This is a genomic window from Dietzia alimentaria 72, from assembly GCF_000226215.1.
Classification (GTDB): domain Bacteria; phylum Actinomycetota; class Actinomycetes; order Mycobacteriales; family Mycobacteriaceae; genus Dietzia; species Dietzia alimentaria.
The window spans coordinates 112,946-216,003 of sequence record NZ_AGFF01000003.1; the positions used below are offsets into that span (position 1 = coordinate 112,946).

At 67.1% G+C, this 103,058-nt stretch carries 93 protein-coding genes, 1 tRNA gene and 1 riboswitch (1 of these 95 cut by a window edge); of the genes, 37 read left to right on the top strand and 57 right to left on the bottom strand.

Going from position 1 to position 103,058, the window contains the following annotated elements; all coding sequences use genetic code 11:
- Positions 1–852, top strand: partial view of an EAL domain-containing protein gene (locus ON04_RS00845; protein WP_010539672.1) — the 3' portion only. It extends 369 nt beyond the left edge of the window; 852 of the gene's 1,221 nt are visible here — the last part of the coding sequence; the start codon falls outside the window, past its left edge; its stop codon occupies positions 850–852.
- Positions 853–2,025: 1,173 nt separating this feature from the next.
- Positions 2,026–3,390 (top strand): exopolysaccharide biosynthesis polyprenyl glycosylphosphotransferase, encoded by a 1,365-nt coding sequence (locus ON04_RS00850; RefSeq protein WP_010539673.1) that lies wholly within the window; start codon positions 2,026–2,028, stop codon positions 3,388–3,390.
- A gap of 12 nt (positions 3,391–3,402) precedes the next feature.
- On the opposite strand, the gene ON04_RS00855 is transcribed toward ON04_RS00850, so the two are convergent.
- On the bottom strand, positions 3,403–5,586 hold the full coding sequence (locus ON04_RS00855; RefSeq protein ID WP_010539674.1) for an Rv1355c family protein: 2,184 nt from the start codon (positions 5,584–5,586) through the stop codon (positions 3,403–3,405).
- Positions 5,579–6,124 carry a hypothetical protein gene (locus ON04_RS00860; protein WP_033443910.1) on the bottom strand — a complete coding sequence of 182 codons (546 nt, stop codon included), beginning with the start codon at positions 6,122–6,124 and terminating at the stop codon, positions 5,579–5,581. Before ON04_RS00860 ends, ON04_RS00855 begins: the two co-directional genes overlap by 8 nt.
- A 387-nt stretch (positions 6,125–6,511) precedes the next feature.
- Between ON04_RS00860 and ON04_RS00865 the strand changes: the two genes are divergently transcribed.
- Entirely contained in the window at positions 6,512–7,663 is a 1,152-nt protein-coding gene (locus tag ON04_RS00865; RefSeq protein ID WP_141564568.1) for a GGDEF domain-containing protein, read from the top strand.
- Between the two features lie 47 nt (positions 7,664–7,710).
- Here ON04_RS00865 and ON04_RS00870 read toward each other — a convergent pair whose 3' ends face one another.
- Positions 7,711–8,748, bottom strand: coding sequence for a glycosyltransferase (locus tag ON04_RS00870; RefSeq protein WP_050815223.1), 1,038 nt, complete (start codon positions 8,746–8,748; stop codon positions 7,711–7,713).
- 248 nt (positions 8,749–8,996) lie between these two features.
- Here ON04_RS00870 and ON04_RS00875 point away from each other — a divergent pair, with 248 nt between their 5' ends.
- The 6 genes from ON04_RS00875 to ON04_RS00900 are packed head-to-tail and all read left to right on the top strand — an operon-like array spanning position 8,997 to position 16,174.
- The gene (locus ON04_RS00875; RefSeq protein WP_010539678.1) at positions 8,997–10,301 is read left to right on the top strand and encodes an O-antigen ligase family protein; all 1,305 of its coding nucleotides are present in this window, start codon (positions 8,997–8,999) and stop codon (positions 10,299–10,301) included.
- A 3-nt stretch (positions 10,302–10,304) separates the two neighbouring features.
- Positions 10,305–11,375 carry a glycosyltransferase gene (locus ON04_RS00880; protein ID WP_010539679.1) on the top strand — a complete coding sequence of 357 codons (1,071 nt, stop codon included), beginning with the start codon at positions 10,305–10,307 and terminating at the stop codon, positions 11,373–11,375.
- Positions 11,372–12,424: a YveK family protein gene (locus ON04_RS00885; protein WP_010539680.1), complete on the top strand. Its 1,053-nt coding sequence runs from the start codon at positions 11,372–11,374 to the stop codon at positions 12,422–12,424. Before ON04_RS00880 ends, ON04_RS00885 begins: the two co-directional genes overlap by 4 nt.
- A gap of 12 nt (positions 12,425–12,436) precedes the next feature.
- Entirely contained in the window at positions 12,437–13,891 is a 1,455-nt protein-coding gene (locus ON04_RS00890) for an oligosaccharide flippase family protein (protein WP_010539681.1), read from the top strand.
- A gap of 23 nt (positions 13,892–13,914) precedes the next feature.
- On the top strand, positions 13,915–15,042 hold the full coding sequence (locus tag ON04_RS00895; protein WP_033443911.1) for a glycosyltransferase family 4 protein: 1,128 nt from the start codon (positions 13,915–13,917) through the stop codon (positions 15,040–15,042).
- A 28-nt stretch (positions 15,043–15,070) separates the two neighbouring features.
- A complete protein-coding gene (locus tag ON04_RS00900; RefSeq protein WP_010539683.1) occupies positions 15,071–16,174 on the top strand; it encodes a glycosyltransferase family 4 protein in 1,104 nt (367 codons plus the stop codon).
- On the opposite strand, the gene ON04_RS00905 is transcribed toward ON04_RS00900, so the two are convergent.
- The 7 genes from ON04_RS00905 to ON04_RS00935 form a co-directional block, all read right to left on the bottom strand.
- Positions 16,167–17,393, bottom strand: coding sequence for a putative glycoside hydrolase (locus tag ON04_RS00905; RefSeq protein WP_158217803.1), 1,227 nt, complete (start codon positions 17,391–17,393; stop codon positions 16,167–16,169). The two genes, ON04_RS00900 and ON04_RS00905, sit on opposite strands and share 8 nt — an antisense overlap.
- A gap of 28 nt (positions 17,394–17,421) precedes the next feature.
- On the bottom strand, positions 17,422–18,798 hold the full coding sequence (locus tag ON04_RS00910; RefSeq protein ID WP_010539685.1) for a glutamate-1-semialdehyde 2,1-aminomutase: 1,377 nt from the start codon (positions 18,796–18,798) through the stop codon (positions 17,422–17,424).
- On the bottom strand, positions 18,795–19,823 hold the full coding sequence (locus ON04_RS00915) for an NAD-dependent epimerase/dehydratase family protein (protein ID WP_010539686.1): 1,029 nt from the start codon (positions 19,821–19,823) through the stop codon (positions 18,795–18,797). The genes ON04_RS00910 and ON04_RS00915 overlap by 4 nt, the downstream gene beginning before the upstream one ends.
- Complete coding sequence (locus tag ON04_RS00920) at positions 19,811–20,476, bottom strand: PIG-L deacetylase family protein (protein WP_010539687.1); 666 nt, start codon at positions 20,474–20,476, stop codon at positions 19,811–19,813. Before ON04_RS00920 ends, ON04_RS00915 begins: the two co-directional genes overlap by 13 nt.
- On the bottom strand, positions 20,473–21,336 hold the full coding sequence (locus ON04_RS00925; protein ID WP_010539688.1) for a glycosyltransferase family protein: 864 nt from the start codon (positions 21,334–21,336) through the stop codon (positions 20,473–20,475). Before ON04_RS00925 ends, ON04_RS00920 begins: the two co-directional genes overlap by 4 nt.
- Positions 21,333–22,616, bottom strand: a complete 1,284-nt coding sequence (locus ON04_RS00930; protein WP_010539689.1) for a class I SAM-dependent methyltransferase — start codon at positions 22,614–22,616, stop codon at positions 21,333–21,335. Before ON04_RS00930 ends, ON04_RS00925 begins: the two co-directional genes overlap by 4 nt.
- Before the next feature lie 131 nt (positions 22,617–22,747).
- Entirely contained in the window at positions 22,748–23,836 is a 1,089-nt protein-coding gene (locus ON04_RS00935; RefSeq protein WP_010539690.1) for a class I SAM-dependent methyltransferase, read from the bottom strand.
- Between the two features lie 34 nt (positions 23,837–23,870).
- On the opposite strand from ON04_RS00935, the gene rfbC reads away from it, so the two are divergent.
- Positions 23,871–24,461 carry a dTDP-4-dehydrorhamnose 3,5-epimerase gene (gene rfbC / locus ON04_RS00940; RefSeq protein ID WP_010539691.1) on the top strand — a complete coding sequence of 197 codons (591 nt, stop codon included), beginning with the start codon at positions 23,871–23,873 and terminating at the stop codon, positions 24,459–24,461.
- Here the strand turns inward: rfbC and ON04_RS00945 are convergent.
- Together ON04_RS00945 and ON04_RS00950 are read right to left on the bottom strand one after the other, a co-directional pair.
- Positions 24,458–24,931 carry a hypothetical protein gene (locus ON04_RS00945; protein ID WP_010539692.1) on the bottom strand — a complete coding sequence of 158 codons (474 nt, stop codon included), beginning with the start codon at positions 24,929–24,931 and terminating at the stop codon, positions 24,458–24,460. The genes rfbC and ON04_RS00945 overlap by 4 nt on opposite strands.
- A gap of 10 nt (positions 24,932–24,941) precedes the next feature.
- Entirely contained in the window at positions 24,942–25,496 is a 555-nt protein-coding gene (locus ON04_RS00950; protein WP_010539693.1) for a nuclear transport factor 2 family protein, read from the bottom strand.
- A 53-nt stretch (positions 25,497–25,549) separates the two neighbouring features.
- On the opposite strand from ON04_RS00950, the gene ON04_RS00955 reads away from it, so the two are divergent.
- The 3 genes from ON04_RS00955 to ON04_RS00965 are packed head-to-tail and all read left to right on the top strand — an operon-like array spanning position 25,550 to position 28,450.
- Positions 25,550–27,004, top strand: a complete 1,455-nt coding sequence (locus ON04_RS00955) for an FAD-dependent oxidoreductase (protein ID WP_010539694.1) — start codon at positions 25,550–25,552, stop codon at positions 27,002–27,004.
- The gene (locus tag ON04_RS00960) at positions 27,001–27,729 is read left to right on the top strand and encodes a PaaI family thioesterase (RefSeq protein ID WP_010539695.1); all 729 of its coding nucleotides are present in this window, start codon (positions 27,001–27,003) and stop codon (positions 27,727–27,729) included. The genes ON04_RS00955 and ON04_RS00960 overlap by 4 nt, the downstream gene beginning before the upstream one ends.
- Positions 27,730–27,751: 22 nt before the next feature.
- On the top strand, positions 27,752–28,450 hold the full coding sequence (locus ON04_RS00965; protein WP_010539696.1) for a PaaI family thioesterase: 699 nt from the start codon (positions 27,752–27,754) through the stop codon (positions 28,448–28,450).
- Between the two features lie 49 nt (positions 28,451–28,499).
- Here the strand turns inward: ON04_RS00965 and ON04_RS00970 are convergent, their stop codons facing one another.
- The gene (locus ON04_RS00970; protein ID WP_050815224.1) at positions 28,500–29,318 is read right to left on the bottom strand and encodes an SDR family NAD(P)-dependent oxidoreductase; all 819 of its coding nucleotides are present in this window, start codon (positions 29,316–29,318) and stop codon (positions 28,500–28,502) included.
- A gap of 11 nt (positions 29,319–29,329) precedes the next feature.
- Here ON04_RS00970 and ON04_RS00975 point away from each other — a divergent pair, with 11 nt between their 5' ends.
- The gene (locus tag ON04_RS00975) at positions 29,330–30,091 is read left to right on the top strand and encodes a PaaI family thioesterase (protein ID WP_010539698.1); all 762 of its coding nucleotides are present in this window, start codon (positions 29,330–29,332) and stop codon (positions 30,089–30,091) included.
- 12 nt (positions 30,092–30,103) lie between these two features.
- Here ON04_RS00975 and ON04_RS00980 read toward each other — a convergent pair whose 3' ends face one another.
- Together ON04_RS00980 and ON04_RS00985 are read right to left on the bottom strand one after the other, a co-directional pair.
- The gene (locus ON04_RS00980) at positions 30,104–30,739 is read right to left on the bottom strand and encodes a TetR/AcrR family transcriptional regulator (RefSeq protein ID WP_010539699.1); all 636 of its coding nucleotides are present in this window, start codon (positions 30,737–30,739) and stop codon (positions 30,104–30,106) included.
- Between the two features lie 42 nt (positions 30,740–30,781).
- Positions 30,782–32,239, bottom strand: a complete 1,458-nt coding sequence (locus ON04_RS00985) for a fatty acid desaturase (RefSeq protein WP_010539700.1) — start codon at positions 32,237–32,239, stop codon at positions 30,782–30,784.
- A gap of 244 nt (positions 32,240–32,483) precedes the next feature.
- Between ON04_RS00985 and ON04_RS00990 the strand changes: the two genes are divergently transcribed.
- Complete coding sequence (locus tag ON04_RS00990; RefSeq protein ID WP_033443939.1) at positions 32,484–34,349, top strand: ABC transporter ATP-binding protein; 1,866 nt, start codon at positions 32,484–32,486, stop codon at positions 34,347–34,349.
- Positions 34,350–34,383: 34 nt separating this feature from the next.
- Here ON04_RS00990 and ON04_RS00995 read toward each other — a convergent pair whose 3' ends face one another.
- The 4 genes from ON04_RS00995 to ON04_RS01010 are packed head-to-tail and all read right to left on the bottom strand — an operon-like array spanning position 34,384 to position 37,941.
- Positions 34,384–35,313: an SDR family oxidoreductase gene (locus tag ON04_RS00995; RefSeq protein WP_010539702.1), complete on the bottom strand. Its 930-nt coding sequence runs from the start codon at positions 35,311–35,313 to the stop codon at positions 34,384–34,386.
- A 54-nt stretch (positions 35,314–35,367) separates the two neighbouring features.
- The gene (locus ON04_RS01000) at positions 35,368–36,690 is read right to left on the bottom strand and encodes a TrpB-like pyridoxal phosphate-dependent enzyme (protein WP_010539703.1); all 1,323 of its coding nucleotides are present in this window, start codon (positions 36,688–36,690) and stop codon (positions 35,368–35,370) included.
- Positions 36,691–36,733: 43 nt separating this feature from the next.
- Positions 36,734–37,246 carry a GNAT family N-acetyltransferase gene (locus ON04_RS01005; protein ID WP_010539704.1) on the bottom strand — a complete coding sequence of 171 codons (513 nt, stop codon included), beginning with the start codon at positions 37,244–37,246 and terminating at the stop codon, positions 36,734–36,736.
- Entirely contained in the window at positions 37,243–37,941 is a 699-nt protein-coding gene (locus ON04_RS01010) for a hypothetical protein (protein ID WP_010539705.1), read from the bottom strand. Before ON04_RS01010 ends, ON04_RS01005 begins: the two co-directional genes overlap by 4 nt.
- Positions 37,942–38,012: 71 nt before the next feature.
- Between ON04_RS01010 and ON04_RS01015 the strand changes: the two genes are divergently transcribed.
- Positions 38,013–38,543: a peptidylprolyl isomerase gene (locus ON04_RS01015; protein ID WP_193350569.1), complete on the top strand. Its 531-nt coding sequence runs from the start codon at positions 38,013–38,015 to the stop codon at positions 38,541–38,543.
- A 109-nt stretch (positions 38,544–38,652) separates the two neighbouring features.
- Complete coding sequence (locus tag ON04_RS01020; RefSeq protein ID WP_010539707.1) at positions 38,653–39,387, top strand: rhomboid family intramembrane serine protease; 735 nt, start codon at positions 38,653–38,655, stop codon at positions 39,385–39,387.
- A gap of 40 nt (positions 39,388–39,427) precedes the next feature.
- Here ON04_RS01020 and ON04_RS01025 read toward each other — a convergent pair whose 3' ends face one another.
- Both ON04_RS01025 and crgA read right to left on the bottom strand, forming a co-directional pair.
- Positions 39,428–39,895: a hypothetical protein gene (locus ON04_RS01025; RefSeq protein ID WP_010539708.1), complete on the bottom strand. Its 468-nt coding sequence runs from the start codon at positions 39,893–39,895 to the stop codon at positions 39,428–39,430.
- A 335-nt stretch (positions 39,896–40,230) separates the two neighbouring features.
- On the bottom strand, positions 40,231–40,497 hold the full coding sequence (gene crgA, locus ON04_RS01030; protein ID WP_029457414.1) for a cell division protein CrgA: 267 nt from the start codon (positions 40,495–40,497) through the stop codon (positions 40,231–40,233).
- A 90-nt stretch (positions 40,498–40,587) separates the two neighbouring features.
- Between crgA and ON04_RS01035 the strand changes: the two genes are divergently transcribed.
- Positions 40,588–41,268, top strand: coding sequence for an aminodeoxychorismate/anthranilate synthase component II (locus tag ON04_RS01035; protein WP_010539710.1), 681 nt, complete (start codon positions 40,588–40,590; stop codon positions 41,266–41,268).
- A gap of 56 nt (positions 41,269–41,324) precedes the next feature.
- On the opposite strand, the gene pknB is transcribed toward ON04_RS01035, so the two are convergent.
- The 7 genes from pknB to ON04_RS01070 all read right to left on the bottom strand — a co-directional run bounded on the left by pknB (position 41,325) and on the right by ON04_RS01070 (position 50,834).
- Entirely contained in the window at positions 41,325–43,367 is a 2,043-nt protein-coding gene (pknB, locus tag ON04_RS01040; protein WP_010539711.1) for a Stk1 family PASTA domain-containing Ser/Thr kinase, read from the bottom strand.
- Entirely contained in the window at positions 43,364–44,983 is a 1,620-nt protein-coding gene (locus tag ON04_RS01045; RefSeq protein ID WP_010539712.1) for a serine/threonine-protein kinase, read from the bottom strand. Before ON04_RS01045 ends, pknB begins: the two co-directional genes overlap by 4 nt.
- Positions 44,980–46,452, bottom strand: coding sequence for a penicillin-binding transpeptidase domain-containing protein (locus ON04_RS01050; protein ID WP_010539713.1), 1,473 nt, complete (start codon positions 46,450–46,452; stop codon positions 44,980–44,982). The genes ON04_RS01045 and ON04_RS01050 overlap by 4 nt, the downstream gene beginning before the upstream one ends.
- 7 nt (positions 46,453–46,459) lie before the next feature.
- Positions 46,460–47,905, bottom strand: a complete 1,446-nt coding sequence (locus ON04_RS01055) for an FtsW/RodA/SpoVE family cell cycle protein (RefSeq protein WP_010539714.1) — start codon at positions 47,903–47,905, stop codon at positions 46,460–46,462.
- Positions 47,902–49,407: a PP2C family protein-serine/threonine phosphatase gene (locus ON04_RS01060; protein ID WP_010539715.1), complete on the bottom strand. Its 1,506-nt coding sequence runs from the start codon at positions 49,405–49,407 to the stop codon at positions 47,902–47,904. Before ON04_RS01060 ends, ON04_RS01055 begins: the two co-directional genes overlap by 4 nt.
- Entirely contained in the window at positions 49,404–49,862 is a 459-nt protein-coding gene (locus ON04_RS01065; RefSeq protein ID WP_010539716.1) for an FHA domain-containing protein FhaB/FipA, read from the bottom strand. Before ON04_RS01065 ends, ON04_RS01060 begins: the two co-directional genes overlap by 4 nt.
- Before the next feature lie 84 nt (positions 49,863–49,946).
- A complete protein-coding gene (locus tag ON04_RS01070) occupies positions 49,947–50,834 on the bottom strand; it encodes a DUF3662 and FHA domain-containing protein (protein ID WP_010539717.1) in 888 nt (295 codons plus the stop codon).
- A gap of 191 nt (positions 50,835–51,025) precedes the next feature.
- On the opposite strand from ON04_RS01070, the gene ON04_RS01075 reads away from it, so the two are divergent.
- Positions 51,026–51,111 (top strand) — tRNA-Leu (locus ON04_RS01075).
- 248 nt (positions 51,112–51,359) lie between these two features.
- On the opposite strand, the gene ON04_RS01080 is transcribed toward ON04_RS01075, so the two are convergent.
- The 11 genes from ON04_RS01080 to ON04_RS01135 all read right to left on the bottom strand — a co-directional run bounded on the left by ON04_RS01080 (position 51,360) and on the right by ON04_RS01135 (position 61,927).
- A complete protein-coding gene (locus tag ON04_RS01080; protein WP_010539718.1) occupies positions 51,360–52,313 on the bottom strand; it encodes an alpha/beta fold hydrolase in 954 nt (317 codons plus the stop codon).
- A gap of 132 nt (positions 52,314–52,445) precedes the next feature.
- Positions 52,446–52,979: a hypothetical protein gene (locus ON04_RS01085; RefSeq protein WP_010539719.1), complete on the bottom strand. Its 534-nt coding sequence runs from the start codon at positions 52,977–52,979 to the stop codon at positions 52,446–52,448.
- A 228-nt stretch (positions 52,980–53,207) separates the two neighbouring features.
- Positions 53,208–54,527: an SNIPE associated domain-containing protein gene (locus ON04_RS01090; RefSeq protein WP_010539720.1), complete on the bottom strand. Its 1,320-nt coding sequence runs from the start codon at positions 54,525–54,527 to the stop codon at positions 53,208–53,210.
- Positions 54,528–54,534: 7 nt separating this feature from the next.
- Entirely contained in the window at positions 54,535–55,782 is a 1,248-nt protein-coding gene (locus ON04_RS16915) for a hypothetical protein (protein WP_238529185.1), read from the bottom strand.
- Between the two features lie 363 nt (positions 55,783–56,145).
- A complete protein-coding gene (locus tag ON04_RS01100) occupies positions 56,146–56,385 on the bottom strand; it encodes a hypothetical protein (RefSeq protein WP_238529186.1) in 240 nt (79 codons plus the stop codon).
- Positions 56,382–56,642, bottom strand: coding sequence for a ribbon-helix-helix protein, CopG family (locus ON04_RS01105; RefSeq protein ID WP_029457416.1), 261 nt, complete (start codon positions 56,640–56,642; stop codon positions 56,382–56,384). Before ON04_RS01105 ends, ON04_RS01100 begins: the two co-directional genes overlap by 4 nt.
- Before the next feature lie 234 nt (positions 56,643–56,876).
- The gene (locus tag ON04_RS01110; RefSeq protein ID WP_010539724.1) at positions 56,877–57,509 is read right to left on the bottom strand and encodes an Abi family protein; all 633 of its coding nucleotides are present in this window, start codon (positions 57,507–57,509) and stop codon (positions 56,877–56,879) included.
- A 216-nt stretch (positions 57,510–57,725) separates the two neighbouring features.
- Positions 57,726–58,016 carry a PLD nuclease N-terminal domain-containing protein gene (locus ON04_RS01115; protein ID WP_010539725.1) on the bottom strand — a complete coding sequence of 97 codons (291 nt, stop codon included), beginning with the start codon at positions 58,014–58,016 and terminating at the stop codon, positions 57,726–57,728.
- A 319-nt stretch (positions 58,017–58,335) separates the two neighbouring features.
- Entirely contained in the window at positions 58,336–59,277 is a 942-nt protein-coding gene (locus ON04_RS01120) for a hypothetical protein (RefSeq protein WP_141564572.1), read from the bottom strand.
- 110 nt (positions 59,278–59,387) lie between these two features.
- Positions 59,388–60,014 (bottom strand): recombinase family protein, encoded by a 627-nt coding sequence (locus ON04_RS01125; protein WP_029457418.1) that lies wholly within the window; start codon positions 60,012–60,014, stop codon positions 59,388–59,390.
- A 641-nt stretch (positions 60,015–60,655) separates the two neighbouring features.
- Positions 60,656–61,927 carry a reverse transcriptase family protein gene (locus tag ON04_RS01135; RefSeq protein WP_010539728.1) on the bottom strand — a complete coding sequence of 424 codons (1,272 nt, stop codon included), beginning with the start codon at positions 61,925–61,927 and terminating at the stop codon, positions 60,656–60,658.
- A gap of 638 nt (positions 61,928–62,565) precedes the next feature.
- Here ON04_RS01135 and ON04_RS01140 point away from each other — a divergent pair.
- On the top strand, positions 62,566–63,540 hold the full coding sequence (locus ON04_RS01140) for a GIY-YIG nuclease family protein (RefSeq protein ID WP_141564573.1): 975 nt from the start codon (positions 62,566–62,568) through the stop codon (positions 63,538–63,540).
- Between the two features lie 221 nt (positions 63,541–63,761).
- Here the strand turns inward: ON04_RS01140 and ON04_RS01145 are convergent, their stop codons facing one another.
- On the bottom strand, positions 63,762–64,460 hold the full coding sequence (locus ON04_RS01145) for a hypothetical protein (protein WP_029457423.1): 699 nt from the start codon (positions 64,458–64,460) through the stop codon (positions 63,762–63,764).
- Positions 64,461–65,024: 564 nt separating this feature from the next.
- Positions 65,025–67,214: an ATP-binding protein gene (locus ON04_RS01150; RefSeq protein WP_010539731.1), complete on the bottom strand. Its 2,190-nt coding sequence runs from the start codon at positions 67,212–67,214 to the stop codon at positions 65,025–65,027.
- Positions 67,215–67,886: 672 nt separating this feature from the next.
- On the opposite strand from ON04_RS01150, the gene ON04_RS01155 reads away from it, so the two are divergent.
- The 5 genes from ON04_RS01155 (at position 67,887) to ON04_RS01175 (ending at position 72,106) form a co-directional block, all read left to right on the top strand.
- Positions 67,887–69,053 (top strand): glutathione-independent formaldehyde dehydrogenase, encoded by a 1,167-nt coding sequence (locus ON04_RS01155; protein ID WP_010539732.1) that lies wholly within the window; start codon positions 67,887–67,889, stop codon positions 69,051–69,053.
- Between the two features lies 1 nt (position 69,054).
- The gene (locus tag ON04_RS01160) at positions 69,055–69,612 is read left to right on the top strand and encodes a type 1 glutamine amidotransferase domain-containing protein (RefSeq protein WP_010539733.1); all 558 of its coding nucleotides are present in this window, start codon (positions 69,055–69,057) and stop codon (positions 69,610–69,612) included.
- Positions 69,613–69,620: 8 nt separating this feature from the next.
- Entirely contained in the window at positions 69,621–69,923 is a 303-nt protein-coding gene (locus ON04_RS01165; protein WP_010539734.1) for a putative quinol monooxygenase, read from the top strand.
- 139 nt (positions 69,924–70,062) lie between these two features.
- A complete protein-coding gene (locus ON04_RS01170; RefSeq protein ID WP_010539735.1) occupies positions 70,063–71,193 on the top strand; it encodes an NAD(P)/FAD-dependent oxidoreductase in 1,131 nt (376 codons plus the stop codon).
- A 313-nt stretch (positions 71,194–71,506) separates the two neighbouring features.
- Positions 71,507–72,106, top strand: a complete 600-nt coding sequence (locus tag ON04_RS01175; protein ID WP_141564574.1) for a hypothetical protein — start codon at positions 71,507–71,509, stop codon at positions 72,104–72,106.
- 225 nt (positions 72,107–72,331) lie between these two features.
- Here the strand turns inward: ON04_RS01175 and ON04_RS01180 are convergent, their stop codons facing one another.
- From ON04_RS01180 to ON04_RS01205, 6 genes are all read right to left on the bottom strand, one after another.
- On the bottom strand, positions 72,332–73,003 hold the full coding sequence (locus ON04_RS01180) for a hypothetical protein (RefSeq protein WP_010539737.1): 672 nt from the start codon (positions 73,001–73,003) through the stop codon (positions 72,332–72,334).
- Positions 73,004–73,258: 255 nt separating this feature from the next.
- Positions 73,259–73,864 carry an SIMPL domain-containing protein gene (locus ON04_RS01185; RefSeq protein ID WP_238529187.1) on the bottom strand — a complete coding sequence of 202 codons (606 nt, stop codon included), beginning with the start codon at positions 73,862–73,864 and terminating at the stop codon, positions 73,259–73,261.
- Positions 73,865–73,993: 129 nt separating this feature from the next.
- The gene (locus ON04_RS01190; protein ID WP_010539739.1) at positions 73,994–75,067 is read right to left on the bottom strand and encodes an ABC transporter substrate-binding protein; all 1,074 of its coding nucleotides are present in this window, start codon (positions 75,065–75,067) and stop codon (positions 73,994–73,996) included.
- Entirely contained in the window at positions 75,064–75,879 is an 816-nt protein-coding gene (locus tag ON04_RS01195; RefSeq protein WP_010539740.1) for an ABC transporter ATP-binding protein, read from the bottom strand. Before ON04_RS01195 ends, ON04_RS01190 begins: the two co-directional genes overlap by 4 nt.
- Entirely contained in the window at positions 75,876–77,003 is a 1,128-nt protein-coding gene (locus ON04_RS01200) for an iron ABC transporter permease (protein ID WP_010539741.1), read from the bottom strand. Before ON04_RS01200 ends, ON04_RS01195 begins: the two co-directional genes overlap by 4 nt.
- A 40-nt stretch (positions 77,004–77,043) precedes the next feature.
- Positions 77,044–77,236: riboswitch (cobalamin riboswitch) on the bottom strand.
- A 27-nt stretch (positions 77,237–77,263) separates the two neighbouring features.
- Positions 77,264–78,562, bottom strand: a complete 1,299-nt coding sequence (locus tag ON04_RS01205; RefSeq protein WP_010539742.1) for a DUF2254 domain-containing protein — start codon at positions 78,560–78,562, stop codon at positions 77,264–77,266.
- Between the two features lie 79 nt (positions 78,563–78,641).
- Here ON04_RS01205 and ON04_RS01210 point away from each other — a divergent pair, with 79 nt between their 5' ends.
- The 3 genes from ON04_RS01210 (at position 78,642) to pntB (ending at position 83,242) form a co-directional block, all read left to right on the top strand.
- A complete protein-coding gene (locus tag ON04_RS01210; protein WP_029457431.1) occupies positions 78,642–79,931 on the top strand; it encodes an alpha-hydroxy-acid oxidizing protein in 1,290 nt (429 codons plus the stop codon).
- A 301-nt stretch (positions 79,932–80,232) separates the two neighbouring features.
- Entirely contained in the window at positions 80,233–81,819 is a 1,587-nt protein-coding gene (locus tag ON04_RS01215) for a Re/Si-specific NAD(P)(+) transhydrogenase subunit alpha (RefSeq protein ID WP_050815229.1), read from the top strand.
- Between the two features lie 4 nt (positions 81,820–81,823).
- The gene (gene pntB, locus ON04_RS01220; protein WP_010539745.1) at positions 81,824–83,242 is read left to right on the top strand and encodes a Re/Si-specific NAD(P)(+) transhydrogenase subunit beta; all 1,419 of its coding nucleotides are present in this window, start codon (positions 81,824–81,826) and stop codon (positions 83,240–83,242) included.
- A gap of 118 nt (positions 83,243–83,360) precedes the next feature.
- On the opposite strand, the gene ON04_RS01225 is transcribed toward pntB, so the two are convergent.
- Together ON04_RS01225 and ON04_RS01230 are read right to left on the bottom strand one after the other, a co-directional pair.
- Complete coding sequence (locus tag ON04_RS01225; protein WP_010539746.1) at positions 83,361–83,837, bottom strand: DUF892 family protein; 477 nt, start codon at positions 83,835–83,837, stop codon at positions 83,361–83,363.
- Between the two features lie 38 nt (positions 83,838–83,875).
- Positions 83,876–85,159: an acyl-CoA dehydrogenase family protein gene (locus tag ON04_RS01230; RefSeq protein ID WP_010539747.1), complete on the bottom strand. Its 1,284-nt coding sequence runs from the start codon at positions 85,157–85,159 to the stop codon at positions 83,876–83,878.
- Between the two features lie 147 nt (positions 85,160–85,306).
- Here ON04_RS01230 and ON04_RS01235 point away from each other — a divergent pair, with 147 nt between their 5' ends.
- A complete protein-coding gene (locus ON04_RS01235) occupies positions 85,307–86,275 on the top strand; it encodes a TIGR03620 family F420-dependent LLM class oxidoreductase (RefSeq protein WP_010539748.1) in 969 nt (322 codons plus the stop codon).
- Between the two features lie 88 nt (positions 86,276–86,363).
- Positions 86,364–87,791 (top strand): MFS transporter, encoded by a 1,428-nt coding sequence (locus ON04_RS01240; protein WP_010539749.1) that lies wholly within the window; start codon positions 86,364–86,366, stop codon positions 87,789–87,791.
- A 4-nt stretch (positions 87,792–87,795) separates the two neighbouring features.
- Here ON04_RS01240 and ON04_RS01245 read toward each other — a convergent pair whose 3' ends face one another.
- The 3 genes from ON04_RS01245 to ON04_RS01255 form a co-directional block, all read right to left on the bottom strand.
- Positions 87,796–88,653 (bottom strand): alpha/beta fold hydrolase, encoded by an 858-nt coding sequence (locus tag ON04_RS01245; protein WP_010539750.1) that lies wholly within the window; start codon positions 88,651–88,653, stop codon positions 87,796–87,798.
- Positions 88,646–89,095: an SRPBCC family protein gene (locus tag ON04_RS01250; protein ID WP_029457433.1), complete on the bottom strand. Its 450-nt coding sequence runs from the start codon at positions 89,093–89,095 to the stop codon at positions 88,646–88,648. Before ON04_RS01250 ends, ON04_RS01245 begins: the two co-directional genes overlap by 8 nt.
- A gap of 125 nt (positions 89,096–89,220) precedes the next feature.
- Positions 89,221–91,464, bottom strand: coding sequence for a catalase (locus ON04_RS01255; protein WP_010539752.1), 2,244 nt, complete (start codon positions 91,462–91,464; stop codon positions 89,221–89,223).
- A gap of 126 nt (positions 91,465–91,590) precedes the next feature.
- Between ON04_RS01255 and ON04_RS01260 the strand changes: the two genes are divergently transcribed.
- The 3 genes from ON04_RS01260 to ON04_RS01270 all read left to right on the top strand — a co-directional run bounded on the left by ON04_RS01260 (position 91,591) and on the right by ON04_RS01270 (position 95,629).
- On the top strand, positions 91,591–93,357 hold the full coding sequence (locus ON04_RS01260) for a thiamine pyrophosphate-dependent enzyme (RefSeq protein ID WP_033443913.1): 1,767 nt from the start codon (positions 91,591–91,593) through the stop codon (positions 93,355–93,357).
- Between the two features lie 58 nt (positions 93,358–93,415).
- Positions 93,416–94,588, top strand: coding sequence for an AI-2E family transporter (locus tag ON04_RS01265; protein ID WP_010539754.1), 1,173 nt, complete (start codon positions 93,416–93,418; stop codon positions 94,586–94,588).
- Positions 94,589–94,690: 102 nt separating this feature from the next.
- Positions 94,691–95,629, top strand: a complete 939-nt coding sequence (locus tag ON04_RS01270) for an alpha/beta fold hydrolase (RefSeq protein ID WP_010539755.1) — start codon at positions 94,691–94,693, stop codon at positions 95,627–95,629.
- A gap of 92 nt (positions 95,630–95,721) precedes the next feature.
- On the opposite strand, the gene ON04_RS01275 is transcribed toward ON04_RS01270, so the two are convergent.
- On the bottom strand, positions 95,722–96,222 hold the full coding sequence (locus ON04_RS01275) for a hypothetical protein (RefSeq protein WP_010539756.1): 501 nt from the start codon (positions 96,220–96,222) through the stop codon (positions 95,722–95,724).
- Positions 96,223–96,450: 228 nt separating this feature from the next.
- On the opposite strand from ON04_RS01275, the gene ON04_RS01280 reads away from it, so the two are divergent.
- Positions 96,451–97,044 carry a CG0192-related protein gene (locus ON04_RS01280; RefSeq protein ID WP_010539757.1) on the top strand — a complete coding sequence of 198 codons (594 nt, stop codon included), beginning with the start codon at positions 96,451–96,453 and terminating at the stop codon, positions 97,042–97,044.
- Positions 97,045–97,160: 116 nt separating this feature from the next.
- On the opposite strand, the gene ON04_RS01285 is transcribed toward ON04_RS01280, so the two are convergent.
- From ON04_RS01285 to ON04_RS01300, 4 genes are all read right to left on the bottom strand, one after another.
- Positions 97,161–97,712 (bottom strand): YceI family protein, encoded by a 552-nt coding sequence (locus ON04_RS01285; protein WP_010539758.1) that lies wholly within the window; start codon positions 97,710–97,712, stop codon positions 97,161–97,163.
- 146 nt (positions 97,713–97,858) lie between these two features.
- Complete coding sequence (locus ON04_RS01290; RefSeq protein ID WP_010539759.1) at positions 97,859–98,791, bottom strand: alpha/beta hydrolase; 933 nt, start codon at positions 98,789–98,791, stop codon at positions 97,859–97,861.
- Entirely contained in the window at positions 98,788–99,441 is a 654-nt protein-coding gene (locus ON04_RS01295) for a TetR/AcrR family transcriptional regulator (protein WP_010539760.1), read from the bottom strand. The genes ON04_RS01290 and ON04_RS01295 overlap by 4 nt, the downstream gene beginning before the upstream one ends.
- Positions 99,438–100,853: a flavin-containing monooxygenase gene (locus ON04_RS01300; RefSeq protein WP_010539761.1), complete on the bottom strand. Its 1,416-nt coding sequence runs from the start codon at positions 100,851–100,853 to the stop codon at positions 99,438–99,440. Before ON04_RS01300 ends, ON04_RS01295 begins: the two co-directional genes overlap by 4 nt.
- A gap of 185 nt (positions 100,854–101,038) precedes the next feature.
- Between ON04_RS01300 and ON04_RS01305 the strand changes: the two genes are divergently transcribed.
- The 3 genes from ON04_RS01305 to ON04_RS01315 are packed head-to-tail and all read left to right on the top strand — an operon-like array spanning position 101,039 to position 102,988.
- Positions 101,039–102,163 carry an LLM class flavin-dependent oxidoreductase gene (locus ON04_RS01305; protein ID WP_010539762.1) on the top strand — a complete coding sequence of 375 codons (1,125 nt, stop codon included), beginning with the start codon at positions 101,039–101,041 and terminating at the stop codon, positions 102,161–102,163.
- Between the two features lie 22 nt (positions 102,164–102,185).
- Positions 102,186–102,563, top strand: a complete 378-nt coding sequence (locus ON04_RS01310) for an MTH1187 family thiamine-binding protein (RefSeq protein WP_010539763.1) — start codon at positions 102,186–102,188, stop codon at positions 102,561–102,563.
- The gene (locus ON04_RS01315) at positions 102,560–102,988 is read left to right on the top strand and encodes a hypothetical protein (RefSeq protein WP_010539764.1); all 429 of its coding nucleotides are present in this window, start codon (positions 102,560–102,562) and stop codon (positions 102,986–102,988) included. Before ON04_RS01310 ends, ON04_RS01315 begins: the two co-directional genes overlap by 4 nt.
- Positions 102,989–103,058 lie beyond the last annotated feature (70 nt).

Here is a 103,058-nt window from a genome sequence, read left to right on the forward strand (position 1 = left end):
AGCGTTCTGATCGAGGCCGCGCTCGGGGCGGTTCACATCGCGATCAAAACCGGGGTCCACTTCCATGAGGCCGACAGCGCACTTCTGTCAGAACTCCGGCGAGAAGTGGAGCTACGGACCGCGTTAGCGAAGGCGGTCGACACTGATTTCGAGATGCATTACCAGCCCATCGTCAGTCTGGATTCGAAAGAGGTGCTTGGCTACGAATCCCTCTTGCGGTGGCGGTCGGGCGGCCGGCTTCTCGCGCCAGCGGAGTTTCTCGAGGCCGCCGAGGAGACGTCGCTGATAATTCCCATCGGCAAGGCGGGCACGTCCGCTGCGTTGAAACAGCTCGACCGATGGAACGAAGGCACCCCCTCCAAGTCGTTCTTCGTGGCGGTCAACTTCTCCGCGCGGCAGTTGTCCGATCCCGTCCTGCTTCCCCATATCGAACGCCTGCTGGCCAAATTCGAACTCGATCCCTCCGCCATCTGGGTGGAGATCACCGAGCAGGACCTCATCAAGCTCGCCTCTCCCGCGGTCCGCACGATCGAGTCGCTCGCCGAGTTGGGATGCACGATCTGCGTGGACGATCTTGGCACCGGGTTTGCTGCGTTGCGTTACCTCGCCGACCTGCCGATCAGTGTCGTGAAGATCGATCGCTCCCTGATCTCATCACTTATGGATCAGACGTCCCTGCGGAGCATCGTCGAGGCCATCTGTGACATCTCGCATGCCCTGGGGATCGAGACAGTGGCGGAGGGGGTCGAGCGCGAGGATCAGTTGCCGCTACTGAGGGACCTGGGCTTTACCCATGCGCAGGGTTACTACTTCGGCCGACCGGCTGCTGCGTCCGATATCGTTCTCGCCTGAATAAAGATCCCGCGTTACCGGGGCTCGCCGCCCGGAGGGACAGTCGCGAGGTCACCTCCGTTCACAATCGTCCGAGAAGCGTGTGGCCGCCGAGTCGACATTGCGCGCACTCGACGACGATGATGACGCGCGGTCGCCACAGCAGGCCGGTCCGCTGCCGGTTCGAGAGATCTCCCCCGTTACAATCACCCGCTTGATGTGAAACGGCTACCCGGATCAGGATAAGGACAATTCGCTCTCAAGGCCGATGGTTGAATCCAGGTCATGGTCAGCGGTGATCAAGGCCACATGGGCACGGTCCTTGCGAATGAACCGTCCACAGCGGGCTATGCCGTCACGGGCTACGACACGTAGCGTGGGGTCGGGGATGCTGGACCCCCACTCGGGACTGATATCCGTAACGTAACCAAAGCGGACCTGAAGAAATTCGATGCAGTGATTTATTTGGCCGCGTTGCCCGCTCTGCCGGACAATTACGTTACTTCGCATCTCGCGAACCAGATCAATTATCTCGTTGCGACGTTCCCGGCCGAAATGGCTAGGAAGGCGGGAGTGGGACGTGGCCTCTTTGCTTCAACGTGCCCGTCGCACGGATTAGCAGACCGAACACTGGTCTCCGAATCGAACCCCGATCACCCGGCGTCCTCGGCCTCCTTCGGATCCGAGAAGCAAGTAGCGCAACCCGCTGGTTTGGCGTTTTTCCGGTGCTTTCCCGTTTGGCTGGCATCTTTCGTTACTCACGGAGGTCTCGCTGCGATACGCTCCTTAATCGTAAGGCGGTTGCGGGCGTGACCAACGGCGAGGTCTCGCCGCTCCCGCCGATTCCATCACCGATAGTCTTTTCAATTTCGGAAGTGAGACCACAACCATCGCGCACTTCGATACCGATTCCGCGGTGAAGGATGAGATCCGCGGCGCCGCGCTAGATTTCGCGATCCCTGTAACGTCAGATTCGGTGGGCTGCCCAACCTACCGCGTGGCTGTACATCGACTCCTTGGCGTCAAGGCCACAAGAGCAATGGCTGGCGGCGTCCGCGAGATGCATCGTCCCCACGCGCACGCCGGTGTTCGCGCCGGGGAACTCGACTCGCGGTTCTACCGCGAGAGCCAACTGCGCCGGACACGGAACACACGAGTGATCGCCGACCAGACCCGGCGATTGGAGAAGATGCGGTGATCTCGAATCGCACTGCCGTCGTAGCGGAACCGAGCAGGCGATTGCGCCTCAGCCGGACACGAACCGACTTGGTTCTACTGGCGCTTGACACGGTGGTCCTTGTCGTCGTTATGGCCGCCCTCGTGGAAATCGGCGTCGAAGCCGTGGCGGCCGCTTTCGCGGTGATACTAGCCGTGGAACTCACGGGGAACTACCGGTCGCTCGTCACCTTATCCGTGCTCAACGATGCGCCCAGGCTCGCCGGGAGTGCGGTGGTCGGGTCACTGGTGTTGAAGGCCGCTTTTGAGGGAGACGACTCGATTCGTGCACTTCTGGTCATGATCGGCTGCGTGTTCCTGTCGCTGTTCGTCATCCGTGCTCTGTACTACTCGGTAGTTCGTCAGGTTCGTCGGCGCTCGGTGGGAGCCCGGCGGCGGACCGTTATCGTCGGCGGTGGTCTGGTCGCGTCGGAACTACTGGAGAGCATCTATCGTTTCCCAGAGTTGGGCTTGACGCCGGTGGCAGTCGTCGACTCCGATCCGCTGCTGGGGGCCGATCAGTTGCCGGTTCCTATCCTCGACAGACCTCTTCACGACGTAGTGAGCGAACTGGATGTGCAGACCGTGATCGTGGCGTTCCGCAACGCGCCGGACTCGTCGCTGGTCTCACCGTTGCGCCAGTGCGACCAGCTGGACTGCGAGATATTTTTGGTCCCTCGCCTGTTCGAGTTCGTTCACCTCAACTCGGACATGGACCGGATCCACACAATTCCACTCATCCGGGTACGGCGACACATTCATCGCACTTGGTACTGGCATGCCAAGCGTGTCTTCGACGTGACGGTCGCCGGCACCGCCTTGATCCTGCTGGCCCCGCTGCTGGCTCTCACCGCAGTAGCTGTGAAGCTGACTAGTCCCGAAGCACCGGTTCTGTTCCGCCAAGTTCGGGTGGGCGGCGACGAACGCGAGTTTCTGCTCTACAAGTTCCGGTCGATGCGCCCGGTCGATGGCGGTGCGTCCGACACCGATTGGCATTCCGAGAACAGGATCAGCCCACTCGGGCGATTCCTCCGAACAACCTCGATCGACGAGCTACCTCAATTATGGAACGTCGTTCGTGGGGACATGTCCCTAGTGGGGCCCAGGCCGGAGCGTCCGCACTTCGTCGAGCAGTTCGCCCAGACCGTGCCGTCCTACGGTGACCGCCACAGGGTAACGGCCGGACTGACCGGTTGGGCCGCCATAAACGGACTTCGAGGAGACACGAGCATCACCGACCGAGCTCTCTACGACAATTTCTATATTCAGAACTGGTCTATCTGGCTCGACATCAAAATCTTGTTGCTCACCGCCCGGGCGGTGGTTGCGAGAACAGGAGCCTGACACGGTTCGCCATTAGTCGAGAAGATCCTCCACTGGTCGGCGACGGCTCACCGGTCCGGTGGTCGGGGCGTGGGACAGCAGAAGGAGCATCGCGGGGACTTCGCAGTCGATCGGACGAGTGAGCTGTCGAAACTGCTCGGCGAGTTCGGCCAACTCGTCCGCGTGGTGCGGGGCCAGAGCGGTGAAATCGGTCTGAGACACCGCGTGCAGGAAGATCGGCGTCATCGGGTACACCGCCAGTCCTGCCGAGGTTGCCCGTACCCACAGGTCCGTTCCGACCCAGCCGGCACGAATATGCGCGCGTGCTGACTGATCGGTCGCGAGGACTACCGCTGTGGCGGACGCGGAGCCCACCCGCGCGGCGACATCGGCGCCCAGAGCGGACCCCGCACCCCAGTCTCGCAGGCACGCCATCACGTCGGGTCGACGCAGGATGGTCTGCATTGGGACCTGCCCCTGCGCCAGCGCGAGCTCGGACTCGGGGACGCCGGTTGATTCCGGGTGGAGGGGATGTCGCGCGATCCAGTCCGCGTGCAGGTGGGGCGTAAGAAAGCGGAGGCGTTCGGTCATGCCCAGCAGCGCCGCCAACTGAGAGCGTTCAGCCGGATCGTCGAGCAACAGCACACGCGGTGGTGCCTCGTCCCCTGGCGCGTCGGCGATGGGACGGTCCAGAGCTGCGGCCACCTCCTCGCGGGTGAGTGGAGAGCCGTCGCCTGGAATCCTGCAGGTGTGACGGGCCAGCAGGGACTCCAGCCCGCCTCGCCCATCGGTCCGCGCGTGCCGAGGGCGCTGCGCGGGAGTGAGATCGACGGTGAGGCGTGGGTCGTCGAACTCCCCACTAAAAGTCGCCGTCCCACGTAAACCGACCGCGCCGGCCGCGGTTGCGGCGGAGAACCATGCCGCCCCAAGTCCAACCGACGTCGAACGGCCCGCCAGATCTACCGGGGTGTCGGCATCGGACCCCTCGCGTATCTCGAGCGTTTCGTCTGCGAGGCCCAGCCGCCAGGGCTGGGAGTTCCCGTATGAGGGAGACCGCGAAACGGCATAGAGTACGATCTCGACAGCATTATCTTCTCGTGCCACCTCGCGAGGATCCCTCGGACGGGCGGCCGTCTCTCGCGGGTCGGCGCCGTCGACCGTGGGGGCGGCGGAAGCGTAAGTCCCCGCTCGGAGCTCGTCGAGCGACTTGTCGAGATCTACCCGGATGCGGCCGGAGGACAGTGATTGTCCGCGCACCATCCGTCGGACGGCGGCGGCGACGCTCGCACCACCCAGTGCCACGTCCCCGCCCGTCTGTGGCCAGGTGGTCAGGGACCGGCCCAGTTCCAGAGCTGACGCGGCCATCCTGTCGGTGATCTGGGATCCGTCCAAGATCTCCAGCGCGAGCGGGACTTTTTGTTCGGTGGTCAACGTGGCCAGCGAATCGCGGTCGAGTTCCCCCACGCGTCCGTGGAAAAGTGGCCGCGTGGGCTCCAGGTCGAACCGTTCCACATCGAGTACCCCGCCATCGCTGGTCTCCATGAGTACGGGAATACCCTTGGCCCGAGCTCGATCCCGGATCAGCACTTTCGTGTCGAAGGAATCGCATTCCTCTGCCACCAGGTCCAGGCCATCGAGGAACGAGTCGAGATTTTTCTCGGTGATCCCGTCCGGTTCCACCTCGATCTCGAGGTACGGGTCCAGCTCGGCGATCCTCCGGGCCGCGACGACTGCTTTGTTCACCCCGATGTCGAGGACCGTCGCCGGCACGCGGTTGAGGTTCGATAACTCCATCCGGTCGAAGTCGGCGAGACGAAGTCGTCCGCACAGACCCTCGAGGGCCAGTGTGTGGGCGACGGCGTGGCCCACGCTGAGGCCTACCACCCCGATATTCAGAGCACGCGCCCTTACCTGTTCATCCGACGTGATCTTGTGGCGATTCCGGTCGAGCCGCAGGCGGTGGAAACCAGCCGGCGCCAGCAGTCTGATTAGCTGTGATCTCCACGGGTAGTACACCCATCGAGTGTCGTCCCAGTCGGTGTCAAACGACTCGGGGAGTGCGGCGAGCGCCTCGATCTGACTGGCCGTGTGATCCACGACGGTCGCGCACGTCGAAAGGAGAAACGCGAGACGATCGGCTTGCGCGGGATCGTGTTGGTCAATGATCTCCGCCCGGTGGTGCTCGACGCCGTATGACACCTTCGCTAGGTCAGTCATCGACCGGCACCGAATCCGCGACCGCGGCGGTGTCCCGCAGCATCTCCCGGTACACCTCCGGCTCAGCATCCAGGTGGAGACGCTGGCGATCCCACCACATCAGACTCGTCCGGTATTTCTCGTTCGGGTAAGGCGACGGCGGGATGTGCTCGGCCACGCGTCCGCCGGACATCTCCCACCTGCGCAGTACGTGGTCGGCTGCGGTGGCCAGGATGAACCGCGCACCCGTGAAGTGCATGGTGGGCAGGGCTGTTCGGGGCAGCAGGGAGGCGACGGTCGCGGCGGTCGAGCCCGGTCCCGTCCACGCCGTCTTCATCTCCACCACGCCTTCCGGCAGACGGCGGCCGATCGAGTCGGCGACCAGGTCCAGGCCCGGCTGCCCCGCCCACTCCAGCAGTGCGTGCGACTGGTGGTAGCTTCTGTAAGGCCCCTGGGCTCGAACTCCTCCGACCACTGCCCCGGTGCAATCCACAGCCGCGTAGAACAAGGCTGTGCTCTCACCGTCGATCACCTCGTCGTAGGATAAGGCGGCCGACACTCCGTGACCCGCATAGGTGGCACGAGCCCCGTTCAAGTATTCTTCCCAAAGAAGCGGCGCCGCAGCAGGGGTGGCCAGGACAAGAGTCACTCCATCCCGCTGCATTACTGGGTGCGAAATTGGTGTAAGTGGTCGGATTGTCGAGAGAAGCGGCGATGCGCTCATGAGGGCTCCTTAGATACGCCGGTGAGGCGAGGTGACGGAAGGGTCCGGAGGGAATGGGCCTCGCCTGTCACATGGGGGTATGACGTACTCGACGTTACTACCGAGGATTCCTGTTGAACAGTGAGTCCAGAAGCCGCGAGCCTGCGATATCCGATGTTGTCAGTGATAGCAGATTGGCGGGACGCCACTACCCGAGACGCCGGGCCCGTCTACACTCGGCCCATGAGCGCAGCACTCTGGAGACGATTCGATGCTCGCTCCACAGCCGTATTGGTGAGCACGAGTGGGGCGTTCGTCTTGCCCATTTTTGCGTTCGGAAGTCCAGATTTCATCCGCTCCGGTGCTATGCCAGCTCTCTTCGCAGTATGGATCTACACGACTCTCTCGTTTGTTTTCACGCTGTATGTCGGTCGCTTGAGCGATCTGCAATTCGCGGTGATCGGCTTCGGGGGAATGGTGGGGGTCGCAATCTCCGCCTTCGTGGTGACGGATCCGGCTGCGGCTCCGGCGATCGTCGCACTGTTATCCGCCATTCCCGCGATCGCTGCGATGGCGTCGACCCGCCGAGTGACGCTGCTGTTCGTGTTCGTGGCGATCGTGTTGGCGGTGTCGCACTCGCTCTATTGGTCGACCTCCAATGCTGCCCGGCTGGTCGCCGCCGGCGCCTCGATCCTCACCGTATCGGTTCCGGTTTTCATGGTGGCGGTCCTGAGGAGCTCGCTTGAGTCCGCCGTGGAGAAGGTCACGTCCTTGGGCGAGACCGATCCTCTGACGGGCGCCTTGAACCGCCGTGGACTGATAAGGCGCCACTCCCAGGTGTTCGATCACTGCCGTCGAAACGGTTCGGCGGTCGGCTTCCTCTTCATCGACTTCGACCACTTCAAAACCGTCAACGACAATCTCGGTCACGCTGCGGGCGACAGGGTACTCGTGGAGTCCGCAGAGACCATCGCGGCCGCCGCTCCGCACTCCAGCCTCGTCAGCCGGTTCGGTGGAGAGGAGTTCGTGGTGCTGTGCGGCGTAGACAGCATCGCAGACCTGAGCGCGGCGGCTGCTCGGATCCGCGCCGCCGTCGCGGAGCAGGGACTGGTTACGGTGAGTGTGGGCGCCGTGTTCGCCCGGGTCGAGATGACATACGAGGGGCTTCCCAATGTCTCGGAGATCATTGACGAACTCGCCCATCACGCTGACCGCTGTGTGTACTGGGCCAAGGACCATGGTCGCGATCGGGTGATACTGAGAACCGCCCCTGTCGTCCGGTGGCGCCCCGGGCTCCCTCGGGAATCGCTAGGGGTGACGCCGGATCTCTCGGAAGCCACGGGTTTCCTGGCTTTCGTGAGCCGACGAGCGTGCCGGGCATCCACGGTCCAGTGAGGGCCGGGGATTCCTGACGCGAGTTCGGGGAACCGGTCGGGGCGGTGCTATCTCTCGAGTCGCCTGCGCAACAGCGTCGCGCCACGGTGGCGAATCGTCCGGGCGGTAACGGCGATGCGCCGGTGCCAGCGGGAATGGTCACCGCCTCGTCGTCTCATGAGTCGTTTCCAGCGCCGCTGGTTCACGATGCTCGGAAGACACTCCTCCGCGAGGGCCGCGGACTCGGCACCCACCCGTCTCCCGGCTTCCGTCCCGCTGTCGAACGCCTCGTGCGCGTTACGCATCGCGTAGCCGGCGAGGGCGCGTCGGTAGTCTGCGCGCCACCGGTCGATCTCCGGCAGGGGCGGAGCGTCGTGCTCGAGGAAGTGCTCGAACACGTGGGCACGGGACCTCAGGTCGTCGAGGAGCTGACCTGCGCTCTCCTCGTAGTGCATGTTCGACCCGTGAATCCGGTACAGCGCCTGGTCCGGCCCGTCTATCCGCCCCACGCCGCCGAGGGCTGCGCAGCGCAGCCAGAGCAGCATGTCGGCCCCCGTCGGGAACTCGGTGTCGAACCACCCGGCGGCTTCGAGAACCGACCGTCGCAGGAGCACCTCCGGGCTGAGGATGACATTGCGACCCATCCTCATGAAGCGACCCAGCCATTCCGTCCCGCCCCACACCGTCCAACGGGTGCGCCCGAGTCGCGGCTCCGGGGGCACGCCCTCGAACGGCCTGCAGTAGCCGTAGACAAAGGCGAGGTCGCCGCAGGCCTGCAGCAGGGCCACGGATCGTGTAATGGAACCCGGTGAGAGCAGGTCATCCGCGTCCAGCACGGTGACGAACTCTCCGGTGGTCGACGCCAGCGCCTCGTTGTAGTTCTGCAGGTACGGCTTGTTGTACGGCTGAGTGGTCACCCGAATGCGGTCATCGGAGGCCGCGCGCCGCCGAGCGACGTCGGTACTGCCGTCCGTCGAGCAGTTGTCCGCGACGATGACCTCCAGGTCGACCCCGGGCTGGGCCAGGGCGCTGTCGATCGCGGCGCCGAGGAACCGAGCGTAGTTGAAGCACGGGATGACGATCGAGACCCGGGAACGAGACGCCACGGGGACTGGGGACGGATGGGCCACCACGGAAATGCTCCCTTCTGTACCGGGTCGCGGGGCGATCGGAAGACCCGATCCGCCGCCGCCGGCGCGGACACTGTCTCAGTCGCTCGATCTCAGACGCTCAATCAATACAACACTTGTCGAAGTTTGTGAAGAATTGTGTACTCCGCGACCTACTCTGCAATAGTCGCCTGGTATTACCCGACCCCCGATCGGTCGTTTCGGAGACGCGAGGAGACGATGCCGTGCCACGTGCGCATCCGGCTCGACCAGCGCGTCCGCGCACGGATTCGGGACCGGCGGTAGTCGATGTCCTCCTCCCCTCGCCGGTAGGCGGACTTCCCGGGGTCGGCGACCCCGGCCGCGTGCGATCCAGGGCGCTCCGAACCGTCGAGCGGCTGGTCCTCGTGGCGGCGGTGCTGACGGTCGGCACGGGTGCGGTCGAGGGGACCCTGATCGCCGTGCATCCGCAGGCCGCGAAGGTCCCGGCCATCCTGCTCCTGCTCTCCTGGCTGCTGCTCAGGGTGGGGTCGAGAACGCGGGGCAACCTCCACCCCGTCCACGTCCTGCTCGCAGCGCTCGCCGCGACGGTCCTGGCCAGCACGGCACTCAACCTCTCCGGACCGTTCACCCTGCAGTACGCCATCCGCTGGATCCCCTTTCTCGCGATCACCGCCGTCCTCGTCGATGTTCTCGCCCGCGAGATCAGGGTGCGGGCCGTCCTGGCGGCATCGGTGGTGGGAGCAGTGCTCGCCGGCAGCGGTGCGCTGGTCAGCGTCGTGGTGTCGGGCGAGAAACGGGCCACGGGTCCGCTCGAGGACCCCAACGACCTCGCCTATGTCCTGGTCGCCGCCCTGCCGCTGGTCGTCACGGTGGGCAGGAGCGGCCGGTGGTGGGGCCTGGTACGGATCGGGTCTGTCGGCATCCTCGCACTCGGGGCGGCCGCGACGTTCTCGCGCGGCGGTGCGATCGCGGCGGCTGTGGCCGTGATCTGGCTGCTCGCTCGTGGAGCTATGTCGATGCGCACCCTGATCCTCGCGGGGGCGGCGGTCGTGATGACGGCGGCGGCGACAGCCGCCGTCGCTGCTTCCACACTCGTCGCGGCGCTCGGCGAGAAGCAGTACATCGCCGGCTCCAACGTCGATTCCAGGATGGTCCGATGGCAGGCGGCGGCACGGATGCTCGCGGAGAACCCGGTGCTCGGGGTCGGGCCGGGCGGGTTCCGTGAGGAGTACGTCGCCGCGTCCGGCCTCGCCGAGATAGCAGAACAAACCCCGGTCACCCACAACATGTATCTCGAGGTCGCAGCCGAACTCGGAGGTCTGGGCCTGCTGCTGTTCATCGCGGTGATCGTCACCGCGTTGGTCTCGACCGAGCTCGCGCTACGCGGGGGGGCAGACCGGACCACGGTGGTCGCGGTCCAGGCGAGTCTGCTGGCCGTCATCGTCGCCTCGATCTTCCTGTCCGAGCAGTACTACATCTCCCTGTGGTCAGCTGTCGCGGCCGCGTGCGCTCTGCACCTGCGCTATCCGGCCGCGGGGAGGGGGTGAGCGATGCGCGTCGTGCATGTCATCAATGAGATGGGTATCGGAGGGGCCGAGTCTCTGGTGGTCGAACTCGTGGACCGGGGTGCCCGATTCGGGTGGACCTCGGCGGTCGCCTCGTCCGGGGGGTCGCGAGCGGACAACCTGGCGTCTAGGGGGCACCCGCACTATGAGCTGCCTTTGGTCACCAGGTCGGTCCCGTCGATTCTTCGTGCCCGCCGGGCGGTCAGGGTCGCCCTCGAGGAGTTCCGGCCCGACGCGGTGATCGCCCACAACGTCCTGGCGAGCGTAGTCGTGCGGCTCGCCCGTCCACGCGTGCCGGTCCTCGCCGTGTTCCACGGTGTCGCGGAGGAGGACTACCGTCTGGCAGCGCGCGCGCTGCGGTGCAGCGCCGACGTGATAGTCGCCGTCGCCCAGGTCATCGCCGATCGCCTGAGCGCTGCCGGCGCAGGACGCCCGGCACCGCGGGTGATCCGTAACGCGGTCACCTTGGCCGGGGGAGCGGACCGCCACGCCGCTCGTCTCGGGCTGGGCATTCCTCCGGACCAGCCCGTGGCCCTCTGTCTGGCTCGTCTCGAGCCGCAGAAGCGCCACGATGTGCTCATCGACGCGTGGCGGCTGCTCGACATGAACGCCACTCTCCTGGTGGCCGGCGATGGTTCACTCCAGGAAGAACTGCAGGAGCGGGCCGCTGACCTCGGCGACCGTATCCGCTTCCTCGGGCCACGATCCGACGTCCCGGACCTCCTCGCGGCCACGGATGTCACGGTTCTCACCAGTGACTGGGAGGGCCTGCCCATTTCGGTGCTCGAGTCGCTCGCCGCAGGACGTCCGGTCGTCGCGTCGGACGTCGACGGTCTTCGCGAGGTGCTGAGAGCAGGAGGTGGTCGTCTCGTCCCGCAGGACGACCCGCAACGAACCGCCTCGGCACTGCGCGAGTTGCTCTCCGACGCCGCGGCGCGTGACCGGGCAGCAGAACACGGACTCGCCACCATCGCGAACTCATACGATCCAGACGACATGATGCGCTCCTACGACGACCTCCTGAGGTCCCTGCTCTCCGGAAGGGATTCCCCATGAACCGACCGACGACACACTGGCTGACCAAGCGGGTGACGGCGGCGCTCGCGACCGCGCTCATCGTCTTTCTCGCCGTGGCCGCGGCGCTGCTGGTGCGGGGCGACGCGTACGACGCCCGGATCGGCCTGCTGGCCGTGCCCGGGGCGACCCCCTCGGCAGCGGAGACGGCGGACTTCGGGGTCGTGGTCGCCAACTCGCTGCCCGCACTGATCGAGGTGGCCCACAGCGCCTCCGCGCTCACCGCCGCAGCCGAACGTGTGCCGGGCGCCCCGGGAGATCCGACCGAGATCGCCGAGGACGTCACGGTGGAACTCGTCCCCGCGTCCGGGTTGGCGCGACTCACCGTGCGCGCGGAGAACCCGGACGTCGCCGCCGGTCTCGCCAGCGAACTCGCAGATGAGCTCGTGCAGGCGGAGCTACTGTCGCCGACGGCGGACCTGCGCGTGCTCGACCCGGTGCCCACCGTGAGGCATGCGTCGCCGGACCTTCTGCTGGCGCTTGGCATCGCCGTCGTCGCGGGGGTGATCTGCGGGGTCGCGGCGCTCGGCGCAGCGACCCTGTGGTGGCCACGACCGGCACGACGGCTACGTCGCCTTCTCGCGGACTCCGGTACCGGTCATCCCGTGGTCATGGTCGACGACGACGGCTCCGTCGACAGTCTCAAGCAACTGAGACTACTGCGCGCGACCGTGGGCAGACCCCTGCGTCTCGTCGCGACTGAACCGCAACTCGCCGACGCGGCGGCACGCCTGGCGGACGCACTTTCACTGGATCCCGCACCGGTCACGGACAAACGCCGGATTGCTGTCGGACTCGTGACCAACAGCAGGGCGGATTCCGCGGTTCTCCGGGCTGCTATCGGCAGCCTGCCCGATCCTCGCGAGATCGTCGCCGTCATTCTCTCGGGCGAGGAAGCGAACCCGGAAGAAGCGCGAGGCGAAGCCGAGCCAAACGAGTCGGCCGCGACGGTCACGACCGACCCGATAGGCGACCCCCCGATGTCCGACGGGCCGGTGACGGGGGAAGCGGCCTCCGCTACCGCTCGCTGAGTCGGGACGGCCATGTCAGGAAGGACCGCGACCGACTCTCTGGGGGCGAAGGCCGCGCGGGGCTCACTCTGGCTGGGGCTGGTCAACGTGGCCAGCAAGGGCAGCCAGATGGTGGTCACCATCGTCCTCGCGCTATTTCTCACCGAGGCTGACCTCGGCCTCGTCACGGTCGCCGTGTCCCTGGTCAACATCGGTCAGGTCATCCAGACGATGGGCGTCTACGACGTCATCGCCCGCACGAGCCGCGACGAGAACGTCATGGCGGGCACCGTCCTGGTCATGTCCGTGTCGGCCGGGCTTGCCATGGCCGTCGGCGGAGTGGCGTTGTGCGTCCCGATCGCGCATCTCGTCGGTGCCCCCGCGGCCGCCCCGCTGATCGCGATAGTGGCGGTGGGTCTGCCGTTCACCGCTGTCGGCGGCGTGCAGATGGCGCTGATGCACCGCACTCTCGACTTCCGGCGGCGAATGCTCCCGGACGCCGGCAGCGCCCTGCTCGGCGCGGCCGTCACCGTCGGACTCGCCGCGGCGGGAGCCGGAGCCTACTCACTCGCTGTCGGGATGCTCGTCACCGCGGTCCTCCAGCCGGTGTTCGGGTACGTGGTGGGCAGCCGGTTGAGGCTCCGGTGGGACACCGCCGTGGCCCGCGAGGCGATCGGGTGGATCAAGCTGGTCGGCCCGGCCGCCGTGGTCTCGTACGTCCTGGTCAGCATCGATTACCCGATCATCTCGCGGATTCTCGGTCCGGACGCCGTCGGTGTCTATTCGCTGGCCTTCCGGATCGCCTGGGTGCCGTACATCATGGTGGCCGTTGTGCTCGGAGCCGTCGCGTTCCCCGTCTTCTCCACTATGATCCGGGCTGACCGTCGCCACGAGCTCGCGGCCGCCACCGGCCGGTTCACCCACGCGACCCTGCTGATCGTCGCGGGCCCGTACGTGCTCGCCGCCCTCCTGGCGGACAGCATCGTCCTCCTCGGCGAGCAGTGGTCGGCGTCGGCACCGGTCCTGATCGTGCTCTGCGGTTACGGCGCGATATTCAGCGTCCTGGTGATCTGGTACGAGGCGCTCCGGGCCGTCGGCTGGCTCCGCGTGTACCTGGTGTTGGAGGTGTCACACCTGATCATCGGTGCGACCCTTCTCCTGACCCTCACCGGGCGGGGCGTGACCGCAGCGGCCTGGGCGCAACTCATCGCGGCGGGCGTGCTGCTCGTACCCGCACACCTCGTGATGCGTCGTGCCGGGGTGGCGCCGAGGATGGTCGACCTGGGCCGCGCCGTGCTCGGTGTGTCGATCCCCGTGCTCGGGTGCGTCGCGGCCGCCGCGGGACTGCGGGCCGCGGGAGTGGGTCTGACCGTCTCCTGGGCGTCGACCGCGGTCCAGACGATCGTTCTGATCGTGGTGTTCTGCGCACTCGCGTGGGCAGCCAACCGCACCGTCCTGGGGGATCTCAGACGGCTGCGCCGCGGGTAGATCGATACTGAAAGGGGAAACCGGTGACACAAGGTACTTCGACCAGCCGCCCGGCGGTGGTGCATGTCTCGCAACCGGTGGACGGCGGAGTGGCCGCCGTCGTCGAGGCCCTCGCCACCGACCAGGCGGCCCGTGGCTGGGACGTGCACGTCGCCACCGGGTCGGCCGGCCGGCTGCCGGAGCGCCTCGTCGACCGCCCGGTGTGGGTGCACCGCTGGGAGGCCACGCGGTCGCCCGGGTTAAGCACCCCGGGCGAGATCGTCCGTCTGGCGACACTCTTGCGCACTGTCAGTCCCGATGTGGTCCACCTGCACAGCTCGAAGGCGGGACTGGTCGGGCGGCTCGCGGTCCGTGGGCTCGCGGTCCCCACCATCTTCCAGCCCCACCTGTGGTCCTTCGAGGCCGACGACGGGGCCGCCGCCCGGCCCGCGCTGCTCTGGGAGAGACTGGCCGCCCGGTGGGCCGACGCCATCGTGTGCGTGAGCTCGGATGAGCGCGACCAGGGCGTCCGCGCCGGGATCGACGGGCGGCTCGTCGTCGTCCCCAACGGTGTCGACACCGACCGCATCCGTCCCGGTGACCGCGACTTCGCCCGCCGCGAGCTGGGGATACCGGACGGCCCGCTCGCGGTGTGCGTGGCGCGCCTGTCGCCGCTCAAGGGACACGACTACCTGCTGCGCGCCTGGCCCGCGGTGCTGCGCGACGTGCCCGGTGCGCGACTGGCGATCGTCGGCGACGGGCCGTTGCGTGAGGAGCTGTTCGCCGAGCATCCGATCGCGTCGGACCCGTCGGTGCTCTGGATCGGTGACAGACCGAACCCGTCCCTCTACATGTGTGCTGCAGACGTCGTCGTCGCGCCGTCCCGGGCCGAGGGCATGGCGTTGGTGCCCCTGGAGGCGATGGCCAGCGGGCGACCGCTCGTCGCGTTCGCCGGTGGCGGCATGCGCGAGAGCATCGGCGATGCGGGCGCGGTCCTCGACGTCGGCGACCTCGCGGGACTCGCCCGGGAGATCACCGCCCGCCTGAGAGACGGGGAACTCGCGGCGCGGGAGGGCCGTCTCGGGAGAGCTCGAGCGGTGTCCCGGTTCGACACGCGCCGGGTCGCCGACGACATGGCCGCGCTGGTGGCCGAACTGGTCGGTCGACGGTGAGTCGGCGGGCGACGAGGAGGGGACGCTCATGGCACGTATCGCCTACCTGCTGACACAGGACCGGGGTGGACCCGTCGACGTGACCACCCGACTCGCCCTCGCGGTCGCCGACCTCGGTGGTCACACGGTCGGCGTCTTCGGCCCCCCGCCCGCCCGTGGCGGCGAGGCCGTCCGCGAGATCCACCATCCGATCGACGTGCCCCGCAAGGGAGACCTGCGCGCGCGGAGCCGTGCCAGGGCAGCCCTCCGGCGCTGGCGACCAACCATCGTGCACGCCCAGGACCGTCGCGCCGGACTGGTCGCCGCGGGTATGCACTGGATCCCCGGCGGTCCCCGGGCGGTACTGCAGACCTACCACGGCGTACCGGACGACGTGACGCAGCCGTGGTTCCGTGGTGAGCGGGGTGCGACCGGACCTTCCCGATACACGCGCGCCGTCCTCGCCGGAGACGCCGCCACCGCCGCCGCGTCGACCCGCACGGTCGTCCCCGCCACCGCGATGGCCGACTTCCTCCACCGCCGGTTACGGATCCCTCTCGGTCGGATCGTCCATCTGGACAACGGGGTCGTTCTGCCCGAGGCCGCGCCACCGGTCGGGCCGGTCCGTCGCCTGCTCTTCGTGGGGTTGCTCGTGGAGCGCAAGGGGCTCGTCGATCTGCTCACCGCGCTGCAGCGTCCCGGTGTGCTCCGGGACGGGGTCACCCTCACCGTCGCCGGAGACGGCCCGGCCCGACCCGTGGCCGAGCGGCTCGCAGCGCACCCGGTCCTGGCTGGCCGGGTCGAGTTCCTCGGCTACCGGACCGACGTGCCCGAACTCCTGGCCGCTCACGACGCACTCGTCCTGCCCTCACGGATGGAGCAGCAGCCGCTGGTGGTGGCCGAGGCGATGGGCGCCGGCAAGCCGGTTCTCGCCACCGACACGGGGGGTGTCGCCGAGATGCTCGATGTACCCGGTTACCCCTATCTCGCGCGACCGGGCGACGTCGAGGCACTCGAGGTCGCGCTCGTGCGACTGCTCACCGATCCCGAGCCGGGGCGCCTCGGACGGGCGTTGGCCGACCGGGCGCGACGCCTGTACTCGGTCGAGCGGTCCGCCGCCGCCCACCTTGAGTTCTACGAGACGCTCATCTGATCACCACGAGGCTCTCGCCGGGTTCGAGCAGATCCTCGTCGACACTGTCACGGAGCTCGTCCGGCACCACCACGGGGGCGGCCCGGCCCGTCGGGTTGAGCGCGACCCAGCCGCCGGTGAACCTCCTGGTCCACACGCCGTCCACCGACCGTCCGGCGGTCCCCACGGCCTGCCCGAGGCCGGCGTCGAGCCAGGGGTTGTCGGGCAGTGACCGATAGGACGGGTCGCCCGTGGCCATCCAACAGGTCCGCGGGCCCGCCAACAGTGCGGCGGCCGCGAACCCGGACTGCTGCTCCCGCTGACCGGCTTCGTTGGTGATGAGCAGCAGCCAACGGTCGCCGGCCGCCGCTGAGGCCATCATCTCCTCCCACTGGTGGCCGTCGAAGGTGATGAGTGACCCGTCGTCGGACTTTCGTGCGAAGAACTCGTCCAACCCGCCGCCGAAGCGACTGTTGGAAAGCCACATGCCGTCGAACATGCGCGAGTCCGCGGTGTTCGGAACAAGCAGCTTCCCGGCGTCGTTGAGCGCTGTTCCGGCCACGGGGAGCATCTCGTCGATGCCGGTGCGCACCCGCTCGTCGGTCTCCGCCTGTGACGACGTCCCTTCCACAACTTGGTCCGTGTAGTACGACAACGTGTTCAGCGCGTTGTCGGCGAGGACACCGTCCCAGCCCTCGGCCGTGACCTCGGCGACCACGGCGTCGGTCCAGGCGCGCTGGTACGTCTCGTCCCAGACCGTCATCTGCCAGTGACCCGGAAACGGGCCCCACTCGATCCGGCGACCCGAGGAGTCCCGGGCGAACCACTCGGGGTTCTCCGCCTCGGCGCGGGCGAAACCGATGCCCGTCGCGAGCTTCTCGGCGTCGGATCCGTCGTCGTAGGCGCCGCTGTAACTGCGGGTACTCGACAGGTCCTTGTACACCAGGACGACGACGTCGGGGTCGATCTCCTTGAGTTCACGCAGCCGATCGGTCTCCCACGCGTTGAGCACCACCACATCGTGATCCGCCCGGATCTCCGCGTCGGTGGGTGAGTCGCCGATCCCGTACCAGAATCTGCACACGGATCGCTCGGTCCCGTCATCGGCCACCGCCACCGACTCCACCTCGGTGTAGCGATCGTCGGCCTGCTGCCGACCCGCCCCGTCCGGACCGCCGCCGGTCGCGCACGCGGAGGAGACGGCAGCGGCGATGAGCAGCGGGGCGATCACGGAGACCATCCGGCTGAGTGTGGTCGACCGGCGGGGGTCAGCGAGGTCGCTGCTGAGATGAGTCATCATTGTCCTGGCGTAGTCGGCGTGGGGCGGCGTAGGGGCGGATCGCGGGGGCGACGGGTCGTCCGCGCAGGAGCCCGTCGACCGAGCCGGCTGAGACGGCGTCTCCGTACGGACCGAGCGCCGCGGTGGCCGCCTCCACCGTACGGTCGATGTCCTCCGCAGTGTGCGCGGCCGAGGTGACGAAGGACTGCCCGAGCACCCCCCGCGTGATGAGTTCCTGCAGGAACAGGGTCCGGAAGGCCTGCGAGGGCGCGCGTTCGGTGTCGCAGGTGAGAAACACCAGGCACGAGGCACGGCCGATGACCCGGAGGTGATCGCCGAGCCCGGCAGCCCGGGCAGCCGAGTTCACCCCGTCCGCGAGCGCGGTGCCGGCAGCCTCCATCGCCGCCACGGGATCGGCTCTGCGGTACTCCGCGGCGACTGCGCGGAAGGCGGCCAGACCCACGCGCTCGGGCCCCTGCGTCGTGGACAGGAGGAACACCCGTTCTCGGTCGGTGTTCAGGCCGCCGAGCTCCATGAACTCCCGCCGACCGGCCAGCGCGGCGATGGCGTAGCCGTTACCCATCCCCTTGCCCCACGTCGACAGGTCCGGGGTCACCCCGTACACCCCTTGCGCACCGTGCGCCGACCACCGGAACCCGGTGATCATCTCGTCAAAGACGAGCAGCGCTCCGTGTCGGGTGCACAGCTCGCGCACCCCCTCGAGGAACCCGGGGGCGGGTTCCGCCTGGCCGGTCGCCGCTTCCAGGATGACGCATGCCGTATCCCCGTCGAGCAGTATCTCCTCCAGCGAGGGCAGGTCGTTGTACCGGAACCGACGCACCCGGCTGGTGGTCGCCGCGGGGATCCCCGCGGGCATGTCGGTGGTCCCGATGAACCAGTCGTCCACCGAGAAGAAGGGCTGCTGCGCGACGGCCACCCCGGTGCGTCCGGTGACAGCGCGGGCGAGCCGCACCGCCGCGGTGGTGGCGTCGGAGCCGTTCTTGGCGAACTTCACCATGTCGGCACCCGGCACCAGGTCGAGGAAGTCCCCGGCCGCGTGGAGCTCGAGGTCGGTCGGTCGGGAGAAGTTGACGCCATCGGAGATCGCCGCCCGGACGGCGTCGTCCACGGGCGCGAACGCGTGACCGAGCGTCACCGAACGCAACCCCATCCCGTATTCGACGTACTCGTTGCCGTCGACATCCCACACCCGCGCACCGCGTCCCCGCGACAGCACAGGGGCCATCGAGTCCGGGTACTGATCGGAGCCCCGGGCGTAGGTATGGGCCCCTCCGGGGATGAGTCGGTGGAGCTCGCGCTGCAGCGCGTTGGAGCGGTCGAAGCCGCTGACCCCGGGCCGGGTCACGACAGGGCCGGGTACCGACGCATCGCCTCGTCGATCACGCGGGTGTCCTGCAGGTCGCGCAGTCGGGCGAGCCGGGTGAACCGCGAGAAGAACTGCTCCTCGGTGAAGTTCGACGCGGCGTAGGCGCGGTGTAGCTCGAAGGCCCCGTCGGCGATCTGCCACCGGGCCTCGAAACCGAGGTCGCGGCGGATCGCCCCGAAGTCCACCTGGTACGACCGCGGGTCGGAACCCGTCTCACCGGTGATCGCGAGCGTGACGCCGGGCACCTCGTCGACCACGGATTGCGCGATCTGGGCGACGGTGACGTTGTTGGCCTCGCTGCCCACGTTGTAGGCAGTGCCACTGACCACGTCGGCCGGGGCGTCCAGGCAGGCCAGGAAGGCGTCGGCGATGTCGCGGATGTGCACGAGCGGTCTCCACGGGGTCCCGTCGGACAGGACCTTGACCTGCCCGGTGAAGACCGCGTAGCCCACCAGGTTGTTCAACACGATGTCGGCACGCAGGCGCGACGAGAAACCGAACGCCGTCGCGTTCCGCAGGAAGACGGGGACGAACGAGTCGTCGGCGAGGGCGGCGACGTCCTCCTCCACCCGGACCTTGCTCTCCGCGTACGGGGTCAGCGGCCGCAGGGGCGCCGACTCGGTGACGAGCTCGTCCCCGGCCGCTCCGTACACCGAACACGTCGAGGCGTACAGGAATCGTCCGACGCCCGCCTCCTTGGCGGCGCGGGCCAGGTCGACCGAGGCGTGATGGTTGATGTCGTGCGTGATCTCGGGAGCGACCGCGCCCAGCGGGTCGTTGGACAGTGCGGCGAGATGAACCACCGCGTCGAAGCCGGCGAGGTCGTCGACGGTGATGTCCCGCAGGTCGATGGCGATGGTGGGTGGATCCTGTGGGGGCGGGCCCATCACACACTCGGCGAAGTAGCCGATGTCCAGACCGATCACCTCGTGACCCGCAGCGGCGAAGACCTCCGTCATCACGGTTCCGATGTACCCCTGACTGCCGGTGATCAAGACACGCATGTCGACTCCTTTGTGAACGAGATGGTCGCCTTCTCGAGTACGAACGCCTCGGCGTGAGGCGCCCGGCACTGCACTCCACGGAGCCGGGATAACGCGACGAACGATTCGCCGTCACCGAACCAGTCGTGGTGGTGCTGTGAAGGGTAGTGCGCGAGAAGGACCTGTTGCTTTCGCTGCGCCGTCTCCGGGGAGAACGGCAGGAACACGGAGGGTGACGGGGTATCGGTCTCCCACTTGAGGATCTCGTAACCGAGGATGAGGTGGTCGCGGAACTCGGTGGGCGTCACCTCGGCCAGGAGCCGATGGTCCTGGTGGGCGTCGTTCCGGTGGGGGGCGAACACGATGTCCGGATCGCTCGCGCGGGCGAACGCCGCTACGGAGTCCTTGACCCGGTCCCAGGACGCGGGAAGCCGTCCGTCCCGGAAATCGAGGACCGTGATCTCGAGGTCCGCACCGGGCAGGAGGGCGGCGAGCGCGGCACGTTCCTCGTCCTCCCGCGGCGTGCCCGCTCCGGTGAGAACGAGCGCACGGACCCGCAGTCCGCGGATGGTCGAGCACAACTCGGACAGGGTCCCGCCCATCCCGATCGCGATGTCGTCGCAGTGGGCGCCAAGGACGGCCACCTCGCGAACCGCGGCGAACAGCGGGATCACCGGTGGATGCTCCCGGCCGAGTCCTCAAGGGTGGCCGAGGGCACGGTAGCGGAGTGTGATCGTCGCTCTTCGGCCGTCGGCTCGTGATCGGCCGCCCACACCATCCACGGGTGGGTGCCCTTGGTGTAGGCCTCGTCGAGTTCCGCCCTCTCTTTGAACGTGTCGGCGGGCTTCCAGAAGCCCAGGTGCTGGTAGGCGAACAGCTGTCCGGTGCCGGCGAGCGAGCCACACACGTCGGCAACGAGGTCGCCGCCCGGCGGCAGGAGGTCGAAAATCGACTGAGAGAGCACGAAGTAGCCAGCGTTCTCCCAGATGGGAAACTCACCCACCGGGGTGATCCCCGTGACGTAGCTGTCCTGACCCAGCTGCACACAGTGGAAGGACGACTGCGGTGGCACGACCATCATCGATGCCCGGGCCCCCGAGTCGTGGAACTTCTCGATGATGTCGTCCATCGGGGCGTCGGTGAGCACGTCGGCATAGTTCGCGAGGAAATACTCATCACCACCCAGGTGGGGACGAACGCGTCGGAGACGCTCGCCGATAGGGGACTCCAGTCCCGTGTCGACGAACGTGATCTTCCAGTCCCCGATATCTGAGGCGAGGAGATCGACCTGCCCCCCGGACAGCACGAAGTCGTTGGACTCCGTCTCGTTGTAATTGAGAAAGAATTCCTTGATGTGCTTGGACCCGTAGCCCAGGCACAGGATGAATTCGTTGTGTCCGTAGTGGGCGTAGTACCGCATGACGTGCCACAGCAGAGGCCGGTGGCCCACCATCTGCATTGGTTTGGGGAGACCTTCTCCGATTTCGTTGCGCATACGCATGCCATAGCCGCCGCAGAACAGGACAACCTTCATCGCTTTACTCCGTCCAAAGGGGGTGTGTCGTCGAGGCTTCCGACCGTGCTCCGAGCAGGTTCCACGATGTCGAGGGTGGGGAGCGGGAAGACGAGCCGTCCGCCCCAGTCGCCGACGTAGCGGAGCTGTTCGACCAGCTCGGTGCGGAGGTTCCAGGGGAGGACGACGACGAAGTCGGGGCGGTCCTCGGCGATCCGTTCGGGTGGGTGGATGGGGATCCTCGTGCCGGGTGTGAAACGACCGTGCTTGTACGGATTGCGGTCGACGGCGTACTCGATCAGGTCTGTGCGGATCCCGCTGTAGTTGAGCAGTGTGTTGCCCTTGCCGGGGGCGCCGTAGGCGACGGTCCGAGCCCCGGACCGTCGCTGCTCGAGCAGGAACTCGAGGAGACGGCGACGAGCCTCGTCCGCGGCGGGCTGGAGGAGGCGGTAACCCTCGGTGTGGTGGAGACCGGCGTCCGCCTCGAGATCCAGAACCCGCTGCACCGATGGGCCCGGCTTCCGGCCCGCCTCGGCGGGGCTCGCCCAGAGTCGGATCGACCCGCCGTGAGTCGGCAGCATCTCGACGTCGTAGAGGTCGAGACCGGCGGTCGAGAGCGCCCGCCGGGCGGCGAGGACCGTGAAGTACTGGAAGTGTTCGTGGTAAACGGTGTCGAACTGCGCGGAGGCGACCAGGTGGAGTGCATGGTGGACCTCGATACTGAGGTGGCCGTCGTCGGCGAGCAGGATCCGTAGTCCTTCGGTGAACCCGAGCAGATCGGGGATATGGGCGTAGACGTTGTTTGCCACCACCAGGTCTGCCGGGCCCTGTTCGTCCCTGATCCGCCGCGCCGAGATCGGGTCGAGGAACTCCGTGACGGTGGGGACTCCGCGGTCGCGGGCGGCGGCGCCGACGTTCGACGAGGGTTCGATACCGAGGCAGCGGATACCGGCGGCCACGACGTGCTGCAGGAGGTAGCCGTCGTTGCTGGCCACCTCGACGACGAAGGAGTCAGGGCCCAGGTCGAGGCGATCGACCGCGTCGTCGACGAAGGTCTTGGCGTGCGCCACCCAACTGTCCGAGAACGACGAGTAGTAGGCGTAGTCGGTGAACGTGTCCTCCGGTGTTATGAGCGCGGGGATCTGGAGCAGGAAGCACTCGGGGCACAGCCGCATGTGCAGCGGGTAGGTGACCTCGGGCTCGTCGAGTTGGGTGGCCGTGAGGAACCTCTCGCACGGTGGCGTGGCACCGAGATCGAGAACGCTCAGAAGGGTGGAGTTCCCACAAAGCCGACACTGCACGATGTTGACCCCCGGAAAAGTGAGAGGACATGTAAGGCGTCTTTCATGTCCGGTACGGAAGAATTCACGATAACTCAGCCGGTCCCTGCTCGTGAGAAAGTTCCTACTTCCCGACCCCGCCGCCCGCGGGGTCAGACCCGGTCGACCGGGCCGTCGACGACCCACCGGCCGGTCAGTTCAGGCAGGGTGCGCTCCAGTTCGGGCAACAGATCCGGGACGGTCAGAAGAACGGTGTCGGGCGCTGAGGCGAGGAGTGTCTCCGGGCTGATGATGGGGATGTCGGTACCGGGCATCCGGCTACCGTGCTTGGCCGACGACGCGTCCGCGACCGCGACGAGCAGGTCGCGCGTGATCCCCGCCCGGGCGAAGAGCGCGACCGCCCGGGAGGCCGCGCCGTACGCGGCGACGGTGTGTCCCTTGTCACGCTGGTCCTCCAGCCATCGCCGCAGGTGGGTGGCGTGGCTGTCCGCCGCGTGCTGGAGCGCGGTCGTTCCCTCCGCGGTGTGCAGGCCCAGACGGCGCTCCTCAGCCATGATCTGCCGCACCGGCTCCGGCTGGCCGGCGTCCCGGTCCGCGGTCGCCGCGACGAGGTGGGTGCCCCCGTAGAGGTCGAAGCTCCAGATGTCGTGCATCGTCAGCCCGCATCCCCGCAGGAGCGCGTGGAGCGACGTCGTCGAGTAGTACGCGAAGTGTCCGTGGCGCAGAGCGTTCCACTGTCCCTGTCCGACGATCGTGGCGAAGGAGTGGAACTGCAGGAGCAGGACGCCCCCCGGGGCCAGCGCACGACGACGGTCGGCGAAGGCCGCGCGTTGATCCGGGCAGTGCATGATGCCGAAGCAGTCGACAACCACGTCCGCCGGCCCCCCGTCCACGGGGTGCAGACCGCGCGACTTCAGGTGGTCCACCCAGGTGCCGCCGTGCGGGCTACCGAACTCCCGGACGGTCGATCGGCCGTCGAACCATCCTGAGGCGGCCACTCGGTCGACGGCGTCGACGGCCTGATCGATCAGCGCGCGTGGCTCCACGCCGCGGGGTTCCTGCGTGACCGTGTCGTCCTCCGCCAACTGCGCCAATGCACACGCCTGGCACAGGGCCATCGCGAGCGGATGGGTCGGATCGTCGGTGGGGGACCCGACCGGGGGGAAGAAATCGGAGGCGGGCTGGTCCCCGAGGTCCAGAATCGTGATCAGCCGTTCGCTCCCGCATCCGCGGCAAGTCATGGTGGTCCTCCTCCGGGTGCGGCACGATAGGGGAGTGCGCGTCAAAAGTACCGAACTGCCCGGCGTCCTCGTCCTCGTTCCGGAACCGTTCACCGACGAGCGGGGTTTCTTCACCCGCACTTTCGACGCGGAGATCTTCGACACGGCTGTCGGCAGGCCCGGAGCGTCCGCCGGATTCCTGCAGGACTCGCAGTCACGCTCCCGGCGGGGAACCATCCGGGGGATGCACGGTCGCCTGGGCGCGGGCGAGGCCAAACTCGTCCGGTGCGCGCGCGGCGCGGTCCTGGACGTCATCGTCGACATCCGTCCCGACTCCGATTCCTTCGGCAGATCGATCGCCGTGACGCTGGACGATGAGACCTTCCACCATCTCTACATCCCGCCCGGGTTCCTCCACGGGTTCCAGGCGCTCACCGAGTATGCGGACGTGTGTTACAGGATCGACCGGCCGCACGACTCGACCGAGGACATCTCCGTGGCCCACGATGACCCCGAGCTGGGCCTGGACTGGCCGCTGCCGGTGGGTCCGATCTCGGACCGGGACCGATCGGCCCCCTCGTTCCGGGAGACGCTCGACCGCCTGGCGACCGAGGGACCCGGGCGAGCCGGCGGAGTCGTCTCCTAGTCCCGACGAGTCAACGCCTGCGCCGCTGCGGCCACCCCGAGCGCGGCCAGTCCCGTGCGAAGCCGGTCCGAGGCGATGAGCGCTCCAATCCGCGGGGCAGTGACCTCGTCTTGGGCGATCCGCACGTGCAGCGGCAGAACGCCTGCGGTCACGGCCGGGGCAGCCACACCGCTCGCGCAGGCGATCATGGTGGCGGTGCGACCCGTGCGTTCTCCGGAGCGGAGTGAGCCGTAGGCCGCCCACGCTGAGGCGCCGAGACCGGCCGCATACAGCGTGAGTGCGACGGGGGCGATCCGACGGGCGTGTTCGGCCTGCCGCTCGCCGAGACCGTGCGTGGGTCCGTGGAACAGTTCCGGGTAGACCACCGAGGTCACCATGGATTGGAATCCCAGATGGATCGCGGACGTGGTGAGCAGCGCGAGGCGGCCGGCACGCAGGTTCGGGTCGGCGGGCGCACGGCGGCGGATCATGACTGCCAACCTACCCCTCGCGGGAGCGGGCGAGCAGTGCTCGACCCTCGCCGTCGTCGGTCACCGCACGTGCGGTGCGCAGCACCACCCGCCACCCACGGTCCGGGGCGTCGGTGGAGCCGCGCCGTTCGAGTTCCCAGCGGCTGGCGGTGACGCGCAGGACCGTGTAGCGCCCGGGCTTGGAGGAGCGCACCACGAGCTGGGTGTAGCCGGTCGCCACGGCCCGGTCGCCGTCGATCAATACCAACGGCAAGCTCGGCACGTGGCCGCAGCCGTGCGCGATGAGTCCCTGGTGGGCGTCGCCGAGCACCATCTCGGTGAGGCCACGGTGGCCCTCGAGAACGCCGGTGTCCACGTCGTAGACGCCGTCCTCGGTCCACAACTCGGCCACCCCCTCGGCGTCACCGGAATCGACCCGGGGCGAGTAGGCGGCGAGGATCCGCAGCACGGCGAGCTCGTCCTGCGCGGCGTCGAGGCGGGTGAGGGTGTCGGAGATCCGGGCTTCCGCCGAGGCGAGTCGGGCTTCGAGGACGTTCAGGCGGTCGGTGTCGGGGGAGGAAGTCATGAGCCCGACATTAATGCGTCGACTCATCGTAAGAACACGTTATAGTTTTCCCCATGACGGACACCGCTTCAGACACTCGTCCATCGCTGGTCACCGCAGACGTGGTGGTGGTGGGCATGGGCATCGCCGGGGCGTGCGCCGCGATCGAGGCGGCCGAGGCCGGTTCCACGGTGATCGTGCTGGAGGGTGCGTCGGGCCCGGGCGGCTCGTCCGCGCAATCCGGCGGCGAGGTCTACCTGGGCGGAGGTACCTCCACGCAGCGGGCGCTGGGTATCGACGACACCGTCGAGGACATGCGCGCGTTCCTCATGGCTGCGCTCGGCCCCAATGCCGACGAGGCCAAGATCGACGCCTACTGCACGGGCGCGGTGGAGCACCACGATTGGTTGGTCTCCCACGGCGCGGTGTTCCACCACAAGCTCTGGGACACCCCCACCTGGATGCCCGGCGACGACTCGGGTCTGATGTGGATGGGTGAGCGCGCGGAGCCGTACGCCTCGATCGCCAGGCCCGCCGCCCGCGGCCATCGCCCGCCGGCCCCCAACTTCGCCGGCAACGTGCTCATGGACTCGCTCGTGGTTACCGCGGAGAAGGTCGGCGTCACCCTGGAGTGCGACATCAAGGTCCGCTCGCTGATCGTCGAGGAGGGCCGGGTGGTGGGCGTGCGCGCCACCGAGTTCGGCGTGGAGCGCGAGTACCGCGCGAACAGCGGCGTCGTGTTGGCCACGGGAGGGTTCGTGGACAACGAGCGCATGGTCGAGCAGTGGGCGCCTCAGCAGCTGGGCAAGGACGCCGTGTCCGACGGTCGTGACGACGGCTCCGGCATCGAGATGGGAATGGAGATCGGTGCGGCCGTCCGACGTATGCACCAGACCGAGACCGCCATGCTCATCATCCCGCGCCTGGTGGTGGGCGCGATGCTCGTCGACGGCGACGGCCAGCGCTTCATCAACGAGGAGGTCTACCCGGGCCTGTACTGCCACGCCGCGGTGCATCACCGTCGTCCGCCGGTGTGGGTGATCATCGACGAGAAGGGCATCGAGGACGTCCCCGAGTCCGAACTGTGGGGTATGCAGCCCATGCACGCCGCCGAGACCATCGAGGAGCTGGCCGCCGACTGCGGGCTGCCCGTCGACGCGTTGGCCGATCAGCTGCGCCGCTATAACGCCGGTGCCGAGAACGGCGAGGATCCGCAGTTCGGCAAGAGCTCGACCTGGGTGCGGCCGCTCGAGCCGCCCTTCGGCGCGTACCCCACGGGTGCCGGCGGCCCGGACACGTTCGCAGGCCTGCCGCTCAAGGCTCAGGGTTTCACCCTGGGAGGCCTGCACACCGATCTGGACTCGCGGGTCCTGGACCACGCGGGAGAGCCCATCCCGGGACTGTTCGCGGCCGGTCGCTGTACGCACGGTCTGCACGGTGAGGGCTACATCTCCGGCACCTCGCTCGGTGACGGTTCCTTCTTCGGTCGCCGCGCGGGTCGCGGTGCGGCGGGGTCGGCGCGGGCGTGACCGAGACAGAGGACGCCACGGGCGCGGGCGCCGCGATCGTCGAGGGTGCACCCGTACGGCGTCCGCGCCCCGCGGTGGATCTCGTGCCCCTAAGCCCGACGCGTGGCGCGGGGGCACCCGTGGACCGGGTCGACGACGACGAGGCCGGCGTCTTTGCCCTGGTCGAGCAGCTGCGCCGGATCCGCGCACTGACCACGGGCGGGATTTTCAGCACCGACCTGGCACCGCTCACCGAGCGACTGCGTCACGTGGCTGATGAGTTGGAGGCCGCGTCGGCGACACCCGAACACAGAATGGCCGCCATGTGGGAGGGCCGCCAATACATGGCCAACTGCCCGGCGATCGGTCGCGCGAACCCCGTGGCCCCGCCGCTGAAGTACGAGCGACTGGACGACGGCACTCTGCGCGCGGAGGCGACCCTGGGGCTCGAGTACCAGGGCCCTCCCGGCCGGGTGCACGGGGGAATCGTGTCGCTACTGTTCGACGCGGTTCTGGGGCGCGCGAACCATCATGCGGGCACCACCGGGATGACCGTGTACCTCGATATCGACTACCACGGTGCGACTCCGCTCTTCGAGCCGATCGTCATCACCGCCCGGCCTGCGCGGATCGACGGCCGCAAGGTCTGGTCGCACGGCGCGATCCACGCCGATGGACGACTGTGCGCCACGGCGGAGGGGCTGTTCGTACGTCCGGAGGGGTGGCATCGAGATGGCGGACAATGAGTGCGGAGTAGATTCTGTTGCTGTGACCACTGAATCCCGCGATGCACTCGAGAATCCCGTCGGCCAGGCTGAGTCCGCGACACCGCCGGTTGAGGGCACACGCTTTGTGCATCAGTACGACGACGGCTCCGGGCATATCGAACTGGCTCGTGAGCTTCGCCGACTTCGTGGCCTGGTCGCGGGTTCGACCTACGCCGATCTGCATGACGCCGTGACGACCGTGCGGGAGCTCTCCGATCACCTCGAGGAGGTCGGCACCGTGGTGCACCCTTCCGAGTACGCGAGCTGGGGTGTGCCCGAGCATCTCGGCTCCAACCCGGCGATCGGTCAGCGCAACCCGGTGTCGCCGCCACTCGATCCGGTGGTGTTGCCCGACGCCAGCGTGCGCTGCGACCTGACGCTGGGCGTGGAATATCAGGGCCCTCCCGGCTGCGTCCACGGGGGGATCATTGCGCTGGTGTTCGACGAGATGCTGGGCCTGGCCAACGCGGCATCCAGCAGCGTCGGTATGACCGCCGACTTGCAGATCGTCTACGCCTCGCTCACGCCGCTGGGCGCACCGCTGCGTTTCGAGGCCCGGCAGGACCGGGTCGAGGGCCGCAAGATCTGGGCCAGTGCCACCCTGTACACGGGGGACACGCTGTGCGCGAGCGCCGAGGGATTGTTCATCGAGCCGCGCGGAATCAGCGACGCCGACCGCAGCATGCCCATCGAGGGCTGACCGCTCGGTCCGGGGCCCAGACTGCTGCCTGAGCCCCGGCCGGTTGGGGTCACTCCCCGCGTAGCGCCTTCATGCGCTTGTGGGCGCCGGCCACGATGCGGCCGCGGTTGACGCCGGAGGAGAATTCCACACCCTTCTCGTTGCCCTCGCCGCCGCAGACGTGGACCGGGCCGTTGCCGATGGAGGCCAGCACCTCCTCGGCCACCTCATGGGGCTCGCTCACGGTCATGCCGGGCAGGTCCATGTCCAGGCCGGCACGGATCATGGCGGGGGTGCGGGTGACGCCAAGGATGACCTCGACCACGTCGACGCCGTACTCGCGCATCTCGAGCCACAGGCCTTCCACGAACACGCGGCTGAACGCCTTGGCCGCGGAGTAGATGCTCATGTCGGCGTGGCCGAGGTAGCCGGCCATGGAGCCCATGACCACGATGCCGCCCTTGCCGCGGGCCTTCAGGCCGGGGCCGAACTGCCGGATGATCTCCATCGGCGAGGTGATGTTGAGGTCGATGACCTTCTGGACCTGCGCCATGTCGGACTCGACGAACTCGGCGCCGTAGGTGTTGGCGCCGGCGTTGAGGATGACCAGACCGATGTCCAGGCCCTCACAGACGGCGGCGATGCCCTCGGTCGCGCCCTCTTCGGTGAGGTCCACGGACACCACCCGGCATTCGACGCCTCTGGAGCGCACGGCCTCGGCGGTCTCCTCGAGCGGGCCGGCCTTGCGGGCGACGAGTACGGACGATACGCCCTGGTCTGCGAGACGGAACGCGATCTCCGCGCCCACTCCCTCGCTTCCGCCCACGACAAGGGCCCACGGGCCGTAGGTAGATGGATCGGAAGGCTTCGGATTGACAGGTGTCGACATATCCTCAGAGTATGACCAAAGAGAGCAAAAGTCCCGGATTCGGTGGAGTACCCCTCCCGGGGCTGCGTCCGGGGGAGGATTTCTCCTACGACACTGCCCGGAAATTGCTGGGGGAGTCCTTCGAGCCGATCCCCGTTCCGGAGATCCCGCCGGCGGACCCGGACCTGGACCGCGCGGTGGCCGAGCTGCGTCGGCTGCGGGAGGCGACGGCGGCGCTGGCGCTCTCGGACGTCGAATTAGGCGACGTCGCCGATCGTCTGGCCGAGGTGGCGGACATGCTCGAGCCACGTGTCCCGACCCCGGAGGCGCGGTTGGAGAGCATGTGGAAGGGCGCGGGCACCCGCCGCTCGAATCCGGTGTCCGGCCCGGAGAATCCGATGGCCCCGCCGGTCGAGTTCTTTGGCTGTGACGACGGTTCGGTGAGGGCCGAGGTGACGCTGGGGCCCGTGTACCAGGGCCCCCCGGGGTGCGTGCACGGCGGGATGAGTGCGCTGATCATCGACCACATGATGGGTCTGGCCAATCACTGGGGCGGGCGGTTCGGCATGACCGCCCACTACGAGTTGGACTACCGGTCGCCGACCCCGTTGCTGCAGCCGCTGACGTTCCGCTGCTGGGTGCATGAGGTCGACGGGCGCAAGACGTGGACGCACGGCACCATCCACGCGGGGGATCGACTGTGCGTGGAGGCCCGGGGTCTGTTCCTGGAGGCCGGCGTGCCGGTGCCGGGGCAGCCGGGGACCAGTTCGACTATCACCGACGGCAGCCCGTAGGGGTTTCCGACGTCAGCCCTGGACCTCGACCTGCACGACCTCCCGAAGATAGGGCGCGATCACGTCCGTGAGTCCGCTGGCCAGTTGCTCGGGGTCGTCGGGTGGCAGGGAGATGAAGCTGATGCCGATCCGGGCGATGATCGACGCCGCCAGCCGCGCCTGGGATTCCTCGATGTGCATCCAGCTGTCGGACAACGCGGGGGTGAGCACCTCGGTGGCGCGTTCGATCAGTGGCCCGGCCTCGGTGGTGATCAGCCGCAGCAGGTCGGGCTTGATGTCGCCGGTGAGCAGCGCTCGGACCAGCGGGTCGCGGCGACTGGAGAGCAGGAAGCCGTTGATGCCCTCGCGCAGTGCGGTGTCGATCTGCCCCGGGTTGCGGTTGATGGAGTCGCGGATTTCGCCGGCGAATGTCTCGGACAGCCGAAGCGCGTAGGCCTGCGCCAGGCCCTGCCGATTGCCGAAGGTGCTGTAGAGGGTCTGTCGGCTCAGTCCGGCGGCGTTCGCCACATCGGACATCGTGACGGCGGACCAGTCACGCGAGACGAGGAGTTCGTGCATGGCGTCGAACACCGTGCCTCGCAGTGACTGACGCTCCCCCCGGGTCTGGCCGGAGGAGCGTCGGTCACTGGTCGGGACGGAACGGGGCATGGCCTCGATTGTTCCTGATTGACGCCCCCGTGCGCACCCGGGTCACGTCACGGGAAGGAAGTCGACCTTGTCGCGGACACCGCAGTCGGAGCAGCGCCAGGTGTCGGGAATGTCGGACCAGGCGGTTCCGGCGGGGAATCCCTCCCGGGGCAGGCCGGCCTCCTCCGAGTAGTGGTTGCCGCAATTGGGGCACATGTACTCGCCGGTGGGGGACGTCTGGTCGGGGACGATGGCGGTGTCCGCGATGACCTTCTCGGCCACGACGGTGGATCCGGCCGCGGCGTTGTAGCGGATCAGGAAATTGTCCCGCTTGGACGGCTGGATGTTGGCGCGGGTGATGTCGCCGTCGTAGTGGGCGAGAACGCGCTTGTCCATGACCCTGCGCCACAGGGGCGGGATATAGGCGAGGACCATCATCGACGCGTAGCCCGACGGAAGCTGCGGGGCCTCGTCGAAGGTACGCAGCACCTGGTAGCGACGCATCGGATTGGCGTGATGGTCCGAGTGGCGCTGTAGGTGGTACAGGAAGATGTTGGACACCAGGTGGTCGGAGTTCCACGAGTGTTCCGGGCGGCAGCGCTGGTAGCGCCCGGCGGAGGTCTTCTGCCGGAGCAGTCCGTAGTGCTCGAGATAGTTGACCACCTCCAGCAGGGAGAAGCCGAAGATCGCCTGGACGATCAGCCACGGGGCCACCTGCCAGCCGAAGATCGCGATCAGCGCTCCGAACAGCACGATGGTCATGAGCCAGGCGTTGAGGTTGTCGTTGCGCGGTGTCCACGGACTCTTGCCCTGTCGGGCCAGACGCTCCTTCTCGAGCGACCACGCCGAGCGCACCGAGCCCCACACGCTTCGGGGCAGGAACGCCCAGAACGATTCGCCGAGGCGTGAGCTGGCGGGATCCTCCGGGGTGGCGACGCGCGCGTGGTGGCCGCGGTTGTGCTCGATGAAGAAGTGGCCGTAGCCGGTGGTGGCCAGGGCGACCTTGGACAGCCACTTCTCGCTGCCGGCGATCTTGTGGCCGAGCTCGTGGGCGGTGTTGATGCCGATGCCGCCGGTGATCGCGACGGTCCAGGCCACGCCGATTGAGGCCGCGATGCCGAGCCCGCCGTCGTACCCGAGCCAGGAAAGGTCGTCAGCGGACCACAGGTAGCAGGCGAGGACGAGCGCTCCGTACTGCAGCGGAATGTACAGATAGGTGCACCAGCGGTAGAACGGGTCGGCCTCCAGCCGGTCCATCACCTCGTCGGGCGGGTTCTCGCCGTCTACCCCGGTTCTGTAGTCACCGAACGGCACCGCCACGTAGACGAGGAACGGCAGCAGGTACCACGCGATGGTCGCGGGGACGCTCCAGCCGAGGGCGTTGAAGCCCGCCACCACGGGCAGTGAGAGGAACAGCCCGGCGGCCGGGACGAGGCCGAGCAGCCAGAGGTAGCGCTTGGCGTCGTTCCAGGCGTGCGGCTGGACGTCGGTATCACTGCTGATGTACTCGGTGCTGGACATCGCATGGCCCTTTCGAAAAGCAAGACGAATGTGGCATACGCCACTTCCTTGACTCAAGAATAGACAAAAGGCACGGATCTGTCTAGACAAAGCAAGATAATTTGTCCATCGACGGTAGTGCGACAACGACGACGAGACCCGCTACCACCGAGCCGGTCCGGAATAGCCGAGGCCTTTGCCGGGTTGTACCCACAGGCAGTCGGGAACCCGTCTCCGACGCGTGAGGAGTGTGGCGGAAGTGACGATGCAACAGGCCGCCATGCGAACACTGATGCGGGCCGAGAGCAACAACATCAAGCTCGACCGGAGTGTGTTCACCCGCGAGAACTTCCGCCGGATCGGGATCTTCGCTCGCCCCCACACCCGGTTGATCGTGGTGTTCCTCATCCTCTCGGTATTCAGCGCGACTCTCGCGGTGGTCACCCCGCTGCTGGCCGGTCGGGTGGTCACCGCGATCGTCGAGTCGCAAGCGGTGCGCGTGGTCGCGATGCTCGCGGCGGCGATCGCCGTGATCGGGGTGGTCGAGGCCATCACCAACGTCTTCTCGCGCCTGTGGTCCGCACGGATCGGTGAGGGGCTGATCCTCGACCTGCGTCGGACGGTGTTCGACCATGTCCAGACCATGCCGGTGGCATTCTTCATGCGCACCCGGACCGGTGCGCTGGTCAGTCGCCTGAACAACGACGTGATGGGCGCCCAGCGCGCATTCTCCGACACCCTGTCCGGCGTCGTGTCGAACCTGGTGCAGCTGGTTCTCACGCTCATCGTGATGGCGGGCATCAACTGGCAGCTCACGGTCTTGTCCGTACTGTTGTTGCCGATCTTCCTACTTCCGGCCCGCTACGTTGGCAGGCGCCTGGCCAAGCTCCGGCGCGAGGCCTCGGACCTCAACGCGTCGATGAACGACCAGATGACCGAGCGGTTCAACGCCGGCGGCGCCACCCTGGTCAAGCTCTTCGGTCGCCCCGCCGCCGAGTCGGCGGAGTTCGCCGCCCGGGCCGGCCGGGTCCGCGGGATCGGCGTGCGCACCGCACTGCTGATGAGCGTGTTCATGAACTCGCTGACCCTCGTTTCGACCCTCGCGCTGGCGCTGGTCTACGGCCTCGGCGGCTGGTTCGCCCTCAACGGCGGAATGGACGCCGGCTCTGTGGTGGCCCTGGCCCTCCTGCTCACCCGCCTCTACGGGCCACTCACGTCACTGGCCAACGCACCGATGGACGTGGTCACCGCCATCGTCAGCTTCGAGCGCGTCTTTGAGGTCCTGGATCTCAAGCCACTGCTGGCGGACGCACCCGACGCCGTCGACGTCCCCGCCGGACCCGCGACCATCGAGTTCGACAACGTGCACTTCTCCTACCCCTCCGCCGACAAGGTCTCGCTGGCCTCCCTCGAGGAGGTGGCGGTCCTGGACGCTCGCGGCGGACAGGAGGTGCTCCACGGGATCTCGTTCCGCGCCGAGCCGGGCCAGATGATCGCTCTCGTCGGCTCGTCGGGTGCCGGAAAATCCACCATCGCCTCTCTGCTGCCGCGTCTCTACGACGTCGACTCCGGTGCGGTCCGGGTGGCCGGACTCGACGTGCGAGAGGTTACGTCGTCGTCGTTGCGTCGCACGGTCGGCATGGTGACGCAGGACGGGCACCTCTTCCACGACACGGTGCGCTCCAACCTCACCTTCGCGCGGCCGGAGGTCGACGATGAAGCCGTGTGGGACGCACTGCGGCGCGCACGACTCGAGAGCCTGGTGCGGGAGCTGCCCGATGGGCTCGACACCGTGATCGGCGACCGTGGCTACCGACTCTCAGGGGGCGAGCGCCAGCGGCTCACCATCGCGCGACTGCTCATCGCTGCCCCGTCGGTCGTGGTGCTGGACGAGGCGACGAGCGCCCTCGACTCCACCAACGAGTCGGCGGTGCAGGAGGCTCTCTCCGAGGCGATGTCGCACCGTACCTCGCTGGTCATCGCGCACCGACTCTCCACCGTGCGGGCGGCCGACAGGATCCTGGTTCTGGAGGCCGGCACGGTCGTCGAGTCGGGCACGCACGCCGAACTGCTCGCCGCCGGCGGTCGCTACACGGAGCTGTACGAAACCCAGTTCGCCGACCAGGAGTGACGTCGGGCTCGATGCGCCGGCGGCGAGCCGGAACTCAGCTTTCGAGGTGCAGCCCCAGCTCACGCGCGGCGAGTGCGGCGTACTTGGAGGTCTGCTCGAAGGCGCTCTCGAGGGGCTGGGCGTCGGTGAGGTCGGCGATCTCGTTCCACCGTTCGGCCACGACCTCGGGGGTGCGGGCCTCGTCTGGGAGATAGACGCCGCGACTCTCGACCATCTGGGACACGGCAAAGACGCCGGCACCGGCGCCGAGAATGGTCTTGGTCGGAGCATTCTCGGAGACCATGAACAGCACACCGGGGGCGATGGTTTCGGGACCCATGACGTCGAGAACCTGCTGCGGAAGCAGGTCCTCGGTCATCCGGGTGGCCGCGGTGGGCGCGATCGCGTTGACCTTGATGTCTTTCCTGGCGCCTTCGATGGCCAGGACGTTCATCAGGCCCGCGAGGCCGGACTTGGCGGAGGCGTAGTTGGACTGTCCGAAGTTGCCATAGATGCCGGACGTGGACGTGGTCATGAGGATGCGGCCGTAGCCGGCGTCGGCCATGTGCGGCCAGACGGCTTTGGTGCAGTTGACCGAGCCCATGAGGTGCACCTCGAGGACCTTGCGGAAGTCGTCGGTGCTCATCTTGGCGAACGACTTGTCGCGCAGGATGCCCGCGTTGTTGATGAGGACGTCGATGCGGCCCCACTTCTCGATAACCGAGCCGACCAGGGCGTCGACCGCCGACTCGTCGGTGATGTCGTGGCCGTCGACCATCGCCTCGCCGCCGGCCGCGACGATCTCGTCCACCACGAGCTGGGCGGCGGAGGCGGTGCCACCCTCACCGTGGACGTCGCCACCAAGATCGTTGACGACCACCTTGGCGCCCCGCTCGGCCAACGCGAGGGCGTAGGCGCGGCCGAGGCCACCACCGGCACCGGTGATGATGGCGACGCGGTCGGTGAAGTCGATGTGCTGTGTCATGTGAACTCCTGTGATCGGGGGATGATCTGAGCGGAATCGGGTATCGGAGGGTGGTCAGCCCAGCTCTCCGCGTACGTAGGACTCGTACGCCGGCAGATCCAGGAAGCCGTGACCGGAGAGTCCGATGACGATCGACGGGCCCGTTCCGGGCTCTCCTGTGTGCTTGCGGGCTTCGATGAAGGCGCCCGCCAGGGCGTGGTTCGACTCCGGGGCAGGAACGATGCCCTCGGCCTTGGCAAACTCGACGCCGGCGGCGAACGCGACGTTCTGCTCCACGGCCATCGAGTCGATCATTCCGAGGTGCTTGACGTGGCTGACCAGCGGCGCCATGCCGTGGTAGCGCAGGCCGCCGGAGTGGATGGGGTCCGGGACGAAGTCCTGGCCGAGGGTGTACATCTTCATCAGCGGTGTCAGCCCGGCCACGTCGCCGTGGTCGTAACGGAACTCGCCCTCGGTCATCGACGGGCACGCGGTGGGCTCCACCGCCATGATCGAGGTCTGCGCGCCGGCCAGGTTCTCGCGGATGAACGGGAAGGCCAGCCCCGCCAGGTTGGAGCCGCCGCCGGCGCACCCGAACACGAAATCGGGAGCACCCTCGCCGAACATCGCGAGCTGCTTGATGGCTTCCTCGCCGATCACGGTCTGGTGCAGGCACACGTGGTTGAGGACCGAGCCGAGTGAGTAGCGGGCCTCGGGGTCACCGGCAGCCACCTCGACGGCCTCGGACACGGCCATGCCGAGCGACCCCGGGGTGTCGGGGTCCTTGGCGAGGAACGAGCGGCCGGCCTCGGTGAGGTCGGACGGACTCGGGTGGACCGAGGCTCCGAAGGTCTCCATGAGCATCCGCCGGTACGGCTTGGACTCGAAGGAGGCCTTGACCTGCCACACCTCGACCTCGATGCCGAATGCCTGCCCGGCGAACGCGAGCGAGGCGCCCCATTGGCCGGCACCGGTCTCGGTGGTGAGCTTGGTGATGCCCTCGGCGGCGTTGTAGTACGCCTGCGCCACTGCGGTGTTGGGCTTGTGCGAGCCGACGGGGCTCGTGCCCTCGTACTTGTAGTAGATCCGCGCGGAGGTGCCGAGCGACTTCTCGAGGCGGCGGGCCCGGATCAGTGGGGCCGGGCGCCACAGGCGGTAGATCTCCTGGACCTCCTCCGGGATCGCCACGTAGCGCTCCTGGGTCACCTCCTGCTCGATGAGGGCCATGGGGAACAGCGGTGCCAGGTCCTCGGGCCCGAGGGGCTCCTTGGTGCCCGGATGCAGGTGCGGCGCCATCGGCTCGGGCAGGTCAGCCTGGATGTTGTACCAGTGCGTGGGCATTTCGCTCTCGGGGAGCAGAGCTTTGACCAGCGAGTCGGAGGGGGCGTCAGACGTCATGTGTGGGTCCTCGGATGGAGTGGGAGGGGTGGTGAGCTGTATCTCATCCTAGGAGGTCGCGACGCATCGGCAGGTGGGGGATCCGACCGTCGAGGTAATCGGGCCCGGAGCGGAGGAATCCGAACTGCTCGTACCACTGCTCGAGGTACGCCTGGGCGCCGATCTCGACCGGCCTGTCACCGCACCTGTCGAGCGCGTACCGGATCAATCCGGAGGCGATCCCGCGCCCCCGCCAACCGGGCGACGTGCACACGCGGCCGATGTGCATGACCCCGGCGGGTTCGTCGGAGCCGAATATCCGCAGGGTCGCCACCAACTCGTTCCCGCCCGGCACCCCGGATCCCTCGTCGATGCGAGGTATCCAGGCCAGTACGTGGGTGGTGCCGGGGTCGGCGTCCACGTGATCGATCTCGGCGTACGGGCACTCCTGTTCGTGCACAAAGACGTCCACGCGCAGCTTGTACAGCGCGTGGACGTCCAGTGGGCCCAGCCCGGACAGGGGAGACGCGACGATCCTCGGCTCGGCGCCGACGCGTGCCGTGTACGGGAGACTCACTTGTCGTTCGCGGTCCCGTCCTCCGGCGCATCGTCGGAGGGCTGCGGGGCGGACCCGGCGGCGACACCCGGAGCGGCGCTCTCGGCGGCGGGAGTCCCGGCGACGTCCTGGTCCGCGGGGCCCTCCGGATCGGCCGAGTCGATGACCAGGTCCTCGCCGGTCTCGGCGTTGGCGGGCTGCGGCGCGGAGCCGGTACCCGGGCCCGCGCCCGAGACGGTGTCTGCGGCGGGCGTCGGCGTGGGGGCGGGCTTCGGTGCGGGGGTCGGGGTGGCGGGCGCGGGTGAATCAGGACCGCGCAGGAAGTAGGCGGTGGCGCCGGCTATCGCCGCTCCGCCGGCCAGTCCGGCGATCCACAACGGGGCGAAGCGGCGCGCGGGCTTGCGCTTCTCGGACGGCGAGGCGAGCGCCGAGGTCTTCTCACGCAGGGCGTCGGCGTGCATCCTGGCGTCCGACGCGAGATCGCCGAGGATCTCGCCCTGCTCCGCGCGACGCTCGCGCACCACCTGGAGCCCACGGCTGGCACCGAAGAGAGCCAGACCGACGGGACCGCGGGTCGCGGCGACAGCGGCCTCGCCGAGGAAACGGGGATCTTTGAGGTCGAATGCCTTCCGGGCGGCGGTGCGGGCCTGCTTCAGGTCCTTCTCCGCCTGCTTGACTGCCTTGCGCTCAGCGGCACGATCACTTCGTTTGCTCATGGGTAGATGGTTGCACAGCCCCCCGACACCGACCACCGTCTCACCGACATCGCCTGTCGCGGCGTGGCAGGATGGTCCCCGTGAGCATCGCAACGCAGAAGGCAACCATCCACACCAACCGGGGCGACATCGTCGTCGAGCTGTTCGGCAACCACGCCCCGGAGACCGTCGGCAACTTCGTCGGTCTGTCTGACGGATCCAAGGAGTACTCCCAGCCCAACGCCAAGGGCGAGAAGACCGGACCGTTCTATGACGGCTCCATTTTCCACCGCGTGATCTCGGGCTTCATGGTCCAGGGCGGCGACCCCACGGGCACCGGCCGCGGTGGCCCGGGCTACCAGTTCAAGGACGAGTTCCACCCCGAGCTGCAGTTCACCGAGCCCTACCTGCTGGCCATGGCCAACGCCGGGCCCGGCACCAACGGTTCGCAGTTCTTCATCACCGTGGGCCCGACCCCGCACCTGAACAACCGCCACACCATCTTCGGCAAGGTCGCCGACGAGGACTCGCGCAAGATCGTCGACGCCATCGCCACCACCCGCACGGGTGCGATGGACCGGCCGGCCGAGGACATCGTGATCGAGTCGATCGAGATCTCCTGACGATCCCGCACCATCGACGACCCGCGGCGCGGTACCCGGATCACCCGGGCCCGCGCCGCAGGTCTATCCCCACCGTCGACCATTCGAGCATCCTGACCGAGCGGGCACCATGAGCATCCAGACCCACCGCGGCGGCGCCGTCGCCCGCTTCTTTCGCCTCCAGCCGGTCACGGCATGGCTCATCGCCGCCAACCTGGCCGTCTACGTGGCGACCGTCGTGCAGGCCCGCAGCTTTCTCGACAACCGGGCGTCGGCGCTCTTCGAGTTCACGGCCCTCTACCCGCCGTTGGTCGCGTTCCGTGACGAGTGGTGGCGCCTGCTCACCTCAGCCTTCCAGCACTTCGGGCCCATGCACCTGCTGCTCAACATGTACATGTTGTGGCTGCTCGGGATAGGAATCGAGCGCAGCGTCGGCCACGCCCGATATCTGGCGATGTACCTGGTCTCCGCTCTCGGGGGCTCGGTGGCGGTGATGTTCTTCAGCCAGAACGCCCTGACGGCCGGGGCGTCCGGCGCGATCTTCGGCCTGATGGGGGCCTACGCGATCGTGGCCATGACCATGCGTGTGGACGTCAGGGGGATCGGCATCCTGCTCGTCCTCAACGTCGGCGTGAGCTTTATCGTCCCCGGAATCTCGCTGGCCGCACACCTGGGCGGGCTGGGCGTGGGCGCGTTGGCCGCGCTGGCCCTGGTGGTGCTGCCGCGCCGCCTACCCGCGCGCACCGGCCGCACGGCCCGTGAGGTCACATCCTGGATCGGCTTCCTGCTGGTGGTCGTGCTGCTCGCAGCCGTGGCCTGGTACGTCGCCGACTCCATGACGCTGGACTCGATCCTGCGCAGCTGAACCGCCCGACCCTCAGGCCTCTAGACCCTCAGGCCCCTCATCACGCGTCCGGGCCGCGCCCCCGGAACCCCAGACCGGTGAGGGTCTCCACGACGTCGCGCGGGTCCGCCCCCAGGTCGCCCCGCGTAAACACGTCCAGCTGCTCGTGCCCGCGGTCGTCGACATACTCCACCCGCATCAGGTGCTGACGCATGCCCCACCGGGTCGCCCCCAGCGCACGCACCTCCACCATCTCCTCGCGCGGGACAAACACGACGCCACGGAGCTTCTTGATGGCCAGGAGCCCGTCCACCACCTCGAGCCGCGGTCGACGCAGCAACTGAGACACGCCGGCCACGACGAGTACGAGTGCCGCAGAGCCCGTCAGGAGCACAGCGAGCGGGTCCCGTCGGAGGAGTCCCGTGGCTACGAGTCCGAGTCCCAGTGCGATCTGGAGCGCTGGCCACAACGCTTCCGGGGACCATGACGCCGCCCTGTGCCCGGCTCGGTCAATAGCTTCACCGCTCATGCCGCCCATCCTCTCTTATCCACAGGCGTTATCCACACTGTGGATGAATAACACGCGTGGAGTTCGATTGCCGTTCGATTCCCCGCGGGCCCCACCTGCGGCGGAGGTCTTGTCGTCGTCAGCCTGACTCTATCCACAGTGTGGAGGAAGTTATCCACAGGGTGTGTGCCAGTGTGAGATGCGCGGTAACACCAGTCACATGACGCGTTTCGCTGTCGTGACCTGCACTGATGCGGTAGCGGTCCATAAATGCAGGTCACCCCCCGTGCACTACGGGGGGTGACCTGTGGATAAAGCTGTGGATGAGACCCGGGGGGCCTGGGGATTGAAGCTTTTCAGCGCCAACCCATGGTCATCAGCAGACCGATGACCGCCAGGCCGAAGCCGATCGCAAAGTTCTTCCAGGTGTCCATCGCCTCCATGAACGGAATCTGCTCACCGGCGATGTAGTAGACGACCAGGTAGAGCAAACCCAGGATCATCAGGCCCAACATGAGCACCAGATACCAGCGCGGCGTCGGGGCCCCCTTGACCTTGACGGGGGTGCGGCTAACGGCGGCGTCGGTGTACTCGGACTTCGACCGGACCTTGGACTTGGGCATGGAGACCTCGAACTGCTGGGGGATGTCGGACGCCACTCTACCAAGCCCCACCCCGGGAGCTCATCTCCTTGACGGCAGTACGCTGCATCTATGCGCATCCTCGTGGTCGACAACTACGACAGCTTCGTTTACAACCTCGTTCAATACCTGGGCCAGTTGGGCACCACGTGCGAGGTGTGGAGGAACGACGACGACAGGCTCGCCGGGCCGGAGCAGGACTATGACCCGGCTGTACTGGAGCGCGTGGTGAGCGACTTCGACGGCGTCCTGCTGAGCCCCGGGCCCGGCACGCCGGACCGGGCGGGGGCCACGATCCCGCTCATCGAGGTCTGTGCGCGCCTGGGCGTGCCGGTGCTGGGCGTCTGCCTGGGTCATCAGGCGATCGGCGAGGCGTTTGGTGCCACGGTCGACCGGGCCGCCGAACTGATGCACGGCAAGACCAGCGCGGTGACGCACGACGACTCCGGGGTGCTGGCCGGGATCCCCAGCCCGTTCACCGCGACGCGCTACCACTCACTGACCGTGGTGCCGGAGACCCTGCCGGACGTGCTGGTGCCCACCGCGTGGACCGGGTCGGGGCTGCTCATGGCGATGCGCCACCGCGATCTACCCGTGCAGGGCGTGCAGTTCCATCCCGAGTCGGTAATGAGCGACGGCGGTCACCGCATGCTCGCCAACTGGCTGGGGATGTGCGGTGAGCGACCCTCGGAGACGCTGGTGACCCGGTTGGAGACGGAGCTCGACCTGGCCCGCGGCGCGGCCCTGGCCTGAGCGGCCCGCGCTGACAAGGACGCGTCGACCAATCCGCGTCGACCGACCCGGGCCGATCAGCCCGGCCCGGGAACCAGGCCGAAGCGGATCACGCGCACCACTACCTGATCATTGATCCCTGCTTCACCCACGGGCGGCTGCTGCGAAAAGATCCTTCCCACGCGAGTGAGGTCGGGATCGTTCTGGGGCAACTCGACCAGTTGCCCTCGATCGCCCCGCCACCCCGCGCGCTCGAGTTTGTCAAAAGCCTGCTCGACCGTGTCGCCCACGAGGTTGGGCATGTTGAAGCGATTACCGGCGGAGACCCGCAGGGTGATGGTGGCGCCCTTGAGCTGGGTCTGCCCCGCCGCCGACGACTGGTCGATCACCTGTCCCTCCGGGGCCGTGTCGTCGACCCTGCGGGTGTCCACGCGGAAGCCCGCGCTCTCGAGGGTGGCGCGGGCCGGATCGACCGACTGGCCCACCACGTCCGGCACCTGGACCTGCTCGGGTCCGGAGCCCACCGTGAGTCTGACGGGCTGGTCGCTGGGCACGTTCGCACCTGGCGCGGGGTCGGTGTCCACGACCTTGCCCTGGTCCTCCGCGGTGGAGGGGCGGGCCTCGTCCTCGGGGACCACCTGGAAGCCGGCCTCCTCGAGCGCGATGCGGGCGTCTCCCGGGGACATGCCCATGACGTTGGGCACGGACAGTATCGGCTTGCCCGTGGACACTGCCAGGGTGATCTCGGATCCCACGGGCAGGCGCTTACCGGCGATCGGGTCCGAGGAGATGACATGCCCCTCAGGGATCATCAGGTCCGGCTGTGGAGCCTCGACTGGTTTCAGACCCAGAGCGGTGAGCTCCTCTACGACCTCGGCCGCCGGGCGCTGCGCGAGTTCGGGGACGGTGACCTCCTGGACCTGAGAGACGCCACCACTGTCGTCGGAGGTCGCCCAGATCGACACGGTGGCGATCATGGCCAACACCAGCAGGGCAGCGATCGCGATGGTCACCGCGCGGGGTCGCTTGCGGTGCGGATCGCGCCGTCGACCGTACTGCTCCGGCGTTCGGCCGTCGTCGGCGTTCGATGCCGCCGCACCGCCGGCGGCACCCGCTGCCGCCGCTACGGGGAAGGCGTGGGCCTCGGTCGGCGCGTCGGACGGAGGCAACCAGTTCGAATTGCCTGATCCGTACCCGGCGCCGGTGAATCCGTGCGGGGCGTCGGGCCTGAGGTCGTCGTCGAGGTCATTGTCGGCGAGCACCAGGGGCGCCGCGGGCCGGCCCCCAGACAGGACCGTGAGCAGGTCGGTGCGCATGTCCCCGGCGGAGTCGTATCGATTCTCCGGATTCTTGGCCATGGACTGCATCACCACGGCATCGACGTATCGACTGACGTCGGGATTCACCGTAGACGGCGGCTGCGGGGACTCGCGTACGTGCTGGTAGGCCACGGCGACGGGCGATTCGCCAGTGAACGGGGGCTCCCCGGCCACCATCTCGTAGAGCACGCAGCCCGCGGAGTAGAGGTCGGAGCGGGCGTCGACGGTTTCGCCGCGTGCCTGCTCGGGACTGAGGTACTGCGCGGTGCCCAGGACTGACGAGGTGTTGGTGAGCGTGGAGGAAGAATCGCTGACCGCGCGGGCGATGCCGAAGTCCATCACCTTCACCGCGCCGTCGCGGGAGATCATGATGTTGGCGGGCTTGACGTCCCGGTGGATGATCCCCTTCTTGTGTGAGAAGTCCAGCGCACCGCAGACGTCGGCCATGACGCCCAGGGCACGCTCGGGTTCCATGGGGCCGTCCATACGGACGATGTCACGCAGGGTGTCGCCCTCGACGACCTCCATGACGATGTAGGGCAGGGAGCCGGCGTCGGTGCGTTCCTCGCCCTGGTCGTAGATCGCCACGATGGAGGGGTGGTTGAGCGAGGCGGAATTCTGGGCCTCGCGACGGAACCGCTGGTAGAACGTCTCGTCGCGGGCCAGCTCCGGGCGCATGATCTTCACCGCGACATCGCGTCCGAGGACGGTGTCACGGCCACGGCGGACCTCGGACATCCCGCCGAAGCCCAGGATGTCACCGATCTCGTATCGACCCGCGAGCAGCGAAGGTGTGGTCATCCGTCGTCACCTCCTCTGCCGATGCCCTCGAACATGCCGGCGGCGGCGCCGGGCCGTCCCTGCGCTCGACCTTGGCTTTGTTCTTGCCCCTGTCCCTGTCCTTGGGCGTTCGGTCCGTCGTCCTGGCCGGCCTGACCGTTGCCCGGCGCGGGAGCCAACGAACTGAACTCCGATGTCAGGGAGTCCAGCATGTCCTGCAGGTCGGTGGTCGGCGGCTGAGAGGGGGGCGTCGGCGGCGGTTGGGGCACCGGGGTGGGCGTGGGCTGTGGCTCGGGAGCCGGCGCGGGGGCCTGGGTGGTGGTCGTGGTGACCGGTGCGGGTGGCGTCGAACGCGGCGTGGTGGAGCCGCCGAACAATCCGCCGGGTCCAAAGACGCCGGCGTTGGACAGGGCGATCGCCCCGGCCACCGCGAGGGCGGCCACCAGTACGAACACCACGAGGAACCAGGCCCCGAGCCCGCCACCACCGCGCTGCGGCGGTCGTCGCGTCACCGGGGGCGCGGGGGGTCGTTGGACGGGCGCCTGCGCGGTCCGGGGTCGGCCCTGCTGTTGCCCGCGGGCGGTCTGCTGCCCGTAGGCCTGGTTGGCGGCGGCGGACTGGACACGGGTGTAGGCGCGTGTGGGTTCGGCCCGACCTGCGGCAGTCCCCATGGTCCCGGTGCCCTCGGGCAGGACCGTGGTGGGGCCGGTGGCCGAGGCACGGCCGGCGGCGAATCCGGCAGCGGCGCCGGCGGCACCGGCCGCGCCCGCCACCATGAACGCACTCGGCGGCCTGGGATCAAGGCCGGCGCGCACGTCGGCCACGGCGTCGGCAAAGGCCTCGCCGTCGGGGTACCGGCTGAGGGGATTTTTGGCCATGGCGTCGTCGAGCAGTCGGCGCACCGGGGCGGGAGTGGAGTCGGGCAGGGGCGGCGGGGTGTCGCGCACATGCATCATCGCGATGCTGACGGGCGAGTCGGCGACAAACGGTCGGCGACCGGCCACACACTCGTAGCCCACCACGCCGAGCGAGTACACGTCCCCGGCCGGAGTGGTGTCGTGGCCCATGGCCTGCTCGGGCGCGATGTACTGCGCGGTGCCCACCACCATCCCGGTCTGGGTGATGGCGGAGGCGCCCATGGACTTGGCGATCCCGAAGTCGGTGAGCTTCACCTGCCCGGCGGGCGTGATGAGGATGTTGCCCGGCTTGACGTCCCTGTGCACCAGGCCGATGGCGTGCGCGGCGTTGAGGGCGCGGCCGGTCTGTTCGAGCATGTCGAGGGTGTGCCGCATCGGCAGCGTGCCCTCGCGGGCCAGCACGTCGGACAGCGGCTCGCCCACCACCAGCTCCATGACCAGGTAGGACAGCGGGCTGCCGGAGGCGGGGTCGTCGATCTGGCCGTAGTCGTAGACCGATGCGATCCCGGGGTGGGAGATGCGTGCGGTGACCTTGGCCTCGGACCGGAACCGTTCGACGAACTCGGGGTCGGAGGAGAACTCGGCCTTGAGCACCTTGACCGCCACGTGCCGGTCCAGGACGGCGTCGTCGGCCTCCCAGACCTGACCCATCCCGCCGGTGGCGATGAGGCGCAGCAGGCGGTAGCGGTCGGACAGCAGTGCACCGGAGTTCAAACTCACTGCCCACCCCCCAGGAGCGCGCCCAGGACCTCGCGGCCGATGGGCCCGGCGTAGGTGGCGCCCACGGTGTCGCGGGTGATACCCGGGCCGGACTCGATGGCCACGGCCACCGCCACGTCTTGGCCGGGGACGAACGCGATGTACCAGGTGTAGGGGATCGAGTCGGAGGAGTCGACGCCGTGTTCGGCGGTGCCGGTCTTGGAGGCGATCGTCACCCCGGCCAGGCCGCCGCCGGCGTGGGCCTCGGCGCCCACCATCAGTTCGGTGAGCGTGCCCGCCTGCTCATCGGTGAGAGCACGGCCGGCGTCCCGGGGGTTGAAGCCCTCGACGACCGAGAGGTCGGGCGCCGTCAGAGTCTTGATCAGCTGCGGCTCCATGCGGACGCCCCCGTTGGAGACGGTCGCGGCCACCATGGCGTTCTGCAGCGTGGTCATCCGGACATCGCTCTGACCGATCGAGCTCATGGCCAGTTGGGCGGTGTCGTCCATCTCACCGAGACCTGAGGGCGCGACCGGGACGCCGAAGTCCTTCGGCGCCGAACCGTCCACGCCGAAGCGCTCGGCCATCTCGGTGAACGCCTCGGCCCCGATGTCCTGGCTCATCTCGACGAACGGGACGTTGCAGGACAGTTCGAACGCGGTGCGCAGGGTGACGGTGCCGCCGCCGCACGTCTGGCCGGCGTAGTTCTGCAGGTAGGTCGAGGTGCCCGGCAGGAGGGTGCGGTCGGCGCCGTTGACGGGGGTGTCCGGTCCCATGCCCTGCTCGAGAGCAGCGGCGGTGGTGATGACCTTCATCGTGGAGCCGGGGGGCAGGGCCTGCTGCGTCGCGTGGTTGAGCAATGGTCGGTCGGGGCTCTGCTCGATGCGGGCCATCTCCTGGGTACGGGCGTCCGGGTTCTGGCTGGACAGCTGGTTGGGGTCGAAGGACGGGCTGGAGGCAAGCGTCAGCACCTCGCCGGTCGACGGCCGGACGGCGGCCACGGAGCCGACGAACGGGCCCTGGCCGGCGCCGCGCTGGAGTGCGGCGTAGGCGGCCTGCTGACCCACCGGATCGAGAGTCAGCTCCACCGAGCCACCCTGCGGGGTGCGGCCCGAGATGAGACCGGTGATGCGCTGGGAGAGCAGGCGGGAGTCGGAGCCGTTGAGGAACGCGTCCTGCGACTGCTCCACGCCGGCGGTGGCGAACTGAAGCGAGTAATAGCCGACGGTGGGCCCGAACATGGCCGGGTCGGTGGGGTAGGTGCGTTCGAACTCGTAGCGGCCGTCCGAGGGGAGCGACATGGCCAGCACGCGCCCGCCGGCGGTGATCTGGCCGCGCTGGCGCGAGTACTCGTCGAGCAGCATGCGGGTGTTGCGGGGGTCGGCGCGCAGCTCGTCGGCGCGGAAGACCTGCACCCAGGTGAGCTGGAGCAGTAGTGCGACCACCATGACCATGGCGGCCACGGCGACTCTGCGGATGGCGGCGTTCATGCGGGGCTCACCCGGACTTTCGTGCGCGGAGTCGCGGCGTGCGCATCATGCCGGTCGCGGCGTCGGCGAGGGCGGGTGCCTGGCGGGGGGTGGGCAGGGGGCGGCGGGCGTCGTTGGACAGCCGCAGCAGGATCGCGATCAGCGCGTAGTTGGCGAGCAGGCTGGAGCCGCCGTAGGCCATGAACGGCAGCGTGAGCCCGGTGAGCGGGATCAGGGTCGAGACTCCTCCCACCACTACGAACAGCTGGATGGCCATGGTGAACGCCAGCCCCACGGCCACGAGTTTGCCGAAGCTGTCGCGGATGGTCAGCCCCACGCGGATCCCGCGCAGGACCAGGATGGCGTAGACCATGAGGACGGCGGCCAGCCCGATCAGGCCCAGCTCCTCGCCGATGGTGGACGCGATGAAGTCGGTGTTCGCGAACGGCACCTGGTCGGGGCGGCCGTTGCCGAGTCCGGTGCCGGCCATGCCGCCGGAAGCGAGGCCGAACAACGCCTGCGAGCTCTGGTAGCCGCCGGTGTCGAAGTAGGCGAAGGGATCTTGCCAGATCTGGAACCGCACGCGCACGTGTCCGAACAGGGCGTACGCGAGCACGCCGCCGATCGCCACCAACACCACGCCGATGAGCAGCCAGCTCACCCGTTCGGTAGCCACGTACAGCATGGTCAGGACCGTGGCGAACAGCAGCAGACACATGCCGAGGTCGGTGTTGAACACCAGCACCCCCAGCGACAGGAACCAGGCCACGATGATCGGTCCGAGGTCGCGGGCACGCGGCAGGTCCACACCCAGGACGCGCTTGCCGGCGGTGGTGAACAACTCGCGCTTCTCCACGAGGATCGAGGCGAAGAACACGATGAGCAGGATCTTGGCGAACTCGCCGGGCTGGATGGTGAAGCCGGGAAGGATGATCCAGTTCTTGGCGCCGTTGATCTCCGAGAACCGTGACGGCAGAACCGCGGGGGTCGCCAGGAGGACGAGCCCGGCGAACCCCATGGTGTAGCCGTAGCGGGACAGGACGCGGTGGTCGCGCAAGACGTACAGGACCCCTGCCATCACGGTCAGGCCGATGAGCGTCCACAGCAGCTGGCGGGTGACGTCCATTCCCGGCGGGTCGGTCCCGTTGGCCACCGCGCGCGCCGCAGACGCCAGGTCCAGCCGGTAGATCAGCACCAATCCCAGGCCGTTGAGCAGGGCGACGCCGGGCAGCAGTACTGGATCCGCGAACGGGGCCAGCCAGCGGATGACCAGGTGGGCGCCGCCGGTGAGACCGAGGAAGGCCAGGGTGATCCACAGCAGCGAGAGCGACAGTTCCTGCTCCTGCGCCAACTGCACGAGCAGTAGCGAGAAGCTCACGATCACCGCGGCGGCGATCAGCAGGACGAGTTCCTTGCCCCGGCGAGGACGGTGGGGGACCGCCTGACCGCGGGGGTCCGTGGTCGGGCGCGTCATGGGCGGCTCACCGCGCGGCAGTTCTCTCCGGGTACTTGCGGCGGCGTGGGCAGTGCGGGCCGGCTGGTGGGCTGCTCGGGGCGGTCGCTGGGCGGTGTCGCTTCGGTGCTGGGGGAGGGCGTCGACGACGACGGGGCCGCCTCCGGATCCTTCTTCTCGTCGGCGGGTTCGCACGGGGGCAGGAGATTGTCCTGCGTGAGGCGCGAGACCTGGGCGTTGGCCTCGGCGAGGCTGCCCGACGGCATGCCGGCGCGGACGGACTCCCGAGCGGGTTCGCGGAGGTCACCCAGGGTGAACACGTCGCAGCCGGAGGGGATGGCGTCCGGATCATGCATGGTCAGGGTGCCCTCGGCGGTCAGGCAGGCCACCTGGCTGACCGAGGCGAGCGATAGACCGAAGACGTTCCCCGCGATGCCCTGCTTCACCACGACCTGGCTGTCCTGTTCGGTGACGAAGTAATTGCTGCGCACGAGCACCGTGGACACACCCACGATCCCGGCGAGCAACACGAGTACTCCCAGTACGCTCAGCGCGAAACGCCAGCGACTGCCGCGGGGTGGGTCGGCGTCAGCGTCGTCGTCGTCGGGTCCTTCCCCACGGTTGCCACCGGCGGCCCCGCCACCGGACGCGTCGGCCCCGCCCTCTCGGGAGGCAACCTGCGACCGCGAGAACGCGGCGGCCTTGCCGGCGGCGGTGTTGGAGTGCGGATCCGCGGCGGGATCGATCTGGCCCGGCTCGTCCCCGGAGGCCGCGCCCACCACTACCGGGATGACGGGGGTGTCGCGTGGGGAGTCCATGACGTCCGCCACCACGACGGTGATGTTGTCCGGCCCGCCCGAGCGCAGGGCGAGCTGCACCAACCGGTCGGCGCAATCCTCGACGGACCCTGTGCCGAGCGTCTCCGCGATGGTCTCGGTGCTCACCGGATCCGACAGTCCGTCCGAACAGAGCAGGTAGCGGTCGCCGACGCGAGCCTCGCGGGTCACCACGGTGGGCTCGACAGGCTCGCCGGTCAGGGCCTTGAGAATGAGCGACCGCCGCGGATGGGAGTGCGCCTCGTCCGCCGACAGCTCGCCGCGGTCGACGAGGGACTGCACAAACGTGTCGTCTTTGGTGATCTGCGTGAGGGCGCCGTCGCGCAGGAGGTAGGCGCGGGAATCGCCCACATGGATCAGGCCCATCCGGCGGCTGTCGAACAGCAGCGCCGTGGCCGTACAGCCCATGCCCTCGGTCTCGGGATAGGCGTCAACGTGCGCGGCGATCGCCCTGTTGCCGAGTGCGAGTGCCTTGGTCAGCGCGGCGGTGAGATCCTGGCCCGGCTCGTCCTGGTCCAGCTCTGCCAGCGCCGCCACCACGAACTGGCTGGCGATCTCGCCCGCGGCGTGCCCGCCCATGCCGTCGGCGAGAGCGAGCAACCTGGGCCCGGCGTAGGCCGAGTCCTCGTTGTTCTCCCGCACCATTCCCAGGTGCGAGCGCGCCGTGTAGACGAGTGCCGGGGTCACGCGCGGAGCTCGATTACTGTCTTGCCGATGCGTATCGGCGTCCCGGCGTCCACCTTGACCGGCGTCGTGACCCGGGTTCTGTCCAGGTAGGTGCCGTTGGTTGACCCGAGGTCTTCGAGGAACCAGTCGGGGCCATGTGGGGACAGGCGGGCGTGCTGGTTGGACGCGTAGTCGTCGTCGATCACCAACGTGCACGAGTCGGCGCGACCCAAAAGGACAGGCTGCTCGGAGAGGGTGATGCGCGTGCCGGACAGCGCACCCTGCGTCACCACCAGGTAGCGGATGGCACCTGAGCCGCGACCGAACAAGCCGGTTTTACGCTCGGTGCGGTTGCCCGCACGCATGCCGACGTTGCCGAACACGTCCGTCTTGAGCGCGCGGAGCGTCAGGTAGATGAACAGCCACAGCAGGGCCAGTAGTAGGCCGCGGGAAAGCTGCAGAACCAGTCCCTGCATCGGTGTTCTCCTCCCTTCGCCGGTCGGGGCACCTCTACCAACGTGTGATCGCCCCCGGAGGTTCCGCGGGCGTGCCAGTCGAGATTAGTCGAACCTTACGGTGATCTCAGAGTGTCCGACGCGGATAACGTCACCATCGGCGAGTTGCCAGTCCTGGATCGGACCGCCGTTGACTGTGGTCCCGTTGGTCGAACCGAGGTCGGTGAGTATGGCCTCGCGACCGTCGAACTTCACGTCCGCGTGCTGGCGGGACACGCCCGTGTCCGGCAGCCGGAACGCCGCATCCTGTCCGCGTCCCAGCAGGTTGGAGCCTCGCTGCAGGCGGAACGACCGGCCCGAGCCGTCGTCCAGGTGCAGCGTGACCGCGAGCGATGAACGACCCTGGGTGATCTGGGTGGGTGCGTCTGAGGGGCCTCCCCAACCGGAGCCCTCGGAACCGGAGCGGGAGGCCACCGGGTAGTTGCTGGCGGGAGCCTGCATGTCGTTTTTCTCCTTGCTCACACTCGACCGGTCCGCTTGTGACGGCTCCGCGGTCGGTGACGACGGGGCCGGGTGACCCGGCGCTGGTGCCGGCGCTGCGGCCGAGATGTGGAACGGGACGGCATCGGGATCCACAACCCCGGCGATGCGCATCTGCCCGGTGTGCATGTCGTCGCGTTCGACGAACGTCACGGTAACCGGGCCATATGTCTCCCAGCCCTGCTCGGTGATGTGATCCGACAGGTGGCGGGAAAAAGTTTTGACGGCCAGCGCCTCGTCCTCGGTGAAGGACTCGAAGTCGGAGCGGGCCAGGGTGATGGTGTAGCTGTTCGACACCAGCAGGTGTCCGTCGACCACCTTGAGCGAGGCCTCCGCCTGCTTGCGCAGCTGGGCTTCCACCTCCGCCGCGACCACCTTGCCGCCGAAGAGACGGGCGAACGCGTCGCCGACGGCGCCCTGGAGGGTGCGCTCGAACTTGCCGACGATCCCCATGCTTCGCCTCCTCTCCGTGCAGTCCACTCGTCGAGGCCCAATGGGCACGACCGGTCCGTGCCGCGTGCTGCGGCATCCGGTCGATCATAGAGGCGATGGCGCCTCTAAGCACGTGTCCTCCGCTGCTAGGGCGCTCACCTGCGGATTAGTGCGGCCGGTGAGCTGCGTGTTACCGTATTTCAGCGTTACTCGGGCGAGTGGCGGAATGGCAGACGCGCTGGCTTCAGGTGCCAGTGTCCTTCGGGACGTGGGGGTTCAAGTCCCCCTTCGCCCACCACGAGCAGTTGGAGTTGAGAACTGCGGCGGCCTCAGCCGGGATTACTCCTGGCTGAGGCCTTTTTCTTTGAGACGACATGTCATCCCTCAACGGTTACGCTGCCGAGTCCTGCACCGGCCTGACCCTCGAGGCGGGCCGGGCCACCGCTACTCATCGGCAGCGCAACCAGCGTCGTACAAAGAGGTCCAGAACAGTCATCCGCGTGGCGGCACCTCTCCGAGTGCACCGAGGACCGGTGTGGTGGGCCATCAGCGGGGGGCGACGGCAGTGGACGGATCCAGTGCGTTAAGCACCAGGTCGAGGGTTTGAGGGTCGGCGAAGAGCGCGGCGTGGTCGGCACCGTTTTGCTGGCACGTGTCCTGGAGAACGTGCTTGGTCACGCCGGGGTGGTCCCCGGGCGGGAAGCTCACCGCCGGCGGGACCAGACCGTCCAGCGCTGAGGCGATGAGCGTGTAGCGGGTGCCCTCGAGGAACGGGGTGCCCCCCTCGACGAGAAGTCGGCCGGTCGGCGAATGCTCGTTGATGTCGAGCAGCGCCGGGAAGGGTATAGGCAGTGGACCATCGGGGATCAGAGGTGAAAATGTGGCGTTCAGGTCGTTGAGGTCCGCCACGGAGGCGAGCGAGGTCAACCCCGGCACCGCCGTCGAGTCTCCGCCGGAGAAGCCGCCCAGCGAGACGACCGTGGCGATCCGACCAGGGCGGGTGACCTTGGCCAGATGCATCCCGGTGGTCACTCCCTGGGAGTGGCCCACGACATCAGCCTGCTCAGCTCCCGTGGATGCCAGGACTCGGTCGAGGTAGGAGGTCATCTCGGATACGTGGTCGGACATTCGCAGCGCCCCGCCCACACCCGGCAAGAGGGGGATGGCGCCGTAGGTGGGCGCGAACACGCAGTAACCCTCGTTGAGGAGCGCTGGAGCGACTGTCCCCCAGTTGTTGACCCCGTTGGCGCCCGTACCGTGAAGAAGGATCACCGGGCGCGGATGCTCGGGGGAGGGCCGGCAGGACCAGTCGTCGACGCCCGGCCAGGGTTGTCCCGGGTGGGTCAGCTGGTAAACGCCACCGGCTTCCGCCGTATAAGGGACCGGCTGGGCAGGCCGAGTGGCAGGGTCGGTCGCTGACGCCGTGGGTGCGGCGAAGACCGAGGCTGCCCCAGCGGCTATCCCGGTCAGCAGAGAGGTGACGAGGCGAGCGAAAAACATGGGCTTCTCCTGAACAGCAACCGGACGGCTTCTGCGATCGGTGTCACCGTAGTTCGCTAGCTTTCGCTATGGGCACGCGTTGCTTATTCACGGAGGACGCTTGAGGGATGAACACGTTCTCGATCGCCGACGTTATCCGCTGGGACATGCGGCATCGAATTCCTCTTGAGTGACCGAGGACAGGCCGTTGTCGATACCGGTCACGACAGCGCCTGGCGGGGCGTCCATGAGCCGGTCGTAGGTGACGGGCGCGCTGGCGAAGTACTTTTGGGGATTGATGAAGCGGGGGCCGCCCTTGTCTTCGGTCCGGGCCGAGACGATGAAGAAGTGTGACGGATCTTCCGGGAGAGCGAGCTCCTGCTCCACTGACCAGGGAGAGGGGTCCTGAACGCGAACCATCAGCGATCCGCTGGCGGGCTCGTCGAGGGTGTAGGAGCCGATGACTGGATTCTGTTCATCGGTTGCGAGGTTTTCGCGGCCAGCATGGATTTCCACGAGTGTCGTTGAGTTCTCGCAGGTGTTCACGTGGAGAGTGAGGTTGCCGTTCCCGTCATGGGACACACCGGTACGCCCGCTCACCTCGTAGTCATCGAAGTTGGCGCACGAAGTGAGCGCGACAGCCGCGCCCGCCGCCAGGAGCACTGTGAGGGTCAGTGTGTGGCGCATCTGTTGATCCTGCCTCATCGCCGCCGTAGGGGGGGAGATGATCAGTGCGACGACCCTTGTGACGTTGGGGCAGTGCCACTCGTGTGGCCTGCAGATTTAACGTAATCGAACATTATCGTCGCAGCGGTGAGCGTGAGTCGGTAGCCCAGCGTGGCGCCTCGTTCTCGAGCGTGGTGGCGTTCGGAGCTTTTGCCGCTAACCGGGGCCTCAACCAGTGGGCGCCTGAACTCAACCTGTCCCTACGTTGCGCTGAGATTGTGGCCATGTGCTCAGTGATTGCCGGTACTCGGCGGCCTCGACGGTCTCGGTAAATTCGAGGATGCTTCCGACCCGCTGTACTAGCTCGTCCCGCACCTCGCCGGGGGTGGCGAAGAAGAACTCTTTTCGCGGGTTGGCCTGGTTGAGAGCGCGGGCTGCGAAGTGCTTGTGCAGTTCGTTTTCGAGGGTGACTGCGTTTTCAGAGAAGAAGAGTGCGTGGACGTCGAAGCGGAACGGCACAGAGGCTCCACTGAGCTCTGCGATTCTCTCGGCGGGCTCAAGGCGGCGGGTGAGCCCAATCTTCACCACTCCTGCACCGAACGCGCCCTCATTGGAGATCACGTAGATGTAGCCAGCGCGGATGTTGGCCGCCCGGTAGTCGTTCTGCTCGATCGCCTGGTCGACGGCAGTGAGCCGTTCGATGAGGTCGGCGTCGTCGCGTCCTTGGGCTCGGAGCGCTTCCAGGGCATTGGTGAGGTGGGCGCGTTCTTTGTCCAGCCGGGCGCGCTCTTCCTCGAGTTCTCGTTGGACGCGTGCTTCCTCGCGAAGCCGAGCGCGTTCCTCGCGAGCCGCTTCGCGTTCTTCTTGCTTCTTCATCAGCCAGTCGGCGGTGAGTTCGACCTCTTCGATACGCAGGGCGTGGAATGCGTCGTTGATGTGCATCTCCATGAGTGCGCCGAGGCGCGCGATGGCGGTGCGTGACGCCTCCAGCCGGCGCTTGGCGGTCTGGACGTTTCCGGCGCGCAGGGAGCGGATGACGTTGTCAGCTTCGGCGTTGTAGGCGCGGAGCATCAGCTTGCCCAGATCTGTCGTCATTCGTCGCCCTTGGGCGAGGGAGTTGTTCAGGGTGAACAGGTCGGACTTCACGATCGCCTGTTCCTCGCGGATCGAGTTGGCGATCCGCGCTTCGAGCTCCTCAAGTCGCCCCTTGTAGGCGGCCGCAGACTCCAGCGGGTGATGGTATCGATAGATGCCCACTGCTTGCAGCACGCGGGCATCGTCGAGCTCGATCGGCTGGTCACCGTCGCGAGCGGCCAGGGCCCGTCGCAGTTCGGCGTTCTCTGCTTCCAGGAATGCAACCCGCGCATTCGGGTTCTGCTCGGGCGTGGCAACCGATTCCGGCTCGGGTGGCTCGGCGGCCTCGCTCGGCGCAGTGGCGTCGTCGGATAGCCAAAGTTGCCAGCCCGCCGGGGGCTCAGGCCAGGTCGGGTCACGGGTCCAGCCAGCCGGCGGCTGCCAGCCCGGCGGTGGCTTGGGCCAGCCCGGCGGCGGGTTAAAGATTAGGCCCATGACGGGGTCACAGGCGCCGGATGCCGGACGAGTCGATCGGGACAAGGCCGTGCGGGTTCTTCGAGACCACCGCGCCGAGATGCTGGAGCGTCGCGGCCGGAACGATCGCCGAGAGGTCCAGCTCGCTGAACGAGTCGCGATCGGCGGCCACAGCGACGAACGGAACATAGGTCTCACGGCCCGTGGCGGGGCTGATCGTCTCGGTTCCCAGCTCGAGTGAAATGCTGCGGATTAGCCCGCGGCGGTCGGCCTCGAAGACCTCGTGGAGACTGCGCAGCGCGACAGCGTGGACGATGCCCGCGTAGCGGTCCTTGGCGGCCTTCTGCGACAGCTGGGTCTCGCTGACTCCGTCAAGCGACTTCGTGTACTTGTACGCCTTGATCGTTGGCACGGTGTCGGGCCCGGGCATCGTGACGCGGAGCGTTAGTTCCGCCGTGCTCGGTTCGAACTCCGCCGCATGGACCACGGGGAAGTGCTCGGGGTAGACGGAGTTAGCCAGCACGAGCTCGACATACTCCTGCACCGCCTCGACCGTCCCATACCCGAGACCGGCGATCAGCCGGTCTAGGGCCTCGTTCTGCTCCTCGGCCTCACGCTCCCGCTCAGCGGACTCCGCCTCATACTGCTGCGTCGCCTCCGCCAGCGCCTGTAACCGAACGCGTTCGACCTCCGCGTGCTCCGCCGCCTGTGCTGCATGTCGAGCAGGTAGCGAGTCTGTCGAGGCCTGCCATGCCTGGTAGTCGGCGGCGTACTGCCGATTGACCTCGGCCTCGGCTGCGGCGAGCTTCTTCTTCCGCCCGAACGGCCCCTTCGGCGCCTCGACCTCACGGCGTACGGGAAGCGGGGGCGCCGGGATCGGCGGCGGAACGGGAATGGGTCTGCGGAGGTCTTCCCGAGGGAACGGCGGGTGCTGGGCCGTCACCCGCAACGACTCCAGGTCGACGAAGTCGTCCACGCCGAGAGTGTCCTCGAGCAACCCATCCAGTTCCGCGTAGTGCTCAGCCAGGCCGATATTCAGCGACTCCACCTCAGCCTGCATCGCCCCGACATGTGCCGCGAGTGCCTCGCGCTCCAAGCGCTTGCGATCCGCCTGCGTCGCTCTCGACGCTGCCACCTGTGCACGCTCGGCGGCCCGCTGCGCTTGCTCAGTGCGCCGTGCGGCCGCCACCTGCTGTTGGGCTGCTGCGCGCTGCCGCTGCTCTGCCAGACGGGCTTGACGCTGCATCTCTGCAAGGAATCCACGACGACGAGCCACTGACAACCTCCACGACTAATGACGCGCGGCCCGAAATGGACCGCCGCTGTTGATCTGCCCGCGGCGTCACCGAGATCACGCGAGCAAGGTCACGAGCCCCGACTCTAGCGGGTGCCAATGTCCGATTCGGCCCGGATGAATAGGTGCGCACCGCCGATTCGCACACGACCATATCCGGATGTTTCTGGCCCTCAGGAGGGTAACCCGACCTACTGGCAAGTGGGACAAAACTAATTTCCACTCTCGGCCATGAGGAGATGGCTGGGTGCAGTCCTCACGGATATCGACTCGGCCTTGCTCACTCCTACCCGTGCTATTTGAGGGCGTAATTGCCAGGGGTACGGGTGTTTTAGCGGCCGGGCTTCAGTCGAGCAGATCGAGGTAGGTGCGGCGTGCCTTCGTCGCGTGGATGACCTCAGTGCTTCCGTCGTCGTAGTGCAGGGCGACCAATTCCAGAACACTGGCCTGAGAATTGAAGCCAAGCGTGAGTGTCCGTTGGGGATGGTCGTCGTCAAGGGGGCCGGACAGGAGAGGGGTGGCCAGTGCTGCGCGGATGTCGTCGTCGGTGATGCCGTGTTTGCGTGCGGATTGGCGAATGATCACGAGGCTGCGGCCCACTGGGCAAGCGCCCGGCGGATTGCCTCAGACCGGTTGAGATGCTCACGCTCAGCGCGAGCCATGACGGCCCCGAGTTCGGCCTCAGTGAGTCGGACCGGCACGACCTTCGCGGCGTGCTCGGCCCGCGCCGGCCGGCCCAGGCGCTTGCCCAGCCACTCGGGGTCATAGCCGGTTTCGGCTTCATCGACCCAGTGGTCAATCTGCTTGTCCGATACGTCTTGCCGCTGAATTTTCCGCTCCATACCGACAATCGTAATACGAATCAGTGGGTAGCAACAGTGCTCGGACAGGAGCCATGTGTCGTCATACTGGGGTACACCTTGCGGTGCATCGCGGGCCGCCATCGTTTCCCCTGTTCCACGGGGTCCCAAGCAGGGTTTAAGGAACAGGGTTCATTGAGGTCACAGAGGTAGCGGGACTGTGGGGGTTCCGCTCTGGAGGGCGGTTCGGGACAGGTGCAGAGCCGAGGCTTCTGCTCATGGCCGCAGCGACCTGACCTGGGAGACCCGGGAGATGGAGGCGATCCAGTTGGCGGCGTCTGGGTCGATCCAGCGAGCCAGCGTGTCGAGGTCTGCGGACAGCTGGTCTAGGCGCCTGGTCTCCTCGGCTGGGTTGGGGTGGATGAGGGGTTCGTGGTGGGCGATCCGATTGCGGAGCTTGTAGATGCGTTGGACGCGGTCCTCGAAGGGCTGACGGGGCTGGGGTTGCGGGTAGTGGGCCATTCCGTGGCGGCGAAGGACACGCCAGATGGTGACCTCGTGGTTTCGGACGAGAAGGAAGCGCCAGAAGTCGAAGCTCAGTTCCGCTACGACTCGGCCGGTGGTCTCTGGGTCGCGGAGCCTGCTGCGGGCTTTGCGAATGCTCTTCTGGGCTGTGCTGGTGAATTGGTAGCCCTGCTGGTCTTCGTACCAGTGGGGGAGCGGGCTCTCCGCGGCTAAGCGGTCGCTGATGAAGTTGCGTAGAAGTACCTCGACATGCCCGATCACCTCAAAGTAGGCCGCTGCGAGCTGGGCGTTCCACCCGTAGAGTGCCGCGGGGTCGGGGTGGTGGCGGTAGCTGGAGATTCTGGGCGCGGAGAACCAGCGTGCGAGATCCTGGGGGTCCTGCATCGGGTGGTGTCACTCTCCGTCGTTGGGTGGGTCCGGTCGCGCTTGTTTGCGAGCATGTTTGCTGTTATGTTCGCTGTGAAAGCCCCGGGTAGGTCAATGCCGCGAAATATCGGTACACACCCCCGGGGTTACTGCTATTTCGGCAGTCTAGAGCCAGCTCGGAGGGTGAGGATCCAGCCTGGTTTTGTGGCCGACTCGGCGTAGGAAGTGTCGGGGTCATGATGGAGGGCGCTGGGTGCCGCGAGCGGTAACGGCGGCATACCTGATCCAGGCGATCGCTCCGAGTATCGGCAGAATCCAGACGGCGAGTAGCCACAACACGGTGTGCACGAGGCCGACCTTAGAGGTGAGGATGTCGACCGTTGCGTAGAAGCTGACGCCAAGCCACACCGCCACGAGTAGCCACGCGGCGCCGATCATGGCAAACACCTGGCTGAAGTTCGGATCGCAGGCCTCTTCTCGGACGCATTCGCTCAGTCCGGCCTCGGCAACTACGGTCGTGTCCATCGCGATCAACCTATCGTTGCAGTGCACCGCCCCGGTAGCCTGTCGAGATTGTCTCTACGGCACGGCCCACTTGCGGTCGAGGGGAACGGTAGACGCGGAGCGTTGCTATCGCTTCTGAAGGACCGGTTACCTCAGTAAGGAGGCCCGTTCCTTCAAACGTCACCGCGAACGGACGTTGCGAGAAGGCCGCCAAACGAAGTTGAGAGTTACACCCCTGTGGGTATCGATCGAAGTCGGCAGTTTCTCACCTACTTGAGCTCATCCAGTGATGGCGTCTGGGCGATTGGCTTCGGAGCGAAGGAAAGACGGAAACCAGTGGTCAACCTTCTGTTCCATCCTCGGAGACGGGGGAGCCGGTCCACTCTGTTTCGGTCCGGATCAGCATATTGATGAGAGACACCGTGAGATTTTCAACAGTAAATGGGCGGCCTGCTTCCTGGAGCAGCGTCAGCTCGCTGTGTAGGGACTCAATCCACTGGGATGAAATCGGGTTCGCTTGAGGGTCGACACGGCGTCGAGCGACTTCGACCGTTCGGAGAACGTCTGAAGCGTTCGTCTCGTTCGCTGATTGCATCAGGGCACAACCTTTCAGGTGCGGGTAGTCCGCGGACTCGCGGAAGCGTCGGTGGATGGTGAAGTCGGGCAGTTCGGCTTCAAGGGCGTCGGCGATTGTTTCGCCTTCCTCGATCCATCGCTGGACGTCGACCGAGCCCGCCCACCCGTACTGGATCGGGTCGAAAGTCACCGTGAAGTGGTCGTCGAACAGGTCGTTCCATCGACGAAGCGCGGCGGTCAGATTTTTGCTGAGGTTGAAGTTTGCCGGGGATAGCTCTCCGGGGGTGATGTCGAAGTCGCCTGGGACGGAGGAAGTTGATGACCACAGTCCCCACCGCGATCCGATATTCGGCATGAGAGTCAACGTCTTGTCTTGCAGATCAGACCTCGCCTGGCGGCCGACCTCGGCAGATCGGTCACCGGGCTGGTCGGTGATGTCGACGAGGTACTCCATCATCGCCGCGGCGCGATCGGACGCGTCTGGCTTGTCAAAGATCTCGGTAAGGAGCGGCTCGACGGGGATGGGTTTCGGCATGCGCCGATAGCCGAGGTGGGCGCTGATCAGGTGCAGTTTCGGGTTGTCGTTGACGCTTCGAAGAACTGCCCGGACCACTGGCTTTTCGACGACGAACGATGAGATGCCGAGGAGGCCGACGGCTCCGGCCACAGTGACCCAGTCCTGCGACTGCCTGAACTCCTCGGTCACGACCGCCGCGATGTAGTCGCGTCTTGATGTCATGACCAGGCCTTGTCTTGGTGACTGCGCTCCCGCTGGGCTTGGGAACCGCACCATATCGATCGCATCTGCGCCAAAGTTTACGTTGCCGGCTCGGATGGGCCCGCGGACGTCGAACCGGCGGTGACCGGTTCAACAGGCCGGGGCGGCAGGTGCCGGTAGAGGCTGGTGCGGGCGATGCCGGTCTTGGTGACGATCTCGGCGATGGTGTGCCCGGACTCCCGTAAATGCTCGGCGTAAGCCAGTTTGTCCGGATCCACCACCGAGGGGCGCCCTATTCGGCGTCCCTTGGCGGTGGCCACGGCCCGGGCGTGTGCCGCTCGCTCGAGGGTGTAGGTGCGTTCCATCTGTCCGAACAGGGCCAGCAGCACCACCGCGGGTTGGGACATCGGATCGTCCGTGTTGGACGAGTCGACCTTGATCGGATCGGCCAGGTTCCGTATCCCGATCCCTCGCTCGGAAAGTTCGTGGATCAGGTTCAGGGTGTCGCGCACGATGCGCCCGAGGCGGTCCAGGGTGTGCACCACGATGACGTCGCCGTCGCGGGCGTATTCCATGACCGCGCGCAGTCCGGGGCGGTCGACTGTGGACCCGGACTTCTTGTCCACATAGATCCGATCGGCTTCGATCCCTTCTCGGCGCAGTGCGTCGATCTGCCGATCCAGGTCTTGTTTGGCCGTCGACACCCGCGCGTACCCCAACTCCATGCGGTTGGCGTACCGAAAGTTGCGTCCGAACTCCCATAGCAGGACGTAATAATGGGCCTTACTTGTGGGACGCATTTCTTGCTTGCCGACGAGTGGAACCCGGGTTGGACCGGGACTGTCCCACTACCAAGGAACTGGGACGGTCGCTGCGACCCTCGGAAGCGGGGAGCTGGGATCGGGATGGCGCGATCCGGCCCGGATTGTCTAGCTGCTAGGTTGTCGAAATCCACGCGGTTGAGCCGAATGTTCGATTCGGTGCCCGGACCTAGTCCAACGTCAGAGAGAGATCTTGAACCCACGTCCGACGTCTGCGCTCACGACTGTGCTGGTGTTCCTCAGCCTTGGTCTCTTGTGCGGCATCGTCGGCGCTGCGGCGTTGTGGTGGTTCGCGACGCAGCCATTCGAGGTCTACACAGCCAGCTACCATCCGCTCGATTCCACGACCGTTCGTGCTGACTCACCCTCACCATTTGGATTCATGGCCTCGGCTGTCCTCGGTGGTGGTGCACTGGGAGCATTGATCGGCGCCCTGGTTCACTACGCGGGGTGGGGGCTAACGCGTCGGTCAGCCTGAATATGGTCCCGAGGCTCGACTGCTGCGCCGAGCCGGCCGACATGAGTTCAGTCTTGCAACGGAAAACCTACGAGCGTGTCCAGTCGACTTCGTTGGCCATGTGCAGCAGGCGTTCTCTGCGAGCGGGATCGTTGGCGCCAATCCAGGCGATGAGGCCGAGGACGTGGGCGCGGAATTCTGGGTGTCCGGAGTGGTTCTGAGATGAGGCCCCGTGGCGTTGGGCGTTGTGTAGGAGGGCGCGCAGGTTGTCGTAGTCGCTGCGACTGACGCGGGGCCGGTCGTTGACCACCAGGCCAGCGAGGTTCTGCCGTTGATGGTGGCGCATGATGCGCACCTTGCCCGCGTGGACGGTGAATCCCTCGGAGGCGATCACTTTGAGCACCACCCACAGGGCGCGGTCTGCATCCATCGCATCGCCGGACAGTGCCAGGTCGTCTCCGTAGCGGGTGTACGCCAAACCATTGGCCCGGGCGTAGCCATTGAGGCGTCGGTCCAGAGAGCGCATCACCAGGTTCGACAAGTGTGGAGACGTCGGTGCGCCCTGCGGGAGGTGGCGCCCGCGCAGGTAGGTGGCGTGTTCGGCGGGCACACCGGCGAGTTGGTCGGCTGGGGTCGCGGTGGTGGACAGGTCTGCCAGCAACCGAGCGATCTCGGGCGGGTAGCCGGCACGACGGAACACCTCGGCAATGCGCGGGGCGGTGATGCTCTCGAAGCAATGGCGCAGATCGGCGCGCAGCACGGTCGCCTTCCCGGAGTGGGGCCGGGCGAAATCAGCGGTTGAGGACCCTGGGATGAACCCTGTCGCCGCGGGGTGCGCCGGGATGCGCGATACCAATAGCCGCAGGAGTCGCCGCTGGGCCTCGCGCAGTCGCGGCTTGGGAGCTTCGATTACGCGGACACCGTCGCGCTTCTCGCGAGTCCATACCCGGTAGTGCCGCAGACGGGTCGGGGCTGTGCGCAGCCAGCCGCCGTGGTCGGTGAACCACTCGAGCTCTCCGGTCGTGAGGTCCAGCCATTGGGCGACCTCGGGCACTGAGTAGAGCTGCGGCAATCCGTCGGCGATGGTGTCGCGCGGAGGTGGCTCTGGCATGGGCACGGTCGGGTGTCGCGCCGGTGGCTGGGTCCACTTCTTCAAGGCGCGACGCAGGGACTCCGCCGGGTGCCGGGGTTCGGCGGGCGACAGCGTGAGCAGCGCCGGGAGGGCGTCTCGCGCGATGGCAGCCGGTAGAACCGATTCAAGTGCTCTCAGTAGTTCGGGCCAGGTCCAGCCGGTGTAGGTGCGGGAGAACCAGGCAGCGGCGTCATTGACCTCGTCCGCAGTCAGGACGGGTGTGGTCATCGGTTCTCGAGACGGTGGCCGGCGGGCGAGGTGACCTGGAACTCGTCTTGGCGGTGCCGTTGCGCACGCGGAGCGTGCCGTGCGGCACCGGACGCAGGAACTTGCTGTGATGTGTACCCAGGGGTTGCCCCTGAGACGGATCGGATCGATCCACTCTCACCTTGCCCGCCGTCCACGTAGTTCAGTTTGCCAGCGTGAGTCCTCGGTGGGCGCTTGCTTCGACTACTTTAAACGACCTCGGCGCCAGCCCAGTGCGCCGAGATGAATTGGTGAGACACCGGAAGGCCACAAAAGCCCAGGAACCGTGGCACTGTTCTGTCCACGCTTCGCTGTCGCACAAAACTGTAGTTTTTCGATACGTATTCCTTGGCGTCAGGTGGCGCCTAGCTTTTCCTCCTGGAGTTCGCCACCAGCGTCGATGGAATCTAACTAGGTAGTAGCTAGGACGCACCAACGGTGCATTGGCGCCTTCCGGGGATTAGAAGCATGGCGCAAGCGGCATACGTGTCGTACCTGCGGCCTAGTGTTGAATTCATTGGGGGTAGGCGATCCACTTGCCCGTCGATACTTTCCAGGAGGCAAAGATGGCTACAGGTGACGCGGACGCGCTAGCGCCACTCTTGTTCAAGTCGTATGACATGACTGATCTGGCCAGTCTTGCTCCTTATTTTCTGCCGACACAAGAAAGGTGCGGGATCTACGTACTTCGGTTCGAAGACGGATTCGCCTACGTCGGACAAACTGGGGACGTCGTAAAACGCTTCTCAGACCACTTTCGGGATTGGACACGGAAGCGTCCGGGCATCCCGATCGTCCGCCTCGAGTTCGCGCCGTGCGACCCCCAGTCGCTGAACGCGACCGAGTCGGCGATGATCTCCAAGCTGGAGCAGGACACGGATTTGCTCAACAAGCTGGGAACCAACTTCCCTGGGGGGCGAGGTGACATTGAAGTCACCATCACTGATGTGCCGGCTATCAGGATCCCGGTGGACCGTGCGAGGCGTCCGCGTCTGCGCGACGAGCATGACACTCGAAAGCTCCGTCGCTATCTCGACTATGGCCTGGACCCTCACTCGGAGGCAGCCTCGCTTTTCGCCGGCGTCTATTTGGCCGAGACCATGCCTGCACCGTCTGCCACCGCCGGCTCCTCTTGGACCTGCACGGCGATGCCGGATACCGCTGGAAGGACTCGGCTCTTCACTCTCAACGTTGGTGGCTTAGAGGTTCTGTATGCCTACTACCGCGGGGAGTCGAGGGAAGACGCCAAGCCATGGGTGGCCATGAATGTGGCGTTGCCTGAGGACCGTTCTGGCACGGCATTGGAGATCTCTCACTCGTGGTGTGAGGCAGCACCCGGTACCTACAAGAGTGAGCCAGTCTGGTCGTGGCGCTTCGAGCTTGAGGCACTCACTGCTGAAGGTAGAGGTGATGTCGATGCGGAGCTGGCTCGACTCTTTACCCATGACGATGAGTTGTTCGACCTGGCATACAAATTGAATCGTCGACTCATGGCGCGTCGTCCCTCGATGTGGATCTCTAACCACAACGACTACCTTGCTGTTGACTTCCTCTCGAAGACGCTCGTCGCCGATGCACTAGATGAACTCGGCTAGAACTTCGATGCTCATGAACCGCGATGTTCGAAAGTTCCCGTTTGCGGAGCTCAGCCCGGTCAACGTCACAGTCGCGTTAGGCCGAGCTGTGAGCGACGAAATCGTGCGACGTGTTTACGCACCATTGCGACCAGGGCTCTGGACCAGTTGATCCGCTCGGCGATCGGGCCGCGATAGGGGATCGTCTCCTGCGACATGAGAAATCGGTCCGGCGAAGCTGGTCAGCGTGCAGCTCGGGGGGGCGGCGGGTAGTACAGCGGGTCCAGACGGAAGACCCGCCGTGAAAAAGTTCGGTACTGCCCCTCTATCTCCGTTTCGATGAACTTCTCCTGCATGTGCGCTGCCCCCGAGGCGACTAGTCCTTGGAGGCCTCGATTTCGGGTGGTGTCAGATAGGCCATGGCGCTCTTTGAAGTAGTTGGGGCTGAACCAAACTCCGTCGGCCTCGTGAGTTTCGGCGCGGTAGTAGTAGGTCAGAAGCAAGAACATTGCGAGCGACGCTCCGTCCAGGTCCCCGATCATTCCCTGCGTCCACAGTTTCTCGGACAGTCGGAAGTAGCCGCTCCCGCCGTCGGCGTAGGGGTGCGAGTAGTCGCCGTGAGGTGGCGTTTCGTTCAGTAGCGTCACTTTTGAGTTGTAGCCCCGCCGACCGGGTTCGAGAAGGATGAACCCACGCCTGTCGAGTTCATGGAGGTTGGTGGAGACCGACCGGGCGCCCTTTATTGCCGGATCCGGGAGTCCGATGATCTCTGCCCACCATCGAGCCGGCCTTGAGGCTGTATGAGGGGGAGCGGAGGCGACCCAGAGGAGGCTCAGTAGCAAGGCGAGCCGTGTGCGCCCGCCTCGGCCCCCGCCGCCGGCGCCAGTGCTGCTCATCAGTGAGCCCATGGGCGACTGGAGCTGCCCCTCGCCGATGGTCACAAACGCTCGCCGAACTGGCGCACCCATGCGCGCGCGGTTGCCCAACCTCGACGCGAACGCTCGAGCTTCACTGGCCGGCTGCAAGATGCTCACAACGCCCCGATCATGTTGCTATTACATTGGGCTACGGTTTAACGCGGGGTCAAATCCACGCTAGCGACATTATCATGCCTCCGAGCGTAGCCAATGAGGTCCGGGGGCTGTAGCGTCATAGCTGCGGCAGCCCCTTCATGGAGCGCATGTTCCTGGGGCCGTCCCGGCAGTTGGGTAGGCGCGGCCCGGTCAGATCGCGCACGCGTTTCGAAGGATGCAGGCGGGCCCCTCGTATGGGCTACGTACGTACTCGGAGAGAGGCGCCCCAGCTTGCCGCTGACGCAAAATGTCGTAGGCGGAGGTTCCCGTGTGCACGGGGGCCTCCGCTGCTCTAGTGCCGTTTGTGATCTTTTTGCGACGATCCGGCAGGGGGGTGCCTCTTTACCGGCTCCGTTGACCAGCACAGATTGGTCGGTACACCGAGGGCAGAAAATCATTTAGTGCTTCACATCTGGGCCAGGTTTCTGGCGTTCATCTGCCCGCTGACTGGGAGGATCCGAGGCGCTTTACCTGCGAGTAAAGCTCTCTCAAAGCCACGTCGGACATATCGATGATGGGTTCGTACATGAACGAATTTACGTGAATGTTCTCCGGTGTCATGAGCACGACGCCGTCGAGTACCTCTTGAGCGCCAGGGTTACCGAGTCCGCGCCTTCTGAACTCTTGGAACAGCACTTGGGCCTGGTTGGTTTTGATGGCATCGGTGAATCCGGGGTCATTGAGCTCGGCCACCATGTACTTCTCCGCAAGGATCCGTGTGGCGATAGCCAGCACGATCTTGTTCTCGAAGTTGACACCCTCATCGGCCACAAGGGCTTGGTCGGCCTGCTGGCACAGCAGGTCCATCACGGAGTCTGCCGGCGACCCCCAGGTTTTTCCCTTCTGTCCGTGGAACGTCTCGGAAAAAATCCGGTCCAGGTCCCCGTTCGTAATCGAAGCGGAGTCGGCTTTCCAATGGAGGAGCGACGTGAGCACGATGTAATCCTCGTCGTCGATCCCCTTGGTGTACTCAAGAATATTCCGCACGAAGGGGACCGAAGCGATGCGCTGCATCCCGTTGGTGAAAAAGTGCTGCTTGAAGCCGAGGATGAACGGGTTGTTGACGTGCTCCGCCTGGTTGAGCACGATCCTCGCCCCGCCCTTCTGGGCCATGAAGCACCGGTTGTAGCCGACGACGCCACGGCTGACCAATGTTCGGAAGAAGTCGAAGTTGTGCGTGAGGAGGACAAGCTTGAAATCCGTGTGATCCGCCATCTCCTTGAGGTATTGGATGATGGCGTACTTGTTCTTGTAGTCGAATGAGTCGGCGAGGTCATCGATTACGAACAGTGTCTCGCGTCCCGCAGCCTTTCGCGCCTCCATCTCGAAGAGCACGTTGAGGATGTAAAGGGCCTTCTTCTCACCGTTGCTGAGCACCGCAAGCAGGTCGTCCCGCTCGACGGCGATGGACTCTCCGCCCTCCTCAAACTCGAAGACCAGCTTCAGCATCGCCTCCTGGCCGAGCATGACGCGGTGCTTGTTCTCCGCACTGAGTCGGAACGGCACGAAGAACCGGTCGTTGAAGATCTGGATGACCTTCTCCCACTGGGTGCTCTCCTGCGCCGCTTGCTCCTCGATCTCCTTGCGTCGTGCCTCCGTGCTCTTGAAACACTTCACGACGCGCTGGAAGATGTCCTCGTCCGCCTTCAAGTACGACTTCCAGACGTTCTGCTGGAAAGAGTCGACGTTGGCGAACTCCGGCAGGAGATCTTCCCGCCCCGCAATAAAGTCGAAGAACCGACGCGCATCCGCGTTTTTCTCCAGAACCTTCTCGACCGCGTCGAGCTTCTTGCGCAGCACATCGTCGTCAGTGATGCGCTTCTTCTCCTCGGCGATGAGCGCTTTCAGGTCCGCATCGCTTGTCACCGTGCGCGGCTCGTCTTCCCCATGCAGGAGCAACGAGTGTTTCGCCGCGAAGAACCCGTTGTCGCCCAGGCTCTTCGTCACATTGGTCGCGTTGTAGAAAGTGAACGAATCGCGGCTGAAGAAGTTGGATTCGTCTAGGAGTTCGTTCAGACGGGTGACGTACTTGGCCAGTTCCGACTGGACTCCGGGCGTTCGCAGGACGGCATCGACCTTGTCATTGAACAGGATGTCGTACGGCAGGTCGGCGTACCTCGCGTCTTCCAGTTGCTCGACTTCGTAACTGATGCGGACCATCGCCTCGAAAAACTTGCCGTCTTGTTGAGTGAATACTCGAGACAAGGCGCTGACGACGTCTTGTTTTGTACCGGACTGCGCCTTTAGCGCAGTGATTAGGTCGTCGCGCGCATCGAGGAGATCGACCTGGAGTCCTTCGTACTCTTTTCGCAGCTTGGGGTTCACGAGGAGTGTCGAAGTGGACTCGGTCGGACCGAGTTCCTCGTCATAGGACAGGACAACAACTACATCGTTGGGATCTAGGTCGTCGCCGTTCTCGTCGCTGACACTGCGCTCGGTCTCGCGAGACGGGAACATGTGATCGATCGTGGCCTGACCGTCGGCGAGGTCTTTGAAGGTCCGGGCAAGGGAGGTCTTCATCGTGCCGTTCGGCGCGTAAACCGCGACGGCGTTGCCCTTCTTGAAGCTGAACGACGCGTCAAGCTCACGGATGCCATGGCAGTTCTTAAGTGCGACGTTCATTTTTCTCATGTCCACCAACCTAGAGGAGAGGGGAGCCAATTCGTAGGGATGGACGACATACGGATTCGGGACTTTGGCGCGGGACGTCTGCAGTTGCTTTTCTGATGAATGTGCGAGCGATTCGGAGCAGTATCGAGGCTCGCGTGATCTACACCTCGCCTGGTTTTACTTGTCATAAGGACTGGATATCGGACATGGGCTAACTTTCGGCGCCGGAAGCGTGCCGACTCTTGCTGCTGTGGCGGCGGGCGCGGGTCCGTTCGCCCCACATCGGGCGTAGTCACGACCGCGGTGCGGGTGTCTGCCACAGTGGGTGGTAGGTGGGGGAGGTGGCCAGTGGTCGAGTGGGCTGATGTGAAGGCGGCGATGGCCAGTGGGCGTCGGATGCCGGTTCGAGGTCGGGTCACTGCGCACCTACACTCCACGTTCACTGTCGGGTATGCGGCAGGATCTCCGCTTATGTTGGTGTTTCTGCACCCGCAGGGCCTGGATCTTCACAGCGGTTCACCCTGTGAGTCCTTGGGGTAGCTGGTCGGGGGCGGTTGCGGTGGTGGCGTCTGTTGGGCGGCGTGAGGCGTAGCCTGACGGCCTCCATTCAGTTGACGCGGCATCGTCCCCGTGTGAGTGTGAGGAAGTCAGAGGTTTGCCACGCACAACCATTGGAGACTCGCTATGAAGGCTGTCGTCTATCAGGGGCCCAGAGATGTCGCGGTCACGGATGTTCCGGACGCGAAGATCGAACGTCCTACCGATGTGCTGGTCAAGGTGACAACGACCAATATCTGCGGCTCGGATCTGCACATGTATGAGGGCCGGACCTCATTCGAGGAGGGCCGCACGTTCGGCCACGAGAACATGGGGGAGGTGGTGGAGGTCGGTAAGGGCGTGGAGAAGGTCAAGGTGGGCGACCGGGTCGTGCTGCCCTTCAACATCTCGTGCGGGTTCTGCAAGAACTGCGAGCGTGGTCTGACGAATTACTGCCTGACCACGCAGCCTGACCCGTCCGCCGCCGGTGCGGCATACGGATTTGCGGACATGGGCTCGTACGGCGGAGGCCAAGCGGAGCTGCTCCGGGTCCCCTTCGGCGACCACAACGCGCTGCGCCTGGGTGAGGATGCGCAGGAGAAGGAGAACGACTACGTCATGCTCTCCGACATCTTCCCCACCGGTTACCACGCCACCGAGATGGCCGGCGTGATCCCGGGCGACAGCGTCGTGATCGCTGGGGCGGGTCCGGTCGGATTGATGGCCGCCCTGTCCGCGACGATCAAGGGGGCTGCGAAGGTCATGGTGGTCGATCGCCACCCCGACCGGCTCGCGCTGGCCGAGCAGATCGGTGCGATTGCCATCGACGACTCCAAGACCGACCCGGTGCAGGCGGTGCTGGACGAGACGATGGGGCTCGGAGCCGACCGTGGCTGCGAGTGCGTGGGCTATCAGGCCCATGATCCTCAGGGCAACGAAGACACGGCGGCCACCTTGAACATGCTCATCAACGCGGTGCGCTTCACCGGCGGGATCGGCACCGTCGGCGTGTTCGTCCCCCAGGACCCGGGGGCCAAGAGCGAATTGGCCAAGCAGGGCAAGGCGGCCATCGACTTCGGCACCCACTGGTTCAAGGGGCAGACCATGGGCAACGGTCAAGCCCCGGTCAAGCGGTACAACCGCCAGCTTCGGGACCTGATCGCGGCTGACAAGGCGAAGCCGTCCTGGATCGTCTCCCACGAGATCTCGCTGGAAGAGGCCGCCGACGCCTACAGGAACTTCGACGCCAGGTCCGAGGGCTGGACCAAGGTCGTGATCAAGCCGGGTATGTCCAGCGGAAAGAAGGTGAACTGACATGGCAGCAGATCTGCAGGGCAAGAGGGTCGCGATCCTCGCCGCGGACGGGGTCGAGCGCGTCGAGCTCGAGCAACCCCGCGAGGCACTGGACCGGGCCGGGGCCCGGACCGAGGTCCTGTCGATCCACGACGGCGAGATCCAGGCCCGTAAGAACGACCTGGATGAAGCGGGCACGTTCACCGTCGACGGGCTGGTCGCCGACGCCTCGGTGGGCGATTACGACGCCTTGGTGCTTCCGGGCGGCACGGTGAACCCCGACCAGCTCCGGGTCGACAAGGACGCCGTTTCCTTCGTCCGGGACTTCGTCGAGAGTGGCAAGCCCGTGGCGGCGATCTGTCACGGACCGTGGACGTTGATCGAGGCCGGCGTGGCCACCGGTCGCACCCTGACGTCTTTCCCGAGCATCCGCACGGACCTGCGCAACGCCGGCGCGAACGTCGTCGACCAGGAAGTGGTGGTCGACAAGAATCTCATCACCAGCCGCTCGCCGGAGGACCTGCCGGCGTTCTCCGACGCGCTCGTGTCCCAACTCGCGGGCACCACGACAAAGGAATAGGAGACATCATGAGTGTGACAAAGGGACTGCTGGTCAGGTTCGACGCGTTGCCCGGCAAGGAGGACGAGGTGAAGGACTTCCTCGACAGCGGCCGTGGGCTTGTCGAGGGAGAGCCGGCGACCACCGCGTGGTTCGCGATCCGCCTCGGGCCGACCTCGTTCGGGATCTTCGACGTCTTTCCGGACGACGCCGGACGTGATGCCCACCTGTCCGGACCCGTGGCGGAAGCGCTCGGCGAAAACGCCGGCACGCTGTTTTCCGAACCCACGATCGAGAAGCTCGACGTGTTGGGCTCCAAACTCCCCGCCTGACCCCACGGATTAGGGGCGCGAGACCCGAGCAGAGGGGTCGCTGCGCGGCGTCAGCGGGCTGACACAGCCCGTTGACGTCGTGGCAGCGGCCCCTTCTCTTGCGGCCTATCGCCCATCCCTAACAGATCGAGGAACCGCGATGACAGTAACTGACGACGACGTTGCCCCGACGCGTTCACCCGAGGTAGCAGTGATCGGGGGCGGGATCGTCGGTCTGTCGACGGCGTACGCGCTGCGGGAGCAGGGCGTGCCGGTGCGCTTGTACGAGGCCGGTCTGCCCGGAACGGGTCAGTCCGCGGGCGAGTCGCGGATCTTCCGGCATGCCCACGACGACCCGCGACTCGTCGCTTTCGCGCGCGAAAGCCGCGGTGTATGGGATGAGTGGGCCGAACACTTCGACGTCGAGCTGGTCTCATCAGACGGTGTCGTGGCGATCGGCGAGAGCGCCCTGGCGCGGCTGCGGGTGCTCGACCAGGTCGGCGGCGTGGAAGCGCACGAGATCGATGCAGCCGAGCTCGCCCAGCGAATGCCGCTGCTCGCTGGGTACTCGGGGCCAGCGGTGCTCGACGAGTCGGGCGGCGCGATCCGCACCCGCACCGCGATCACGGCACTCGCAGGTGCCCTCGCAGATGCCGTCACCACCGCAGAGGTCATCTCCATCGATCCCCGCGCCGATGGGACGGTCGAGGTGCGCAGCGTCACCGACCGGGCTGTCTACTCCAAGGTGGTCGTGTGCGCCGGCCGCGAAACCGCCCGCCTGGCCCGCAGCGTCGGCCTGTCGCTGCCGGTTCGCCTTGCCGCACACGTCCGGCTGACCTTCGACGTGAAAGCCGCCGCCCCGGCACGAGTCGCGTGCCTGCAGGACAGCAGCGGCGTCTTCGGCGAAGTCGGCGTGTACGCGACGCCGCTACCGGGCAACAGCAGTTATTCGGTCGGACTCAGCGAAACCGTCGGCGTCCGCGACGACGGAACGTTCATCGACCCTGCGGCGATTCGATCGCTGGACGAACGCGCGCGCGAATACGTGACACGGGCGCTGCCCGGTCTCCACCCAGAGCCGCGCGACTTTCTTCACTGCTGGGTGACCGACCTCCCATGGAGCGAGGACGGCGTGGCCGTGTGGGAGGCAGGCTCTGCCATTTTTGTGGCCGGTCACAATCTGTTCAAGCAGGCACCTGCGCTGGGTCGCGCTCTTGCCCGGGCTGCGACCGGCGGCGGTCTCGCCGCCGACCTCACGCCCGCCGCTCGCCTCGGCGAAGCGCTGCGATAGTTCGCCTGACCCCAGAACGGACGCACTCAATGGGTAAACGTCTCCTCGTCGAGGACAACGGCAGCCCGCCCTGGGCCAGCCCAAAAGTCGCGGCTGAACAGCAGTCACAGGCTCAACCACCTTGTCATGGGGTGTCTTCATCGTGAGGATCGGTACGCGGAGGTGCCGCAGCGGGATCCGTCACTGCGGGATCCGCTCGCGGTAGCCGACCGCGTTCAGCCATCGCTCCGCCGCCGCAGGATCCGCTACCGCCATCCCGCGAGATTCCCGCAGCTGGCGCTGCTGAGAGATGGTCTTGAAGGGCTTGGAGCGTATGAGTGAATGGAAGAATTGGAGCCCAGGCCACCCACTGATGGCGTGGGATACATCAAACCCACAAATGGTAGCCGGTGCTGCCGACCAGGTATTTGTGGCAGAAGTCATTTCGGTTCGACTGGAAGAAAGCGAAACATTTAGGGCGAGGATCCCGGTTGAAGACAGTGATGAGTTCGTCGAGATGGTCCAGCCCGAAGGCCGCGCCACCGTCAAGGTGGTCGAGCGGCTTAAAGGCGAAGTCCCCGACAACGTCGAAGTGATGTTTCCTCCTATGATCTTCGTCTCTAACCCGACCTCTGGACTCCCGGAGGTTCCGGTTAGTCCTGGCGAGACATATGTGCTCTCCACTATTTCATCAAGAGAAAGCGATCTCCTGTCTGTTCTGCCAGACTCCGGAATTCTGCCAATGTCTGTCGCCATCGCAGAGGAGCCACGCACGAATGGGCGGACCTCACCCGATGGGCGTCAGGAGATCAGCGCCGACCGAAACGCCGTTGACCTGATGAAGGAGTCAATCGAGCACGCCGTTCCCTTCCGAAATGGCATGCCAGTCATTGACCCGAACGCGGAGCCCGTGCCCATAGACGGGATTCGGTAAGTCGGCGTGCACCCCGTGCCGGTAGTGAAGGCGGTCGGTCAAGCCGGGACTGGCACCGGACTGGTCGGTCAGTCGCGCCTTCTTAACTTGGGATCGAGTGTCGAGTTCTCGAGAGCGACAACTCGGCACCGTTAGCTTGTCATAAGGACTGGTTATCGGCGTCGCATCACCTCTGGGCAGAAGGTGCTTGCCCGCCCCTGCGGCCAGAGCATCTGTCTAGTTGATTCACTCCGCGCGCGGCCTCGACCGCGCTGGCCCCTCCCGCCCGCCTACCTTGCGCCGCTTGCTGCTCGGTGAAGACAGTGCGGCCGCGAACGCCAGGCCGAGAGCCGGGGCGGTGAGAACACAGGCCACGAGGACGCCGAACATCTCGTGGACCGGATACAGCAGCATCGGAGCCCCTGCGAAAAGCGTGGCAAAAGCCGCAGCGGGTTTGAGAAGGATTCCTGCCGGCCACGCGCCCACTCCAGCGCTGAGCGAAGCTACGAGGTACGCCATTCCGATTCCGAGGACCCAAGCCCGGTCCTCGGTACCAGTTTGAGTACCGCTTACGAAGAAAACCACCGCGGGGACGACGAACCACACTCCTGCAACGGTGAGCATCGACCGACCGAGACGAAGCCGTGCGGTCGGAAATCCTCGACCGGAACCCCACCAGACCGCCACGGCAAAAATCACGACCGCAGACAGTGCCCAGGATGCGGCACCGGGCACCGCGCATCCCAGCCCGTCCGGCGTGACGCCGTAGGCCGCGCGGTACCGCTCCTGAATTCGTTGACAGACGGCGGCCCCAGCTAGAGCTCCTCGCAGCATCGCGACGAACCAGGCCAACAGTCCGAGAACGGCGAGTTGGGCCCACTGGGCTGGAAGGGAGTCGTGCGGAACCTCTTCTGCCACTGCCACTCCTCGTGGTCGTCATATCTTTGCGGCGCCCGCACCAGTAACGCTGGCGCATCGATCACAGCCATCCGTGAAAGCGGTACCACATTCCGCCGAGCTCCTCGATCTCGTATCCCTGCAACATCGACGTCAGTTCTTCAGGCCGACCGTCCTCACTGTGCGCCCACCCGCGGGTATGCCACGAATACGGATTCTGGGTGGTCGAGAAGTGCACCTCGTCGTCCCGTCGAGTGATCCTGACTATTTCTTCCGTCAGTTGATCTCGTACGTCACCGTGACCTCGACCGACAGTTCCTGACTGCCGGCCTCGATGGGCGTAGAGGCGGCGCTGTCCGCCATCGCCCTCGCCTGAGGGAACGGTATGGCGCCGTCAGCCGGGGCTTCGACGATCGAGTGCACCGAACCCAGTTCCGAGCCGGCGGCATCGGCGATCTGCTGCGCCTGCTGTTGTGCCTGGGTGACCGCCTGGGCCCGAGCCTCGGCCCTCAAGGTGCTGTCGTCGGCGATCGAGAACGTCAACTGCTGAACCCGGATGGCATCGCCGGCAGAGCCTGCGGCGGCATCGATCAAGTCTCCGCTCCGCGAGATATCTCGAAGAGTGGCTTCCACCTGATTGGTGACGGTGTATCCGTCGATCGTGCCGGCCGGCTGATAGTTGGGCTGCACCGACAGGTTCATGGTGGAGATGTCCTCGTCGTCGACGCCCTGGTCTTTGATTGTCTGGATCAGGGCGCCGGCGAGTTCCGCGTTTTCCGCCATCGCGGCGGTGGCTGCGGCCGCCCGGGTTTCAACACCGAGCACGATAGTGACGGTATCGGGGGCCCCGTTGACGATACCGGTGCCCTGCGTGGTGATCACCGGCCGTTCCTCGCTCGAGGTCGAACAGCCGGCCAGCAACAGTGCGGCGGCGGAGAGTGCAACGGCAACGGATCCTCGTATGTGGGCCATACGTCACTATGGCCCACAAACGAGTCGGCATCCGTAATTTCAGAGCCAGTCGTTGCCGCCGAGTCCGAGCTCAGCCACGTCCAACCGCGGGGTCAGGGCTGTGTGGGGTGCGAGCCCGTGCTTTTCCAGGACGGCGCGGATCGTCTCCGCCGCGTCGACGTTGAGGGGGCTCGAGACCCACATGCCGTAGGGCAGGTTGACGAAGCGGTTCTCACGCACGGCCTTGAGGCCCCGGCTCGCGGGGTGAGCCTTAAGTGCGGCGATCTTGTCCTCCACCGTCTGCTCGCCGTAGTCGACGAAGGCGATCACGTCCGGGTCTTCGGCAGCGAGGCGCTCCCAGCTGACGCTGGTCCAGGTGTCCGCGATGTCCTCAGCCGCGTTTCGGGCTCCCGCGGCGTCGATGATCCCCTGGGGGCCGCCGAATGAACCCGAGGAAAAGATCGTGTCACTGGTGCTGTCGACCAGGAAGATGGTCGGCTTCTCCTCCGGCGCCGGTAGGGCCGTGAGAGCGTCCAGGCGCTCGCGAACTTCGTCAGCGGCTGCCGCGCCCGTGTCGGCGTTTCCGGTGATGGTGCCGATGTTGCGCAAATCCGTGTCGAGTGCCGCCCACGGGTCCATAGTCCCGCGTTGGGCCTCGCCCTCGGACTGCCGGCACGCCTCGGTGAGCTGGTAGACGCCGATGTCATGTCCGGCGAGGATGTCCGGGGTCAATCCCCGTGACTCGGAGAACCCGTAGTTCCAGCCGGCGAACATGACGTCGGGCTGCGCCGCGACAACGTTTTCCAGGGTCGGCCCCTTGCCCGTCACCTCGTTGAGTCCGTCGATCTGGTCGCGGTAGGCGAGTCGCAGCAGATCCTCGTCCGCGGAGGCTCCGGCTACCGCGCTGAGCTGTTCACGCGCACCTGCCGACAACGCGATGGAGATGATGCCCGAGTCATAGGCGAACAGCTCGTCCACCGTCTCCGGGTAGGTGACTTCCTGACCACAGTTGACCACTGTGACCTCGCCACCGGACCCGCCGTCGGTGGTTTCCGTGGCAGCGGAACCGCATGCGGAAACTAGTGTCAGCGTGATCGCCAGCGCAGGGCCTGCTGTGATGACCGAACGTTTCATGGATGAGTACTGCTTTCTGTGGTGGTGGCGACCGCGTCCCCGATGAGTAGGTGGGGTCGTCCGGTCCGGGGGTGGGCGATGATGTCCCCTCGAACGCCAAAGACCTCGTCGAGGAGGTCGGCGGTGAACGTCTCGACAGGTGGCCCGTACGCGACGATCCGGCCGTCGTGGACAACAGCGACCGCGTCGAAGTACCGCAGGACCAGATCGAGATCGTGGATAGCTGCCACGACGGTGGAACGGAGAGTGTCGAGCGCATCCATCAATCGCAGACGCCAGGCGGCGTCGAGGTGGTTGGTGGGTTCGTCGAGCATGAGGAGCGGGGTGCGCTGGGCCAGTGTCCGCGCAAGAACAACCCGGTGGCGCTCACCGCCGGAGAGCCGCATGCAGGACTGATCCCCTCGGCCGGCCAGTCCTACGGCGTGTAACGCCTGATCGACGATGGCCTGCTCGCCCTCCTCGCCCAGCGCCCACGGCGTGCGGTGTGGCGTCCGCCCGAGCGCCACGGCCTCGGAGAGGGTGAGCTCGGCTGAGGGCGCCTCCTCTTGGCCCTGAACCGCGATCAACCGCGCACGCTGCCTGGACCGCATCCGGTGCAGGTCCTCGCCGTCGACGGTCACCGAACCCGACACCGGGCTGTCCAGGCCGGCCAGCACTCTCAGGAGCGTCGACTTCCCGGCGCCGTTCGGACCGACCAGGGCGAGCCTGGAACCCGCCGGGACATCGAGGTCGACCGAAGAGACGATGACCCTCTTTCCCCTGGCGCAGGACACCTCATCTGCGGCCAGGCGAACGCCGCCCGTCCCCGTCATGACGCGTTCCCGAACGCGTAGGCGCGGCGGCCCATCAGCAGCAGGAAGATCGGAGCGCCGATGATCCCGGTGACGATGCCCAGCGGCATCTCCTGGGGGGCGGCGATCACGCGGGAGAGCACGTCCACCCACACCAGGAAGAGCGCACCCGCCGCTGCGGCCACGGGGAGCATGGCCCGATGGGTGGCACCCACGACCAGCCGTGCTGCGTGGGGGATGATCAGTCCCACAAACCCGACGCCTCCGGCCACCGCGACCAACACCCCCACCAGCAGGCCCTGATATACGAAGAGCCCGATGCGGAGAGCGCGTACCGGCACCCCGAGCGAGGCCGCCGTGTCCGAGCCGGTCGCGTAGGCATCGAGCCACGAGTGCAGCACCAGACCCGTTGCCAGCGCCACCGCGACAACCCCCGCCGCGAGGGGCACCTTGGACCAGGTCGCCCCGGCGACGCTGCCGAGCATCCAGTGCATGACCGTCTCGGCCGAGCGCGAGTCGGTGGCCACAAAAACCAGGAATGACGACACGGCGGTGAACGCCGATGACAGCACGACACCGGCGAGGATCAATCGCAGAGCGGTGAGTCCGCCGGTCGCACTGGCCACCGCGTAGACGAGCACGGTGGCGCCCAGTGCGCCGAGCAGCGCCCCTCCCGACAGGGCCCACACGCCGAGGCCGCCGAGAAAACCGACGGTGATCACGGCCGTGGCGCCCACTGCGGCCCCGGCGGATACTCCGAGGAGATACGGCTCGGCGAGTGGATTGCGCACGAGGGTCTGCATCGCGGCCCCGGCGAGTGCGAGGCCCGCCCCGACCACGGCGGCGAGCACTGATCGAGGTAGACGCAGGTCGAGGATGATGATGGAGTGCGCACGCTCGGCTTCGCCGCCGGTGACCGCCGCCCATACCGTCCGCCAGACGTCGCTGACCGGGATGTGCTCGGCGCCAAAGGCAACCGAGCTGACGACGCTGGTCGCTGTCAGCAGGGTGAGAACGATCGCCAAGGGGATCGGGGGGAGCCTGCGGGCCGAGCGTGACGATCGATGGGGCGCGGGCGATGCAGCGGCCGCCCGCTCAGCCCCGGCGTTGATCTCAACGTCGACGGGCTCATACGTGGAGTACACGTGTGACCTTGTCTCTTCAAAACCTGTGCGCGAGGTTCACTCGGATGTCGCGGAACCGACAGGTATTCGGACTCGGGATCTGCCCTCCGCGGCGCCTTCCCGGAACAAGTTCCAGTGGCTTTCTGCCGGTTCGGTACCCCACACCGCTGCGCGCCAGTCCCGGAGTCTCACCGGGTTCCCTGGCATCCGTCTATCCCCGGGGGGACGCCGGATGCGGTCGGTTCCGGGCTCGACGGTAACAGAGCCCCGTGATCACCGGCTCACTGCCCGACCGCCTCGAGAACCTCGCGGTGTCGGCGCTCGATGGTGACCCGATCGTCCGCGTTGCGGGTGCCGTCGAGGGCGTCGTCGCGGAGTTTGGTGGCGTGCCGGGCGAGAACCGCGCGACGTTCGGGATCGTCGAGTACTCGCGCGGCCACCGCCAGGACGTCGAGCATCCGGATGCTGACAGCCGGCGCGCCGGCCCCGAACTGCCGCATCTGGTCGAACATCGCGTCGACCAGGCCCGTGAAGTCGGACGTTGCCGCGACCAGTCGGACCTCGCCGTCCCTGGCATGAACCCCGGTGGGCCAGCGACGATCCTCTAGGGTGCACAGCGCGTCGCCGAATCGGTCGATGACGTCGACCGCGGTGAACGGGTCGTTGGTGCCCGGGCTCAGGGCGCGTGTGCCCACCTCGACGAGCAGTCGCACGGCGTGTTCCACGTCCTGGTCTTGAGTGCGCGAGGTGCCGACGGTGAGTCGTGCATAGAGGCCGTCGGGAACGCTCGGCAAGGCAACGGCGATGGGGGAGTTGGGGTAGAGGTAGTCGCCGGGCCTGACCAGTAGACGGATCGTCGAGTCGGACTCAACGGCGAGGTTGACCAGCCCCTCATGGTCGACCAGTTGTAGGTACCCACCTTTGCGGGCGTAGAGGGTCTCGGCACCGGACCAGAACTCCTCGTCCGGTGCTGGCAACGCGGTGCGCTCGGCGTCGCTCGGCTCGGTGGCTGACAGGAGGGAGGACCGGAGGTCCGAGGTGAGGAGGTTGACGACTCGAGTGGTGTTGATCGACCTGGTGACGTGGTCGATGAAGTAGACAAGTGCGCCGATGCAGCCGAGCGCCATAACCAGAGCGAGGGTGACGTTGTAATACGGAACGAATGGTGGCCCCTCGTCACCGCCGGTGACCGTGCGCAGGCTGTAGAGGCTGAATGCGAACGTGGAGATGAAGATGCCCAGGGTGACCTGGTTCCCACGGTCCTCGGTGAAGTTCTGGAGCAGCCGCGGACCCATCGAGCCGGCGGCGTAGGACAGGGCCGCGATCGTGATGGAGAAGACGGTGCCACCGACTCCGATCGAGCTGCTCGCGATCGCGGACAGGACGCTCCGGGATCCGTCCACCCCGCCGTCGTAGAGCCAGCCTGCCGCGCCCCCGTCACCGGCCGACAACGCGGTGACCGGGTTTCGGGACAGCCACGTCCCCAGGAAAGCAAGTGCGAGAGCGGTGAGGGTCATGACCGCGGGCAGGAACCAGAAGCGCAAGCTGATCTGGCGGAGTCTGAAACGAAGCTTGGCCATGGTTCTCCTCGCGATGGTGCTGCCCAGCGTATCCGCGCGACGGACTACGAGAGGGGCTGTGGCTCGATACGCTCACGTCATGTCAGCAGCAAAGGACACCCTCGGCCGCGCGCGTCAGAACGTCATCTATCGCGCGGGCATCTCCGGAATCACACCGAAGGTGCCGACGGGGGCCGGCCGGCTGGAGGCCGCGGCGAAGCGTGCACTGGCGCGCCGGCCGGGCGGTAGGAAGGCGTGGGCGTATATCTATGGCGGGGCGGGCGCCGGAGCGACGATGGACGCCAACCGTGCAGCCTTTGACCGCCGTCAGATCGTCCCGCGGATGCTGCGGGACACCTCAGAGCGCGACCTCTCGGTGGAATTGTTCGGCCGACGACTGCCCGCCCCGGTCCTGGTGGCCCCGATAGGCGCTGCCGGGCTCATCACCCGGGACGCCGACATCGACGTGGGAGCGGCGGCTGCGGAGCGGGGCCTGCCCTACATCCTGTCCTCGCAGGGGTCCTCCCCGATGGAGGCGGCCGCCGCGGCGATGGGTTCGTCTCCCCGGTGGTTTCAGCTCTACTGGAGTAAGGACGAGGAGCTCGTCGACAGCTTCATCGCCCGCGCGGAGGCGATCGGCGCGGGAGCACTCGTCGTCACGCTCGACACGACGACGCTCGGCTGGCGGCCCTGGGACCTGGACCTGGGCTCCCTGCCGTTCACGCGTGGGGTCGGCATCGCCCAGTACACCTCGGACGCTCGGTTCGCCGAGTTGGTCGCCGAGCGGCTAGCCGCGGATGCGGAGGAAGCCCCGGTGACGGTAACGCCGCAGGCGGTGAAGACCCTGGTGGAGATGGCCCGCAACATGCCGGGACGACTCGTCGACAACCTCCGCGCGCCCGAGACCCGCGCAGCAGTGCAGACCTTCCTCGACACCTTCTCTAATCCCGCCCTGAATTGGGAGCACATCGCGACGCTGCGGGAGCGTACGCGCCTTCCGGTGGTCCTCAAGGGTGTCCTGCACCCGGACGATGCGCGACGCGCGTTCGACGCGGGTGTCGACGCGGTGATGGTCTCCAACCACGGGGGCAGGCAGGTCGACGGTGCGATCGGCTCGCTCGATGCGCTCGTGCGGGTCCGTGAGGCGGTGGGATCCGAGCCGACCGTGCTCCTGGACTCGGGGATCCGCGGCGGTGCCGACGTCGTCAAAGCGATGGCGTGCGGGGCCGATGCGGTCACTCTCGGGCGCCCCCACCTCTACGGTCTGGCGATCGCCGGCCGCCGTGGCGTCGGTGAGGTGTTGGACAACATACTCGCCGAGATCGATCTGACCATGTCGTTGTCCGGGGTGAGCTCGTGGGGCGAGGTCGACGCCGGTCTGCTGGCCTGACGGTCATCTACCTGAGGTCACCCTCACGTTAGTGTGGGATGTCTCACAAAACGCGGCGTTGGAGCTATTCGGGATCGTTTGGCGACCGGGGTGTCCAGTAAAGTCAGCCGGAAGTTCTTCCGGCGGTCAAGGCGGTACCCCCGCAGATTCCCGGAAGAGACGCCTCGATGGCGGACGATGCACGGGCCACCCTCCTGCCCACTTGTGCCTCTCGCGACAGAGCGCTGGTGTGTAGACACCGGCTTTTCACAACGCTGTAAAAGGATGCCCTATGGCCTCGAGCCTTGAAGAGATCCCAGATATGAAGCCGGATTCGGATGTCCCGGAGCCTGGTGCCGCGCCGTCGGTGATCGGCATCGTCGCCGAGTCCAACCCGGCGGAGAACCGGGTGGCGGCCACACCCGAGACGGTGGCGAAGTTGATCGGCCTCGGCTACCGGGTAGTGGTGGAGCGCGGTGCCGGAACGCGCGCCGAGTTCGCTGACCCGGCCTACGCCGAAGCCGGCGCCGAGCTGGTCGATGGTGACGCGGCCTGGTCGAGCGATGTCGTGATGAAGGTCGCCGTCCCCACTGAGGCCGAGGTCGCCCGGGTGCGGTCCGGCGCCAACCTGGTAAGCCTGCTCGCCCCGGCGCAGAATGAGCACCTGCTGACCGTCCTCACCAAGCAGGGCGTCACCGCCCTCGCCATGGACGCGGTGCCGCGCATCTCGCGCGCCCAGTCGATGGACGTGTTGTCCTCGATGGCCAATATCGCCGGCTATCGCGCGGTGATCGAGGCGGCTCACCACTTCGGCCGCTTCTTCACCGGTCAGGTCACGGCCGCGGGCAAGGTCCCGCCCGCCAAGGTCCTGGTGGCGGGTGCCGGTGTGGCCGGACTGGCCGCCATCGGTGCGGCCTCCAGCCTCGGCGCCATCGTGCGCGCCACCGACCCGCGGCCCGAGGTCGCGGATCAGGTCAAGTCGATCGGCGGCGAGTACCTGCCCGTCGAGGTGCCCGAAGAGGAGAAGGAGGTTTCGTCGGACGGCTACGCCAAGGCCACCAGCGAGGCCTACGACAAGGCTGCTGCCGACCTGTATACGACGCAGGCCGCGGACGTGGACATCATCATCACCACCGCCCTCATCCCGGGTCGTGCGGCGCCGCGTCTGATCACAGCCGCGGACATCGCCGCGATGAAGCGCGGGTCCGTGATCGTCGACATGGCGGCGGCCCAGGGCGGCAACGTTGAAGGCAGCGTGGCCGACCAGGTGGTGGTGACCGAGAACGGCGTCACGATCATCGGTTACACCGACCTCGCGGGCCGTCTTCCCGCGCAGGCCTCGCAGCTCTACGGAACCAACCTGGTCAACCTGGCCAAGCTGGTCACCCCGGAGAAGGACGGCCAGTGGGCGCTGGACATGGACGACGTCGTCCAGCGCGGCGTCACCGTCACCAAGGGCGGCGACCTCATGTGGCCCCCGCCGCCCGTCCAGGTCAGTGCAGCACCGCCCGCCGCGGCCGCCGCCGAACCGGCGGAGCCCCCGGCGGAGAAAAAGAAGATGTCCTCGGGCGCCAAGATGGGCCTGATCGGTCTGGGCATGGCACTGCTGGTGGTGCTGATCGCCATCGCACCCGGTGAGATCCCGCAGCACATCACGGTGTTCGTGCTGGCCATCGTCATCGGTTACTACGTGATCGGCAACGTCCACCACGCGCTGCACACGCCGCTGATGTCGGTAACCAACGCGATCTCGGGCGTCATCGTCGTGGGGGCGCTGCTGCAGATCGGCATCGACAACACGGTCGGGCTCGCCCTGGCCGCCATCGCGATCCTGGTCGCGTCCATCAACGTCTTCGGCGGTTTCGCCGTGACCCGTCGCATGCTCGCCATGTTCTCGAAGGGAGCCTGAGACCATGTCACTCGTGACCGCCGCTAATGCGGCATACGTCGTCGCCGCGCTGCTGTTCATCCTCTCGCTGGCAGGTCTGTCCAAGCATGAGACCGCGCGCCGCGGACTGAGCTTCGGCATCGCCGGTATGGCCCTGGCGCTCGTCGCCACCATCGTGTTGGTCCTCGACAACGAGCCCGCCACCATCGGCATCGCGTTGATGGCCGTGGCAGTGGTCGTGGGCGCCGGAATCGGCATCATGCGCGCCCGCAGCGTGCAGATGACCGAGATGCCCGAACTGATCGCGCTGCTGCACTCGTTCGTCGGCCTGGCCGCCGTGCTCGTGGGGTGGAACGGATATATCGAGCCCGAGCTCCACGGTGAGCTGACGGGTTCCCTGCTGGGCATCCACCACGCCGAGGTGTTCATCGGCGTGTTCATCGGTGCCGTGACCCTCACCGGCTCGATCGTCGCCTACCTCAAGCTGTCCGGGAAGATGAAGTCCGCGCCGCTCGTCCTGCCCGGGAAGAACCTGATCAACCTCGGCATCATCATCGCCTTTGTCGCGCTGACCGTGTGGTTCGTCATCACCCCGGCACTGTGGATGCTCATCGTGGTGACGGCTCTGGCACTGGTGCTGGGCTGGCATCTGGTGGCCTCCATCGGCGGCGGCGACATGCCGGTCGTGGTGTCCATGCTCAACTCGTACTCGGGCTGGGCCGCCGCGGCCACGGGCTTCCTGCTCGGCAACGACCTGCTCATCGTCACCGGCGCGCTGGTCGGCTCCTCCGGTGCGTACCTGTCCTACATCATGTGCAAGGCCATGAACCGCTCGTTCATCTCCGTCATCATGGGCGGCTTCGGTATCGAGGCCTCGTCCGGTGAGGGCAAGGACCACGGCGAGCACACCGAGATTGACGTGTCCGGTGCGGCTGAGCTGCTGGCCAATGCGAACTCGGTCATCATCGCCCCGGGTTACGGCATGGCCGTCGCCCAGGCGCAATACCCGGTCGCCGACCTCACCCGCACCCTGCGGGACCGCGGCGTCGACGTGCGTTTTGCCGTCCACCCCGTGGCGGGTCGTCTGCCCGGCCACATGAACGTGCTGCTGGCCGAGGCCAAGGTGCCGTACGACATCGTGATGGAGCTCGACGAGATCAACGATGACTTCGCCGAGACCGACGTCGTGCTCGTGATTGGTGCCAACGACACCGTCAACCCGGACGCCGCGGAGGACCCGGGTAGTCCGATCGCCGGTATGCCCGTCCTGCACGTGTGGGAGGCCGAGAACGTGATCGTGTTCAAGCGCTCGATGGCCGCCGGATACGCCGGCGTCCAGAACCCGCTGTTCTTCCGCGAGAACACCGACATGCTGTTCGGCGACGCCAAGGACCGCGTCGACGACATCCTCGGTGCGCTCAAGGAACAGGGCGCCTCGGTCTGACCGGGAGCAGCCGGCTCACCGCCGGCACCTGACACCGCACACGAAGGGGCGGCCCCGAGCAGGGGCCGCCCTTTTGTTCTGTCGGACCGGGTTTCACGTGGAACCCGGATGGTGCCCGTCACTCTGCGCGCAGCACCGCCGCGCACCTCGCCCGTAGCTCCTCCAGTTCAAGGGCGTGCCGCTCGGCCCGGGCGAAGAGGTTCTGCAGCGTGGGCGTGGGCAGGCGTGGGTCGTCGAGCTCGAGCAGCGCCCGGAAGCCCATCTTCTTGCCGGTCACCGCCATGGTGAGCGCCTCGAGCTCGACAAGGTCGCTCAACGGCGAGCGATCGGCGATGCGCTGATTGGGTTTGAGTTGACCGACCTTCTCGGCGGCTTTGGCGGGCAGGTCCTTGAGTCGCGACGGTGAAGTTCCCGCCAACGTCATGAGCTCCTCGAGCCCCGTGAGGTCGTCGACGGTCTCGTCCGCGATTCGCTTCACGGCCTCGCGGACCTCCGGGTCACTATGGTTTTTGGCGACTCGCCGGAAGAGGTCGAGACCGGCGGCGGCACCGGCGTGGTGGTCCTGCATGTACGTGTGCAACATTTCGTTGGCCATGCTGTGACGCTACGGATGACGGCGCGGGCGGCAACCGGTCAGCGTGCGAGCAGTCCCTTGGCGATGTGGGTCACCTGGATCTCGTTGCTGCCGGCGTAGATCATCAGCGACTTGGCGTCGCGGGCCAGCTGCTCGACCCGGTACTCGGCCATGTAGCCGTTGCCGCCGAACAACTGCACCGCGTCCATCGCCACATCGGTAGCCGCCTCGGACGAGTACAGCTTCATGGCCGATGCCTCCGCCAGCGTCAGCGGCGCACCGGCCCGGGCCCGCTCGATCGAGTGGAAGACCATGTTCTGCACGTTGATCCGCGCCACCTCCATCCTGGCCAGCTTGAGCTGGATCAGTTGGAACCGGCCGATCTCCTGACCCCACAGGGTGCGCTCGCGCGCGTAGTCGATGCACAGCCGGCGGCATTCCTCGATGATTCCCAGCGCCATGATTGCCACGCCGGTCCGCTCGGCCGTGAAACTCGACCGGGCAGACTCGCGCCCATCGCCCCCGCGGCCCTCCTCGGATTCGCCGAGTAGCCGGTCGCGGCCTAGGCGGACATCGTTGAAGAACAACTCGCCGGTGGGGGAACTGTGCAGGCCCATCTTCTGTAGTGGCGCGCCTTGCGTGAGTCCGTCCATGCCCTTGTCCAGGACAAATGTGAGGACTTTCCGGCTGCGCTTGTCTTCCTCCGATGCCTTTCCCGCACCGCCGGAGCCGCCCTCGTCGAGCTTGGCGTAGACGATCATCACGTCGGCGTACGGGCCATTGGTGATGAACGTCTTCTGTCCGTTGAGGATGTAGTCGTCGCCGTCACGCCGCACGTAGGTCCGCATCCCGCCGAACGCGTCCGAGCCGGAGTCCGGTTCCGTGATGGCCCACGACGCCACCTTCTCCATGCTCACGATCCCCGGAAGCCAGCGCTCCTTCTGCCCCAGGGTTCCGCGCGACATGATGGTGGTGGCGCCGAGGCCCAGGCTCACCCCCAGCGCCGAGACCAGCCCCATGCACACACGGGCCAACTCGCTGATCACCACGGCCATCATCGAGTCCTGGCCCGCAAACGCGCCGCCCCCCGAGCCCTCGCCCCCCGCGTCCTCGCGGCCCCGGCCGCTGCCGTCGGAGGCGCCCGCCCGCTCCCTGGCCAGCATCTTCTCTACGCTCTCCCGGGCCATGGAGTCGATCCCGAACTCGGCGAACAACTTTCGGATGATCGGATATGGCGGGATCTCACCGCTCTCCAGCGCCTCGAGGTTGGGGCGGATCTCCTTGTCGATGAAGGACCGCACGGCCTCGCGGATCATCAGATCTGTCTCGGACCACTCGTACATCGGTGCCTCGTCTCCTCGTGCCGGGTCGTTCCGTACGACCGCCCGCTGCCGTGTCCTGCAACACGTTCCAGCCCAGTGTGGCGGGGTACACCGGTTGCCGCGGGAATTTGCGGCAGGCGGCCCGCGCGGTCGGGCAGACTCGGCTGCATGAGTGCTCCCACCGGAAATACCGCCCCTCGAGATGCCCTCACCCGGCCCCACGACGCCGGCCGCGACCAGCTGGGCCGCATCGGACTGTGGACCGGCTCGCTTGAGGGCCTGCCGCACTCACGGATGCCCGACGTGCTGGGTGAGCTCGACGAGCAGGGCTGGGGTTCGCTGTGGTTCGGCGAGGCCGTGGGCCGGGAGGCGTTTACCGCGGCCCAGATGTACCTGTCAGCCACCACGCGCATGGCGATCGGCACGGGCATCGCCAACATCTACGGCCGTGACGCCTCTGCTGCCGGGGCCGCCGCCCGCACCCTCGAGGCCCTGCACCCGGGTCGGTTCGTGCTGGGGCTGGGCGTCTCGCACGCACCGCTCGTCGAGCGTCACCGCGGGCACCACTACGGCCGGCCGCTGTCGGCCATGCGCGAGTACCTGGACGCTCTGGACGGCACGCGCGCCCTCGCCGCGGGGGAGGGCGTCATGCCGCCGGTCGTGCTGGCCGCCCTGGGGCCCAAGATGCTGGAGCTCTCGCGGGACCGGACCGCCGGAGCGCACCCGTATCTCACGCTGCCGGAACACACGGCGCGGGCGCGGGAGATCCTCGGGGGGACCGCCACCGACGGTCCGGCGTTGGTGGTGGAGCACGCCGCCGTGGTGGCGGAGGGGGTTGACGACGACGACGAGCTCTGGCGCTCGCGGGCGCACGATCACCTCAACGTCTACACGGGACTGCCGAATTACCGGAACTCGTGGACCAGGCAGGGATTCGACGAGTCCGACTACGTGCGCGGGGGCAGCGACCGCCTCAAGTCGGCCATGGTCACCCGCGGGGTGGAGGCCACGCGGGCGCGGGTGCAGGAGCATCTCGATGCCGGGGCCTCGACGGTCCTCGTGCAGGTGCTCGGCGAGAGCATCCTGACCCCGCCCGTCGCGGACTGGCGGATCGCCGCGCAGGGTCTGCTCGACTGAGGGGGCGTGCCGCGACCGGCACGGGGAAGTAGAGCGCACTCGACACGTGTCTGTAGTGTCCGATCAAGGCCTGTGGAAGGACACCGGAATGAGTGCAGCGGCACGCGGCGCGGATGCGAGGCGTCGGGAGGACAACGGCCTCGTGATGGTCCTGGCCCTGGGCGGGGTCGTGGTGTCCCTCAGCCAGACCCTGGTCATTCCGCTGCTGGGCATGCTGCCTGCGATTCTCGGTACGACCGCTGTCAACGCCTCCTGGGTTGTCACGGTGACGCTCCTCGCGGGCGCGGTGGCGGGACCGGTGATGGGTCGACTCGGGGACCTGTACCCCAAGAAGCACGTGATCGTCGGCTGCACCATGATCATGGTCCTGGGCTCGGTGGTCTGTGCCCTGTCCGGGTCACTGTGGCCGATGCTCGTCGGCCGGGCGCTGCAGGGTGTGGGGATCGGTGTGATCCCGATCGGCATCGCCACCATGCGCGAACTGCTCCCACCTGTGCGGCTGGGCCCGGCGATCAGCATGATGAGCTCGTCGCTGGGCGTGGGCGGCGCTCTGGGCCTCCCGGCCGCCGCGGCGCTGGCCCAGTACGGGTCCTGGCAGTGGATGTTCTGGGGATCGGCGGTGATGGGCCTGGCGATTGCCGCCCTCATGGCCTTCCAACTGCGGACGCTACCGGCCGCCAAGCCCGACGGCACCCTCGACCTGATCGGCGCACTCGGCCTGGCCGTGGGTCTGGTCGCGTTGCTGTTGGCCGTGTCCAAGGGCGCGGACTGGGGGTGGACCTCGCCTCTGACGCTGGGGCATTTCGCTCTGGCAGCGATCGCGTTCCCGGTGTGGGGACTGTGGGTGCTCCGGCATCGCTCACCCATCGTGGACCTGCGCGTGGCCGCCCGCCGCCCCGTGCTCCTGACCAACATCGCCTCGGTCACGGTGGGCATGGGCCTGTACGCACAGTTGCTCATCTGGCCGCAGATCCTGCAGCTGCCGGTGGCGACCGGACACGGACTGGGCCAATCGATGGTGGCCATGGGCCTGTGGACCGCCCCCGCCGGCCTGGCGATGATGGCGGTCTCACCGATCAGCGGGTGGCTCATCGTCAACCGCGGACCCAAGACCACGCTGGTCCTGGGCTCCCTGGTGATCGCGACGGGCTACTTCTCCGGACTCGTGCTCATGGGCTCCACGTGGGGCGTCATGTCGGCGGGAATCCTCACCAGCGGGGGCGTCGGATTGGCGTACGGCGCGATGCCGGCGCTGATCATGTCGTCGGTGCCGCGGACGGAGATGGGCTCGGCGAACAGCGTCAATACGCTCATGCGCTCGATCGGCACCACAGCATCGGCCGCGGTGCTGGGCGTGATCCTCACGCAGACAGCCATGGACTTCGAGGGGCTCTTCGTCCCGAGCGAGGCGGGTCTGCGCGTCGGTCTGGTGTTCGGTGGAGCGGTGTCGCTGCTCGCCGCGGCGGTAGCGGCGACCATCCCGCCGCCGTGGGAACCCGACGACGACGAGGACTGACCGCTCAGGCGGATGCGCCTCGCGCCCGTTCGATGATCGCCCGGGCCAGTTCGGTGGGCCGCTCCTCCGGGATCCAGTGGCTGACCCCGGGCATCTCGACAAATCGGTAGTCGGCGTCCACGTAGTGGGCGGTCAGTTCGGCGCCGCCCCGGCCGAGCGCGGGGTCGTCGTCGCTCCACACGAACGTCGTGGGCACGCGGACCCTGCGCAGATGCGGTCCCCGCAGACCGAAGGGGAGTGCTCGGTACCAACCCAACCCGCCGGGGATGGCGCCGTCGGCCACCATCTCCCGGCGGAAACGCTCGATCATCGGGCGGGTCATCCCCATTTTTGCGAGCGCGCGATCGGGCCGGCGCCCGGCGGAGGTCAGCACCTTCTCGGGCAGCCACGGCAGCTGGAAGAACCCGATGTACCAAGACCGCAGCAATTGGTCGGAGGTCACCATCGCCTTGAGGAACGCGGAGGGGTGGGGGACCGAGACCGCGGTCAGCGAACGGACCCGCTCGAAATGCGCTGCGGCGACCCCCCACGCCACGGCCGCACCCCAGTCGTGGCCCACCACGTGAGCGCGATCGAGGCCGGCGGCGGTGAACAGCGCCTGCACGTCGCCCACCAGCTCGGACAGTCGGTGGGCTCGCCGACCTCGGGGCCGGGCGGTCGCACAGAAGCCACGCTGATCAAGAACCAGCGTCCGTAGTCCGGCGGCGTGCAGGATCGGCACCACCTGGTTCCAGCTGGAGGTGCGCTGCGGGAAACCGTGGAGCAGGATCACGGCCTCGCCGTCCTCGGGCCCGGAGTCGAGGGCGCGCAGCCGGAGGCCCTCACGGTCGAAGTGGATCTGGTCGGGCCGTGAGTCACCCACGGACGTAACCCCGCCGGACGGCCCGCTCGAGGATGCCGAGCGTGGCTCTGAGCGCTGCGGCGTCCAGCACCGGCAGGACGCCCGAGTCGCGCCACTTCGGGTTCGCGTCGGACCAGTCGTAGTAGCTGACGACCTCGGTGCCCACCCCGACCGGCGCGAGCCGGTAGCCGTACGTGTGACCGATCGGCGGCCTGATCTGCCCGTCGATGGTCCAGGCGATCTCCACGTCGGGCTGGAAGCGGGTGATGATCACGGTGACGTCGTAGTGCCCGAGATCGTAGTCGCCCAGCGATTCGCGGTCCATGTGCACCACAAAGCGGTCGCCGACGGCCGCGACCTGCGATCCCTCGGCCGACTGGAGCATCCCGGAGGAGTCGATCGCCACGTGCCCGTCGGGGTCGCACAGCACCGCGAACACCTGGTGCGCTGGCGCCGGGATCATCCGACGGGCCTCGAGCCGGTACCTCGGGGCGTCGCCGGCACCGCCGGCGTCGTCGTCGCCGGAAGGGCCGTGCTGTTCGCTGTCCGTCATGCAAGCGACGCTACCCCGGGCACCGGCGTCAGGGATCAGACCCGAGCCGGGTCCGGTCGATCCCACGCACGGTGCGCGGACAGCAGCGGCGTGAGCGCGGGCAGCACGTCGGCCGCCGTGTCCACCGCGACCACGCCCGGAGTGGACGCGCCCAGCCCGAAGTCGACGTACCGGTCGACGGGCACCAAGGTGGCCACGGCCTTCTTGTGCCGGTACATCTCGCTGATGAGCACGTCGGTGTGGGGATCGGCGGGAAGGTCGACGACGACGACGGCGTCGAACTCGATCGACCGCTGGGTCTGATACGTCCGCGACACCGCGACGGTGCTGTCGGAGTCCGGATCGCTGCCCTCCAACCGACCGCCACTCGGGGCGATCACGAGCGGGACCATGTCGTTGTCGAACACCGCCTGCACGAGCTCGGCGACCACAGCGACATCGGACTGCTCGGTGACGAGGACGCCGATCTGGCGACCATCGGTCGGCCACTCCTGACCGATCTGCGACAGCGCCGGGCTGGTGACGACCTCGGCCACGGGTACCCGGGCCGGTGCTGGTAGGCCCAGGCCCTGCGCGACAGTGGCCGCCAGGTCGTGGTCGATGCGGGCCAACTGCTCGACCTGCCGGAGCTTGATCGCCTCTTCGTAGCACTTGCCCAGCTCGAAGGTGTAGGCGTCGGCGGTGTGCTGCTTCTCCACCTCGGTGAGGCTGCGGTAGAACAGCGTGGCCTGCGAGAAGTGGTCGTCGAAGGTCGCCGGGGACTGCCGCACGATCCGGGCGTCGGCGATCTGCTGCGCCACCTCGACCAACGCGCCGTCGGTGGCGCCCGCGATGAACGGGCACCCGCCGTCGAGACTATTCGGCTTGTAGGGGGCCACACCCACGTGGTCGGCGGTCTGGTGCATGCCGTCGCGCAGCATGTCGTTGACCGGCGCGTGCGGCCGGTTGATGGGCAGTTGCCCGAAGTTCGGGCCGCCCAGCCGCGAGAGCTGCGTGTCCAGGTAGGAGAACAGCCGGCCCTGCAGGAGCGGATCGTTGGTCACGTCGATGCCCGGCACGAGGTGACCCGGGTGGAACGCGACCTGCTCAGTTTCCGCGAAGTAGTTCTTCGGATTGGCGTTGAGAGTCATGGTGCCGATCACCTGTACCGGCGCAAGTTCCTCGGGGACGAACTTCGTGGGGTCGAGCAGGTCGATCCCCTGGAACATCTCGTCGGCATCGTCGGGGAGGACCTGGATGCCCAGGTCCCATTCCGGGTACGCTCCGGCCTCGATCGCGTCGGCCAGGTCTCGGCGATGGAAATCGGGGTCCATGCCGGCGGTGATCTGGGCTTCCTCCCACACCTGTGAGTGGACGCCGAGCCGGGGCTTCCAGTGGAATTTCACGAGGCTGGTCTCGCCGGCGTCGTTGATGACCCGGAAGGTGTGGACGCCGAAGCCCTCCATCATCCGCAGTGAGCGTGGGATGCCGCGGTCGGACATGTTCCACATGGTGTGCGCCTGCGCCTCGGTGTGTAGCGACACGAAGTCCCAAAAGGTGTCGTGCGCGCTCTGCGCCTGCGGGATCTCCCGGTCGGGGTGCGGCTTGGCGGCGTGGACCACGTCGGGGAACTTGAGGGCGTCCTGGATGAAGAACACCGGGATGTTGTTGCCGACCAGATCCCAGGTGCCCTCGTCGGAGTAGAACTTGGTGGCGAATCCGCGGGTGTCACGGACGGTGTCGGCGGAGCCGCGGGAACCGAGCACGGTGGAGAAGCGGACGAACACCTCGGTCTGCCTGCCCTCGGCAAAGACGCCTGCTTTGCAGACGCTCGTCGCGGCACCGTTGGCGCGGAACACCCCGTGGGCACCGGCGCCGCGGGCGTGGACCACGCGCTCCGGGATGCGCTCGTGGTCGAAGTGCATGATCTTCTCGCGCAGGTGGTGGTCCTGCAGAAGAACCGGGCCGCGGCGGCCGGCCCTCTGGGAGTGGTCGGTGTCGACCACGCGCGCGCCCTGCGCGGTGGTGAGGAATTCGCCCTGCTGGCGAGCGGCGTCCTCGGAGTCGGCAGACTCCGCGCCGGTCGGGCTGTACGGGGTGGCGCCCTTCTGATCCGGCTTCGGTGGCAGCGGGCCGGTGGGGTCGGTCGGCTCCTCGACGGCGGGTGGCTCCGAACCCGGGACACCGGGCACGACGTCGGGGTCGTTGATGACCTCGTCGGCGAGCTTGCTGGCGGCGTCGGCGACCTTCCGTACCGCTGCCCCGGCGGTCGTGGACGCGGCTGATTTCTTGTCGGACATGAGACTCCTCGGCGGTGGCGTGCGGAATTCGTGTGCCGCACTATTCCACCGCGTCGCGGCTGCGCAACCGATCGCTGCGGCGGCCGGTCGGTGGCCACGTGTCGACTACGGGCCTACGGTGGCGCCATGGCTGATTCAGAGAAAGCACCCGCTCCGACGACTGTGGCCGACATGCTCATCCGCTCCCTCGCTGACCTGGGGGTGCGCACCGCCTGGGGGGTGGTGGGGGACGCGCTCAACCCGATAACAGACGCGATTCGCAGGACCGACGGGATCGAGTGGATCGGTGTCCGACACGAGGAGGCCGGGGCCTTTGCCGCCTCGGCACAGGCGCAGCTCACCGGCACCCTCGGCGTCTGCATGGGGACCGTGGGCCCGGGCAGTATCCACCTGCTCAACGGCCTCTACGACGCCAAGAAATCCCACGCCCCGGTCCTGGCGATCTGCGGTCAGGTGCCGACCGAGGAGATGGGCACCGACATGTTCCAGGAGGTGGACCACGACGTCCTCTTTGACGACGTCGCCGTGTTCACCCGCACCCTCTCCAACCCCGACCACGCGCCGTACATCCTGGAACAGGCCGTCAACGCCGCTTACGCGCGGCGGGGCGTGGCTGTGCTGACGATCCCGGGGGATGTCGGCGACATGAAGCTCGAGGAGAAGCGGCTACCGCATTTCCTCGAGCCCTCGACCAGGTCCGTCCCCGCCCCGGACGTCGTCGACAGGGCCGTCGAACTCCTCGACGGCGCGTCGAAGCCGACCCTGCTCGTCGGGCTCGGCGCGCGGGAGGGCCGCGAGGACGTGCTGCGGCTCGCCGAGGCGCTGCAAGCGCCCATGGTCGTCACGATCAAGGCCAAGGAGGGCTTTGACCACGACAACCCGTATCAGGTGGGGCAGTCGGGTCTGATCGGTAACCGGGGCGCGCAGTCCGCGTTCAACGACTGCGACCTGCTTCTGATGCTCGGTACCGACTTCCCTTACCGCGACTGGTACCCGGAGGGCGTCACCGTGATCCAGGTCGACGACGACGGCGCGCACCTCGGCCGCCGGACCCCTGTCGACCTCGGGCTGGTCGGGGACGCCGGAATCACGGCCGGGTTGCTCGCGGACCGCGTGCAGTCCAAGAAGGCGTCGGTCCGCACCAGCGCGGCGACCCGCCACCTCGAGTCCAGCCGCAAGACCTACGAGTCGTGGCGCGAGGGCCAGGCTAAGCTGGCTGACCCGAAGCACGACAAGAAGGTCCTGGGCGCTCTCCGCTCCAAGGCCGACAACCCCGAGGGAGATATCCGTCCCGAACTGGTCGCGGCCACCATCAACCGGTTGGCCGCGCCGGACGCGATCTACACCGCCGATACGGGGATGCCCGCCGTATGGCTCTCCCGCTTCATCGATCTCGGCGAGTCCAACCGCCTCCTGGGGTCGTTCAACCTCGGTTCCATGGCCAACGCCATGCCGCAGGCCCTCGGCGCCCAGGCGCTCGACCGCTCCCGTCAGGTCATCGCCCTGTGCGGCGACGGCGGACTCACGATGCTGCTCGGAGATCTCATCATCGCGGTGTCGTACGACCTGCCGGTGACGTTCGTGGTCTTCAACAACCGACGGCTCGGCATGGTCAAGCTCGAGATGGAACAGGCCGGCCTGGCGGAGTTCGGAACGCAACTCGACAATCCGGACCTCTCCGCGGTCGGAAGGTCCATGGGACTGCACGGCGTGCGGGTCGAGGATCCGGACGACGTCGAAAAGGCGATCCGTGAGGCCCTGGACCACCCCGGGCCCGCGCTCGTCGACATAGTGACCAATCCGAATGAGGTCTCCGTTCCGCCGTCGCCCACGGTCTCGCAGGGCTGGGGCTACGCGATCGCCAAGGTCAAGGAGACCTTGGAATCGAGGTGACAGAGTCCAGGTGAACGTAAGCATAAGAAGACCGTCACCCGGGGTCTAGTCTCGACTGATGGACAACGGACTTCTCCCGCGCGCCCATCTGCCGTATCCGGTCATGCTGGCGGCGGCGTGGTCGGCCTGCCTCCTTCTCATCGTGGGCGGCGGCTGGGTCCTGGGATCGGCGATCGGCCGGCTGTCCGTGATCGTCGCGCCGTTGGCCATCGCGGTGCTCCTCGCGGCCATGCTCCGCCCGGTGGTGGATCGCGTCCCGTCGCGGGTCCCGCGGGCGGCGGCGGCCCTCGCCGTCGTCGTCGGGGTCTTCGCGGCGATCCTCGCCGCGCTGGTGGCGGTCACCACCCAACTCGCCACCGGGGTCCCCGCGATGCGGAGAAAACTCGCCAGTGGCACCGACGCCGCGCTGCGGTGGCTCGAGGAGGGACCGCTCCACCTCACCGCGGACCGGCTCCAGCAGGCGGTGGCGGAGTTGCGGACCTGGTTCGAGTCACACTCCGACGCCGTGGCCGCGGGCGCCGTCCAGTTCGGGCACACCGCCGTCGATGCCGTGGCGGGAGTGCTCATCTGCCTGGTGTCGCTGTTCTTTTTCCTCTACCACGGCGAAAAGCTGTGGGAGTTCTTCGTCCGCTGGCTGCCGAACGCGAGCCGACGGCACGTCGACACCGCCTTCCGCCGCGGCTGGGGGAGCCTCGGCGCGTACACCCGCACGCAACTCACGGTGGCGGCCATCAACGCGGCGGGCGTGGGGATCGGCGCGCTGGTGCTACGCGTGCCTTTTGTGATCCCGATCGTGGTGGTGGTGTTCCTGGCGTCGTTTGTGCCCGTCGTCGGCACGCTGGTCGCGGGAATGGTGCCGACCGCCCTGGCGCTGGTCGATCGGGGGCCCGCGATCGCGGTGGCCATGCTGGCGATCGTCGTGGTGGTCCACCAGGTCGAGTCCCACGTGCTGCAGCCGGTCCTCATGGGGCACGCCGTGGCGTTGCATCCGCTGGCGGTGATCCTGGTGGTCACGGCGGGCACGTACCTGTTCGGGATCGCGGGCGCGCTGTTCGCCGTGCCCGTCACCGCCATGGCCAATACGGTGGTCCGTTACCTCGCTGATCGAGACGCCTCCCCGGGTGGCGGGACTGGTCTGCTGCCGGAACAAGACGAGGTTTCCGGCCCCGATCATGCTGACTCCCGTCACGGCGACGCGGAGCCGGCTCCCGCTGCCGACGGCGCGGTGTGACGCAGGGAACTGCGTAAACACGCGGGTATCCCGCACAATAGCTCTAGGCGCTCCCTGCGACGAGATACGTCGCGGCAGGGCCGTCCCCGAGGGGGAATGTAGATGCAGTCCACGAACACGCAGACCATGACCGTGCAGACCGTGACGCTCCACGGCCGCCAGCTGGCCTATCGGGAGGCAGGCGCCGGCGAGGGCAAACCGACGTTGCTGCTCATCCACGGGATGGCGGGTAGCTCCACCACCTGGCGCGAGATGATCCCGCGCCTGGAGCGGTACTTTCACATCATTGCTCCGGACCTGCCCGGTCACGGCGAGAGTTCGCTGGAGTTCGACGACTACTCGCTCGGCGCCATGGCCTCCGCGCTCCGCGACCTGCTGGTGGTCAAGCGCATCAACCGCTGCACAGTGATCGGGCAGTCGCTCGGTGGCGGCGTGGCTTTGCAATTCGTCTACCAGTACCCCGAGTTCTGCGAGCGGATCGTGCTGATCGGCAGCGGCGGCCTGGGGCGGGAGGTCAATTGGATCCTCCGGATACTCGCCGTGCCCGGTGCGGAACTGTTGCTGACCGCAGGGGCGGCGCCGTTCCTGGTCAATACGGGTAACGCCGTACGCGGCTTCTTCCGTTCGAAGGGCGTCCACGCGGCCGCGTTGTCCGAGAGCTGGGCGGCGTACGAGTCGCTCGGCGAGCGGGGCCATCGCCGGGCGTTTTTCAAGACTCTCCGCGCCGTCGTGGATAACAAGGGGCAGGCCGTGTCCGCCACCAACCGGCTCCATCTGGCCGGGCAGCTGCCGTTCCAGCTGATCTGGGGCGATCGCGATCCGATCATCCCCATCTCCCACGGTCATGCCACACATGACGCGATACCGGGCAGCCGTCTGTCGATCGTTCCCGGCGCCGGCCACTACCCGCACGTTGAGGATCCGGCGGCGGTCGAGGAGGTCATGATGGACTTCGTGACATCCACGGTTCCCGGGCGTATCGACCACGAGACGCTGAGCCAACTCGTCACCCCGGGCGCCGCGCCCACGCCCGACGACTGAGGGACGAAGCGCCCGAGCCACGAAACGGCCCCGGCCCTCCCGTGTCGGGAGAGGCCGGGGCCGGAGCAGGGGCCGCTAGGCGCGGGGCTCGATCAGGAGCCGAACGCAGCCGCCTGGGGGTCCTCGGTGTCGTCGCCGCCGCCGGTCAGCGAGCCGAGAAGCTGCGCGGAACCGCCGCTGGCGTCGTCAGCGTCTTCGCCGTCGCCCTCGCCCGGGGTCCCGGCATCGATGCCGCGGAGGATGTCGAGTGCACCGCTGATGTCGCCGGCCATGGCAGCGGCCACGGCTGCGTCGGCGTTGACCTCGCACTCCTCGCCGCTCAGGCCGGGCACGATCCCCTCGGCCGAGCCGAGGAAGTCGTACGCTGAGATGGTGCCGCACAGTTGCTCGGCGATCCCGGAGACGACCTCCGGCGTGATCGGGTCCTCCGGGTCCTTCGGAGTGCTCTCGGTGTCTTCGCCCTCGGTCGTCTCGACCTGGCCGGCATCGGGGGCCTGTCCCTGGTCGTCGACGCCGTCCGCGGCGGCGGCGAGGCCTGCACCGGCAAAGGAGAGGGCGGCGGCGGAGCCGATCACGGCGATGGTCTTCTTCATGTAAGTCACACCTTTCATTCGGGTTACCGGGGCAGGCCCGGTTCATAGCGCCGTAACCGTAACCGTCTTATCGCCCCGTGGCTGTGATCGTGATCACAGGCGATTGCCGGTTAGTCGGCCCTTGAGCTCGTGGTCAGGGGCGACACGCGCACTGCGAATTCTTCTTAATCTGGCCCTCCGACGGGCGGCATGTTTGCCGGACCGGCATTCTTGGGGGATTCTTAGCGCATGAGTGGAACCGCCGAGATTTATGACGCCGTCCTCGACCCGGGCAAGATCGAGCTGCTCCGGGCCTGGGTCCGCGACCAGTCGTGGTTCACCGGGAGCCCGGAGCGGCTCGAGCAGGTAACGACCTACCGGTTTGTCGATCCCGCCGGCGAGGTGGGCATGGAGTCGTTCATCCTCACCGACGGGTCGCGCACGTTCCATGTGCCGGTGACCTACCGCGGGGCTGCGCTCGAGGGGGCCGACGATGCGCTCGTCGGGACGATGGAGCACTCGGTTCTCGGCCGCCGCTGGGTGTACGACGCCCCGGCTGACCCCGTGTACACCACCGAGGTGCGCCGCGTGATCAGCAATCGCGACACCGCTGCCGCGCACCTTCAGAAGGAGGACGGCACCATCACCCCGTCGCCGGTCAATATTCGCGGTGGTGGAGACGGGGCGTCGAAGAGCGACGACGCACCGCAGGTTATCCGCGTGCTCTCCGAAGAGAACGACGCCGAGGCCGACTGCCCGCTCATCGGCTCACCCGGAACGCTCAGCGGGACCTGGCTCGATGACGAGGGGTCGCACACCGCGGTCTTCGTCGTCGTCGACTAGGGCTCTCCGGTCACGACCCACCTACGCAGAACACCGCCCCCACCTGGACTCCAGGTGGGGGCGGTGTCGTCTAGCGGTCGGCGCGGGCTTACGGCGCGCGCCGTAAGCCATGCGGGTCAGGCCGACTTGATGGCCGAGATCTCGACCTCGAGCGTGACCTTCTCCGAGACCAGGACGCCGCCGGTCTCGAGCTTGGCGTTCCAGGTCAGGCCGAAGTCGCTGCGGTTGATCACGGTGGTGCCCTCGAATCCGACGCGCTCGTTGCCGAACGGATCGGTGGCGACGCCCTCGTAATCGAAGGGAATCGTGACGGACTTGGTGGTGCCCTTGATGGTGAGATCGCCGGTCACGTCCACTCCGCCCGAGCCATTGCCCTCGATCTTGGTGGACTTGAAGGTGATCTGCGGGTGGTTCTCCATGTCGAAGAAGTCGTTCGACTTGAGGTGGCCGTCGCGGTCCGCGTTACGGGTGTCGATCGAGGAGGCGTTGATCGTGACCTCGACGGTGGCCGACTGGATACCCTCCTCCGGCACGACGACGTTGCCCGTGAAGTCGTTGAAGGAGCCGCGCACCTTGGTGATCATCGCGTGGCGGGTGACGAAGCCCAGGCGGGTGTGGGTGTGGTCGAGGGTCCAGTTGCCGGTCAGGTTATTCAGGTTCGCGGTCATGGTGACTCCTTCAAGTGTTGATGCCGACCGTTCAGCCGGCTGTCTCGTTGTCTGTGGTTCCAACCATAAGCCAGACTTGGTGACATGTCAACAACGAGTTGAAGTGCCGCCGGGCATCAGAGTGATTTCGGCAGGTCAGGCGCTACTCAGGGCACATGCCGACGCAGGAAGTGCACCGCGTGTGCCACTGCCCGGTCGTGGCACGGCCTGCCCGGGAACAGGTCGAAGTGATCGCCCGGGTAGTGCCGGACCTCGGCTCGCGCGGCGAACGCGGCGGTTGCCGCGGCGTGCGGTGGTGCGCTGCGGTCCAGGTCGGCGATCTGGACGAGCACGGGGACGACGACGAGGTCCTCCGCATGCCGAGCGGGCCGGAAAGAGCCCAGCTCAGTGCCGATGGAGGCGCCGACCTCGTTGCGCCAGGTGGGCCCGGCGACGGACGTGTACGCCTCCTCGTAGCCGTCCAGAGACATGAGGGCCGTGGAGCCGGGCGGGCCCGCCAGCGCCAGCATCGGTTCGGTCCGACCGGTCGCGGCCACGGCCTTCGCGGCGATCGCCGTACCCGTCGCCCGCAGGAGAGCTGTGGGCTTGTGCAACTTGGCGGCGGCCACCGCGGCGGCGCGGCCGTCGACCAGCGGGATCATGGAGATCACTGCCGCCACGTCCTGCCGGCCGCGAGCCACCTCCAGTACGTGGCCGCCCGCCAGGGAGCACCCCCACAGGACGATCCTCGTCGGGTCCACACCCGGCTGGGAGGCCGCGGCGAGGATTGCGGCGCGGTAGTCCTCCTGCTGTCGGGCGGGCGAGACCACTTGCCGCGGCTGGCCGTTCGAGCGGCCGAACCCGCGGTAGTCGAAGACCAGGGCCGCGTAACCGGCGTCGGCGAACGACCGGGCGAACGGCATCAGTCCCGAGTCCGCGGTACCGCCGAGGCCATGGGCCAGCACGACGCACGGGCGCGGCTCGGGGGCGGAGTCGCTTTGTGTGGAGCCCGACCCGGCCGCGGGCAGGAACCAGCCACGACAGTCCGCAGCATCTGCCCCCGATCCGGAGCGGAAGGTCACGTCTACCGGGCTGCTCATGCGGTTCCCCCTGATTCGGTGCCGGCGTCGATCTCGGCGTCCGGCCGGCCGTAGATGGTGCGGACCCACATGTCCGCGGCGGTGGTGAGCAGCTGGCCGCGCGGCGCCTCCGGGTGGTAGACGATTCGCTCGAGCACGGCCTCGTTGATGTGGAGCAGCCCCTCTGCCAGCGCGAAGGGTTCAGCGCCGCCGGGAGCCCTGCCGGACTCGCGCTCGGCGCGGATGAACTCGGCGATCGACGTGGCCATCGTTCTGCGGCTGGCGTCCCACATCTCGCGCGTCGGCTCGTGCTGGGTGCGCGCCGTGAGCAGGGCGCGGTAGATGTGCTCGCTCGCCAGCACTCGGGTCACGAGTAGGTCGAGGGCCGCGGCCACCCGCGGCCGGAACGCATCGGGGCCGTTGATGATCATGTCCGTGGCCTTGAGCGCCTCGGTGTTGACCACCACCAGCAGCATCGACACGGCCGCGGCTTTGGACTCGAAATAGAAGTAGAACGCGGACCTGGTGATGCCTGCGGCGTCGGTGAGGTCGGCCACCGAGATGTCGTCCAGGGCGGTGGTGCGCAGTCGCTCGTCGAGGGCGGTGAGGATCGCCTCGCGTCGGCGATCGCCGCGGGGGGAGGTCGTTGCCGACTGGGGGGCGGGGCTCATGCGGTCACCGCCGTCCGGCCGGCGCCGCCCTGTGCGTCTGCATGCCGTGCGCGCGCATCATGGGCCCTCGCACGCGCGAGGCCCTGCGGGATCTCCCGGGTGCGTAGGTCGCGCTCGTAGAGGAAGTAGTCCACCTGCTGCTGATGGCGTGGAGTGTCCAACATGTGGCCGATGTACTTCTTCTCGTCCTCCACGATCACCCGCTGCATCTCCGCGACCGGCGGTGTGCGGTACAGGCCCGCGGCCCACGCGGCGACCAGCCGGGCCTGGGCCTCGATGAACGGGAACAGCGTGGGCGTGGCCTGCGCGAATCCGACGAGTGCCAGGTCGTTGATGCCAGGGGAGAACATGCGCTTGTAGAGCGGGACGTGGTTGTGGCCGTCCGCGCTGAGGAAGTCGCGGTCGAAGAACGGGAACGTGGTGTTGTAGCCGGTGGCCTGGATCATCACGTCGAATTCGCCGCTGGTGCCGTCGGCGAAGTGCACTGACGTGCCATCCAGGCGGGCGATGTCTCCCTTGGCGGTGACGTCGCCCGAGCCCAGGCGCAGCGGCAGTTCGACCGACTGCGTGGGGTGGGCCTCGAAGAACTTGTGGTTGGGCTTGGGCAGCCCGTAGTCCTCCGGCGCCCCCGCCGACATGGGCTGCATCATCTGGATGACCTTGCGCTGCCACGCATACGGGACGAACGGCAGCGTGGCGTAGTACTTGTCCGCGGGCTTGCCGGCAATGTACTTGGGCACGATCCACGCGCTCGACCTGGTGGACAGCACGACTTCGTTGCGCATGACTTTGGACGAGAGCTCCACGGCGATGTCCGCGGCGCTGTTGCCGATGCCCACCACGAGGATCCTCTTGTCCATCAGGTGCAGCGGAGCCCACGGGTCGATGTAGGCGTGCGAGTGGATCATCTCGCCGGTGAACTCCCCGGAGAAGTCGGCGAAGCGCGGATCCCAGTGGTGACCGTTGCCCACCACCAGCAGGTCGAACCTGCGGGTCTTCGGGCCGGACGCCTCGCCCGCGGCCGCTCCGGTGCGCTCGGTGGTCAGCTCCCATCCGCCGTCCGGCAGTCGCTCGGCGTGTGCCACGCGGGTCTCGAATTCGATGGAACGCAACAGGTCAAATGCCTCGGCATAGGAGTCGAGGTACTGCTTGATCTGCGAGTGATGGGGAAAGTCCGGGAACTCCTCCGGCATCGGGAAATCCCGAAAGCTCAGCTGATGCTTGGAGGTGTCGATGTGCAGTGACCGGTAGGCGCTCGAACTCCCGTTGGGATTGTCGAACGCCCAGTTCCCCCCGATCCGGTCCGAGGCCTCAAAGCACACGGCCTCGATCCCGTAGTCCTCGAGCATCTTCAGGGTGGTCAGGCCGCTGATGCCCGCGCCGATCACGGCGACCGTCGGAGTGGATGTCATGGAGTACCTCGTCGACAGAAGGGCCCGGGAGACCGCAGACGTTCGCCCACGCCCGGAAGCTATGGCACGAGTCACAGTATGGCCCTAGGTTGACGGGCGTCAACAATTAGACAATAGCCGCGAGAGTGTCGCTGCGGCTGCCTATCTCGCTAGCCAGTAGTTGACACATCATCTACCATGAACGTATGAACTCACACGCCTCAGCCAACGATCCCGCCAAGGCCCCCTCGTCGTCGTCGGTGGCCTTTGGCCTCGACACCTTCGGCGACGTCACAGTCGACCGCAACGGGCGCCCCGTTCCTCACGCGCAGGTCATTCGCGACGTGGTGGAGCAGGCCGTGCTCGCCGACCGGGTAGGGGTGGACGCGTTCGGCATCGGCGAGCATCACCGACCCGACTTCGCCGTCTCAGCGCCTGACGCGGTACTCGCCGGCATCGCCACCCGCACGGAACGCATCCTGCTGGGGTCGGCCGTCACGGTGCTCTCCAGCGACGACCCGATCCGTGTCTTCCAGCGCTTCTCCACCATCGATGCCCTCTCGAACGGCCGCGCCGAGGTCGTACTGGGCCGTGGCTCCTTCACAGAATCGTTCCCGCTATTCGGCTTCGACCTTCAGCAATACGAGCAACTGTTCAGCGAGAAGCTCGACCTCTTCGCCGCACTGCTGCCCGAGGAAGCCGTCACGTGGTCCGGTGATCTCCGCGCGCCGCTCGTCGACCAGCGCGTCTACCCCGAGACCGAGAACGGGCTGAACGCGTGGATCGCCGTCGGAGGCAGCCCCGAATCCGTGGTGCGCGCCGCCCGTTACCGCATGCCGCTCATGCTCGCGATCATCGGCGGACCCGCCGGCCGGTTTGCCCCCTTCACTGACCTGTACCGCGAGGCGAACGCGCAGGTTGCGGGCTCCGATGCGCCGCGCCTGCCGATCGCCGTCCATTCGCCGGGCTTCATCGCCGAGACCGACGAGCGGGCCGCCCAACTGGCGCTGCCGCACTGGCTGACCAGCCGCAACAAGATCGGGCGCGAGCGCGGCTGGGGCGACGCCGTAGAAGCCGATTTCCATCGCGAGGTCCGCTCCGGGGCCCTGTACGCCGGCTCGCCGGAGACGGTCGCGCAGAAGATCGCCGCCACCGTCCGCACCCTGGGCCTGGACCGGTTCGACCTCAAGTACGCCAGCGGCCCCACCCCGCACGAGGACCTCATGACCTCCGTCGACCTCTACGGACGTAAGGTCATCCCGCGCGTCCGCGAATTGCTTGACGAGGCGAATTACACAGTGGGGGTGCCCCAGGCAGTCTCGCGACTCTGACGCGTTGGTTTACGGTATACGCATGCTCTTCGCCTTCTCCGTCGCTCCGACATCTACCGCGGACGACTCCGCCTCGATGAGTGCGGCCGTCGCCGAGGCGGTGCGGGTGGTCCGTGACTCAGGCCTGCCTCACGAGACCACGTCGATGTTCACCACCATCGAGGGCGAATGGGACGAGGTCATGCCCGTCATCCGCGCCGCCACCGATGCTGTCCTGGCCGTCGCCCCGCGCGTGAGCCTGGTGCTCAAGGCGGACCTGCGGCCCGGCCGCGAGGGTGAACTTCGCGGCAAGGTCGACAGGGTGGAAAAGCGGCTCGCCGGACGCGGGGAAAGCCGCGACCACGCCCGCGACGACGACCGCGGGCACGCCCGCGACGACGACGAGGACTTGGCCCGTTGACCACTCCCGAATTCCCGCGGAACCTATCCGCAGGTGACGACATTGCGAACTCGGACGGCGTGCGGTCGCGGAGCATGCTGGCGGTGGTCTACACCGCGACCACTCTGCTCGGCGGGATCGGTGCGCTCGTGGTGCTCGTGGTGACTGCGACCGCCCCGGACGCCTCCGCTCTCGACGTGCTGCTGTGGGGGGCGCTCGCCGTGCTGCTGTTCGCGGCGGCCGCGCGGGAATGGTGGTTCAAGGGCATCGAGATCAATCGATCGCGGCGTGCGGCGCAGCGGGTCTCATCGTCCGAGATTGCTGCCACCGCCAGGGAGTCGTCCAGCGAGGTCGAGACGGTCCGCAAGCTGCGGCGGGCCCACCCGGACCTACGACTCGTCGACGCCGTGAACCTGGTACGCGACGGCAGGCCCTCCGACTCCTGAGCCCGCCCCGGCCCCGCTTGCGCTGCCGAACCGCCCGCCCCGGCCCCGCTTGCGCTGCCGAACCGCCCGC

Coding starts and splice junctions, on each gene's coding strand:
- ON04_RS01305 (WP_010539762.1), top strand. CDS start 101,039: ATGAACTCACACGCCTCAGCCAACGATCCCGCCAAGGCCCCCTCGTCG.
- ON04_RS01240 (WP_010539749.1), top strand. CDS start 86,364: ATGAGTGCAGCGGCACGCGGCGCGGATGCGAGGCGTCGGGAGGACAAC.
- ON04_RS00985 (WP_010539700.1), bottom strand. CDS start 32,239: ATGTCCAGCACCGAGTACATCAGCAGTGATACCGACGTCCAGCCGCAC.
- ON04_RS00980 (WP_010539699.1), bottom strand. CDS start 30,739: ATGCCCCGTTCCGTCCCGACCAGTGACCGACGCTCCTCCGGCCAGACC.
- ON04_RS00950 (WP_010539693.1), bottom strand. CDS start 25,496: ATGACTTCCTCCCCCGACACCGACCGCCTGAACGTCCTCGAAGCCCGA.
- ON04_RS00935 (WP_010539690.1), bottom strand. CDS start 23,836: ATGACTTGCCGCGGATGCGGGAGCGAACGGCTGATCACGATTCTGGAC.
- ON04_RS01020 (WP_010539707.1), top strand. CDS start 38,653: ATGAGCATCCAGACCCACCGCGGCGGCGCCGTCGCCCGCTTCTTTCGC.
- ON04_RS01140 (WP_141564573.1), top strand. CDS start 62,566: ATGACTGATCTGGCCAGTCTTGCTCCTTATTTTCTGCCGACACAAGAA.
- ON04_RS01115 (WP_010539725.1), bottom strand. CDS start 58,016: ATGGACACGACCGTAGTTGCCGAGGCCGGACTGAGCGAATGCGTCCGA.
- ON04_RS01260 (WP_033443913.1), top strand. CDS start 91,591: ATGGCTGATTCAGAGAAAGCACCCGCTCCGACGACTGTGGCCGACATG.
- ON04_RS00900 (WP_010539683.1), top strand. CDS start 15,071: ATGGCACGTATCGCCTACCTGCTGACACAGGACCGGGGTGGACCCGTC.
- ON04_RS01090 (WP_010539720.1), bottom strand. CDS start 54,527: ATGGGCCTAATCTTTAACCCGCCGCCGGGCTGGCCCAAGCCACCGCCG.
- pknB (WP_010539711.1), bottom strand. CDS start 43,367: ATGACCACACCTTCGCTGCTCGCGGGTCGATACGAGATCGGTGACATC.
- ON04_RS01210 (WP_029457431.1), top strand. CDS start 78,642: ATGTCAGCAGCAAAGGACACCCTCGGCCGCGCGCGTCAGAACGTCATC.
- ON04_RS01255 (WP_010539752.1), bottom strand. CDS start 91,464: ATGTCCGACAAGAAATCAGCCGCGTCCACGACCGCCGGGGCAGCGGTA.
- pntB (WP_010539745.1), top strand. CDS start 81,824: ATGTCACTCGTGACCGCCGCTAATGCGGCATACGTCGTCGCCGCGCTG.
- ON04_RS00925 (WP_010539688.1), bottom strand. CDS start 21,336: ATGAAGGTTGTCCTGTTCTGCGGCGGCTATGGCATGCGTATGCGCAAC.
- ON04_RS01015 (WP_193350569.1), top strand. CDS start 38,013: ATGGTCCCCGTGAGCATCGCAACGCAGAAGGCAACCATCCACACCAAC.
- ON04_RS00975 (WP_010539698.1), top strand. CDS start 29,330: ATGACCAAAGAGAGCAAAAGTCCCGGATTCGGTGGAGTACCCCTCCCG.
- ON04_RS01195 (WP_010539740.1), bottom strand. CDS start 75,879: ATGACGGGGACGGGCGGCGTTCGCCTGGCCGCAGATGAGGTGTCCTGC.
- ON04_RS01085 (WP_010539719.1), bottom strand. CDS start 52,979: ATGCGCCACACACTGACCCTCACAGTGCTCCTGGCGGCGGGCGCGGCT.
- ON04_RS01135 (WP_010539728.1), bottom strand. CDS start 61,927: ATGACCACACCCGTCCTGACTGCGGACGAGGTCAATGACGCCGCTGCC.
- ON04_RS01230 (WP_010539747.1), bottom strand. CDS start 85,159: ATGTACGAGTGGTCCGAGACAGATCTGATGATCCGCGAGGCCGTGCGG.
- ON04_RS00905 (WP_158217803.1), bottom strand. CDS start 17,393: ATGGTCTCCGTGATCGCCCCGCTGCTCATCGCCGCTGCCGTCTCCTCC.
- ON04_RS01170 (WP_010539735.1), top strand. CDS start 70,063: ATGACAGTAACTGACGACGACGTTGCCCCGACGCGTTCACCCGAGGTA.
- ON04_RS01080 (WP_010539718.1), bottom strand. CDS start 52,313: ATGTTTTTCGCTCGCCTCGTCACCTCTCTGCTGACCGGGATAGCCGCT.
- ON04_RS00990 (WP_033443939.1), top strand. CDS start 32,484: ATGCAACAGGCCGCCATGCGAACACTGATGCGGGCCGAGAGCAACAAC.
- ON04_RS01270 (WP_010539755.1), top strand. CDS start 94,691: ATGCAGTCCACGAACACGCAGACCATGACCGTGCAGACCGTGACGCTC.
- ON04_RS01150 (WP_010539731.1), bottom strand. CDS start 67,214: ATGAACGTCGCACTTAAGAACTGCCATGGCATCCGTGAGCTTGACGCG.
- ON04_RS00855 (WP_010539674.1), bottom strand. CDS start 5,586: ATGACTGACCTAGCGAAGGTGTCATACGGCGTCGAGCACCACCGGGCG.
- ON04_RS01280 (WP_010539757.1), top strand. CDS start 96,451: ATGAGTGGAACCGCCGAGATTTATGACGCCGTCCTCGACCCGGGCAAG.
- ON04_RS01205 (WP_010539742.1), bottom strand. CDS start 78,562: ATGGCCAAGCTTCGTTTCAGACTCCGCCAGATCAGCTTGCGCTTCTGG.
- ON04_RS00865 (WP_141564568.1), top strand. CDS start 6,512: ATGAGCGCAGCACTCTGGAGACGATTCGATGCTCGCTCCACAGCCGTA.
- ON04_RS01290 (WP_010539759.1), bottom strand. CDS start 98,791: ATGAGCAGCCCGGTAGACGTGACCTTCCGCTCCGGATCGGGGGCAGAT.
- ON04_RS00970 (WP_050815224.1), bottom strand. CDS start 29,318: ATGTCGACACCTGTCAATCCGAAGCCTTCCGATCCATCTACCTACGGC.
- ON04_RS01105 (WP_029457416.1), bottom strand. CDS start 56,642: ATGGAGCGGAAAATTCAGCGGCAAGACGTATCGGACAAGCAGATTGAC.
- ON04_RS01215 (WP_050815229.1), top strand. CDS start 80,233: ATGAAGCCGGATTCGGATGTCCCGGAGCCTGGTGCCGCGCCGTCGGTG.
- ON04_RS01310 (WP_010539763.1), top strand. CDS start 102,186: ATGCTCTTCGCCTTCTCCGTCGCTCCGACATCTACCGCGGACGACTCC.
- ON04_RS01295 (WP_010539760.1), bottom strand. CDS start 99,441: ATGAGCCCCGCCCCCCAGTCGGCAACGACCTCCCCCCGCGGCGATCGC.
- ON04_RS01110 (WP_010539724.1), bottom strand. CDS start 57,509: ATGCAGGACCCCCAGGATCTCGCACGCTGGTTCTCCGCGCCCAGAATC.
- ON04_RS01175 (WP_141564574.1), top strand. CDS start 71,507: ATGAGTGAATGGAAGAATTGGAGCCCAGGCCACCCACTGATGGCGTGG.
- ON04_RS01285 (WP_010539758.1), bottom strand. CDS start 97,712: ATGACCGCGAACCTGAATAACCTGACCGGCAACTGGACCCTCGACCAC.
- ON04_RS01250 (WP_029457433.1), bottom strand. CDS start 89,095: ATGATCCCGGCGCCAGCGCACCAGGTGTTCGCGGTGCTGTGCGACCCC.
- ON04_RS01190 (WP_010539739.1), bottom strand. CDS start 75,067: ATGAAACGTTCGGTCATCACAGCAGGCCCTGCGCTGGCGATCACGCTG.
- ON04_RS00915 (WP_010539686.1), bottom strand. CDS start 19,823: ATGCGTGTCTTGATCACCGGCAGTCAGGGGTACATCGGAACCGTGATG.
- ON04_RS00885 (WP_010539680.1), top strand. CDS start 11,372: ATGAACCGACCGACGACACACTGGCTGACCAAGCGGGTGACGGCGGCG.
- ON04_RS00945 (WP_010539692.1), bottom strand. CDS start 24,931: ATGATCCGCCGCCGTGCGCCCGCCGACCCGAACCTGCGTGCCGGCCGC.
- ON04_RS00880 (WP_010539679.1), top strand. CDS start 10,305: ATGCGCGTCGTGCATGTCATCAATGAGATGGGTATCGGAGGGGCCGAG.
- crgA (WP_029457414.1), bottom strand. CDS start 40,497: ATGCCCAAGTCCAAGGTCCGGTCGAAGTCCGAGTACACCGACGCCGCC.
- ON04_RS01235 (WP_010539748.1), top strand. CDS start 85,307: ATGAGTGCTCCCACCGGAAATACCGCCCCTCGAGATGCCCTCACCCGG.
- ON04_RS01275 (WP_010539756.1), bottom strand. CDS start 96,222: ATGAAGAAGACCATCGCCGTGATCGGCTCCGCCGCCGCCCTCTCCTTT.
- ON04_RS01050 (WP_010539713.1), bottom strand. CDS start 46,452: ATGAACGCCGCCATCCGCAGAGTCGCCGTGGCCGCCATGGTCATGGTG.
- ON04_RS01065 (WP_010539716.1), bottom strand. CDS start 49,862: ATGCAGGGACTGGTTCTGCAGCTTTCCCGCGGCCTACTACTGGCCCTG.
- ON04_RS01265 (WP_010539754.1), top strand. CDS start 93,416: ATGGACAACGGACTTCTCCCGCGCGCCCATCTGCCGTATCCGGTCATG.
- ON04_RS01070 (WP_010539717.1), bottom strand. CDS start 50,834: ATGGGGATCGTCGGCAAGTTCGAGCGCACCCTCCAGGGCGCCGTCGGC.
- ON04_RS01025 (WP_010539708.1), bottom strand. CDS start 39,895: ATGAGCGGTGAAGCTATTGACCGAGCCGGGCACAGGGCGGCGTCATGG.
- ON04_RS01160 (WP_010539733.1), top strand. CDS start 69,055: ATGGCAGCAGATCTGCAGGGCAAGAGGGTCGCGATCCTCGCCGCGGAC.
- ON04_RS01225 (WP_010539746.1), bottom strand. CDS start 83,837: ATGGCCAACGAAATGTTGCACACGTACATGCAGGACCACCACGCCGGT.
- ON04_RS00995 (WP_010539702.1), bottom strand. CDS start 35,313: ATGACACAGCACATCGACTTCACCGACCGCGTCGCCATCATCACCGGT.
- ON04_RS01300 (WP_010539761.1), bottom strand. CDS start 100,853: ATGACATCCACTCCGACGGTCGCCGTGATCGGCGCGGGCATCAGCGGC.
- ON04_RS01055 (WP_010539714.1), bottom strand. CDS start 47,905: ATGACGCGCCCGACCACGGACCCCCGCGGTCAGGCGGTCCCCCACCGT.
- ON04_RS01035 (WP_010539710.1), top strand. CDS start 40,588: ATGCGCATCCTCGTGGTCGACAACTACGACAGCTTCGTTTACAACCTC.
- ON04_RS01125 (WP_029457418.1), bottom strand. CDS start 60,014: ATGGAGTTGGGGTACGCGCGGGTGTCGACGGCCAAACAAGACCTGGAT.
- ON04_RS01010 (WP_010539705.1), bottom strand. CDS start 37,941: ATGAGCAAACGAAGTGATCGTGCCGCTGAGCGCAAGGCAGTCAAGCAG.
- ON04_RS01165 (WP_010539734.1), top strand. CDS start 69,621: ATGAGTGTGACAAAGGGACTGCTGGTCAGGTTCGACGCGTTGCCCGGC.
- ON04_RS00955 (WP_010539694.1), top strand. CDS start 25,550: ATGACGGACACCGCTTCAGACACTCGTCCATCGCTGGTCACCGCAGAC.
- ON04_RS01155 (WP_010539732.1), top strand. CDS start 67,887: ATGAAGGCTGTCGTCTATCAGGGGCCCAGAGATGTCGCGGTCACGGAT.
- ON04_RS01000 (WP_010539703.1), bottom strand. CDS start 36,690: ATGACGTCTGACGCCCCCTCCGACTCGCTGGTCAAAGCTCTGCTCCCC.
- ON04_RS00890 (WP_010539681.1), top strand. CDS start 12,437: ATGTCAGGAAGGACCGCGACCGACTCTCTGGGGGCGAAGGCCGCGCGG.